Source organism: Photobacterium atrarenae, assembly GCF_024380015.1.
Taxonomy (GTDB): domain Bacteria; phylum Pseudomonadota; class Gammaproteobacteria; order Enterobacterales; family Vibrionaceae; genus Photobacterium; species Photobacterium atrarenae.
The window spans coordinates 399,694-515,036 of the sequence record NZ_CP101509.1; the positions used below are offsets into that span (position 1 = coordinate 399,694).

At 53.5% G+C, this 115,343-nt stretch carries 95 protein-coding genes, 3 tRNA genes and 1 other RNA gene (2 of these 99 only partly in view); 45 read left to right on the forward strand and 54 right to left on the reverse strand.

Going from position 1 to position 115,343, the window contains the following annotated elements; genetic code table 11:
• From NNL38_RS17985 to NNL38_RS18035, 11 genes are all read left to right on the forward strand, one after another.
• Positions 1-1,135: the 3' portion of a hypothetical protein gene (locus NNL38_RS17985; protein ID WP_255391820.1), read on the forward strand. The gene continues 188 nt to the left of window position 1, outside the view; only the last 1,135 of its 1,323 coding nucleotides appear in the window; the start codon falls outside the window, past its left edge; the stop codon is at positions 1,133-1,135.
• Complete coding sequence (locus NNL38_RS17990; RefSeq protein WP_255391821.1) at positions 1,128-2,324, forward strand: glycosyltransferase; 1,197 nt, start codon at positions 1,128-1,130, stop codon at positions 2,322-2,324. Before NNL38_RS17985 ends, NNL38_RS17990 begins: the two co-directional genes overlap by 8 nt.
• The gene (locus tag NNL38_RS17995) at positions 2,321-2,875 is read left to right on the forward strand and encodes an LbetaH domain-containing protein (protein WP_255391822.1); all 555 of its coding nucleotides are present in this window, start codon (positions 2,321-2,323) and stop codon (positions 2,873-2,875) included. Before NNL38_RS17990 ends, NNL38_RS17995 begins: the two co-directional genes overlap by 4 nt.
• Positions 2,872-3,786: a glycosyltransferase family 2 protein gene (locus tag NNL38_RS18000; protein WP_255391823.1), complete on the forward strand. Its 915-nt coding sequence runs from the start codon at positions 2,872-2,874 to the stop codon at positions 3,784-3,786. Before NNL38_RS17995 ends, NNL38_RS18000 begins: the two co-directional genes overlap by 4 nt.
• The gene (locus tag NNL38_RS18005; RefSeq protein ID WP_255391824.1) at positions 3,783-5,018 is read left to right on the forward strand and encodes a WcaI family glycosyltransferase; all 1,236 of its coding nucleotides are present in this window, start codon (positions 3,783-3,785) and stop codon (positions 5,016-5,018) included. The genes NNL38_RS18000 and NNL38_RS18005 overlap by 4 nt, the downstream gene beginning before the upstream one ends.
• A 15-nt stretch (positions 5,019-5,033) precedes the next feature.
• The gene (gene gmd / locus NNL38_RS18010; protein WP_255391825.1) at positions 5,034-6,158 is read left to right on the forward strand and encodes a GDP-mannose 4,6-dehydratase; all 1,125 of its coding nucleotides are present in this window, start codon (positions 5,034-5,036) and stop codon (positions 6,156-6,158) included.
• Between the two features lie 74 nt (positions 6,159-6,232).
• Positions 6,233-7,207 carry a GDP-L-fucose synthase gene (gene fcl, locus NNL38_RS18015; protein WP_304414208.1) on the forward strand — a complete coding sequence of 325 codons (975 nt, stop codon included), beginning with the start codon at positions 6,233-6,235 and terminating at the stop codon, positions 7,205-7,207.
• A 64-nt stretch (positions 7,208-7,271) separates the two neighbouring features.
• Positions 7,272-8,672, forward strand: a complete 1,401-nt coding sequence (locus NNL38_RS18020) for a mannose-1-phosphate guanylyltransferase/mannose-6-phosphate isomerase (protein ID WP_255391826.1) — start codon at positions 7,272-7,274, stop codon at positions 8,670-8,672.
• Positions 8,673-8,674: 2 nt separating this feature from the next.
• Complete coding sequence (locus tag NNL38_RS18025; RefSeq protein ID WP_255391827.1) at positions 8,675-10,045, forward strand: phosphohexomutase domain-containing protein; 1,371 nt, start codon at positions 8,675-8,677, stop codon at positions 10,043-10,045.
• A 142-nt stretch (positions 10,046-10,187) separates the two neighbouring features.
• Positions 10,188-11,093, forward strand: coding sequence for a UTP--glucose-1-phosphate uridylyltransferase GalU (gene galU / locus NNL38_RS18030; protein ID WP_255391828.1), 906 nt, complete (start codon positions 10,188-10,190; stop codon positions 11,091-11,093).
• 75 nt (positions 11,094-11,168) lie between these two features.
• Positions 11,169-12,053 carry an ATP-grasp fold amidoligase family protein gene (locus NNL38_RS18035; protein ID WP_255391829.1) on the forward strand — a complete coding sequence of 295 codons (885 nt, stop codon included), beginning with the start codon at positions 11,169-11,171 and terminating at the stop codon, positions 12,051-12,053.
• Positions 12,054-12,167: 114 nt separating this feature from the next.
• On the opposite strand, the gene NNL38_RS18040 is transcribed toward NNL38_RS18035, so the two are convergent.
• On the reverse strand, positions 12,168-12,923 hold the full coding sequence (locus tag NNL38_RS18040; protein ID WP_255391830.1) for a Crp/Fnr family transcriptional regulator: 756 nt from the start codon (positions 12,921-12,923) through the stop codon (positions 12,168-12,170).
• 76 nt (positions 12,924-12,999) lie between these two features.
• Here NNL38_RS18040 and NNL38_RS18045 point away from each other — a divergent pair, with 76 nt between their 5' ends.
• The 3 genes from NNL38_RS18045 to NNL38_RS18055 all read left to right on the forward strand — a co-directional run bounded on the left by NNL38_RS18045 (position 13,000) and on the right by NNL38_RS18055 (position 16,413).
• Positions 13,000-14,379, forward strand: a complete 1,380-nt coding sequence (locus NNL38_RS18045) for a hypothetical protein (protein ID WP_255391831.1) — start codon at positions 13,000-13,002, stop codon at positions 14,377-14,379.
• Between the two features lie 120 nt (positions 14,380-14,499).
• Complete coding sequence (locus NNL38_RS18050) at positions 14,500-15,165, forward strand: hypothetical protein (protein ID WP_255391832.1); 666 nt, start codon at positions 14,500-14,502, stop codon at positions 15,163-15,165.
• A 309-nt stretch (positions 15,166-15,474) separates the two neighbouring features.
• Positions 15,475-16,413 carry a bile acid:sodium symporter family protein gene (locus NNL38_RS18055; RefSeq protein WP_255391833.1) on the forward strand — a complete coding sequence of 313 codons (939 nt, stop codon included), beginning with the start codon at positions 15,475-15,477 and terminating at the stop codon, positions 16,411-16,413.
• Positions 16,414-16,472: 59 nt separating this feature from the next.
• Here NNL38_RS18055 and NNL38_RS18060 read toward each other — a convergent pair whose 3' ends face one another.
• Positions 16,473-17,912 carry an MFS transporter gene (locus NNL38_RS18060; protein WP_255391834.1) on the reverse strand — a complete coding sequence of 480 codons (1,440 nt, stop codon included), beginning with the start codon at positions 17,910-17,912 and terminating at the stop codon, positions 16,473-16,475.
• A gap of 69 nt (positions 17,913-17,981) precedes the next feature.
• Between NNL38_RS18060 and NNL38_RS18065 the strand changes: the two genes are divergently transcribed.
• Positions 17,982-18,812, forward strand: a complete 831-nt coding sequence (locus NNL38_RS18065; protein ID WP_255391835.1) for an AraC family transcriptional regulator — start codon at positions 17,982-17,984, stop codon at positions 18,810-18,812.
• Positions 18,813-19,821: 1,009 nt separating this feature from the next.
• Positions 19,822-20,418 (forward strand): tRNA (pseudouridine(54)-N(1))-methyltransferase TrmY, encoded by a 597-nt coding sequence (trmY, locus tag NNL38_RS18070; protein ID WP_255391836.1) that lies wholly within the window; start codon positions 19,822-19,824, stop codon positions 20,416-20,418.
• 277 nt (positions 20,419-20,695) lie between these two features.
• Here the strand turns inward: trmY and cspE are convergent, their stop codons facing one another.
• The 10 genes from cspE to aldA form a co-directional block, all read right to left on the reverse strand.
• Positions 20,696-20,908, reverse strand: a complete 213-nt coding sequence (gene cspE, locus NNL38_RS18075) for a transcription antiterminator/RNA stability regulator CspE (protein ID WP_255391837.1) — start codon at positions 20,906-20,908, stop codon at positions 20,696-20,698.
• Positions 20,909-21,205: 297 nt separating this feature from the next.
• The gene (locus NNL38_RS18080) at positions 21,206-21,643 is read right to left on the reverse strand and encodes a MarR family winged helix-turn-helix transcriptional regulator (RefSeq protein ID WP_255391838.1); all 438 of its coding nucleotides are present in this window, start codon (positions 21,641-21,643) and stop codon (positions 21,206-21,208) included.
• Positions 21,640-22,281, reverse strand: a complete 642-nt coding sequence (locus NNL38_RS18085; protein WP_255391839.1) for a type 1 glutamine amidotransferase family protein — start codon at positions 22,279-22,281, stop codon at positions 21,640-21,642. The genes NNL38_RS18080 and NNL38_RS18085 overlap by 4 nt, the downstream gene beginning before the upstream one ends.
• 245 nt (positions 22,282-22,526) lie before the next feature.
• Positions 22,527-23,621 (reverse strand): class I SAM-dependent methyltransferase, encoded by a 1,095-nt coding sequence (locus NNL38_RS18090; RefSeq protein WP_255391840.1) that lies wholly within the window; start codon positions 23,619-23,621, stop codon positions 22,527-22,529.
• A gap of 149 nt (positions 23,622-23,770) precedes the next feature.
• The gene (locus NNL38_RS18095; RefSeq protein ID WP_255391841.1) at positions 23,771-24,889 is read right to left on the reverse strand and encodes an alkene reductase; all 1,119 of its coding nucleotides are present in this window, start codon (positions 24,887-24,889) and stop codon (positions 23,771-23,773) included.
• A gap of 110 nt (positions 24,890-24,999) precedes the next feature.
• A complete protein-coding gene (locus NNL38_RS18100) occupies positions 25,000-25,881 on the reverse strand; it encodes a LysR substrate-binding domain-containing protein (RefSeq protein WP_255391842.1) in 882 nt (293 codons plus the stop codon).
• A gap of 207 nt (positions 25,882-26,088) precedes the next feature.
• Positions 26,089-27,738, reverse strand: a complete 1,650-nt coding sequence (locus NNL38_RS18105; protein WP_255391843.1) for a GMC family oxidoreductase — start codon at positions 27,736-27,738, stop codon at positions 26,089-26,091.
• Positions 27,739-27,743: 5 nt separating this feature from the next.
• Positions 27,744-28,976 (reverse strand): mandelate racemase/muconate lactonizing enzyme family protein, encoded by a 1,233-nt coding sequence (locus tag NNL38_RS18110; protein WP_255391844.1) that lies wholly within the window; start codon positions 28,974-28,976, stop codon positions 27,744-27,746.
• Between the two features lie 3 nt (positions 28,977-28,979).
• On the reverse strand, positions 28,980-30,272 hold the full coding sequence (locus NNL38_RS18115; RefSeq protein ID WP_255391845.1) for an MFS transporter: 1,293 nt from the start codon (positions 30,270-30,272) through the stop codon (positions 28,980-28,982).
• Positions 30,273-30,350: 78 nt separating this feature from the next.
• Complete coding sequence (aldA, locus tag NNL38_RS18120; protein ID WP_255391846.1) at positions 30,351-31,775, reverse strand: aldehyde dehydrogenase; 1,425 nt, start codon at positions 31,773-31,775, stop codon at positions 30,351-30,353.
• 151 nt (positions 31,776-31,926) lie between these two features.
• Here aldA and NNL38_RS18125 point away from each other — a divergent pair, with 151 nt between their 5' ends.
• The 8 genes from NNL38_RS18125 to NNL38_RS18160 all read left to right on the forward strand — a co-directional run bounded on the left by NNL38_RS18125 (position 31,927) and on the right by NNL38_RS18160 (position 41,610).
• A complete protein-coding gene (locus NNL38_RS18125; RefSeq protein ID WP_255391847.1) occupies positions 31,927-32,685 on the forward strand; it encodes an IclR family transcriptional regulator in 759 nt (252 codons plus the stop codon).
• Positions 32,686-32,834: 149 nt separating this feature from the next.
• Positions 32,835-34,637 carry an aminopeptidase P family protein gene (locus NNL38_RS18130; protein ID WP_255391848.1) on the forward strand — a complete coding sequence of 601 codons (1,803 nt, stop codon included), beginning with the start codon at positions 32,835-32,837 and terminating at the stop codon, positions 34,635-34,637.
• A gap of 405 nt (positions 34,638-35,042) precedes the next feature.
• Positions 35,043-36,623: a peptide ABC transporter substrate-binding protein gene (locus tag NNL38_RS18135; protein WP_255392278.1), complete on the forward strand. Its 1,581-nt coding sequence runs from the start codon at positions 35,043-35,045 to the stop codon at positions 36,621-36,623.
• A 94-nt stretch (positions 36,624-36,717) separates the two neighbouring features.
• Entirely contained in the window at positions 36,718-37,638 is a 921-nt protein-coding gene (gene oppB / locus NNL38_RS18140) for an oligopeptide ABC transporter permease OppB (protein ID WP_255391849.1), read from the forward strand.
• A gap of 9 nt (positions 37,639-37,647) precedes the next feature.
• The gene (locus tag NNL38_RS18145) at positions 37,648-38,613 is read left to right on the forward strand and encodes an ABC transporter permease subunit (protein WP_255391850.1); all 966 of its coding nucleotides are present in this window, start codon (positions 37,648-37,650) and stop codon (positions 38,611-38,613) included.
• Between the two features lie 9 nt (positions 38,614-38,622).
• Positions 38,623-39,645 carry an ABC transporter ATP-binding protein gene (locus tag NNL38_RS18150; protein WP_255391851.1) on the forward strand — a complete coding sequence of 341 codons (1,023 nt, stop codon included), beginning with the start codon at positions 38,623-38,625 and terminating at the stop codon, positions 39,643-39,645.
• A 28-nt stretch (positions 39,646-39,673) separates the two neighbouring features.
• Positions 39,674-40,699 (forward strand): ABC transporter ATP-binding protein, encoded by a 1,026-nt coding sequence (locus NNL38_RS18155; RefSeq protein WP_255392279.1) that lies wholly within the window; start codon positions 39,674-39,676, stop codon positions 40,697-40,699.
• A 119-nt stretch (positions 40,700-40,818) separates the two neighbouring features.
• Positions 40,819-41,610 (forward strand): transcriptional regulator, encoded by a 792-nt coding sequence (locus NNL38_RS18160; protein ID WP_255391852.1) that lies wholly within the window; start codon positions 40,819-40,821, stop codon positions 41,608-41,610.
• A gap of 66 nt (positions 41,611-41,676) precedes the next feature.
• On the opposite strand, the gene ltrA (NNL38_RS18165) is transcribed toward NNL38_RS18160, so the two are convergent.
• The 9 genes from ltrA (NNL38_RS18165) to glyA all read right to left on the reverse strand — a co-directional run bounded on the left by ltrA (NNL38_RS18165) (position 41,677) and on the right by glyA (position 54,248).
• Entirely contained in the window at positions 41,677-42,969 is a 1,293-nt protein-coding gene (gene ltrA, locus NNL38_RS18165; RefSeq protein ID WP_369414611.1) for a group II intron reverse transcriptase/maturase, read from the reverse strand.
• Between the two features lie 628 nt (positions 42,970-43,597).
• Entirely contained in the window at positions 43,598-45,070 is a 1,473-nt protein-coding gene (gene nhaC, locus NNL38_RS18170; protein ID WP_255391853.1) for a Na+/H+ antiporter NhaC, read from the reverse strand.
• A 171-nt stretch (positions 45,071-45,241) separates the two neighbouring features.
• Complete coding sequence (gene purU, locus NNL38_RS18175) at positions 45,242-46,114, reverse strand: formyltetrahydrofolate deformylase (RefSeq protein WP_255391854.1); 873 nt, start codon at positions 46,112-46,114, stop codon at positions 45,242-45,244.
• Positions 46,115-46,198: 84 nt separating this feature from the next.
• Complete coding sequence (locus NNL38_RS18180) at positions 46,199-46,846, reverse strand: sarcosine oxidase subunit gamma (RefSeq protein WP_255391855.1); 648 nt, start codon at positions 46,844-46,846, stop codon at positions 46,199-46,201.
• Positions 46,839-49,889, reverse strand: a complete 3,051-nt coding sequence (locus NNL38_RS18185; RefSeq protein WP_255391856.1) for a sarcosine oxidase subunit alpha — start codon at positions 49,887-49,889, stop codon at positions 46,839-46,841. The genes NNL38_RS18180 and NNL38_RS18185 overlap by 8 nt, the downstream gene beginning before the upstream one ends.
• Positions 49,886-50,182: a sarcosine oxidase subunit delta gene (locus tag NNL38_RS18190; protein ID WP_255391857.1), complete on the reverse strand. Its 297-nt coding sequence runs from the start codon at positions 50,180-50,182 to the stop codon at positions 49,886-49,888. The genes NNL38_RS18185 and NNL38_RS18190 overlap by 4 nt, the downstream gene beginning before the upstream one ends.
• A 17-nt stretch (positions 50,183-50,199) precedes the next feature.
• Positions 50,200-51,450 carry a sarcosine oxidase subunit beta family protein gene (locus NNL38_RS18195; RefSeq protein WP_255391858.1) on the reverse strand — a complete coding sequence of 417 codons (1,251 nt, stop codon included), beginning with the start codon at positions 51,448-51,450 and terminating at the stop codon, positions 50,200-50,202.
• A gap of 55 nt (positions 51,451-51,505) precedes the next feature.
• On the reverse strand, positions 51,506-52,924 hold the full coding sequence (locus tag NNL38_RS18200; RefSeq protein ID WP_255391859.1) for an L-serine ammonia-lyase: 1,419 nt from the start codon (positions 52,922-52,924) through the stop codon (positions 51,506-51,508).
• A 70-nt stretch (positions 52,925-52,994) separates the two neighbouring features.
• Positions 52,995-54,248, reverse strand: a complete 1,254-nt coding sequence (gene glyA / locus NNL38_RS18205) for a serine hydroxymethyltransferase (RefSeq protein WP_255391860.1) — start codon at positions 54,246-54,248, stop codon at positions 52,995-52,997.
• Positions 54,249-54,577: 329 nt separating this feature from the next.
• Between glyA and NNL38_RS18210 the strand changes: the two genes are divergently transcribed.
• The gene (locus tag NNL38_RS18210) at positions 54,578-55,609 is read left to right on the forward strand and encodes a GlxA family transcriptional regulator (protein ID WP_255391861.1); all 1,032 of its coding nucleotides are present in this window, start codon (positions 54,578-54,580) and stop codon (positions 55,607-55,609) included.
• A 100-nt stretch (positions 55,610-55,709) separates the two neighbouring features.
• Here the strand turns inward: NNL38_RS18210 and NNL38_RS18215 are convergent, their stop codons facing one another.
• Positions 55,710-55,883, reverse strand: a complete 174-nt coding sequence (locus NNL38_RS18215) for a hypothetical protein (RefSeq protein ID WP_255391862.1) — start codon at positions 55,881-55,883, stop codon at positions 55,710-55,712.
• Between the two features lie 94 nt (positions 55,884-55,977).
• On the opposite strand from NNL38_RS18215, the gene NNL38_RS18220 reads away from it, so the two are divergent.
• The 6 genes from NNL38_RS18220 (at position 55,978) to NNL38_RS18245 (ending at position 61,445) form a co-directional block, all read left to right on the forward strand.
• Positions 55,978-56,466: a GNAT family N-acetyltransferase gene (locus NNL38_RS18220; protein WP_255391863.1), complete on the forward strand. Its 489-nt coding sequence runs from the start codon at positions 55,978-55,980 to the stop codon at positions 56,464-56,466.
• 307 nt (positions 56,467-56,773) lie between these two features.
• On the forward strand, positions 56,774-57,271 hold the full coding sequence (locus NNL38_RS18225; protein WP_255391864.1) for a hypothetical protein: 498 nt from the start codon (positions 56,774-56,776) through the stop codon (positions 57,269-57,271).
• 234 nt (positions 57,272-57,505) lie between these two features.
• Positions 57,506-58,615: an ABC transporter substrate-binding protein gene (locus NNL38_RS18230; RefSeq protein ID WP_255391865.1), complete on the forward strand. Its 1,110-nt coding sequence runs from the start codon at positions 57,506-57,508 to the stop codon at positions 58,613-58,615.
• Between the two features lie 75 nt (positions 58,616-58,690).
• A complete protein-coding gene (locus NNL38_RS18235) occupies positions 58,691-59,695 on the forward strand; it encodes a FecCD family ABC transporter permease (RefSeq protein WP_255391866.1) in 1,005 nt (334 codons plus the stop codon).
• A gap of 32 nt (positions 59,696-59,727) precedes the next feature.
• Positions 59,728-60,480 carry an ABC transporter ATP-binding protein gene (locus NNL38_RS18240; protein ID WP_255391867.1) on the forward strand — a complete coding sequence of 251 codons (753 nt, stop codon included), beginning with the start codon at positions 59,728-59,730 and terminating at the stop codon, positions 60,478-60,480.
• 92 nt (positions 60,481-60,572) lie between these two features.
• A complete protein-coding gene (locus NNL38_RS18245) occupies positions 60,573-61,445 on the forward strand; it encodes a DMT family transporter (protein ID WP_255392280.1) in 873 nt (290 codons plus the stop codon).
• 40 nt (positions 61,446-61,485) lie between these two features.
• Here NNL38_RS18245 and NNL38_RS18250 read toward each other — a convergent pair whose 3' ends face one another.
• The 6 genes from NNL38_RS18250 to fdhF form a co-directional block, all read right to left on the reverse strand.
• Positions 61,486-62,538, reverse strand: coding sequence for an AI-2E family transporter (locus NNL38_RS18250; RefSeq protein ID WP_255391868.1), 1,053 nt, complete (start codon positions 62,536-62,538; stop codon positions 61,486-61,488).
• 101 nt (positions 62,539-62,639) lie between these two features.
• Positions 62,640-63,695 carry a DUF2955 domain-containing protein gene (locus NNL38_RS18255; protein ID WP_439651414.1) on the reverse strand — a complete coding sequence of 352 codons (1,056 nt, stop codon included), beginning with the start codon at positions 63,693-63,695 and terminating at the stop codon, positions 62,640-62,642.
• Positions 63,685-64,812, reverse strand: a complete 1,128-nt coding sequence (locus NNL38_RS18260; protein WP_255391869.1) for an HlyD family secretion protein — start codon at positions 64,810-64,812, stop codon at positions 63,685-63,687. The genes NNL38_RS18255 and NNL38_RS18260 overlap by 11 nt, the downstream gene beginning before the upstream one ends.
• A gap of 207 nt (positions 64,813-65,019) precedes the next feature.
• The gene (locus NNL38_RS18265) at positions 65,020-65,901 is read right to left on the reverse strand and encodes an iron-sulfur cluster-binding protein (RefSeq protein WP_255391870.1); all 882 of its coding nucleotides are present in this window, start codon (positions 65,899-65,901) and stop codon (positions 65,020-65,022) included.
• Positions 65,894-66,991 carry a 4Fe-4S dicluster domain-containing protein gene (locus tag NNL38_RS18270; protein ID WP_255391871.1) on the reverse strand — a complete coding sequence of 366 codons (1,098 nt, stop codon included), beginning with the start codon at positions 66,989-66,991 and terminating at the stop codon, positions 65,894-65,896. The genes NNL38_RS18265 and NNL38_RS18270 overlap by 8 nt, the downstream gene beginning before the upstream one ends.
• Before the next feature lies 1 nt (position 66,992).
• Positions 66,993-69,083, reverse strand: coding sequence for a formate dehydrogenase subunit alpha (fdhF, locus tag NNL38_RS18275; RefSeq protein ID WP_255391872.1), 2,091 nt, complete (start codon positions 69,081-69,083; stop codon positions 66,993-66,995).
• A 464-nt stretch (positions 69,084-69,547) separates the two neighbouring features.
• On the opposite strand from fdhF, the gene NNL38_RS18280 reads away from it, so the two are divergent.
• The 4 genes from NNL38_RS18280 to NNL38_RS18295 are packed head-to-tail and all read left to right on the forward strand — an operon-like array spanning position 69,548 to position 74,241.
• Positions 69,548-70,402 carry a GTPase domain-containing protein gene (locus tag NNL38_RS18280; RefSeq protein WP_255391873.1) on the forward strand — a complete coding sequence of 285 codons (855 nt, stop codon included), beginning with the start codon at positions 69,548-69,550 and terminating at the stop codon, positions 70,400-70,402.
• Between the two features lie 8 nt (positions 70,403-70,410).
• A complete protein-coding gene (locus NNL38_RS18285) occupies positions 70,411-70,863 on the forward strand; it encodes a hypothetical protein (RefSeq protein ID WP_255391874.1) in 453 nt (150 codons plus the stop codon).
• Complete coding sequence (locus NNL38_RS18290) at positions 70,860-72,650, forward strand: dynamin family protein (protein WP_255391875.1); 1,791 nt, start codon at positions 70,860-70,862, stop codon at positions 72,648-72,650. The genes NNL38_RS18285 and NNL38_RS18290 overlap by 4 nt, the downstream gene beginning before the upstream one ends.
• Positions 72,643-74,241: a GTPase gene (locus tag NNL38_RS18295; protein WP_255391876.1), complete on the forward strand. Its 1,599-nt coding sequence runs from the start codon at positions 72,643-72,645 to the stop codon at positions 74,239-74,241. The genes NNL38_RS18290 and NNL38_RS18295 overlap by 8 nt, the downstream gene beginning before the upstream one ends.
• 180 nt (positions 74,242-74,421) lie before the next feature.
• On the opposite strand, the gene NNL38_RS18300 is transcribed toward NNL38_RS18295, so the two are convergent.
• Complete coding sequence (locus NNL38_RS18300) at positions 74,422-75,339, reverse strand: LysR family transcriptional regulator (protein ID WP_255391877.1); 918 nt, start codon at positions 75,337-75,339, stop codon at positions 74,422-74,424.
• A gap of 204 nt (positions 75,340-75,543) precedes the next feature.
• On the opposite strand from NNL38_RS18300, the gene NNL38_RS18305 reads away from it, so the two are divergent.
• From NNL38_RS18305 to NNL38_RS18315, 3 genes are all read left to right on the forward strand, one after another.
• Positions 75,544-76,470, forward strand: a complete 927-nt coding sequence (locus tag NNL38_RS18305; protein WP_255391878.1) for an NADP-dependent oxidoreductase — start codon at positions 75,544-75,546, stop codon at positions 76,468-76,470.
• A 248-nt stretch (positions 76,471-76,718) separates the two neighbouring features.
• Positions 76,719-77,105 (forward strand): DUF6627 family protein, encoded by a 387-nt coding sequence (locus tag NNL38_RS18310; RefSeq protein WP_255391879.1) that lies wholly within the window; start codon positions 76,719-76,721, stop codon positions 77,103-77,105.
• 56 nt (positions 77,106-77,161) lie between these two features.
• Positions 77,162-78,103, forward strand: a complete 942-nt coding sequence (locus NNL38_RS18315; RefSeq protein ID WP_255391880.1) for a PA2778 family cysteine peptidase — start codon at positions 77,162-77,164, stop codon at positions 78,101-78,103.
• Positions 78,104-78,307: 204 nt separating this feature from the next.
• On the opposite strand, the gene NNL38_RS18325 is transcribed toward NNL38_RS18315, so the two are convergent.
• The 10 genes from NNL38_RS18325 to NNL38_RS18370 form a co-directional block, all read right to left on the reverse strand.
• Entirely contained in the window at positions 78,308-78,925 is a 618-nt protein-coding gene (locus tag NNL38_RS18325) for a LysE family translocator (RefSeq protein WP_255391881.1), read from the reverse strand.
• 129 nt (positions 78,926-79,054) lie between these two features.
• Positions 79,055-81,109 (reverse strand): PhoX family protein, encoded by a 2,055-nt coding sequence (locus NNL38_RS18330; protein ID WP_255391882.1) that lies wholly within the window; start codon positions 81,107-81,109, stop codon positions 79,055-79,057.
• Positions 81,110-81,311: 202 nt separating this feature from the next.
• A complete protein-coding gene (locus tag NNL38_RS18335; protein ID WP_255391883.1) occupies positions 81,312-82,097 on the reverse strand; it encodes a heparin lyase I family protein in 786 nt (261 codons plus the stop codon).
• A gap of 168 nt (positions 82,098-82,265) precedes the next feature.
• Entirely contained in the window at positions 82,266-82,730 is a 465-nt protein-coding gene (locus NNL38_RS18340) for an ASCH domain-containing protein (protein ID WP_255391884.1), read from the reverse strand.
• 158 nt (positions 82,731-82,888) lie between these two features.
• Positions 82,889-83,512 (reverse strand): glutathione S-transferase family protein, encoded by a 624-nt coding sequence (locus NNL38_RS18345; RefSeq protein WP_255391885.1) that lies wholly within the window; start codon positions 83,510-83,512, stop codon positions 82,889-82,891.
• Positions 83,513-83,705: 193 nt separating this feature from the next.
• A complete protein-coding gene (locus NNL38_RS18350; RefSeq protein ID WP_255391886.1) occupies positions 83,706-84,326 on the reverse strand; it encodes a plasmid pRiA4b ORF-3 family protein in 621 nt (206 codons plus the stop codon).
• A 208-nt stretch (positions 84,327-84,534) separates the two neighbouring features.
• On the reverse strand, positions 84,535-90,654 hold the full coding sequence (gene pulA, locus NNL38_RS18355; RefSeq protein WP_255391887.1) for a pullulanase-type alpha-1,6-glucosidase: 6,120 nt from the start codon (positions 90,652-90,654) through the stop codon (positions 84,535-84,537).
• A 624-nt stretch (positions 90,655-91,278) separates the two neighbouring features.
• Positions 91,279-91,355 (reverse strand) — tRNA-Asp (locus tag NNL38_RS18360).
• Between the two features lie 41 nt (positions 91,356-91,396).
• Positions 91,397-91,487: transfer RNA gene (locus tag NNL38_RS18365), tRNA-Ser, on the reverse strand.
• Positions 91,488-91,596: 109 nt separating this feature from the next.
• Positions 91,597-92,457 carry a LysR family transcriptional regulator gene (locus tag NNL38_RS18370; protein WP_255391888.1) on the reverse strand — a complete coding sequence of 287 codons (861 nt, stop codon included), beginning with the start codon at positions 92,455-92,457 and terminating at the stop codon, positions 91,597-91,599.
• 190 nt (positions 92,458-92,647) lie between these two features.
• Between NNL38_RS18370 and NNL38_RS18375 the strand changes: the two genes are divergently transcribed.
• The 5 genes from NNL38_RS18375 to pcaF all read left to right on the forward strand — a co-directional run bounded on the left by NNL38_RS18375 (position 92,648) and on the right by pcaF (position 98,493).
• On the forward strand, positions 92,648-94,255 hold the full coding sequence (locus NNL38_RS18375; protein ID WP_255391889.1) for a hypothetical protein: 1,608 nt from the start codon (positions 92,648-92,650) through the stop codon (positions 94,253-94,255).
• Between the two features lie 90 nt (positions 94,256-94,345).
• Positions 94,346-95,056: a 3-oxoacid CoA-transferase subunit A gene (locus tag NNL38_RS18380; protein WP_255391890.1), complete on the forward strand. Its 711-nt coding sequence runs from the start codon at positions 94,346-94,348 to the stop codon at positions 95,054-95,056.
• Complete coding sequence (locus tag NNL38_RS18385) at positions 95,053-95,841, forward strand: 3-oxoacid CoA-transferase subunit B (RefSeq protein ID WP_304414210.1); 789 nt, start codon at positions 95,053-95,055, stop codon at positions 95,839-95,841. Before NNL38_RS18380 ends, NNL38_RS18385 begins: the two co-directional genes overlap by 4 nt.
• A gap of 12 nt (positions 95,842-95,853) precedes the next feature.
• Positions 95,854-97,206 (forward strand): aspartate aminotransferase family protein, encoded by a 1,353-nt coding sequence (locus NNL38_RS18390; RefSeq protein ID WP_255391891.1) that lies wholly within the window; start codon positions 95,854-95,856, stop codon positions 97,204-97,206.
• 87 nt (positions 97,207-97,293) lie between these two features.
• Positions 97,294-98,493, forward strand: coding sequence for a 3-oxoadipyl-CoA thiolase (pcaF, locus tag NNL38_RS18395; RefSeq protein ID WP_255391892.1), 1,200 nt, complete (start codon positions 97,294-97,296; stop codon positions 98,491-98,493).
• Positions 98,494-98,596: 103 nt separating this feature from the next.
• Here pcaF and NNL38_RS18400 read toward each other — a convergent pair whose 3' ends face one another.
• Both NNL38_RS18400 and NNL38_RS18405 read right to left on the reverse strand, forming a co-directional pair.
• On the reverse strand, positions 98,597-98,854 hold the full coding sequence (locus NNL38_RS18400) for a hypothetical protein (protein ID WP_255391893.1): 258 nt from the start codon (positions 98,852-98,854) through the stop codon (positions 98,597-98,599).
• 82 nt (positions 98,855-98,936) lie between these two features.
• Positions 98,937-99,554 (reverse strand): TetR/AcrR family transcriptional regulator, encoded by a 618-nt coding sequence (locus tag NNL38_RS18405; protein WP_255391894.1) that lies wholly within the window; start codon positions 99,552-99,554, stop codon positions 98,937-98,939.
• 91 nt (positions 99,555-99,645) lie between these two features.
• Between NNL38_RS18405 and fabF the strand changes: the two genes are divergently transcribed.
• Positions 99,646-100,929, forward strand: coding sequence for a beta-ketoacyl-ACP synthase II (gene fabF / locus NNL38_RS18410; protein ID WP_255391895.1), 1,284 nt, complete (start codon positions 99,646-99,648; stop codon positions 100,927-100,929).
• 105 nt (positions 100,930-101,034) lie between these two features.
• On the opposite strand, the gene NNL38_RS18415 is transcribed toward fabF, so the two are convergent.
• The 8 genes from NNL38_RS18415 to NNL38_RS18450 form a co-directional block, all read right to left on the reverse strand.
• Positions 101,035-101,589 carry a sugar O-acetyltransferase gene (locus NNL38_RS18415; protein WP_304414211.1) on the reverse strand — a complete coding sequence of 185 codons (555 nt, stop codon included), beginning with the start codon at positions 101,587-101,589 and terminating at the stop codon, positions 101,035-101,037.
• Positions 101,590-101,690: 101 nt separating this feature from the next.
• A complete protein-coding gene (locus tag NNL38_RS18420) occupies positions 101,691-102,227 on the reverse strand; it encodes a GNAT family N-acetyltransferase (RefSeq protein WP_255391896.1) in 537 nt (178 codons plus the stop codon).
• Between the two features lie 134 nt (positions 102,228-102,361).
• A complete protein-coding gene (locus NNL38_RS18425; protein WP_255391897.1) occupies positions 102,362-104,086 on the reverse strand; it encodes an amidohydrolase in 1,725 nt (574 codons plus the stop codon).
• A 530-nt stretch (positions 104,087-104,616) separates the two neighbouring features.
• Positions 104,617-104,901 (reverse strand): pyrophosphohydrolase domain-containing protein, encoded by a 285-nt coding sequence (locus NNL38_RS18430; RefSeq protein ID WP_255391898.1) that lies wholly within the window; start codon positions 104,899-104,901, stop codon positions 104,617-104,619.
• An 83-nt stretch (positions 104,902-104,984) separates the two neighbouring features.
• Positions 104,985-105,470 (reverse strand): GNAT family N-acetyltransferase, encoded by a 486-nt coding sequence (locus NNL38_RS18435; RefSeq protein ID WP_255391899.1) that lies wholly within the window; start codon positions 105,468-105,470, stop codon positions 104,985-104,987.
• A gap of 29 nt (positions 105,471-105,499) precedes the next feature.
• Positions 105,500-105,892 (reverse strand): NUDIX hydrolase, encoded by a 393-nt coding sequence (locus NNL38_RS18440; RefSeq protein ID WP_255391900.1) that lies wholly within the window; start codon positions 105,890-105,892, stop codon positions 105,500-105,502.
• 100 nt (positions 105,893-105,992) lie between these two features.
• Positions 105,993-107,330: a metal-dependent hydrolase family protein gene (locus tag NNL38_RS18445; protein ID WP_255391901.1), complete on the reverse strand. Its 1,338-nt coding sequence runs from the start codon at positions 107,328-107,330 to the stop codon at positions 105,993-105,995.
• A gap of 368 nt (positions 107,331-107,698) precedes the next feature.
• On the reverse strand, positions 107,699-108,127 hold the full coding sequence (locus NNL38_RS18450; protein WP_255391903.1) for a GNAT family N-acetyltransferase: 429 nt from the start codon (positions 108,125-108,127) through the stop codon (positions 107,699-107,701).
• Positions 108,128-109,175: 1,048 nt separating this feature from the next.
• Here NNL38_RS18450 and NNL38_RS18455 point away from each other — a divergent pair.
• On the forward strand, positions 109,176-109,703 hold the full coding sequence (locus NNL38_RS18455) for a DUF2058 domain-containing protein (RefSeq protein WP_255391904.1): 528 nt from the start codon (positions 109,176-109,178) through the stop codon (positions 109,701-109,703).
• Between the two features lie 306 nt (positions 109,704-110,009).
• On the opposite strand, the gene NNL38_RS18460 is transcribed toward NNL38_RS18455, so the two are convergent.
• The 5 genes from NNL38_RS18460 to NNL38_RS18480 form a co-directional block, all read right to left on the reverse strand.
• Positions 110,010-111,989, reverse strand: a complete 1,980-nt coding sequence (locus tag NNL38_RS18460) for a methyl-accepting chemotaxis protein (protein ID WP_255391905.1) — start codon at positions 111,987-111,989, stop codon at positions 110,010-110,012.
• Positions 111,990-112,527: 538 nt separating this feature from the next.
• Complete coding sequence (gene ltrA, locus NNL38_RS18465; protein WP_369414636.1) at positions 112,528-113,820, reverse strand: group II intron reverse transcriptase/maturase; 1,293 nt, start codon at positions 113,818-113,820, stop codon at positions 112,528-112,530.
• A 785-nt stretch (positions 113,821-114,605) separates the two neighbouring features.
• Positions 114,606-114,735: non-coding RNA, RtT sRNA (locus NNL38_RS18470), on the reverse strand.
• A gap of 46 nt (positions 114,736-114,781) precedes the next feature.
• A tRNA-Ser gene (locus NNL38_RS18475) sits at positions 114,782-114,872 on the reverse strand.
• A 161-nt stretch (positions 114,873-115,033) separates the two neighbouring features.
• Positions 115,034-115,343, reverse strand: the 3' portion of a protein-coding gene (locus NNL38_RS18480; RefSeq protein ID WP_255391906.1) for an NUDIX domain-containing protein. 143 nt of this gene lie beyond the right edge of the window; the window shows 310 of its 453 coding nt (coding positions 144-453); its start codon lies beyond the right edge, outside the window; it ends in the stop codon at positions 115,034-115,036.

The following is a 115,343-nucleotide window of genomic DNA, read 5'->3' on the forward strand; positions in this document are numbered from 1 at the left end:
GCTGTGCCACCGGGGATATTGCTTCTACTTATACATCATCATCACCACCATTTTTATTATCCATACAGGTCTGTATTCAAGCCTGAACCCAGATAACACGGTGATTTACCTTTATGGATTTCGAAACTACTTATTCTATTTCCCCCTCATTTTCATTGGCGCGGCAGTGTTAGATAAACAAGACTTTATCAGGATGGCCAAGTTCTCACTATGGATTGCAATCCCCATCTCAGCTTTAGTGTTCGTGCAATTTATTTCGCCACCGACCGCCTATATCAATAAAGGAATCCAAAGCGAAGGTTTTGTATTCACGATTGCGGAAGGGATTGTCCGACCCTATGGTATCTTTACATTCACCATGGGGCACGTCCTGTTTATTGCCAGCCTGTTTGCCTTTTCACTTGCCTACTACTTTGGCGAAATACGGTTCGAAAAGCCGCATTGGAGGCATCTGCTCTTTATGGGAGTTTATATTCTCTGTTTCTCCTTCATGTTCTTCACCACAGGCTCCCGCTCAATCTACGCCTATGCGTTTTGTACCGCTTTGTTTCTGGGCATCCTCTGTATGATGCATCCCAACCGGTTTACGACCTCAAAACTATTCACTTTCCTGTGTATTCTGGTTATTTCCGCTTTGTTTTTCTCCTATACCGAGACCTATCAGACATTGTTGGAAAGAAACCTATCAGCAGTTGAATCCGAGGGTTCCCCCATTGCTCGGGCATTGTCCAGCTTATATGCGTTCACGGGTTACTTTACAGAAGCACCATTTTGGGGATATGGCATCGGCAGTGGCACCAATGCCGCATCGGTTATTTTAAGAGGACCCAGTGAGCAAGGAATGGGGTTCATGCTGGCAGAAGATGAATGGTCCAGAATTGTCCTTGAATTAGGCTACCTGCTGGGCGGCTTATATATCTTCCTGAGAATCATCACTGTCTACTGGCTTTTTCGGTTGTCATGGCAAGCTTTTAAAGTGAATAACTACCTCCCGATCATCACTTTTGGGTTTATTGGCCCTGTGGTTTTAAATGGTGCGATGACCATGCAAGGGACGGTTCTGGCATACGGCATCATATTCTCGGCCTATTTAGCGGGCAGTGCCTTACCTCAGGAGAAATACAATCATGGCTAGATTAAAAATCTTGCGGGTGATCAGCTCAGTGGACCCTACCCATGGTGGCCCGATCTATGGCCTGACCCATAGCTCCAAGCTCCTGGTCGAAAAAGGCCATCACATTGAGGTGCTGTCGCTGGATGATCCCAATGACAGCAAGATCCGCGGGTTCAATTATCCGCTAACCAGCTTTCGGGGCATGCTCGGCAAACTCCAGTTCAGCTATGAATTTTCCAGTTGGCTGGATCACCACGTGTCGGAGTTTGATGTGGTGATTACGCATGGGATCTGGCAATACCACTCCTATGCAACCGCAAAAGCCTGCCGTAAACACAATATCCCCTATGTGGTCTTTACCCACGGGATGCTTGACCCCTGGTTCAACCAAGTAGACCAAATCAAAGCCCTGAAGAAAAAAATCTACTGGAAACTCTTTGAAAGCTATACCGTGAATAACAGCAATGCGGTGCTGTTTACTTCGCAGGAAGAAAAAGCGCTCGCCAAAGCCGCTTTTCTCCCTTATTCCCCTGCAGAGCGTGTTGTGGCATACGGAACGCCGCAACCCAATATCGATATTGTCGCGGCAAAAGCGGCGTTCTTCAGGCTTGCCCCGCAACTACAAGGCAAGCGAATTGCGCTGTACCTGGGCCGGATTCATCAAAAGAAAGGCATTGACCTGATGCTCAAGGCCCTGGGTAACCTTGCCCCCTTGCCGGAAGATTTCATGCTGGTGATCGCCGGCCCGGACCAAACCGGATTAAAAGAGGAACTGGATGCGCTCAGTCACCAACTCGGGATCACAAAGCACATCATCTGGACCGGGATGCTCCAAGGGCACGAGAAATGGGGGGCTTACTATGCTTCCGACGTATTCATTCTGCCCTCTCACCAGGAAAATTTTGGCCTGGTTATCGCTGAGGCGCTGTCAACCGGCACCCCCGTGTTAACCACCAACAAAGTCAACATCTGGCATGAGGTCGACCACGATCAGGCCGGCTATGTCGCGCCGGATACCGTCGCCGGGATTCAATCCTTGCTCAGTCAATGGTTCGCTCTCTCGCCTAACGACAGGATCAGCATGTGCAAGCGCGCGTTGAAGTGCTATTCCCGTCATTTCTCTCTCAAAGCAGCCGCGCAAGATCTGGAAGCCATCCTCCTTGAGGTTCGAAAAGCGCATTCAACCATCACAGCGGGGAAATGCTCATGATCCCGAAAGCTAATTTACATGCCCCCGTTTATGGCTGGCAAAACAAGTTCGCAAGAACCTGCTGGAGCCTGGTTTATTACACCCTCTTTCGTTTGAGCCCCACCCCGTTGTTTGGCTTTCGCCGTCAACTGCTGCGATTCTTTGGCGCAAGAATCGGCAACCAAGCCAATATATATCCCTCAGCGCAGATCTGGCTCCCTGCCAATCTGGAAATGGCAAGCGGAGCCACGCTGGGTCCCCGGGTACAGGTGTACAACCAGGGATACATCAAAATTGGCAAAAATGCGATTGTCAGCCAGGGAGCACACCTCTGCGCCAGTACCCACGATTACGATGATCCACTCCACCCGCTGGTGCTCGCCCCTGTAACTATCGGTGCCAATGCCTGGGTGTGCGCTGATGCCTTTATCGGCCCCGGAGTGGATGTAGGCGAAGGCGCGGTTATCGGCGCAAGATCCGTCCTCATGAAAACAGCTGCGGCCTGGCAAGTCTATGCCGGGAACCCAGCCAGAGCGATCAAGCAACGTGCGCCATTTGGAGGGCAGCAATGAACGACATCTCGGTCATCATTCTTACCTATAACGAAGAAAAGCACATCGGCCGTTGTATCCGGTCACTCCAGGCCGTGACCCATAATATTTTTGTGGTCGACAGCTACTCCACGGACAACACTGTGGCGATCTGCGAATCACTCGGCGCGATCGTCTGCCAACGGGCCTGGATCAACTATGCCGACCAATTTCAGTGGGGCCTCGAGCATTGTCCGTTTACATCTGAATGGATGATGCGCATGGATGCAGATGAATATATCGAGCCCGACCTTGCCAGAGAGCTGGCATCCAAACTCCCCGCCATATCACAGAATGTGACCGGCCTGTACATCAAACGGAAATACTATTTTATCGGTCAGTGGATTAAAAACGGCAATGTTTACCCGTTAAACCTGCTGAGAGTCTGGCGCAGGGGAAAAGGCCGCATCGAAAGCCGCTGGATGGATGAGCACATTGTGATTGACAGCGGCGAAACACAACAGCTCCAGGGCCATATCGTTGACGACAATTTAAATACCACCCATTGGTGGATAGCCAAACACAACAGCTATGCTGATCGGGAGATGATCGACATTCTGGATCAAAAGTATCACTTCTTTGCTCCCGACCATGGCCTGATCACCAGCGGCAATGATTCACAAGCCAAGTTCATCCGCAAAGTCAAACAAGGGATCTACAATAAACTTCCCCTGTTTTTACGCCCGACCCTGTATTTCTTTTATCGCTATTTTATCCGTCTTGGTTTTTTGGATGGGCTCCGAGGATTTGCGTATCACTTCATTCAAGGTTACTGGTACCGCACCCTGGTCGACTTACGTGTCCTGGAAGCCAATAAGGTGCTTGAAGGTGCCGCCACGAACGATGAACGTCTGACACGTTTAGAGCAGTTAACGGGGTTAAAGCTAAAATGAACTTTATCTTATACAGCCTCAACCATGCTCCCGAGCTGACCGGTATCGGCAAATACAACGGGGAGCTCTGTCCGGAACTGGCCAAGCGTGGCATTCAAACACAAGTCGTGACTGCGCCGCCTTATTATCCTGAATGGACCATTCATCACCAATTTAGAAACTGGTGGTCCACCAAACGTGATGATCAGGGGGTGACGATCTACCGCTGCCCGCTTTATATTCCGGCCAAAGTCACCACCATGAAACGAATAATACACTTGGCTTCTTTTTCGGTCTCATCGGCTCTCACCTTGTGCCGGTTATGGCCCCAAAAACCGGATGTGATTTTTCTGGTACAGCCGACGCTTTTTTGCGCGCCGTTCACCCTCTTGTTCTGCCGCCTGACAGGGGCCAAGTCAGTCATGCATATACAAGATTATGAAGTCGACGCCATGTTTGGCTTAGGCATGGTGGGAGAAGGCCGATTGAAACGCATCACCCGGCGCATGGAATCCTGGCTGCTGCAACAATTCGATGCGGTATCGTCTATCTCCTACAGCATGCTGGAAAATGCGAAAAGCAAAGGGGTCCGGGAAGAGCAGTTGTTCTTTTTCCCCAATTGGGCAGATACCGAATTTGTCACGCCGGATGTGTGCGGCAAGCAACTCAGGCAGGACTGGGGGTTTTCAGCCAACGATAAAGTTGTGCTGTACTCCGGCAATATCGGTGCCAAACAGGGGCTGGAGATTGTCCTGGATGCCGCCCAATATTTCTCTGCTGACCCTCACGTCAAATTCGTCATTATCGGCAATGGCGCTTACCGCAACACCCTTGAAAATTCAGCTCGGGAGAAGCAATTGGCAAATGTCGTGTTCAAGCCCCTTCAGCCATGGGAAGACGTTCCCAAAATCATGGCGATGGCCGATGTCCATCTGGTGGTTCAAAAACGCGGGGCGGCAGATGCAGTCCTGCCTTCCAAGCTGACCAATATTCTTGCCGCCGGCGGTCACGCACTGATCACCGCTGAGCCGCAGACCGAGCTCGGCAGGATTGAACAGCAACATCCGGGGATCTACACCCTGGCCGAGCCGGAAAACCCTGCGGCCTTTATCGGTCAGTTAGAGACCTTATTGGCTCAAGATCTGTCGACACACAACGCTATTGCACGTCAATACGCGGAGCAGTACCTCAATAAGCACTCGATTATCGACCAATTTATTACCGACCTTCGTTCTAAATTTCAATTTTGCTGAGCTTAAGGGAATAATATGTCTAAAAAAGTCGCTTTAATTTCCGGAATCACCGGCCAGGATGGCTCCTATTTAGCCGAATTTTTACTCGACAAAGGCTATGAAGTTCATGGGATCAAACGCCGCTCATCACTGTTCAATACCGAGCGGGTCGATCACATCTATCAGGACAGGCATGAAGGCGATCCTCAGTTCTTCCTGCACTATGGCGATTTGACAGATCCGTCGAACCTGACGCGCATCATCAAAGAAGTGCAGCCGGATGAAGTGTATAACCTGGGTGCCCAGTCGCACGTCGCCGTGTCTTTTGAATCACCGGAATATACCGCCAACGTCGATGCGCTCGGCACCCTGCGCTTACTGGAAGCCATTCGTTTTCTCGGGCTCGAGAAGAAAACCCGTTTCTATCAGGCATCCACGTCAGAGCTCTATGGCCTTGTCCAGGAAACCCCGCAGCAAGAAACAACCCCCTTTTATCCTCGATCCCCCTACGCTGTCGCCAAGCTCTATGCGTACTGGATCACCGTCAATTACCGCGAAGCATATGGCATGTACGCCTGCAACGGGATCCTGTTTAACCACGAATCGCCTCGCCGGGGGGAAACCTTTGTCACCCGGAAGATCACCCGCGGACTGGCCAATATTGCCCAGGGCCTGGAGCGCTGCCTGTATCTCGGCAATATGAATGCCCTGCGCGACTGGGGTCACGCGAAAGATTATGTCCGGATGCAGTGGATGATGCTGCAACAGGAAACCGCTGAAGACTTCGTGATTGCGACAGGAAACCAGATTTCAGTCCGTGATTTTATCCGTCTGTCTGCTGCCGAGTTAGGGATCGAACTGGCATTTGAAGGCCAGGGCGTCCACGAAACCGGCATTGTCATGGCGATCCAAGGCGACAAAGCACCGGCCCTGAACGTAGGGGATGTGATTGTCAAAGTCGAGCCCCGCTACTTCCGTCCGGCTGAAGTGGAGACTCTGCTCGGGGATCCGAGCAAAGCAAAAGAGCGCCTGGGCTGGACCCCGGAAATTTCGGTCCAGCAAATGTGTGCAGAAATGATCGCCAACGATTTGGATCAGGCAAAATGCCATGCCCTGCTAAAAAAACATGGCCATACTGTCACGATCTCCGTTGAAGAGTAGAAATCTTCGGCATGCAGGCGACACATGCACCTGTTTCACTATCCACGTTCATTTCAACCCATCGGTTCAGAATTATGTCATTGAGCAAACACAGCAGAATATTTGTCGCCGGCCATCAGGGAATGGTCGGCTCAGCCATTGTCCGCCAGCTTCGGGCACAAGGATATCAGGAGATTATCACCCGCTCCTCCTCGGCGCTGGATCTGACCAACCAAAGTGCCACCCAGCGCTTTTTCCGGCAGCATTCAATCGATGCCGTCTTTCTGGCGGCCGCAAAAGTTGGCGGGATCCACGCCAATCATGTTCAACCCGCGGAGTTCATTTATCAAAACCTGATGATCGAAGCCAATGTCATTCACGCTGCCTGGGAGAACGGGGTGAACCAACTATTGTTTCTGGGATCATCCTGTATTTACCCCAGACTATCGCAGCAGCCCATGCAGGAGCATGCGCTCCTCACCGGCCCGCTCGAACCGACCAACGAGCCGTATGCCATCGCCAAAATAGCCGGATTGAAGTTGTGCGAGTCCTACACACGGCAATACGGTGTTGACTACCGCAGTGTGATGCCAACCAACCTTTATGGCCCGCACGACAACTTCCACCCGGAGCACAGTCATGTGATCCCGGCCATGATCCGCCGTTTTTACGAGGCCAAGCAAGCGAATGCACCCGAAATCACCATTTGGGGAACCGGCACTCCGATGCGCGAGTTCTTATACGTTGACGATATGGCATCGGCCTGTATTCACATCCTGCAGCTCGATCAGTGCCGGTATCGCCAGTTCACCGCACCGATGCAATCCCATATCAATATCGGTACCGGCCAAGACTGCTCCATCCGGCAGCTTGCAGAAACCCTCGCCCGCGTATCTGATTTTCAAGGTGAACTGAAATTCGATCCGTCCAAACCGGACGGGACGCCACGAAAACTCTTGGATATTTCCCGTCTTCAACAATTGGGCTGGACCGCTTCGACGCCGTTGGAACAGGGGCTGCACCAAACTTATCAATGGTTTATTGAAAATCATCCATTGGTCAGACATTAATTTGCCGTATCTTCCGCTGCTATTTCAGCGCAAGTGAGGATACGTGCTTTGCAGGAGTCATACGATGTTGATACCCGTTATTCTTGCAGGCGGCTCCGGTACCCGCCTATGGCCACTCTCCCGCGCACACTACCCGAAGCAGTTTCTTTCGCTGACCGAGGAAAAAACCATGCTTCAGGCAACCATCGCCCGGCTGGCCGACATGGACACAGGCACACCAATTATCCTATGTAATGAAACCAACCGATTCCTGGTCGCAGAACAGCTTCGCGAGTACGGGCAACTCGGGCAAATTATCCTGGAACCCGTCAGCCGCAATACCGCACCGGCCATTGCCCTGGCCGCGCTGGCCGCTCAGGCTGAGCACAGCGATCCCTTACTGCTGGTTTTGGCCGCGGACCATGTCATTCAGGACCCCCTGGCCTTTCAACAAGTTCTGACGGCCGCAATCCCTGCGGCCAGCAGCGGCAAATTTGTCACCTTCGGCATTGTTCCCACCTGCCCGCATACCGGCTACGGCTACATCAAGCAAGGTAAACCGCTCGATGACGGTTATCGCGTATCGCAATTCGTCGAAAAGCCTGACCAAGCAACCGCTCAGGATTATCTCAATACAGGTGGCTACCTCTGGAATAGCGGCATGTTTATGTTTCGTGCCAGCCGTTACCTGAAAGAATTAGCGCAGCACCGCCCGGCAATCTACGAAGTCTGCCAGGCAGCCTTTCAGAATAGCCGGGAAGATCTCGACTTTATCCGCATTCAAAACGACATATTCAGCCAGTGCCCGGATGAATCCATTGATTACGCCGTGATGGAACATACGACCGACTCCGTTGTCTTTCCGCTCGATGCCGGTTGGAGTGATATCGGCAGCTGGTCATCGCTTTGGGATATTCACCCCAAGGACGAAAACGGCAATGCCGTTATCGGGGATGCGCTCTTGCATGAGAGCCAAAACTCTCTCGTTTACAGTGAACACCGTTTGATCGCCACAATCGGACTGGACAACATGGTGGTGGTTGACACAAAAGACGCCATCCTGATTGCCCGCAAGGATAAAGTTCAGGATGTCAAAACAGTGGTCGAACAGCTGAAAGCCCATGGCCGGGCCGAGTTTGAGTCCCATCGAGAAGTGTATCGCCCATGGGGGAATTATGATTCCATCGATCATGGCGGCCGGTACCAGGTAAAACACATTACCGTCAAACCCGGCGCCAAGCTCTCGCTTCAGATGCATCATCACCGGGCCGAACACTGGGTTGTGGTGTCTGGCACTGCCAAAGTCACCCTAGGTGACCAAGAAATCCTCCTCAGTGAAAACCAGTCTTCTTATATCCCGCTCGGCGTGGTCCATGCGTTGGAAAACCCTGGAAAAATCCCGCTGGAATTGATTGAAATCCAATCCGGGCCCTACCTGGGAGAAGATGACATCGTCCGCTTTGAAGACAGATACGGCCGGAGTTAACTATGCCTGAGACACTGAGCTGTTTTAAAACCTATGATATCCGGGGGAAGTTGGGCGAAGAGCTCAATCCGGACATCGCTTATCGCATTGGTCGTGCATACGGTGAATACTTACAGCCGAAAACCGTCGTGCTCGGGGCTGATATTCGCCTCTCCTCGGAAGCGCTGAAACAGGCCCTGGCAAATGGGCTGATGGACGCCGGTGCCAATGTGCTCGACTTGGGCTTAACCGGCACTGAAGAAGTCTACTTTGCGACATTTTTTCTCAATGTCGATGGCGGGATCGAAATAACGGCCAGCCATAACCCCAAAAACTATAACGGGATGAAGCTGGTTCGCGCCGGCAGCCAGCCTATTTCTGGAGATACCGGCTTGCATGATATCCAGCGCCTGGCTGAAGCAAACTGCTTTTCTCCTGTTCGCCGGCGGGGCACTTACCAACGGCATCACCTTCTGCCCGCATATATCACACATATCCTCAGCTATATCGATACGCAGCAACTCACCCCCCTGAAATTGGTGGTCAATGCCGGAAACGGGGCTGCCGGACATGTGATCGATGCCATCGAAACACAGTTCAAGGCAGAGCAGATCCCGGTGGATTTTATCAAAATCCACCACGAAGCCGACGGCAACTTTCCCAATGGTGTTCCCAACCCGCTGCTGCCAGAATGCCGCGCGTGTACTGCCGATGCCGTCAAGGCCCATGGCGCTGATATGGGTATCGCCTGGGACGGTGACTTTGACCGGTGTTTTCTGTTTGATGAAAACGGTCGGTTTATCGAAGGCTACTATATCGTCGGGCTGCTGAGCGAAGCCTTTTTGAAGAAACAGCCGGGCGCGAAGATCATCCACGACCCACGCCTGACCTGGAATACCATCGACATCGTCACTACGCATGGTGGCCAGTCTGTCCAATCTAAAACCGGTCACGCTTTTATGAAAGAACGCATGCGCCATGAGGATGCCATCTATGGGGGGGAAATGAGCGCACACCATTATTTCCGTCACTTTGCCTACTGTGACAGCGGCATGATCCCCTGGCTGCTCGTTGCGGAGTTGCTCTGTACGACCGGCAAAACGCTATCGGCACTGGTGGACGCCCGTATCGCCGCCTACCCGGCATCTGGTGAAATCAACTGTCAGCTCACGCAACCCGAGGCCACGCTCCGGCACGTACTGGATACATATCAAAGCGAGGCGATAGAAACAGACTTTACCGATGGGATCAGTCTGTCTTTTTCAAACTGGCGTTTTAACCTCCGGCTCTCTAATACCGAACCTGTCATCAGGCTCAATGTAGAGTCCAAAGCAGATATCAACCTAATGCAACAAAAAACAGCAGAATTACTCGCACTATTACGCAGCATCTAATTGTTTACAGGAACACAAGGATCTTTCAGTCACGATTCGAACAACCAAATGACAACTGATGCTTCGGCTCTGTATTTACACGCAAGATCAACATCTAATCTCTTTCCGAAATTCGTTTCAGCAATATTGAACGGAGCAAGATATGATTAAAAAATGCTTATTCCCAGCAGCGGGTTACGGCACCCGATTTTTGCCTGCAACAAAGTCAATTCCCAAAGAAATGATGCCGATTGTGAATAGGCCGCTCATCGAGTACGGCGTCACAGAAGCGATAGAAGCCAATATTGAGGACATCTGTATCGTGACCGGGCGAGGCAAGCACGCCATCATGGATCATTTTGATCAAAACTACGAAATTGAGCATCATCTTCATGGCTCTACCAAAGAAACATTGCTGACGGATACCCGGCAGCTCATCGATCAAGCAAATTATACCTTTATCCGCCAACGTGAAATGAAAGGACTCGGCCATGCGATTCTCACGGGGCGAGAGCTGATCGGCAATGAGCCTTTTGCAGTCATTCTTGCAGACGATCTCTGTGTCAGCCACCACGATAGCGTGTTATCTCAGATGGTCGAGCTATATAAACAGTTCCGCTGTTCAATCGTCGCTATTGAAGAGGTACCGGATGACGAGGCCCACAAATATGGCATCATCACCGGCCAGAAAATCAAACAGGACTTGTTCCGCATCGAAAATATGATCGAGAAACCGGAACCCGGTACGGCCCCGAGTAATATGGCAATTATCGGCCGCTATATTCTGACTCCTGATATCTTCAAAATCCTGGAGCAAACGCCCCCCGGCAAGAACGGCGAGATCCAAATTACCGATGCCCTGTTAACACAGGCCAGAAACGGCTCCGTACTTGCTTACAAATTCAAAGGACAACGGTTTGACTGTGGCTGCGTTGATGGGTTTGTCGCTGCAACAAACTACTGCTACCAACATGTCTATCAAACGACACCCGATCAGCTCCCCCAGCAAAAGACAAGCTCAGTCACCAATATTCAACCAGGTATTAATCCACTCATTTCTAATGGTTAAATCAAGTGATACGCAGGTACTTTCCTTTCACATCGCGATTTATCAACGATCAACAATATCAGTCAGAGGTGATTTATGATACGAGATTTTTTTCTGGCCCTCTTTAAAATGATGCCACAGAAATTACATATCTGGTTAAGATTCAGATACCACGTTGGATACTTCCCTTCATTCAAAAACCCCAGAAGCTATAACGAGAAGCTCCAGCTGAGAAAGTTATACGATAAGAACCCCTTATATCCGATTTGCTCCGACAAACTGGCAGTCAGAAACTATGTCACAGAAAAGATCGGCAGCCAGTACCTGGTACCTCTTTTATATGAAGGCGATGATATTAATAAAGAAGTGCTGGCGTCACTCCATGAAGATTATGTGGTGAAACCAACCCATGACTCCGGGAGCGCCTGCATTGTTCAGCAGGAGGACCACCCCGATTTGGACGCCGTCGTCAGCCAAACCAAACGGGCATTGAACAACGACTTTGGCAAAGAAACGTTAGAGAATTGGTATTCTGACATCAAACCAAGAGTCCTCATTGAAAAAATGCTGAAGAACGCAGACGGAAAAAGCCCCGACGATTTTAAATTTCATGTGTTCAATAGTGACGGCGAGTGCAAAATCATCTTTTCCATCGATTACGACAGACACAAAAACCATAGCCGCACTTTTTATAATGAAGACCTGGAAGTGCTCCCATTCAGTGCAGGGGAATGCGCCAATTATTTCTTACCCATCAAACATCTGGATAACTATGAGGAAATGCTGGACGTCGTCAAAAAGCTGGCTGCTGATTTTGACTATGTCCGAGTCGACCTCTACAACCTGGACGGAAAAATCTATTTTGGCGAGCTGACTTTCGCCCCGCAGTCAGGCTTTTTAAATTTCAGTGATTTCGAATCGGACTATCAGCTGGGAAGCTATTGGAAAATGTCTCCCAAGCAACCTCACTTTTCTTACTAGCTCTCTCTTTCACTTCCGGCAACACATCTGTGCACCAGTACCCGACCAAAGCCAACATCCTGTTGGCTTTGGTCGTTGGGACTCCAGGCAGGCGGCATCAAGCCCCGCGCTTTCCTACCTTTCATCTGGTGCGAGGATATCCTCGACAAATGCCTTCAGCCCGGCAGCATCCAGCAGATTGATTTTTTTATACCCGACCTCAATCAAGCCCTGTTTTTCAAGCACCTTCAACGAGCGACTCAACGTTTGCCGCGTCGTTCGTGCCAGAACCGCCAGTTTATCCTGGGTATAGAAAATCGTCGGCACCGGATCCGACGATTCGCTGTTTAACTGGGCAATCAGTAAGAGTAATTGCGCCACACGCCGCTCATGGCTCAGTATTGACGCATCGGTGGTCCAGCGCATTAACAGGCGAAATCGATCACTGATCATATGGATCGCCAACCGATACAATTCCGGATGCCGATCCGCCGCTTCACGGACATGACGGCAAGGAATCGCCACCACTTTACATTTGGCTGAGCTATAAAAGTGATACGGCGACGGGCGTTCATCAAAACACCCCAGCCAGGTTACCCAATTGCCGGGGCCAAGTACCGCAATACATGCTTCCTCCCCCTCTGCGTTGCTACTGGCAATTTCGATATAGCCTTCGACCACCAGCCGCAAATGGCTGAGTTCCTGATAGGCGGAATTGAGCAACGTTGGCACGGTGTACTTTTCATATTTCGCATGATGGCTCAGCGCAACAATCGCATCCGATGACAAGCCTTGCAGCAATTCATGTTGCTGCAACTGACCCAGCACACTTATGCCTTTGTGAAATGCATTTTTTTTCTGCGGGGTCTGAGATTGTATAGAATTTACCATTCTCCACGTCCATGCGCTGTTAGGGTTGTTAACAACATGTTACATCGCTTGCACATCAATGGACAGGAGAGCGCACATGAGAAAAACCATCCACCTCACACTATCATTAATCTTCACAACAGGAGCGCTGGCACTCAGTACCGCAGTACTGGCAGAGCAAACAGCACAAGACACGCAAACCGCAGCGTACCAGCCGTTGCCCGGCGAACGTAACTGCCTGTTCCGATACGGCCCGGTTTCTGCTGACCCTTACATTAATGTGGCCTACCCAGATGCAGGCGTGCAGTATTGGGGCGCTGCATTTACCGTCCCTGAAGGCGCCAGCCTATACTTGGAAGGGCAATTTCCACACTCCCGTTATATGTCGCTGATCAGCTACGACGAATATGGCCGTCCCATCCAGTCTCTTGCGGATTACCTGATAGAGCCGACGCCCGGTCATACCAATCCGTTCCGCGAAGGTGCGAAGCGCAACAGCAACCAGCGTGATTACCAAGTTCGCATCACCAACACGCCGCCAGACAACGACTACACCAAGGGGATTAAACGAACCAATCAGACGGATAACCTGCTCCATGCGCCTCGCTCGCCTGCCAATCAGCAGGTCATGATTTACCGTATTTATGCTGAAGACAAAGGTCACGGCGTCACTGCAGGTGTGTCTTTACCCATTCCGGTAGTGAAAACCGCGCAAGGTGACACCCTGAAAGGCAAAGCAGCCTGTGATTACATTCAGGCCGAACAGCCACTGCGCGCAAAACTCAGCGCACTGGGCGTCAGCGTGGGTCAATATCGCGCCCTGATTAACCAGCCGGACAAGCCCGATACCCATCCTGCTACGAACCCTTCGACCTGGCACATTCAGCTTGATCGGGAAAGCCTGCTGGGGATCTATACCGGCAATATCAATCCAAACTCTCGCCGCAGTGAAGGCGGTTTCTATCCGAATCTGGATAACAACTATATTCGGACCGTCATTAACCGTAAGCACGGCCCGGTATATGTCCTGCGCGCCAAAGCGCCGACAACCCCCAAAACATACCAGGGTGATCTAACAATGGGCAGCGGCCAACTCCGGTACTGGTCGGTCTGCTCCAACAAGAGCCTGGCCGTTACCAAGGTCAATGACTGCCTGTATGATGAACACATCCCGGTAGATAACAATGGCTATTACACCATTGCTATCAGCCGGGCCGCCGATCGCCCACGCAACGCCTATGCCCAATGTGGTGTCGGCTGGCTACCAATGGCAGATGATGGAGACGGCCTGTTCGACCAAGACGCCTCCATCGTCCAAATCCGCCATATGCTGGCCGATGCCAACTTCAGCCAGGCGATTCAGCAAATTGAGTTCGACAAAGATATCGCCAACGTCATGGGCGAGTTCTACCCCAATACCTTCTATACCACCACCAACAACTTCGAGTTGATGTTTCCCTGCCCACTTGAGGGCTAGTGCTTCACGGCAACATACCGGCTCACCTCAGAAAACCGAGGTGAGCAGGCTTGCAACCTCCCTGAGAACAATGAGCGCGACAGGAATAGCGCGATCCAATGACGTGTAAGGAAACGAATCATGATCAAGAAAACTCTATTAGCAGTACTCTGCCTGACGATGCCGGTTACCGATGCCATGGCGACAATCAACTACTTTGGCGATAAGGATGACCCGACCTCGGTGACTTCATTTATCGGCATGCGTACCGGCACCAACGGCTATGGCGCTATCGGTCAGCTTGGGATCAAGCCCGATCAAAGCCACTGGGCACACAACAGCTTCCTGCAATTAAAAGATGATTTTGAAACAGCCCACCTACGGCACTTTTCACTGTACAAGCGATCCGGAACCGGGCTGTTTCTTGATGCCCAGCACAACAACAGCGGACGGTTTGATGTCAACCGGGCATCACTGGGACTTATCCAGATCATCCCGGTCGGTGAGACAATCCGCGTCAATCCAGCCATTTTATATGGCGAGACCTGGACCACGGACAAGCAAATCGAGCAACGCGCTTTTCCCGATACGCCTATCGCGACCCTGTACACTTTCGTGAAATGGCAGATCCACGACGGCTGGTTCCTCAACCTGGTGCCGCAATATACCTACAGCACCAGTGGAAGGAATATCCGGTTGTTCGAAATGACCACCCAACTGGGATATAACATCTCGCCTCAAACCAGTATGTCAATCAACGCCGATGATGAGGACGAAGTCTGGCTGACCATCAAGCATGCGTTGTAATCCAAACACATACGCTTTCGGGGTGCACCAATCCCGCGGAGTCCCATTGTTGCGACACGCTTCGCGAACCCGCCAGCCAGCCTCCCGGCTGGCTGGTTGAAGGCTGACATCCCAGCGTTCCGCTCCCGCTAGCTTACGCTGCCACTTTCATGGGCCTTAGAGAATTACAACGTCATCAGTAACAAACCCAGCCAGTTACCAATGCCAACAAATGCTTTTCAGCACATCATCGCTTATTCCCTTTCACCGCTATGATTTTGGCCCGGCGTATGGAATATTCTTTTAAAATTCAACACTCAAGGATGAACCATGATAGAACGCATCACGCAGCTATTTCCGCTGTGGGCGGTTGCCTTTTCACTGTGCGCTTTTTTGCAGCCCGCTTTATTTGTCGATCTGAAAAGCCAGATCGTGCCACTACTGACGATCATCATGCTCGCCATGGGCGTGACCCTGTCACCGAAAGACTTTACCAACGTGATCAAACACAAAGTCGCCGTCGGTGTCGGCGTCGCCTTACAGTTTGGCATCATGCCACTGGCCGCCCTGGGGATCAGCCATTTGATGGGCCTGAGTACCGAGCTGACCGTTGGCATGGTGCTGGTCGGCAGTGTGGCCGGTGGCACCGCTTCCAACGTGATGGCGTTTCTGGCCAAAGGCGATGTCGCGTTGTCCATTTCCATGACCGCCATTTCCACTTTGATCGGTGTGGTGCTGACGCCCCTGCTGGTCGCACTCCTCGTCGGACAAAGCGTCGATGTCCCTACTGGCGCCATGCTGCTCAGCCTGGTCAAAATCGTCTTCGCCCCGGTCCTTCTCGGGCTGGTGATCAATACTCTGGCACGCAAGCAAGTCGATAAAGTCCAGCCCCTGCTGCCACTGATCTCCATGGCTGCGATTGTGCTGATTATTGCGATTGTGGTCGCGCTCAATGCCGACAACCTCAGCCGCATCGGACCACTGGTCGCCCTGGCGGTGATGCTACATAATGGGTTGGGTCTGCTGTGCGGGTATCTCGCCTGCCGGTTGCTGAAATTTGAAGAAAAAGTCTGCCGGACGATTGCGCTGGAGGTCGGGTTACAAAACTCCGGGCTGGCCACAGCGCTGGCGATGAAGTTCTTTACCCCGGCAGCCGCAGTGCCCGGCACCATCTTCTCGATCTGGCATAACATCTCCGGGTCGATCCTGGCCGGTTTCTGGTCCAAACGTCAGGGTTCAAAAGCTACGCCGCAAGATACCGTTGCCTGATCATTTCACTGGCAACCACCAAAAACGGGCGCATCTGATGCGCCCGTTTACTTTTCTCCCTAATTCGACAGGACACTCGCCCGGCGGTCACCCCGGACCAGCCAGACCGCCGGCAGGACACACGCCAGCGTGACCAGGGTTAAGCCCATCAACACCGGCTGAAATGTTGCCGAATGTACGTCCTTCACATACAGTATCGCAACCATCGCCGGCCCGACAGAGGCACCCAGCAAGGTCAGGATCCGTGATAACGCACTGGCATCCGGGGTTTGTGTGGGCTCCAAGTCATGATAGGCATGCGACATCCCCAACAAGGTCAACAACCCAATGCCGGCCCCACGCAGGACCATGGTCAACGCGATGAGGGGAGCGCTTCCCTGAATGTCCGGCCACAGAAACGGTACGGTTCCCAGGACAGCAAGGCCGCAGCCCAGCAACGCGGTATTCCCGACGCCAAACCGCTCACACAGGGTTTTTAGGTAGGGACGGGAAATCAACGCCCCGAGGCCATGTGCACCGACCCATACACTGGCCAGCCATTCACTGTGTCCAAATCCCTGAATGAACATCAGGGGCAGCGCAAACAGTCCACCGTAAAAACTGATACTCGAGAGAAACAGCAGCCCCATCGAGGCACCAAAGGATCCCACACTAAAAACCTGTAACCGGATCAGCGACTGCTCGCCCCGTTTTCGTGTATGCCGCACAAACAGGAACAGCAAGCCAGCCCCGATTAAAGATGCCCCCGCAGTTTCAAGCCAGTGCCCCCCTCCCTGGCGGCCCAGATCAGACAAGGACGACAGGCTGAACATCAACAAGATCAGTGCCGGTGCGAGTACCATAAACCCAAGCCCGTCAAACCGGTGGTTCGCCTGTGAAGGCGCGCCAGGCTTCCGCACTTGCTGCAGATCATCTTTAGCGATCATCATCCAGCCCAGCACAATGGCCACCAACCCAATCGGCAGGTTGATATAGAAAATCATCCGCCAGTCGCCTATATGAAGGAGGTATCCCGCCAGCAGCGGCCCGGCAATCGGGGCCAGGACCGTCGGCACCGCCATCGTCGCCATCGCCGTTTTCAGCAGCGGTTTCCCCACGGTGTGGACCAAAACAGTCTGCATTACGGTCATCAGGATCCCGGCCCCGACCCCCTGTACAGCGCGGCTCACCAGCAGCCAGTTGATTGTGGGCGAGACGGAACACAACCCGGAGCCTAAAGTGAAAATCACCAGCCCGGTGATCCAGAATGTTTTTGCCCCCCACTGCCGAGTTGCCCAGGCACACACCGTCACCGTCACGGCAGCAACCAGGGTATACAGCACTGAAACCCACTGTATTTGGGTGACAGACGCTGAAAGGCTGGCTGACAGATCCGGCAGCGCCACCCCCAGAATCGTGGCATCGATCAGCGGTAAACAAACCCCGAAGATCAAACTGACGATGACCCAACGCTGTTCACGGCTGAACGCCGTATTATTTCTATCACTCTGATTTTTCATGCTAAGCTCCTATCGAACCGATCCGGAGACTATTTATACCCGGCATGAAGCTGAGTGAATTTCGTATATATGGCAAAAAGTATCGAGAATCAGTCAATCCGCCATGATCCGTCCATGGAGCCCATGACGCATCTGGATTTGAACGAACAAACGCCGATCCGGGCAATCGCCAAACAAGTCGTTGAGCGGGCGGAAGTCGAGCTTCATCACCACCCCTGGGGACAGATGGTGTTCTCTGATACCGGCGTCGTGCAGGTCAAAACTCCGCAGGCTGCGTACCTGGTGCCACCGCAACACGCGGTCTGGATCCCACCCGGAATCGCCCATGCCGCTTCCCTGCTCGAGCGGGCGCAGATCTTTTCCGTCTATATGCTGCGGACTAATCGCTACTTTCACGATGCCGTATGGCAAAACAGCTGGGGAGAATGCCACTGTTTTCAGGTGAGTGTATTGCTCCATGAACTGGTGCGGCGCATCGCCACCCAAACCGTCCATGACCTTGGCGAGGATAACTACACCGCCATTTGTACCCTCATCAGCACAGAAGTCATCCAGGCCGAGTCGGTACCCGTCGGACTGCCCATGCCCGCAGATAAACGCCTGCGCCACTTATGTGACTTGTTCCTCCAGGCACCGTTGCAAAGTACGACGCTCCCGGTGTTAGCAACCCAGGTCGGGGCAAGTGAGAGCACTATTGCCCGGCTGTTCAAACAGGAACTACAAATGACGTTCAGCCAGTGGCGGCAACAAGCTCTGTTGACCAGTGCAATCGGCATGGCAGCGAAAAAAATGGCCATCAGCACCATCGCCCAAGAACTGGGTTATTCAACCCACAGCGCTTTTGCGGCCATGGTCACCTCACTGGTCGGCAAACCGCCGAAGGCATTTCTCTATCGGTGATAATACCAATCGTAGTCAGTAACTGGTCATCCTAGCTTGTTAAAACGCTCGATAACTACGTTAGAATTTTTGATTGTAGAATCACTACTTATCTAAAAATTCTGCCTTGTTCTCAAGCATTTTTCCGACGCTATTTCTGATCACTGACTGTGATTGGTATAAGAACGGCGCACTGGAAGAAAATCGAAAAAAATATGTACAACTGAGAAAAAACGTGTATAGTTCCCGCTCCTGAGATTGATTCACACCATCCCTCAGTTCAGAAAACCTCAGAACCACTTCTCTGCGTACGTTTTTCGATGTGTCTACACAAAGCATCTTCGGCATTCAGTTGACCGGGGCTTGGCGATTTTCACCGCCGTGCTTTCTGACCATTGAACTTCAAGGCCGCTTTCGGCCATTGACATCCTAAGCGTTTTAACCAGTGAGTTACCCGTTCATCGGCCTGATCCGGCAGACCATTTAGTCTTACCGATCATCCGTGGGTCCTGAGTGTTCACCGAATCGAATTTCATTCATCGTGCTTTGGCAATCGCTTTGCGGCCAGGCATCACTGAATGACTTCACCATTTGATTATTGATTAGGAGTACAACAATGTCCCGAACCACAGGCCGTCAACGATTTTGGTTTCACAGTCGTCATCAAAACAGTCATCAAACAAGGAAAAGATCAGATTGAATATTTGCTTTCATTTATTGCAAAACAAAACATCGTGGAAAGCGGTGATCCACCAGCTCAACAGCGATATTTTAGCCAGACATGTGTTACACCACGGCGGCGTTTCCAGCCTGGATTTGAATTTCAGTTACTGCGAACAAACCGCCACCGGAAAAATATTGGACAAAAGCACCCTCATCGGTCACTTTTCAGTGCGATAACGCGTATACTCCGCCACAAATATCCTGTCATCCTGCCGTACCTCGGCTCCCCAGTGTCATCTGACCCGTTAAGATGCCGCTTCCCAGAACGAAGACGCAGGATCGCAACAAAAAACAAAGGTAAAAAGTCATGCGCACGTTTGTATTACGAGCCCGCTCTGCCCCAACTGACAGTGAAAAACTGATGGCTGAAGTCGGCGGCAGTTGCCACACTGAAATTCTGGCCCATTGCACCATGAATGCCCTGTTTATGGCCCAGTCTCATCGTGAGGATACAACCATCCACTTAGTCTTGGAGAGCACCCAGGACTATAGCCGGACCGTGACGATTAACGCCAATGAGATGACCCAGGTTGGTGGATTTCACGAAGCCGCCCTGCTTGAAATCGTTCGCCAGGCGCTCGTGGCATCGGCTGGCATGACCAAAGAGCAGATGCGTCACGTTCAGCCCGGCGTCACGGTGCGTACCATCAGCTTTGAAGCACTGCTGAAAGAGCTGACCCAAACGCATTCTGTCTACATGATGGATAAAAAGGGCGATTCCATTCGAGACATCACCCTGGCAGATAACCCATGCTTTATTCTGACCGACCATATCCCGATGCCGAAAAAAACCATGAATTCTTTAAAACGCCTCGGGGTAGAGAAAATCAGCCTGGGGCCGAAAATGCTGTTCGCTTCTCAGTGCATCACACTGATCCATAATGAGTTAGATCACCAGATGTAATTGAACGCTGGATCTGATTTCATCAGGTCCGGCATCAATCAACCTGCCTGAAACATATCATAAAAAATAAATAGAATTGCTATCGATCTTAAAAGGGAATTTCAGGTACTGATGACCGGTACGATAAATTTACTTGGCGTGCGAGGGATGAATCAGAAAAAGCAGAATGTTGCAGGAGAAAACGGGTAGAGGGGTAGGAAATAAGAAGTGAAACAAAAGCGACTAAACGGCGATAATGTAAATGGCACAGCGTGCCATTTACATCGAATCTTTAGCCTTACAGGGCTACAACGTTCGCAGCTTGAGGACCTTTTTGGCCTTGCTCAACGTCGAAAGAAACTTTTTGGCCTTCAGCAAGGGTTTTGAAGCCTTCTGAAACAATCGCACGGAAGTGAACGAATACGTCAGCGCCGCCGTTGTCTTGAGTAATGAAACCGAAACCTTTCTCTTCGTTAAACCACTTTACCAGACCTGTTGATTTAGTAGACATGTCGTTTTCCTAATCTATTGAATTAAAATTTGAATCGCATTCTCGCGATGCTCTTGATGCTTAAATGTGATGATGAATCTAAGGGAAACACTAAGGATAACAACAGTTACGGAGAAATTCAGAGGGTTTACTTTGACTACTTTTCATTAATACGTCTGAGCTACAGAGCGAGATGAATCATACCTGAGTTTGGAGCAGAGTAAAGGTTTATTTTCATTTTATTTACTTGCTCCGAATAAGCTCAACCAAGGTAGATCCATGTCAAATCGAACTAAGTACATGAATAAGCCGTAAACGTCACGAGAGTTCATCAAGCACAGACTGAAGTTCCGCAAGCGTATCCGAGATCTCTGCCATATGCGATTTCCCGAGCCTACCTTCCAGCACTTTTGCAAACGCTGCGTGCTGGGGACTAATTTGCTCTATAGCCGCCAGCCCCTGTGTCGTCGGTTGCAGCAGCTTGGCTTTGCGGTGCGATGGGTTTTCAGCCATCCTCAATAGCCCGTCGTCCACCAGTTGGCTCGCAGTTCGACGCACGCTCTGGCGGGTGATCCCCATCCGGCGGGCAATCTCCGCCTGTGTCAATGGTTCATTCAGCACTGCCCCCAACACTTGCCAGCGGGTTGCTGTTAACCCCGCCGGCGCTGCAAGTTGCTCGGCAATTTTCAGGAACTGGCCATTGAGCGCAAAAGACGATAACGCCATAGCGCTCAATCGTGCTTGGGCATCGCTCACTGCGCTTGCTCCTGTGCCTGTTCTTGATCTTGCATCAACGCGTAAAACCCGGCTGGATCCTGCTTGGCAAACAGCTGCCACCACGCATCCAGTGTGCTTTCGTCGTACAAATCCAGAATCCGGAAGATTTCTGCTGCAAAGGCAATGGGTGCCACGCCGCTGGCAGTGATCACATTGCCATCAGTGATCGCAGGTTGATCGACATAGCGGCTGCTACCCTGATAGCCCGTCATGGCCAGAAACTCTGGCGCATTACTGGTATGTGCTCGTTTATCCAGCAACCCCTGTTGCGCCAGAGCCGCCGTCGCGCCGCAAATCGCAGCAACCGGCTTCTCCGCGGCCAGAAAACGAGCTGCCATCTCTGCAAAATCCGCAATCCCACCTGTCGCGGCTGAATCCGCCCCCGGCAGAATCAACAACGCACTGGATTCAGGAACCAGCTGCGCCAGAGTGATATCCGGCACGATCCGCACGCCGCCTTTGGTGGTGACAGGCGCCAAAGTGGCCCCCACGGTTTTCACCTCGTAGCAACCCGGTACTTTCTGAAACTCAGGCGACTGAATATGCGCAATCGCATAACCGTATTCCCAATCCGCCATGGTGTCATACACCGCCAGATGGACCGTTTGCCTTTCCATTGTTGTTTCCGTTGTCACTGCCATTACTGCACCTCCATGATATGTAACAGCATGCTTACACGTTGTAAGCATGCTGTCAACTTGAAAGTTCGATGCAGACACTGGAGTCATACAGTGACGTAAAAAACACAACAATCCGAATCCGTTCGTATTTTGGATAGTTGGCTCATCAGGAAAGGGAAGCTTCGCTTACAGCCGCCTGCTAGCAAAGGCTGCGATTGATCCTTTCCCAGGCATGGCGCTTCCTACTTGCGAACAATGTACCAATTGTTCTGAATATCATGGGCCAGCTCATTCTTGATCACCGAGCTAAACCCGGCACGCTGGAGATATTCCCTGGCTTTTTCTTCCCCCCACATCGCCCCTAAACCTTCACCGCCCTGCGCCAGCGACACCGTCATGCAGTGCATACAGGAGATGGTATACAGGAAGGTGCCGATGGGATGATCCAGGTTGTTATGAACATGGCTCGAGCCCTTAATATCCTGCATCAGATAGGTACCATCCGGTTTTAGCGTCCGGCAGATCCCCTTGAGCACATTCAGCGGTTTTGCCTGATCGTGCACCGCATCAAAGGTGGTCACAAAATCAAACGCATCCGGCGTAGCCACTTCATCAAAGTTACTGAGATCGCTAATGTCGAACACAATATTGCGCAAATCCTTGTCCTGCGACTCGCGTCTTGCATATTCAACCGCTTCACGGGACAGATCGATACCCAAAAACTGACTTGCCGGATAAAGCTCAGCCAGTCGGTTCATGATCCGGCCCCGCCCGCAGCCGACATCCAGGACTTGAATACCCTCTGTCAGCCGATCGGCCAAACCGGGCACCAGCGGCACAATATGCGTTTCGAGATTCGACAGCACCGATTGATTACTGTCTTCTGCCATCACTTCATGGAACCGGGGATACTGCGCGTAAGGCACGCCTCCGCCTTGCCTGAAACATTCAACGATATGGTCCTCAACCCCACCCAACAGCCCGATATACTGCGCAAAGACCGCGAGGTTATCGGCGCCGGCCGCGCGCGTCACCATCGCGGCATGTTCAGGGGGCAAGGTAAAGCGCGTGGTCGCCGGATCAACCTCGACCACGCCAGCGGTGGTCATCGCACCCAGCCATTCCCGCACATAACGTTCATTCAAACCGGCACGGGTCGCGATCTCCAGTGACGTCGCGGGTTGGCTGAGTTCACTCATTACATCGAACAATCCGGTCCGATGGCCAATGGACACCATCAAACATAGCGCACCATTGTTCAGCGCTCTGACGAAATCATCGCCAAACACTTCCGCTTTATTGGGGTCGAAGACAGAGCCTGTCTGGGTCGTAGCCATGATAGGTACCTCCTCACTGCGGCCAATCCGACATATCCAAACTTTCGCTTCTATAAAGCATATACCCATGAAGCTTGGGCCAAATATGATTTGGTTATGATGGCGAATTTCACAGTCCTCATCAGCGGATTGCAACACCTGGCGTTTTTTTATTTCGCGGCCTGGTAGACAGGATAATCGGTCAGCCCTTTTTCTCCGCCGCCAAACAGGGTGTCCGGATCATGCGTGGCTACCGGAAAGCCCTGCGCCAGCCGCACCGGCAAATCCGGGTTGGCGACAAACGGACGCCCGAAGCCGATCATGTCTGCAAGCCCTGATGCAATCGCCAGCTCGGCTTTGGCAGCCTGATCCTGCTGGGTAAAATAGCGACCGGCATAGATCAGCACGCCGTCAAACTGGGCTCGGATCGCCTGCTTGAACGTCATTGGTGTATCCGGCGCATCATCCCAGTCCACTTCGGCAATATGCAAATAGACAATCTTGTGGCGATTCAACAGTGCCGCCGCTGCCGTGTATGTGGTTTGCGGATCCGCATCAACCGTGCCGTTCAATGTGGTGAACGGTGCCAGACGTACCCCGACACGCTCGGCGCCGATGGCATTGACTAATGCGCCAACCACTTCGTCCAGAAAACGCAGCCGGTTCTCCAGGCTACCGCCGTACTCATCGGTGCGATGATTTGATTCGGAATCGATAAACTGGTTGATCAGATAACCATTGGCGGCATGCAGCTCAATACCATCAAAGCCAGCCTCGATGGCGTTCAGCGCCGACTGGCGATACTCAGCAATCACCTGCTGAATATCGGCCTTTGTCATTTCACGCGGCGCGACCACATCGACAAACCCTGGTGCGTCCGTACCGTTATCGACAAATACTTTGACGTTCTCCGCCTTCACTGCTGACGCGGAAATCGGCTGAGCGCCGCCAGTGTTATCAGGATTCGTCACCCGGCCGACATGCCAGAGCTGCACGAACATCACCCCGCCTTCACGGTGCACCGCATCGGTGACTTGACGCCAACCGGCGATCTGCGCCGGTGTATAGATCCCCGGGGTCCAGGCGTAGCCTTTACCCAACGGTGAGATTTGAGTGCCTTCAGAGACAATCAGCCCGGCACCGGCACGCTGGGCGTAGTAAGTTGCCATCAGCTCATTAGCCACATCGCCCGGCTGACTGGCGCGCGAGCGGGTCATCGGCGGCATAACGATGCGGTTTTTCAGGGTCAGGTGACCGAGCGTGATCGGTTGAAACAGGGAGTTGCTCATTGAGTCTGTCCTCAGTCGGATTTGAGGGCATCTTAACAAGCAAGATTACGAACATTGACCGCAATTACCACAAATCATTTTTGTGATAATTGCAATAATAGTGACTGTGACTAGAGCGTCAGTCGTGGCTGGATAAAATCAATGAACGCACTGATCCGCCTCGCCACCGAGGACGACTTATAATACACCGCATTGACCGGCTCGCGGCCGGTGTTGGTGGTCTTGACCGATTCAAACAGCGGGATCAAGCGCCCCTGCTCAATATCCTTTTTCACCATGAACCCGGACAAGCAAGAGATCCCGTTCCCCGCCAGCGTCAATTGCCGCACTAACTCGCCATTGCTGACCACCAGGGTCGGCGTGATCTCCCCCACGCCCGGCAACGGCCAGGTGTTGAGAATTTTCGGTCCGGTAAACCCAATCAAGTCGTGCTGCTCCAGCTCATTCGGATGATGCAGGCAGCCACGGCGCGAGATATAGTCCGGGGATGTCACCATATACAACTCACTCTTGCCCAGCGACCGGGCATGGAGGGTGGAATCGGTCAGACGGCCAATCCGAATCGCCACATCGGTCTGTTTTTCTAGCAAATCGACGTAGCCTTCATGGGAGGTCATCACCAGTTCAATATCCGGGTAGGCCTCGCGAAACGGTTGGATCAGCGGCACCAGCTGGTGAAACAGAAACGGGGTCGCAGCATCAACCCGCAACCGGCCTTTGGGCAACTCGCCCCGGCTGACGATATCTTCTTCCGCCTGTTGCAGCTGGCGCAATCCGGCCCGTACCGTCGAGACGAACTGACGCCCTTCGTCGGTCAGCTCAACGCGCCGGGTGGTCCGGTTGAGCAGGGAAACCCCCAATTGGGATTCAACTTTACTGACCGCACGGGAGACCCGCGCCACTTGAATATCCAGCGCCTCAGCGGCGGCTGAAAAGCCACCACTGTCGACCACAGCCAGAAAAATTTCCAGATCATCAGAGCGGGTTCGCATCCAGGTATCCTCAAAAAATCTTTATTTCATTTTTGACAAAAAACCTAACGAATTGAAGTGATTTTTGAAATGATGACATTGTTTCAGCCAGCCAGTACTGCAAACCCTCACGGCAAATGATCAGCCAGACACAAAAACAGACGCAGTAAGCGTCTGTTTCAAAATGGAAAGTTAATCTATTCCACCCGGTTTACCGCCCAATCGCTTTCAGGCGGCTGCCGGCCCTTCGGAGGGCTGTATTTCGGCTGCGGCCTGTAAAATCATATCGGCACCTTTCTCCGCCACCATCATCACCGGCGCATTGGTGTTCCCCGAGGTGATATTCGGGAAAATCGACGCATCTACCACCCGCAGCCCCTCCACCCCATGCACTTTCAGCTCATGATTTACCACGGCGTCAGCTTCATCGGGTCCCATCGCGCAAGTGCCACACAGGTGATAAATCGAGCCGCCATTTTCCCGGAAGTAATCCACCATGGAAGCTTCATCAGTGACCAAGCCGGCTGGTTTGACTTCTACTTCCGTCAGAGACTGCAGTGTTGGTGCCGTCATGATGTGGCGGATCAGCTTCGTCCCCTGGATCACTTCCTGAATATCTTTCTCGGTACTCAGGTAGCACGGGCGGATCGCCGCCGCATCATCCGGATCACCAGACTTCAGGGTGATCTCTCCCCGGCTGCTCGGGCGACAGGGGTTAAACGCAACCAGAAACCCGGAGTAAGGATCCGGCACCATTTTGGCGTTGGGATCTTTGGGAATTTCATAAGAGAGCGGATTGAAATATAGCTGTATATTCGGCAGTGCTTCATCCTTACTCCCTTTGAAGAATCCACCCGCCTGATTCACGCTCAGTGCCAGCGGACCGCGACGATTGAGCAAATACTGAAGTCCCGCCTTTGCCTGTCCCCACCAACTTGTCAGATCATCATTGAGCGTCTTTTGCGTAGCCCGGTAGTAAAAACTAACACAGACATGATCCTGCAGGTTTTGGCCGACCGCAGGTAAATCTTTCACCACCGGAATGCCAAGCGACTCTAAACAAGAACGCTCTCCGATGCCGGACAGCATCAGCAGTTTCGGGGAGTCCACTGCCCCTGCCGACAAAATCACTTCCTTGCGAGCATGGAAAATTTGGTGATCTCCTGCGACCGCGACTTCGACGCCGGTTGCGCGCTGATGCTCATCCACCAGAATTTTCCGAGTCTGGGTATGATGGAAGATGGTCAGGTTCGCACGCTTTTTTGCCGGCTCAAGGTAGGCAAAGCTACTGGAGTCCCGCATCCCGTTGCGAATATTGGTTTCATAAATACCCGCCCCTTCAAACTGCGCGCCGTTAAAATCATCATTGAGCGAATATCCCAGCTCTTCGCAGCCTTTGAGGTAAAAGTCGCAGATTTTATGCGCATCATGCTTCATTTGAGTGATGCCGATCAGGCCTTTTGAGCTGTGGTACTCAGTATCGCCCAACGGATGCTGCTCAAGCTTTTTGAAATATGGCAGCACATCGTCAAAACCCCACCCCGGATTACCCTGGCGTGCCCAGTCATCATAATCCTGTCGCTGACCACGAACATAAATCATCGCGTTGATGGAGCCGGATCCCCCCTGGACCTTGCCGCGCGGGGCATAAATTGCCCGCCCGGCCATGCTGGATTCCGGCTCACTGTAATACATGTAGTTATACTTCGGGTGATAGTAGGTCTTGGCGAAACCGACCGGTAGCTTGAACCAGGGGCTGACATCACGGCCCCCGGCTTCAATCAGCAACACCGAGTATTCCCCCGACTCCGTCAGACGATTGGCCAGAATACAGCCGGCAGAGCCGGCCCCGACAATAATGTAATCGTACTGCTTCATGCTGATCACTCCGGTTTCACTTTCCAGGATGTCGACGACTCCTGCGTCACATCATATGGCTTTTGATCCATCGACAAATGCAGGGTTCGGCTGGTGTACGGCGACCTCGCTTTCACCACATCCATATTCAGCTCAATCCCCAGCCCCGGCTTCTCAGAAGGAATAATGTAGCCTTTCTCCCAACGGATCGGCTCCTGCAACACGTCGGCATGGAACCCACCCCAGGTCATAATGCTTTCCTGGATCAGGAAGTTCGGGGTCGCCGCAGCCAGCTGAATACTGGCGGCTGCACCCACTGGCCCGTTATAGAGATGCGGCGCAATCTGAGCATAATGAACTTCCGCCAGTGCAGCGATCTTCTTCGCTTCCAGGATCCCGCCGACACGCCCCAGGTTCATTTGCAGGATCGACGCCGCGTTATGGCGCAACACCTCATGGAACTCATACTTGGTGGTCAGGCGCTCACCGGTCGCCACCGGGATCGAGGTCTTCTGTGCCACCCGAGCCATCGCTTCATGCTGGCCCGGTGGGACCGGCTCTTCAAACCAAAGCGGATCAAACGGCTCCAGGTGCTTGGCCAGGCGAATCGCGGACGACACACACATTTGGCCGTGGGTGCCGAACAGCAGGTCGCAGTGATTCCCGACCGCTTCACGGATCCGTGCACAAAACTGAGCCGATTTATCCATCGCCTCCAGTGTCAGCTGATGACCGGAGTAGGCCGTATAAGGACCAGCCGGATCAAACTTGAGCGCAGTAAAGCCCAACTCCATGTTCTGGATGGCACACTCAACCGCTAAGTCGACACTATCGTAGTCGTATTCACCACGGCTGTTTTCCGGATACAGATACGTGTATGAGCGAAGCTTATCGTGTACTTTGCCGCCAATGAGCTCATACACAGGTTTACCCGCAGCCTTACCGATAATATCCCAGCAAGCCATCTCCAAGCCGCTGACGACTCCCATCATGGTCAGATCCGGCCTTTGCGTGAAACCGCTGGAGTAGGTCTCACGGAAAAAGCGCTCGACATGGTGCGGATCGTGGCCTTTCAGGTAACGCTCAAACACATCCTCAATGGCCGCTTTCATCACCTCCGGATGAAACGAAGCAGCATAAACCTCTCCGACTCCTTCAATGCCGCAATCGGTACGAATTTGGACAAAAATCCAGTACATGCCGCCAATATGAGGCGCTGGTGTCGCAACAACATGGGTTTCTAAATGCGTAACTTTCATGGTTTAAGCTCCCTGCTTAGCGTCGATCATTTGTTTTAGTTTCAGGCAGGCAATGGTGCCGATAACGCCCATCACCGCGATATAACCAAAGTAGAGGTGGTACACCGTGAGTCCTTCGTATTTTTCCGCCAGGTAGCCGTTGATCATCGGCAAGAAAATATCCGGGGTGTATGCAATCAGTGAGATGATCCCAACCGCCAGGCCGGTGACGTGAGCCGGCACATCACACCCGTCAAGAATTGCCCAGTACAGGCCGCGGATCGCATAGGTCAACACCCCAATCAGCAGCACCAGTGCCAACAGCAGGGTGATGCTCTGCATATCCGGTAGCGCAATCATCAGCAGCAAACCAATAGACGAGCCGAGCAAAGACAAGGCCAGCACGTTTTCGATCCGGAACCGGTCCCCGAGAAAACCTGCGCCAATGCCGCCAATCGGACGCATCCAGAGTTTCGCAACCGTGATAAAGCCAGCAGTCACAGCACTGATTTCATAGCTTTGTTGCATGTAAGCGGAGAAAGAATACGTTGCCCAGAACAGCTGATAACCACAGAAAATCACCCCTGCCACCAGCCACAGCTCAGGAATGGAAGCTAAAAACTTCAGATTACCGATCAACGTTCCCTGACGTTCGGCCTTTTCTTCTTCAACTTCGTTTTTATTGTTGAAAAACAGGAAGATGACCACCGCCAGTGTCAGGCAGGTGTAGGCATACATGTAGATCACCTGCTTCAGGGCGACCGTTGTTGATTCGCCATTGGTTTCAATGGCATAGGCAAACAAACCAATCGCTATTGTCGCCAGCACGGCTTCCACCAGACCACGCCCGCCGTCCAGAATGCCGAAAAATCGGCCTTGTTCATTCTTGCTGGCCAGCATCTTGACCCCTTTGATCAAGGACGCCCAGAAGGTCAATCCTGCTGCCAGGCCCCAGCCCAAAAAGATGTATGGCAACACGGCTTTAGAAGGAACAGAGGCAAACCAGAGGCCCAGGCCGCCGGTGGCTGCCATTGAAAAAGTGATCAGGAGCCGGGGAGAAAATTTATCTGCCAGCCATCCGCTCGGCAGGTAGCAGACCATATACATCACGCCCAGTGCCGAGTAATAGCTGCCCAGCTCGGAAGTGGTGATGTTAAATACTTCGAGAATCGAGACCTCGAAATTCTGACGCAGATACAGCAGCGGGTAGATCGCGCCGCCCGCCATCAGGATCAATAAAAATTGAAAATAACGGCTCATCTGCTCTTTTTTGGATGTAGGCGTGCCTACAACGGGTTCCATCGTTGCATTTGACATGATTCAGTCCTTTTGTGTTTGCAGGCGCACTTTGTATTTGTTATCTGGCGTGCGCCTTCAAGTCAGGGAAGTCCGGGCTTAGTATTTGGCAACCACTAAGCGGGTTTGGGTGTAATCCAGCATGCCGTGCTTGCCATCGTCGCCACCGAGGCCGGAGCGTTTCCAACCCTGGTGATAGCCCTGGTAAGGGTCGGCAGGGATCCGGTTGATGTAGAACTCACCGGCTTCGATGTTATTTGCCACTTGCATCGCATCACGGTAGCTCTCGGTGTAAATCAGCGAGGCCAGGCCAAACTGGTGGTCGTTAGCCAGTTCAATGGCTTCTTCAATGGTCTTGTAAGTCAGGATCGGCAACACCGGGCCAAAGATTTCTTCCTGAACAATTTCCATGTCCTGACGGCAATTGGTCAGAATTGTCGGAGGATAGAAATGACCTTTCCCTTCCGGAATAAAGCCGCCCGTCATCAGATGGGCGCCATCGTCGATGGCACGCTCCACCATCTGATGAATATTCAGCCGTGCATTCTCGTTGACCAGTGGCCCCATGTAACTCGGCTCCTGCGAGCGCGGGCCATACTGAACACTTTCCATCTCTTGCTTGAGCAACATGGTAAATTCCGACTTGATGGACTCGTGCACATAGACCCGCTCAACCGCCGTGCACAACTGGCCGCAATTCGAAGTTTTCGAGGCCACAATCTCACGTGCCGCTTTGGCCAGATCTGCATCCGGGGCCACAATGGCCGGCGTTTTCCCGCCCAGCTCCAGGGAAGACTTGGCAATATTGACCTGAGAGTACTCCAGCACCTTACGCCCTGCGCCGACACTGCCGGTTAAGGTGATCATGCCGACTTTCGGGTGGGTACACATGGTCTCTGCAGTTGCGTGATCCATGGTCAGAATATTCACCACGCCTGCCGGCAACTCGGCTTCTACAATCGCCTGTGCAATCGCAAACGCCGAGCAAGGAGTATTGTTGCTGGGACGGACCACCACGGTATTTCCGGTGATCAAGGCCGGGGCGATTTTGCGCAGCAGCGTATATACCGGATAGTTAAACGGGATCAGACACGCCACCACACCGATCGGCTCGCGATGAAGCAACAGGTTTTCATCCGGCGTATCGCTGGGAATGATTTCCCCTTCAATCCGGCGCGCCCACTCTGCGTGATATCGGGTAATATCCGCCGCATAAATGGTCTCGTTCACAGCATCTTCGACACTTTTCCCGGACTCCAGCGCCAGCACCCGGCCGATATCACCAGCGTGCTCAACCAGCTTGTCCGCCAGCTTTTTCAGGTGTTCGCCCCGCTCAAGACTGGTCAAGCGACGCCAGGTACGCTGAGCCTGGCTGGCCACTGCCACCGCATCCAGTACATCCTTTGACGATGCAGCAGTCACTTGGGCGATCTGCGTTTCATTTTCGGGGTTATAGACGGCAATCGTTTCGTGACCGACCGTCTCCTGAAACTGATTATTGACAAAATTACGTTCCACTCGCATGAGGCTTCTCCACTTTGTTTTGAAGAATCTTATGGAGCTACTGATAAATCGGTCAAACGTGATGGGGCTAAAATCAAATTATTTCCATATATGGAAAAATAAATGTGATAGCATTTCAATTAACGACATTTTAACAACTATGTTACCAGCCATGTTACCCACCAAATCCAAAGCACCGGCGGTCGATGGCGCCGTGCAGATACTGCAACTACTTGCCCGTTCATCGACCTCTTTATCCCTGTCAGAGATCTCGGAAGAGACCGGGCTAGCTTATTCCACTACCCACCGATTGCTGGAAGCCCTGCTACAGCACGGCATGATTAGCATTGACCCCAGCGCCCGCAAAAAATATTGCATGGGCGCAGCCATCTTTCAGCTCGCCTCAACCGTGTTCAGCCGCCAGGATTCCATCTCGATCTTTCATCCGATTGCAGAAATCCTGAAGAACGAAACCTATCAGTCGGTCTATCTCAATATCGAAGTCGGGAGCCGGATCGTCACCATCGCCAAAACAGAATCATCCATGGCCAGGGTGTCGAACGTCTACATCGGAACCACCTTTCCGGTGTACGAAGCCGCACCCGGTAAAGCGATTTTATCCACTCGCCCTGCCCGCTTTCAGGAAGATTATCTCGCGCAAGTCCTTCCCAAGGGCCAAAATGCCCCGCAACGTTTGGCGGCGATGCTGGAAGAGCTGCAACAGGCCCGGCGACTCGGTTACGCCGTCACGGAAAGTCCGGATTCGTCCAGCCTGAGTTTTATTGCGGCGCCGGTGTTGGATCTCAACAACCAGGCCATCGCCGCCATCAGCCTGGGAGTCAATCGTGAGGAATTTACCAAACAGCATATCCGGGAGTTATCGGCGCACCTCATTCAGGCAACCCGGCAGCTCTCCTCCCGATTGCAATGAACCCACTCTGTGAACTCACAGTCTCAGTTTCTGAGACCCAAAGGATTAATTTCTGCGCCTTCGTTAATAAGATGTAAACACACAATTGTGAGCGCTTTCTTGACACTATACATTTGTCATCACTTCACACGGATGACACAGAGGATAGGATGAGTCTTCAAGCAAGTACGCACTGCCCGGTTTCCCAGCGTCTCAGCCAACTACGCGATGCCATGTCGGCGTTGCAGCTCGACGCCTATATCGTCACCAACAACGATCCCCACAGCAGCGAATATTCAGCCGATCATTGGCTGGCCCGGCGCTGGATCACCGGTTTCACCGGCTCGGCGGGCGATGCGGTGATCACCCCTGACGGTGGTGGTTTGTGGACCGATGGCCGTTACTACATCCAGGCTGAAGAGCAGCTGCAAGGCAGCGGGCTTCCTCTGTTTAAAGCCAGACTGGCGGAAACCCCGTCGATCCCAGAATGGCTGGCGCAGACACTGCCGGCCAACAGCCGGGTCGGCGTCGACGGCCGCACCATCAGTTATGCGTTTTACCAACAACTTCAGACCGCGTTTGCCGACAAAGCCATCGACATCGTGCTGGAGCACGACCTGATCGGCGGGATCTGGCACGATCGCCCGGTCCGGCCGACCACACCTGTGTTCAATCATCCGCTGCAATACGCCGGACAGACCACGGCACAAAAGCTGGCCCAAATCCGCCAGTACATGACCAGCGATCAGGTGGATGATCTGCTGATCTCAACGCTGGATGATGTGATGTGGACCCTCAACATTCGTGGCGGCGATACCCCATACTGTCCAATTTCTGAGGGCTACCTGCTAATCAATGCCCAAACGGCTACGCTGTTTATCGATCTGCAGAAACTGCCGGAAGACGTACAAAGCAAACTCGAAGCGCAAGGCGTTAGTTGCCAGCCTTATGAACACATCAGCGACGTCCTGGGCAAGCTGGATGCCGGGCATCATTTCCGCAGTTGTGCCAGCCACAGCGATGCGCGCCTGATCTGCAGTCTGCCCGACGGCCTGACCGTGACACACCAGCGCAGTTATGTCACCGACATGAAAGCCAGCAAGAACGACACCGAGCTGGAAAACATGGAAGAGACGTTGCGGCTGGACGGGATCGCGATGGTAAAGTTCATGACCTGGCTGGAACAGCAGGTCCCCGGCGGCGACGTCACCGAACTCAGCGCCGAGCAGCAGCTACAGCATTTTCGCGCCTTAGCGCCGACCTACCTGGGTGACAGTTTCCGCACCATTGCCGGATTTGCCGAGCACGGCGCGAAAATGCACTACGCCGCCGATGAAGACAGCAACAAGCCGGTTGACGAGTCGAACTTCTTCCTGGTCGACTCCGGTGGCCAGTATCTGGGCGGCACCACGGACATCACCCGCACCTTCAGTTTCGGCACCCTGAGCCAGCAACAGCGCATCGACTATACCCTGGTGCTCAAAGCGGTGATCCGGCTCAGCCAGGCACGTTTTCTCAAAGGCTCTACCGGCTCCAACCTGGACGTGCTGGCGCGCGGGGTGTTGTGGCAACAGGGTATCGACTACAAGTGCGGTACCGGCCATGGGGTCGGCATGTGCCTGAATGTCCACGAAGGGCCGCAGAACTTCTCGCAATCCCCGACCGAGGTCGAGCTGAAGCCGAATATGGTGATCACCAACGAGCCCGGCGTCTACCGCGAAGGCGAATACGGCGTGCGGATCGAAAACATCATGAAGGTGGTGAAGATTGAGCAGAACGAGTTTGGTGATTTTTACGGTTTCGACACCATCACCCTGGCGCCAATCGCCACCCACCCGCTGGAGCCGGCCTTGCTGGATGCTTCCGAGCGCCAGTGGCTCAATGACTACCATGCCAAAGTCTTTGACGCGCTCGAAGGGGATTTAACCCCGCAAGAGCGCGACTGGCTGCAACGCGCAACAGCGGCGGTGTAACATTTTCGCAATGCCATGAGGTCGCGGCACCTGTCGCAATCTCACAACACAGCTTCCAATCCCTCAATGCCGGGCCATCGTTCAATCTCCCGAGCGGTCCGGCTTATTTGCCACCCCTGGTTGTGCTCAGCGGTTGGCCTTACTTCCTTACTTCTGTAGTGTTTGCCGGCTTTCAGCCGGCTTTTTTTATTCCGATGCCGGCCACAGGTCTCTCGCTGTCAATCTTCACTATTGCCTGCCGCCATGGTCTCACTTTTTGGCACCACCGGGATCACTTTATGCCCCCTTGTTAATAAAGTGTAAAAATTCAATTGAGAGCATTTTGTATACAATATACATTTATTCTCAACTTACACGGATGTGAAAGAGGATAAGATGAGTACAAGAAAAATCGCAAAACTCAGCATGTTCATTGCCAGTCTGATCACCCTGCCTGCCGCAGCGATGCCTTACCCGGCAGGCACCCAGCTGGCAGAAAAACAGGAAATTACCCTCAACAACGGTGCCGAAGTCACCTCGATTGATCCGGCCAAACAAGCAGCAGAGCCGGCATTCAATCTGGGTCGGGATCTGTTTGAAGGCCTAACCACCCAGGACAAGCAAGGCCAAACCGTGCCGGGGGTTGCAACCCACTGGGACGTCAATGCAAACAACACCGTCTATACCTTCCACCTGCGGGACTCGAAATGGTCCAACGGCGAGCCTGTGACAGCCCACGACTTTGTCTACAGCTGGCAACGCCTGCTCGACCCGAAAACTGCCTCGCCTTATGCCTGGTTCGCCGCAATTCCCGGCATCAAGAACGCCGATGCAATTATGAATGGTGAGGCCGCGCCGAGCAGTCTGGGTGTCAGAGCCCTGGATGATCACACCTTCGAAGTGACGCTGGAAGAACCCATCCCGTTTTTCATCAAGCTCCTCAGCCACCCGGTCATGGCGCCGGTACACCAGGCCACCGTCGAACAATACGGCAGCGCCTGGACCCAACCTGAACACATTGTGACCAACGGCGCCTTTACCGTCTCGGCGTGGAAGGTCAATGAGAAAATGGTGATGGTCAAAAACCCCCATTACTGGAATGCTGATGCCGTGGTGCTCAATCAAATCACTTGGTTGCCAATCGGTGATGCCAACGTCTCGCTGAACCGCTTCCTGGCCGGTGAACTCGATGAAGCGCTCTCGATCCCGGCAGCGCAGAAAAACCGGATCCTCAAACAGTTTCCGACCAAAGTAGCGACCACCAGCGCGTCGCTGGGCTCCATCTTTTACTACCTCAATACCCAGTCCGGTCCGACCCAGGATCTGCGGGTGCGCCAGGCGCTTTCCTATGCCATCGACCGCAATATTATGACCCAGGCAATCGTCAAGAACGGCGGTGTACCCATGTATACCCTGGTGCCGCCGCAAACCGACAACTTTGACAGCTTCACCCCGGCCTACGCGACCTGGACTCAGCAAGTCCGCAACCAAAAAGCCAAAGCCCTGCTGGCTGAGGCCGGTTACAGCAAGGCTAACCCGCTCAAGCTGACCTTCACCGTGCCGACCTTCTCCCAGGACGTCAAAATGGCAACGGCCATGGCGGGGATGTGGAAAAGCGTGCTGGGCGCCCAGGTGGAAATCAAACAGCTGGAGCCCAAGGTGTTCTACGCCCTGAAAGATCCGGGCAATATCAGCCGCGGCGGCTGGACGGCGGATTACAACGAAGCCTCAACCTGGCTCGATATCTTTGTCTCAAATGGTGAATTTAACGATTCGCGCTACCAGAACCCGCAATACGACGCCCTGATGCGCCAGTCAAAAACCCTCAGTGATCCGTCGGCACAATACCGTCAGGCCGAGCAGCTGCTGATCCAGGATATGGCAATCATCCCCATGTATCGCCGCGGCGGCGACAAGTACCTGCTGCAGCCTTATATCGGCGGTTACGAGCGGACCAACCCGGAAGCGGCCTACTATCGCAAGAACGTGTATGTAAAGGCTCACTAATCCGTGAAGACCATACTGTAAGCAGCTCTGGCCGGGACGCCGTGATGTCCGGCCAGGCTGCTTCCCCCCGACCCTTTTGACTGTGGAAATCACTATGGTGTTATACATTCTCCGCCGCCTGATGATCGCCATTCCAACCCTGCTGTTTATCGCACTGGTGTCGTTCTGGCTGATGCACATCTCCCCCGGCGGCCCGTTTGACATGGAAAGGCCGATGCCGGAAGTGGTTCGCGCCAATATCGAGGCCAAGTTCCACCTCAACGAACCCTTCCTGATCCAATTTTTTATCTACATCTCCAACTTTATCCAGGGCGATCTCGGACCGAGTTTTGTCTACCAGGACTTTACCGTCACCCAACTGGTTGCCCAGTCCTGGCCGGTTTCAGCTGTGCTTGGCATTCTCTCGTTTGCCATTTCGGTGCCGACCGGGATGCTGCTGGGCACCCTCGCGGCCCTCAACCGCAACACACGCCTTGATTATGCGCTGATGTCACTGTCAATGACCGGCGTGGTGATCCCGGCGTTTGTGCTGGCCCCGATCCTGGTCACCATTTTCGCCATCCATCTGGACTGGCTGCCGGCCGGTGGCTGGGAAGGAGGCCAACTGGCCTTTCTGGTGCTGCCGGTACTGAGCCTGGCCATCGGTTCAATTGCCAGCATTGCCCGGGTGATGCGCGGTGCCATGATTGAAACCTTAAACCAACCATATATCCGCACCGCCAAAGCCAAAGGGCTGTCGACCGGCTACATCCTGTTCCATCACGCCCTGCGTCCCTCACTGATCCCGGTAGTCGCTATGCTCGGCCCCAGCTTTGTTGCCGTGGTGACCGGCTCGGTGATCATCGACATCTTCTTCAGTACCGGTGGTATGGGTCAGCACTTTGTCTCCGGGGCGCTCAACCGGGACTACGGCCTGGTGATGGGCATTACCTTGATTGTCGCCACCTTGACCATCTTTTTTAACCTCGTGGTCGATATTCTTTATACCGTGATCGACCCGCGGATCCGGATTTAGGAGTTCAGCATGCTCACAAAGAAAATTGACGATCAAAGTCTGGCACAAGCGCTCAACCACTCGCTGAACCAGAAACGTTCGGATAGCCCTGACAGCACCACCGACGCCGTGGAAGGCCGCAGCCTGTGGCAGGATGCCTGGCGCCGTTTTCGCCAGAACAAAGCGGCCATGGCCTCCGTCTGTATCTTGATGTTCATTATCGGCTGTATCACGCTCGGTCCATCGCTGTCGCCCTTTGCCCACGATGAAATCGACTGGAACGTGGTCGCCGATCCCCACGTGCTGGGCCAACCGTCCCTGACCTCCGGCCACTATTTCGGCACCGACGATCTCGGTCAGGACCTGTTTGCCCGCACCATGCAGGGTGGACGCCTGTCGATCATGGTCGGTTTTCTCGGCGCACTGGTGGCCGTGGTGATCGGCACACTGTGGGGCAGCATCTCCGGCTTTGTCGGTGGAGTGGTCGACAGCATCATGATGCGGGTGATCGAAGTGCTCGACTCGGTGCCTTTCATGTTCCTGGTGATCCTGTTTGTTACCCTGTTCGGCAATAACATTTACCTGATTTTCGTGGTGATCGGCATGGTCTCCTGGCTCGGGATCGCCCGGGTCGTTCGCGGTGTCACGTTCAGCCTGAAAAAACGCGAGTTCATTGAAGCGGCCCATTCGATCGGCGTTTCACGTCTGACCATCGTCCGCCGCCATGTGCTGCCCAATGTGCTGGGGATCGTAATGGTTTACGCCTCGCTGATGGTGCCCGGCTTCATCATGTTCGAATCCTTTCTCAGCTTTTTAGGACTGGGGGTTCAGCCACCGGATACCAGCTGGGGCGTGCTGATTGCCGAAGGGGCCAAAACGATTGACGTCGCCCTGTGGCAACTGCTGTTCCCGTCCCTGTTCCTGGTGACAACCCTGTTCTGTTTCAACTTTATCGGCGACGGCCTGCGTGACGCGCTCGACCCGAAAGATCGCTAAGGAGCCCCCATGACGATTTTATCTGTAGAGAACATGCAGGTTCGCTTTGACACCCCGGACGGACCGGTCCAGGCAGTCAGCGATCTCTCCTACTCGATCCGTGCCGGAGAAACCTTAGGCATCGTCGGCGAGTCCGGCTCCGGCAAAAGCCAGTCGGTCTTTGCCCTGATGGGCCTGACGGCCGACAACGGTACCACTCAGGGCGCCGCCCGCTTTCATGGCGAGAATTTGCTGACGATGTCGAAACGCGAACTGAACCAGATCCGCGCCGAAAAAATCGGGATGATTTTCCAGGACCCGATGACCTCACTCAACCCGTTCGTCAAAATCGGCAAGCAACTGTCCGAAGTGCTCTGCATCCACCGGGGCCTGAGTCGCAAAGCTGCCGAACAGCAGGCCATTGCGATGCTCGATGCGGTGCGGATCCCTTCTGCCGCGACCCGAATGAGCCAATTTCCCCACGAATTGTCCGGCGGGATGCGCCAACGGGTGATGATTGCGATGGCGCTGTTGTGTCAGCCGGAGCTGCTGATCGCCGATGAGCCGACCACCGCGCTGGATGTCACGGTTCAGGCCCAAATCCTGACCCTGTTGCGAGAGCTGCAGGCCGAATTCAACACCGCCATTCTCCTGATCACCCATGATATGGGCGTCGTCGCCGAAATGTGCGACCGGGTCCTGGTGATGTACGGTGGCCGCAAAATGGAAGAAGCCGAGACGTTCACTCTGTTTGAGCAACCGGCGCATCCCTACACCCAGGGCCTGCTCAAAGCCATTCCCTCAATTCGTGACGACATGCCGCGGCTGCCGACCATTCCCGGCAGCCCACCAAGCGCCCTGCTGCGCAATGACGGCTGTCCGTTTACCGCCCGCTGCTCGGTTGCCCGGCCCCAATGTGCCGAAACACCCGCGCCGTTGACCCGGCTCTCAAGCCGTCAGGCGCTGGCCTGCCATGGGGTCACAGAGCAAGTGGCGGTGACGGAGCCGCAATGCAGCGCATCCCAACCGATCAAGCAAGCGGCCTCAGTCTAAGGAATTCGTAATGAATAAGGAGTATATGATGAACACCAACCAACCCTTGCTCTCAGCGCGTGGCTTGCAGGTGCATTTCCGGGTCGGCAAGCACCCGCTGCCGAGCCGACGCCAACAAGTGAAAGCGGTCGACGGGATCGATCTTGATATCTACCGCGGCGAAACCTTAGGGATCGTCGGCGAATCCGGCTGCGGGAAATCGACCCTGGCCCGGGCACTGCTGCGACTCATTGAACCGACCGGCGGCACCCTCACCTGGCAGGGGGAAAACATGCTGGCCTACCGCAAAGCCGAGCTGAAGCAAAAGCGTCGCCAGTTCCAGATGATTTTCCAGGATCCCTCGGCCAGCCTCAATCCGCGCCTGACCGTCGCTGAGTGTATCGCCGAACCGCTGCTGACCCACGAGCCGCAACTGTCACGCCGCGACGTCGAACAGCGAGTCTTGCAGATGATGGATAAAGTCGGACTGCTGGCCAGCCAGCGCAACCGATATCCCCATGAGTTCTCCGGCGGCCAGTGCCAGCGGGTCGGAATTGCCCGGGCGCTGATCCTGCGCCCTGAACTGGTGGTCTGCGACGAGCCGGTCAGCGCCCTGGATGTCTCGGTGCAGGCCCAGGTCATCAACCTGCTCAGCGACTTGCAACAAGAGATGGGACTGACCATGGTGATGATCGCCCACGATCTCAGCGTGGTTCGCCATATCAGCGACCGGGTGATGGTAATGTACCTGGGCAAACCGATGGAAGTTGGCCGCTACACCCGGGTATTTGACCACGCCCAGCACCCCTATACCCAGGCACTGCTGTCTGCGGTACCGATCGCCAACCCGCACCTGGCGCGACAACGGGACGTGCAGTTGCTGGCCGGCGATCTGCCCTCGCCGATCAACCCGCCTTCCGGCTGTGTGTTCCGCACCCGCTGCCCGCAAGCCTGCGACCAGTGCGCCGAGCAGCCACCGACGATGACCGGTACCCCGGAGCACCATGTTTATTGCTCGCTAATTCAGCCCGAAATTTCAACTCACGGCAGTCCAACGAGATTTCTGTCATTGTGATGGGCGCGAAACAACGAAGTTGATAAAGTCATCATGGATTTTATCGGATGATTATTGTATACCTCAGAAGCATCAGCCAATCCGGAAGGCTACACAACCACTTGCTGGCGGAGAAAAGCATGAACATTTCAGCCGATTACTTACTGGCGGCGTTACGCGAAACGCTGAAAGAAAAAGGGGTCAGTTATGCGCAGCTGTCTGAGTATTGCTGCGTGCCGGTCAGCAGCTTAAAGCGGCAGTTTCACAACCCCAGCTTAGGGATCGATAAAATCACCTTTTATGCCGGCTATCTGGACACCGATCTGGTCCAGCTCTCAACCCTGGCCGCCAAGCTGCAGCAGCAGGACATCAAAGCGATTTCACCGCAAAATAACCGGATATTTGCCCAGTACCCCTACCTGTACGACTTCATCTACCTGCTGGTTTCGCTACAGTGGTCGGTCGAAGAAATTCAACAGCACTATCAACTCTCGGAACAGTCGGTCATTCACTACCTGCGGGCGCTGGAAATGATGGGTTATCTGGAAACCATTGAGAAAACCAAGGTTAAACTCAACGCGCAAAAACGCTTCATTAACGAAGAAGACAGCCCGCTGGATCGCCTGTTCGTCAAACGCTTTAAAGCCAACCAGGAAAAGCACTCGATCCGGCCAGCCATTTGCATGGCCCGGATCAACCTCACCGACGAACAAATTACCAAGCTGGAAACCCAGGTTTATGAACAGTTAACCGCCTTCCACCTGCAAAACCAAAGAAACAGCCAGGCGAGCCTGAAAAATATCATGCTGTCATTTGTGCCGGGAGAAGCTATCCGCCTCAGCGATACCCTGCCGGAAGTGGACGGGAGCCTATTGCAGGCGATCTCGCAGTTGCAGACCGATGAAGCCATACTTCAGGATGAAGAAAGCTAACAGGCTCGGATCATTGCAAGCACCGGTATAAATCGAGTAGGAGGAGGCCTCACGGCCTCCGTCCTCTCACACCACCGTACAAGCGTGGGTCGCATACGGCGGTTCCGAATATATTTTCAGTGACTCGTACCCATCTCGCAACGAGTACAGACCCATCTCCTTGAACCATTTCATTGGCATGGCCTGATTGAGCTGGGGCGATAAAGCCAAGTGCCACCACCCTTTATCTGACATCGCCAGCTTCCACGCATTGCGTTCGCTTACACCCTCTTGGCGTAACCATGTCGCTATGCTGTATCTGCGCTTGCGCTGCTTGAGGCGATAGCACCGTAAGCGCCGCCTTATCCATTCATCCAAGCGCTGCATCGCGCTTTTCCGTATGGCAAGCTTGAAATAGTGTTGCCAACCTCTTAGGTATTGAGTGAGTTCGACTAGGACTGTCTTCAACTCTCGCCCTCGATTCCGCTTCGTTATTTGACGCACTCGCTTCTTCATCTGAGTTTGTGCTGTCTTCGAGATATGGATGCTTCCATCTCGTTGAAAGCGATGGCCTAGGTAAGTCCGCTCTGTCACTCTCGTTGCCGCACTTTTCTCACGGTTAACCCTGAGTTTCAGTTTCTGCTCCAAGAACTCCGTGATTGAGGCTTTTACTCGATTGGCGGCTTCCTCACTGTGCACGTAGATTTGGCAGTCGTCTGCATATCGGCAGAACTTATGCCCTCTTCGCTCAAGCTCTTTATCCAACTCATCTAATACGATATTTGATAGCAGCGGAGATAATGGTCCACCCTGTGGCGTCCCTCGTTGCCTCTGCTCAACTAACCCGTTTCGCATTATGCCTGCCTGTAGGTATGACCTGACCAGTTTCAGGACCCGTTTATCTGTGATGTCCTCCGATAGCCTGTGCATCAGTCTATCGTGGTTCACAGTATCGAAGTATTTCGCCAGGTCTATGTCGACTACATAACCCCGCCCCTCCCTGATGTAGTGGCTTGCTGCCACCAATGCATGGTGGGCACTGCGGTTAGGCCTGAACCCATAACTGTTGCTTGAAAACTGAGGTTCGTAGATATCTGTCAGTACTGAGGTAATGGCCTGTTGGACTACCCTATCAAGTACAGTTGGGATACCTAGCTGCCTCACTCCCCCGCTAGGTTTGGGAATTTCTACACCCAGAACGGGTTGCGGTTGGTAGCTCCCGTCCAGAAGGCTCTGGCGGAGCGCTTGCCCATTAGAAGACTGCCGAAGCATCGAGATAGTCGCTGTTATGTCGAGTTTATCAACCCCAGCACATCCCTTGTTCTTCTTCACTCTTCTCAGGGCTTGGTTCAGATTTGTTGAGGAGCAGATCCGCTCCATCAACTGAGTTGAGGTCACCAAGACTCGTCCTCCTGTCTACGCCGATCATGCTTGTCATTCTTCGTGGCCATGAGCGTCACTTGCGGTGTTGCCCAGTAGTACGTAGAGATGTTGTTCATCTTGCTATGACCCCACATGATTGAGTGTCTAGTGACTGCTTCTTGATATATTCAGTTCCGGCCTTCCCTTGGGTTGTACTTCCCCAAGGTACTATGCCTTCTGCTGACTTCTTATTACCCGTCACACAACATCACTGTTGTATTAGTCTCATCCGAGACAGGTCGTAAGATCTCCCGAGGTAAGACGTTGTTCTTTCCCTTGGCTGTGCCTGATTTACCCGTACACACTTCCCGTCGAGGCATTGGGCTGTTCTATATATTGCTAGGTTACCCAAGTTGTACTGGCCTACTATCAGGTTTCTGTTCGTCACACCCAAGTTTTGCCGTTTGCTTCCTTCAGATCCCACCTCACGGTGGGCACCCTTGCATAGGCTAACGGTTCTCGCTCGACTGAGCCCGTAGAGGACTTTCACCTCCTAGAACAACGCCATGCTCGGCGCACAAATACAAAAAGAGCCCTTCCGGGCTCTTTTCATTTCTTTAAATTTTTCACTCACAACGCATAGCTGCTACTTCACTTGTGCCGGCAACTCTTGCGATGGCTCCTCTTGCGGTAGCACCTCTGTTGGCTCCAGGGTTAAAGTGAACTTGTTGGTCGCGGCATAAATAATACTGAGCAGCGGTGAGATCCAGCAGGCAAAAGCCAGCGGAATATACAGCAGGTTCTCGATATGCCCTTCGGCAATGCCGAGACCCAGCGCACTGATCACCACCGAGCCGCCCGCATTCCAGGGCACCAGTGGCGAAATCAGTGTCCCGCCCTCTTCCACCGCACGCGACAAGTTCAGCTTGGAATAGCCTTGCTTCACAAACGCCGGGGCAAACATCCGCCCGGGCAGGCTGATCGACAAGTACGGGTCACCGGCCACCAGGTTGGTCGCCATTGCCGTCCCGATCGCCGAAGTTTGCAACCGCAGGAAGGAGCGCGATTTCTTCAGGATTGCTTCAACAATAGTTTCCAGACAGCGGGTCCGCTCCAGTGCGCCACCAAAACCCAGCGAAATCATCACCAGGGTGATCACCCAAGTCATCGACTGGATCCCGCCGCGACCGAGCAACGAATCAATCTCAGAGACTCCGGTGTTAATTTCATAACCGCTCTGCATGTAGCGGAACACCTCATGGACAGTTGCCCCCTGCGCCACCACCGCCAGCACGGCACCGCTCAACACCCCGACAAACAGCGACGGCAGGGTCGGCATCCGGGCCAGTGAACAGCCCAGCACCAGCAACGGCGGAACCAGCAACCATGGCGACAAATTGAAGTTATTTACAATCCCGTCGGTGATCAGCGCAACCCGGGCAAAATCGGTAGACTGGAGGTTGCCGGCATCAAAGCCAACAAAAAGGTAGATCCCAAATGCCAGGAGCATCGCCGGCACCGTGGTCGGCAACATATTCTTGATGTGATCAAACAGGCTGACCCCGATCACTGCCGGTGCCAGGTTAGTGGTATCCGACAGGGGCGAGATTTTATCACCGAAGAAGGCCCCGGAGACCACAGCACCGGCGGTCCAGTAAATCGGGATATCAAAGCCGACACCAATGCCGACCAGCGCCAGGCCCACCGTACTCACCGTGCCCCAGGAAGTGCCGAGCGTTACCGACACCACCGAGCACAGCAACATACTGGCCGCCAGGAAAATCTCCGGGCTAAGGGTATTGAGGCCATAGTAGATCAGGATCGGCACTGTTCCGCTGGCAATCCAGACGCCGACGATCATCCCGACCAGCATCAGAATGGCGATCGACTGCAACGCCACCCGCACCGTATGCAAGATGCCGTCTTCGATATCGTGCCAGCGGTAGCCGCGCATCCAGGCCAGCACTGCGGTGACTCCGATCCCGAACACCAGTGGGATGTGGGGGGTAAAGTCATCAAACACAAAAAGTTGAATCGCCAGAATCGACAGCGTCAGCCCGATGGGTAACACCGCCATCATCAGGCTGGGTTTTGCGCCTTGTTGGGTCTCTTTCTTCATTCCTCTTCTTCCTTGTTAACGTCATCAACGAATAAACGGGTAAACGTACCCGCGGCCGATCTGCCGAAAGATTTCTCCCGGCCGGATCACCGTTTCCTTTGTTCCGTGTTGAAGCATGAATGCCGCCAGCCTTCACTCCTTCTCAGCGAGGCCGGCGGTGAAATTGAGCGGTTAGGAGCGCTCGAATACCACTGTTTTGTCGTTAAACAGGAACACCCGTTTCTCGACATGGTATTGGATCGCCCGCGACAGGGTCAGGGATTCAACATCCATCCCCTTGCGCGCCAGATCGGCGGGATAATAGGTATGATCCACCATTTCCATCCCCTGAGTGATGATCGGCCCTTCGTCCAGATCGTCACTAACGTAATGGGCGGTTGCCCCCACCATCTTGACCCCTTTGTCATAGGCCTGATGATACGGCTTGGCGCCTTTGAAGCCCGGCAGCAGCGAGTGGTGAATGTTGATCGCCTTACCGGACCAACGGGTACACATCTCATGAGAAAGCACTTGCATGTAGCGCGCCAGCACCAGCAGTTCACAGCCGGTTTCATCCAGCACGGCCTGCACCTGGGCTTCCTGCTGCGGTTTGGTCTCTGCGGTGATCGGGAAATGGTAGTAAGGAATACCGTGCCATTCGGCCAGTGATTGCAGGTCCGGGTGATTGGAGATAATAGCCCGGATATCGACTGGCAGATTGCCGGTCCGGTAACGGTAGAGTAGATCATTGAGGCAGTGATCATACTTCGACACCATGATCACCATTTTGGGGCGGTACTCGGAAGGGGTCAGATCCCATTCCATCTCAAACGTCTCAGCACGCGGGGCGAAGTCCGCCCGAAACGCAGTTTGGTCGACGGCTGAATGATCTTCCATCCGAAACACCGCCCGAATAAAAAAGCGATGATTCAGCGCATCATCAAACGAGTTCAGCTCGGTGATGTAGCAACCGAACTCGCGCAGAAACCGGGTGACCACATCGACGGTTCCCGAGCGCCCCGGGCAACTGGCCGTTAAAACATATGTCAGACCTTGTTGGTTCATATCCTTATCCTATTTACATCCGGCTCCGGCGGCCTGGTCGCAACACGCTGCGACCAGGCCGCCGGTATCTACCGGGTGATGACATCAACGTCGATAGCTTACACCATATTCCTGACTGGCATCGACCAGCCACATCCACAGGTAATCGGCAAAGCTGCGGCGCAGGATCAGCTCAAAAGATTGTTCACCGGTCCGGCGCAACTGCACCTGAGACTTGGCCAGCGTGGTGCCAATCACTTTGCCCGCCGGGAAATGACGCACATGGACATCATACGGGGTCGATTTTCTCAGCACGTTTTCCGCATTCAGGCCGGACAACGACACCAGCGTCTGCCCGCCGCTGACATCCGTTACCGCGTAATGGCCGCTCAGATGTTCCCGCAGTGCCGCTTCAATCGCACCAGCCTGCTCCGGCTCACCGATGAGCAGCCACTCATCCGGCGACTGCCAGCACACCCGCAGCGCATCGGCTTGTACCGAACTGCCCGGTGCAAGCGGCAACGCCAGACCCAGCGCCGCCTGGACGCCGTCGATAAACGCCGGGTTGTCAGCATTGCCTCTGAGCACCAGATGGCTCATGGCTTTCAGCTCTTCGATAAACACCGTCGGACGCTGCGAGGGCTGGGTCAATTCCACCAACTCAACATGGTGCAACGGGGTTTCCAGGCGCGGCGACCCGGCCGCTACCTTGATTTCGCTATCCGCGTGATTCACCGCAGTCACTTCAGACATTCTGGCGCTCTCCTTTTGGATCATAGAATACAGAGCCGGTGATTTCGGCTTCGACTGTGGTGCCGTCGCTGAGCGGGAAGTAAACCTTCTCGCCCATCCGCGACAGTCCCCCTTTGATCACCGCCAGGGCAATCGAGCGCCCGAGGCAGGCACTGTAATAACTGGAGGTCACATGGCCGACCATGGTCATCGGGATCGCCTCATTCGGATCCCGGACCGCCTGCGCCCCTTCCGGCAGCACCTGATTCGGATCGGTCGTCAGCAGGCCGACGAACTGCTTGCGATCGTCACGCTGGTTATCCGGCCGGGTCCAGGAACGCTGGCCGATGTAGCTGAATGGCTTGGTTTTGCCGACAATCCAGTCCATGTTCATATCCTGCGGAGAGACCGAGCCATCGGTATCCTGACCGGCGATGATAAAGCCCTTTTCCGCCCGCAGAATATGCATGGTTTCGGTGCCGTACGGGGTGATATTGAACGTTTCCCCAGCCGCCATCACCTGCTCCCAGACATACAGCCCGTAATTGGCCTGTACGTTAATTTCAAAAGACAGCTCGCCGGTGAAACTGATCCGGAAGACCCGGGCATCGACGCCCGCAACTTTCATCGACTGCCAGCTCATATACGGGAAGCCTTCGTTCGACACATCGTGACCGTCCACCAGCAGCTCCAGCACCTTGCGGCTGTTCGGTCCGGAAATGGTCATGGTCGCCCAGTGATCGGTGACACTGGCAAAATACACCTCCAGCTCCGGCCACTCGGTCTGATGCCACAGCTCCAGCCACTCCAGCACCGCGGCAGCCCCGCCGGTGGTGGTGGTCATAATGAAGTGATTGTCATCGATACAGGAAGTGACACCATCGTCAAAGATCATCCCGTCCTCTTTACACATAATGCCGTAGCGGCAGCGTCCCGGCGCCAGCTTGGTCCAGGCGTTGGTGTAAACCCGGTTGAGAAACTCACGGGCATCTTTGCCCTGAATATCAATCTTGCCCAGCGTCGAGGCATCCAGGATCCCGACACTTTCGCGGGTCGCCAGACACTCCCGATCCAGCGCCTGCTGCATGGTCTCACCCTCTTTCGGGAAGTACCACGGCCGCTTCCACTGCCCGACATCCTCAAACTTGGCGCCATGCTCGACATGCCAGCGGTGCATCGCGGTAAAGCGGGCCGGATCAAACAGATGACCGGCGTCCCGCCCCGCCAGCGCGCCGAACGTCACCGGGGTATACATCGGACGGAAAATTGTCGTCCCGGTCTGCTCGATGGTCTGGTTCATCGACTTGGCAGCAATCGCCATGCCGTTGATGTTCGAAGTCTTGCCCTGATCGGTACCGAACCCCATCGAGGTGTAGCGTTTGACATGCTCAATCGACTCAAATCCTTCCCGGGTAGCCAGCTCGATCCCGGCCGCGGTGACATCATTCTGATAATCAACAAACTGCTTCGGCGCCCGACTGGTCGGCCGGATGTGCGGCACGTGATATAGCGCCATCGCCGGAGCTTCCTGAGGATCGTTCGCCAGCGGAGTGGCAAAATGGCTTTCAACCAGATGACCGCCCAGCGCCTCCCCGGCAGCAAGCCCCGCTCCGGCCCCTTCTGCCAGCACTTGTGTCAGCGGATACGTGCCGTTAATCCCCCCGGCACACAGTTGCGCCTGCACCGTCGGTCCCGGCACAAAGCCGGCAACATCATCGCGCCAGACCGGCTTGCTGCCGGTATGACACGACAAGTGCACCACCGGGCTCCAGCCGCCGGAGCTGGCAATGGTGTCGCAATCGAGCACCGACACCGAACCGCTCAGCTCGCAGTCATCGACCGAGCCCTGACCTACCCAGTCCTTACCGACACAGATCGGCGCGATTTCCGCCCCGCTGACTCGTTTCTTGCCTTTGACGTTGATCACCGCATGGCCGTTGAGTACCTTGATCCCCAGTTCACGGGCCAGGGTCGGCAGCTCGCCGTCAGTCTGCGGGCGGGTATCCACCACAGCCACCACCTCACGACCGGCACGATGCCAGTCGATCGCCGCATGGTAGGCGTGATCATTGGCTGTCATCAGCACCAGCTTCTGACCCGGCACCACCGCATAGCGCTGGATATAAGTCGACACCGCGGAAGCCAGCATACAACCCGGGACATCATTGTTGCCGAACACCAGCGGGCGCTCCAGCGAGCCGGTGGCCAGGATCACCTGGCCCGCCCGGATCCGGTGCAGACGTTGACGAGCCCCCGGCAGCAGCTCCCCCAGATGATCGGTCCGGCGCTCGACGGCACCGACAAAGTTCTGATCGTAATAGCCGAACGCCGTCGTGCGCGGCAACAGGGTGAAATCCGGATCCTGATACAGCATCGCCAGCGTTTCCTTCAGCCATGCCGATACAGGTTCGCCGTCGAGGGTCTGGGTGGTAGACAGCAAAACGCCACCGAACTCATTCTGCTCATCAACCAGCATCACCCGAAGTCCGGAACCGCAAAGGGTCCGCGCCGCCGCCAGACCCGCCGCACCACCACCGACAATCAGCACCTCACAGTGGTGGTTCATCTTGTCGTAGCTGTCAGGATCCCGGCTACCCGGCACTTTGCCAAGCCCGGCGGCTTTACGGATATATTTCTCATAAGTCGGCCACAGGCTTTCCGGCTGCATAAAGGTTTTGTAGTAAAAACCCGGTGGCATCATCGCACCGCCGACTTTACCGACCGTTTCCATCAGGTCGAACTCGACATTCGGCCAGCCGGCAACGGACGTGGCCAGCAAACCCGGATACAGCTCAGCCTGAGTGGCGCGAATATTGGGGATCGTGGTGCAATCCGTGCTGCCGACCTGCAGAATCGCATTCGGCTCTTCAGCCCCGGCGCCGAGAATGCCGCGGGGACGGGAATACTTAAAGCTGCGGCCGACGATATCCACCCCGTTGGCCAGCAGCGCAGAGGCGATGGTATCGCCCGAATAACCCTGATATTGCTGGCCGTTAAAAGTAAATTGCAGCGGGGTACCGCGCTCGATGCGTCCCCCGGTTTCAAGACGGTTTTTCTGGCTCATCCCTGGGCCTCCTCACTGCTGACCGGCGCTTGCTCGCCCATCTTGTAAACATGCTCAATCTGGTACGTCACCGTGTTGCGGGTCACGTTAAAGAATTTGCGGCATCCGGCTGCGTGGTACCACATCTCATGGTGGCTGCCTTTGATGTTCTTGCGGTGGAACAGATAGCGACCCCAGGCTTCATCGCTGAGCGATGCCGGATCGAGCGGCCGGGCAATATGGGCTTCGCCACCGTAGTGAAACTCTTCCTCTTCACGCATTTCGCCACAGTAAGGGCAGTAAATATGCAGCATGATCTCTCCCCCCTGCGTCAGTGCGCGACACCGGCTGCGCCGTGCTCATCAATCAGATGGCCGGTCACAAAACGGTCGATATTGAACGGTTTCGCCAGCGGATGCGGTTCATCGTTGGCAATGGTGTGGGCAAACACATGGCCCGAACCCGGTGTGGCCTTGAAGCCGCCGGTACCCCAGCCGCAGTTAAAGTAAAGGCCGTCGATATGGGTTTTGCTGATGATCGGACAGGCGTCCGGCGTGGTATCGACAATCCCCCCCCAGTGACGGTTCAGCCGCACCCGGCTGACGATTGGGAACATCTCGACAATCGCGGCAATGGTGTGCTCAATCACCGGGAACGAGCCGCGCTGGCCGTACCCGAGATAGCTGTCGATCCCAGCCCCGATCACCAGATCACCCTTGTCCGACTGGCTCATATAACCATGAACATGGTTCGACATCACCACGGTATCCAGGCACGGCTTGAGCGGCTCCGACACCATGGCCTGCAACGGATGCGATTCGAGCGGCAGGCTCATGTTGACCATCTTGGCCAGCTCGCCCGAGTTCCCGGCTGCGACACAGGCCACTTTGCGCGCGCCAATGAAGCCTTTTTTGGTTTCCACCCCTTCGACTTTGCCGCCGTTGACCCGGATGCCGGTCACTTCGTTTTGCTGGATCAGATCCACGCCCAGTTGATCGGCTGCGCGGGCAAAGCCCCAGGCCACCGCATCATGGCGGGCGGTGCCACCACGCGGTTGCCAGCTGGCGCCCAGCACCGGATAACGGGCACTTGGCGAGCAATCCAAAATCGGCACCAACGCCTGCACCTGGGCAGTGTTCAGCACCTCACTGTCGATACCATTGAGCCGGTTGGCATTGACCCTGCGCTCAATATCCCGCATATCCTGCAGGGTATGGCCCAGGTTCAGCACCCCGCGCTGGCTAAACATCAGGTTATAGTTCAGCTCCTGCGCCAGCCCTTCCCACAGCTTCATCGCGTGTTCATACAGATGCGCGGCTTCATCCCACAGATAATTAGAACGGACAATCGTGGTATTGCGTGCGGTATTGCCGCCGCCAAGATAGCCCTTTTCGATCACCGCCACATTGGTGATCCCGTGCTCCTTGGCCAGGTAATAAGCTGTTGCCAGGCCGTGGCCCCCGCCGCCGATAATCACGACGTCATAATTTTTTTTCGGGGTGGGGTTGCGCCACACCCGCTGCCAGTTTTCGTGGTAGCTGAGCGCGTGCTTAAACAGCCCGAATCCAGAATAGTTGTTCATTGGTCACCTTCCGTAGAGTGGTGCAGCGCGTATGCCTGCACCCAATCAACTTGATTCAGCACTCGATGACATTCACCGCCAGACCGCCGCGGGATGTTTCCTTGTACTTGTCCATCATGTCTTTGCCGGTTTCCCGCATGGTGCGGATCGCACTGTCGAGGCTGACAAAGTGTTCGCCGTCGCCACGCAGGGCAATCGACGCAGCATTGATCGCTTTCACCGCCGCCATCGCATTGCGCTCGATACAGGGCACTTGCACCAGACCGCCAATCGGATCGCAGGTCAGCCCCAGATTGTGCTCCATACCGATTTCCGCCGCGTTTTCCACCTGGGCCGGAGTCGCCCCCAGCACCTCGGCCAGTCCGGCTGCTGCCATGGCACAGGCCGACCCGACTTCGCCCTGACAGCCCACTTCCGCCCCGGAGATCGAGGCATTCATTTTGATCAGCGCACCAATCGCTGTCGCAGTCAGCAGGAAGCGGATCACCCCGTCTTCATCCGCGCCATCACAGAAATTGATGTAGTAGTGCAGCACTGCCGGAATGACACCCGCCGCGCCGTTGGTCGGGGCCGTGACAACCCGCCCGCCCCCGGCGTTTTCTTCATTCACCGCAATGGCATACAGGTTGACCCAGTCCATGGCTTCGAGGTGATAACTCTTCGACTGGCAGGTTTTATCCGTTAGTTTGCGATGCATCGCTGCCGCCCGGCGCTTGATCTTCAGCCCGCCGGGCAGGATCCCTTCCTGGACAATCCCGCGCTGAACACACTGCTGCATGACCTGCCAGATGTTTAAAATGCCATCGCGGATTTCCTGCTCCGTGCGCTGCGTTTTCTCATTGGCCAGCATCAGATCAGCGATGCTGAGGCCACTTTCCCGGCTCATCGCCAGGAGCTCGGCGCCGGAGGTAAAGGGATACGGAACATCCGTCGCTTCCTCTGCCGGGGCATCGCCAACAAGTGAGCCCGGCTGCGCGTCCGCGTCTTCGGCAGATTCAACTTCCGCCGCATCCAGCACAAAGCCGCCGCCGACGCTGTAATAGGTTTTGTCGAGCACGGTGGTGCCGTCTTCGGCCAGCGCCGTCAGGCGCATCCCGTTGGGGTGGTACGGCAGCACGTCCAGCGGGAGATAACGCAGATCCTCTTTTTCATGAAAGGTGATCGGCTGTTCCCCCGCCAGCGTCAGCAACTGCTGATCGCGAATCGCCGCAACACGCGGCTCGACGCCGTCGGGATCGATGGTTTCCGGATCGTTACCTTCCAGCCCCATCAATATCGCCGGGCCGGTGCCGTGACCGACCCCGGTTGCCCCGAGCGAGCCGTACAGCTCACAACAAACCCGACGAACCTGACTCAGCAACCCGTCCGCCTGTAACTGACCGACAAACCGCAGCGCCGCCCGCATCGGCCCGACAGTGTGCGAGCTGGACGGGCCGATACCAATTTTCAACATGTCAAACAGACTGATAGCCATGACAACTTCCTCCTTCGGGCCCCGCAGCGAGACCCGACCGTGTTCCAATTAATCGATCTTATGACCTTTATTAACGATAGACCGGGAAATCTGCACACAGAGCCGACACTTTGCTGCGAACGGTGTCGATCACGTCCTCGTTACTCAGATCATCAAGAATGTCGCAGATCCAATCGGTCAGCTCAGCCACCTGCGCTTCTTTGAAACCGCGCGCCGTCACCGCCGGGGTACCGATGCGCAGTCCGCTGGTGACAAACGGTGATTGCGGATCACTGGGCACCGCATTCTTATTGACCGTAATCTGCGCCCGGCCCAGCGCGGCATCGGCATCTTTGCCGGTAATGCCCTGGCGGATCAGGCTGACCAGGAACAGGTGGTTATCCGTACCACCGGAGACCACGTCATAGCCGCGCCGGATAAAGCCGTCGGCCATCACGCGGGCGTTCTTCACCACCTGCGCCTGATAATCGGCAAACTCAGGCAGCAAGGCCTCCTGAAAAGCCACCGCCTTGGCCGCAATTACATGCATCAGCGGACCGCCCTGCCCGCCCGGAAAGACGGCAGAATTGAGTTTCTTTTCCAGTTCTGCATTGGCACGGGCCAGGATCAAGCCGCCACGCGGGCCGCGCAGCGTTTTGTGCGTGGTGGTGGTCACCACATCAGCAAATGGGATCGGATTCGGATAATGGCCGGTGGCTACCAGACCGGCGACGTGAGCCATGTCGACAAACAAGTAAGCCCCCACGTCATCGGCAATCTCGCGGAAGCGCTGCCAGTCCACGACGCGGGAATAGGCGGAAAAACCTGCCACAATCATTTTAGGTTGATGCTCACGCGCCAGCTCGGCCACCTGGTCATAGTCAATTTCCCCGGTTGCTTCATTGAGCCCGTACTGAACCGAATGATAAATTTTGCCGGAAAAGCTGACTTTGGCGCCGTGGGTTAAATGACCACCGTGGGCCAGGCTCATCCCCAGTACGGTATCGCCCGGATTCAACAGTGCCATATAAACCGCGGCATTGGCCTGAGAGCCGGAATGGGGCTGGACATTGACATAGTCGGCACCAAACAGCTGCTTCGCCCGCTCAATCGCCAACGCCTCAACGGTATCGACATGCTCGCAGCCGCCGTAGTACCGCTTGCCCGGATACCCTTCCGCATACTTGTTGGTCAGCTGGCTGCCCTGGGCTTCCATCACCCGTTTGCTGGTGTAGTTTTCAGAAGCAATCAGCTCAATATGCTCCTGCTGGCGCTGCGTTTCCGCTTGCATCGCCTGCCACAGTGCATCATCAAATCCCTCAATGCGGTCATTGTTATAAAACATGCCTAACTCTCCGTCGTCTCAAACGTCCACACAGGCCAACCCTGTAAATTAAATGTTAACAACATGGTTAATCTTACTCGGCGGATGCCTCAGACGAATGCCCGGATACGGCGGGAAATGACACTTTTGCGACAAAGGATGTGAAGCCGACAGCCGGGCGGTAACGCGAGAAAATAGGCCATGACATTCAAATACAACTACCTATATTGATAAACCTGGCAGTAATCGCTTGTCGGAAAAACAGCCACAATGATATAAATTGAACATTCACGACGCTGGCCCTTGCCAGAACAATCATAAACATATTCATAACATTCAAGACTGCCGAAATGACCGAGAAAAGACAATTTACCGGCCTGATGCGCGATACCAACAGCTCTTTTCTGCCGCCGCAGCTTATTGAACACCCCCCGGTGCATGTGGTGTTTGTGCTGCTGGAGCACTTTTCGATGGTCTCTTTTACCAGCGCGGCCGACACCCTGGTCACCTCCAACCTGGTGACCACCTCGCAGCGCTTTACCTTTTCCACCGTCGGGATCAGCCAGCAAAGCGTGATCAGCGACTTGGGGATCGCCATTACCGCCGATACCACTCTGGACGCAATGGCACCGCAGATCCCGGTTGATGTGCTGCTGGTGTGCGGCGGCTTTCGCAGCCCCTTAGCGGAAATTCCCAAGCTGTCGCGCAAGCTGCGTCAGGTGGCTACGCGAAGAGGGATTGTCGGCGGGATCTGGAACGGCGCTCTGGCCCTGGCCCATGCCGGGCTGCTGAAAGAGGCACGTTACGCCCTGCACCCGGACAACCATGCCTTCGCCCGCGAGCAGTTCCCGACCAGCAAGGTGACGGATCTGTCGTTTGTGCTCGACGGCAATGTGGTCTCCGCTGCCGGCCCCAGCAGCACGCTGGAGATGATGCTGGCACTCACCGCCCGATTGCAGAATGAAGACATAGTGAATGCGGTGCGGGAAATTCTGGCCTGCGATCGCGCCAACCAGCCGAGCGAACTGCCGATGCTGCGCGAGATCTTCACCCCCACCATCCCACAGGTGCTCAAAGACACCGTCCAGCTGATGGCCGGGAACCTCGAAGAGCCGCTGTCGATTGATGAGCTCGCCAGCTGGGTCGACTCATCCCGCCGCAAACTGGAGCGACTGTTTCGCAGCCACCTCAACACCTCTCCGTCGCGCTATTATCTGGAATTGCGGATGACCCACGCCCGCCAATTGCTGCTCCAGTCCAACGACTCCATCGCCAGCATCGCCGCGGCTTCCGGCTTTGTCACCGCCACTTATTTCAGCCGCTGCTTTAAGGAGTTTTTCTCGATTTCGCCGCTGGCGCTGCGGAATCAGGGGAAGGGGTGATGGGGGAAGTTTGTAGAGCTGGGATTTCTTCTTCTGCTCGATCAAACAGCTCTTCAAGGCACATGATGATGAACACAAGTTGATCTTCACTTATAAACAGTTATAAGTGAGAAGCTCCGGTAATCCCAACGATGGCCGAGGGAATATTGGCAAACGTCGAGAGGACTTCTGACCGCATTATTGTTTTGTGGATCAACACCTTGCTTTGATGAACCTCGCTGTGGATACTGAAACGATGTTTGGCTAAATCAATGCCGTAGATAGATTGTGACATGGTGGCCTCCGATGATTTCGTGTTCAGACTTACCCAATGTGGCAAAGCCTGATGAGGAGGAGTCCATGTCATTCGTTATGTGCTCGGAGGGAATATGATTCGAGAAGCAACAAAAGACGATTGCATAAAACTTGCGGCGTTGTCTATAAAAGTCTGGTTAGACACGTATGCAAAAGACGGAATTAAAGATGAATACGCTAAATATGTATTGTCTACTTTTACTGAGTCCAATTTTTTGGAGTTGTTGAACACTCCCAAATTCCGTTTGTTAGTAAGTGAAGAAAACCAAGCTCTTCAAGGTTATGCCCTGCTTAATTTAGAATCTTATTATGAGACTCAACTGAGTGGCTTTGAGGTCGAAAAGCTTTATATAGATAATGCTTTTAAGGGGCGCGGTTTAGGCCGAAAGCTATTGAGTGAAGTGGGGAGCCGGTTTGGTAAGAGGTATTGGCTTTACACTTGGGTTGAAAATGAATCCAACGGATTTTATGAACATCTAGGTTTCAACAAGGTTGGACTTCTAAGCTTTGAGTTTGCAGGAGCTAAAATAGACAATAATGTTTACCAGTCAGCATACACATAACATATATGAGCCTTCTCGGTGTCAAGGGGTGTAGTGGCACAGGGATTCTGATACGCGGCTGAGCAGCACGTATTTGAGCACCGCATCACTGGCCGCTGACCGGCAGGTCAGAAGCAGCACCGCACATATGGTGCTCTGGGTACAGAACACGATGAGAGTCAGCCATCGATACGAAAAGATAAGCAAACCAGCAGATTGGCGCAAAGACAACCATCACTCAATTGATATTTGAATAACGTGATTAATATCAATGAATTAAAATGTCATCAATTTAATATTAGCGCCTTTCATCGCTTGGAAAGTCCTTATGAACCTGACTAAAATTTATCCGCTTGCACTTTGTCTTATCTCAGCATCCTCTTTGGCCGCAGAAAACAGCATTGTTAGTATGGCAAAGGAAAGCGGTGTAAAGCGCTGCGTAACGCAACTGGAGAGCGTTGCCAACTTCATCATCGAAGATAAATCGCATGGCACGCATGCCAACTGGAACTCTAATAACCCTGACAATCGCATCTATACAACATTAACATCGAAAGGATATTCAGACGGTGACTCGCATGTTTCTGTCGTATCCACGATCAATAGCGAAGGGAAATGCGATGCTTACTACACGGAGACATTTGCGCTGCCAAAATCCTGTATGCTTGTCCGCGAACAAACGTACAAGGAGCTTGATTTTCAGGGAACTTTAAATGGTAAAACCATCGTCCTGAAAAATTCAGGCGGGGCGAACTATTACCTGTCTCCGCAAGGGACTTCTGGCAACATCTGCCTGGTCACTAAACGTGAAACTATCTACCAGTAAACCCATATCCGTGCGATAGTCTCAACAGGCTTACGCTGGACCAAAATTAACGCGTTAGACAACCTAGGATAACGCGTTAATGATTAGCCGTTTAAGCGTTCCTCTCACTCCTTCCTAGTCATTCCTCCGCCGATGAAGGGTACTGATTACCGATCATTGTATGAAACTTGTTTAGCTATCAATTGTTATGATATAACATTTCAGTTGATAATTATTTCCATATGGCTTATCTAAATGAAAAAACAAATCTATCAGTGGCTTACTGTGGCGATACTCACCCTCGGTGGAGGACTGCCGGCTTGGGCCAACATTCATATTCACGACGTCCTGGGACGAAACATTACGCTCGAAAAGCCCGCTGAGCGCCTGTTTCTCGGCTTCTATTTTGAAGACTTCCTCGCCATCGCAGGCCCGCGGGCATACAAAAAAGTGGCCATTTTCCCGCGCCATTCCTGGCAAGACTACCGCCAGTCTCAGTGGGAGACCTACCGTCAACTCATCCCTGAACTGGAAACAATTGTCGACTCCGGCTCTATCTACACCGGCACCTTTGACCTTGAAAAGCTTCTGACCACACAACCGGATGTCGCGCTGCTGGCCGCCTGGCAGTTCAATGCACTCGGCGAGAAAGTGGCCCTGCTGGAAAAAACCGGGATTAAAGTCGTGGTGGTGGATTTCAATGCCCAGACGCTCGAGAAGCATCTGCTCAGCGCCCGGGTCATCGGCCAGGTGATGGGAACCGAGGCGCGCGCCGAGGCCATTGCCACCGACTACGAGCAAACGGTGAAGGAGGTACAGCGCCGGGTGGCCGCCTACCTCAGCGATCATTCGCCTCGACGTGTGTACGTAGAAATTGGGACGGGCGGCGCCAGGGAGTACGGCAAATCATACGCCAATGCCATGTGGGGCAACCTCCTGAATCTGGCCGGTGCCGATAACATTGCAAACGGGAAAATTCAGGGCTCGGCGCACCTGACACCGGAGTACGTCCTCAGCCAGGATCCCGAGGTGATATTCATTTCCGGCGCGCATTGGGCCAAACACAGTGACAGTGCGTTGCTGGGTTATGGCACTTCACCTGAAGCAGCGCAGGCCCGATATCAGCCTTACCTGCGCCGTGCAGGGTGGCCCCAGCTCACGGCCGTCAAGTCAGGGCGCGTCTATGGGATGTATCACGCCGGGACACGAACCATCTACGATCACGTGTTCTTAGCGTTCCTGGCCAAAGCGATTTACCCAGAAGCGTTTAAGGATGTCGATCCGGTTGCGCATCATCAGGCATTTTTTGAGCACTACATGCCGCAAAAACTGTCCGGGACTTTCATGATCAAGGTCGAAGGTTAACTCATGGTCAATAGCAGTCAGACAGCCCCTCCCCCAGAGAGGCGCGACCGCGACGCAACGGGAATTTATCAAACGATGCAGCAGCGCAGACGCCGTGCACTTTGCCTGACGGCGCTCGGCGTCGGGGTGGCCATGCTTTTTGACATCAGCACGGGCGCCTCCTGGATCGGGCTGAACAGCGTGTTTGAGGCATTGGTGGGCGGTCCGGCGGGGCGCGAATTATCGACGACCATCATCTGGCACCTGCGTTTACCCATCACCCTGACCTGCCTGGTGGTGGGCGCATCCCTCGGTCTGGCGGGCGGGTTGATGCAGACCTTGCTCGCCAACCCACTGGCGAGCCCTTACACGCTCGGGATCTCCGCGGCCGCCGGGTTCGGGGCCGCAATGGCCTTACTGTTTGGTTTTTCGGTATTGGGAGTCCCTTGGCTTGGCGTGCCGGTGGCAGCTTTTGTTACGTCAGCCCTAGCCAGCCTTGCCATCTACCTGATTGGCCGTTCCCGAAACATGGATGCCAAGATCTTAATCCTGGCGGGGATTGTGGTGTTATTCTTCTTCCAGGCACTGCAATCCCTGGTGCAATACCTCGCATCGCCCGAAGTCTTGCAGCAAATCGTATTCTGGCTGTTTGGCAGCCTCCTCAAAGCAACATGGTTATCCTTTGGCGTCTCCGGGAGCATTTTGTTGATCGGATTGGCCTTCGCACTGCCCAGGGTGTGGGCCCTCACGGCGCTGTCATCGGGCGAAGAGCGTGCTCAGGCTTTGGGGATCAACACTCGTCAGCTCAGGCTTCAAATGTTTTTGCTGTGCTCCCTGCTCACGGCCGGGGCCGTCTCGTTTGTGGGAACCATCGGCTTTATCGGCTTGGTCGCCCCCCATCTGGCGCGGCTCTTGGTCGGAGAAGATCAGCGCCTTTACTTACCCCTGTCGACCTTAATGGGCGCGTTATTGTTGTGTGTGTCATCGCTGGTCGCCAAGTTAATTGTGCCGGGCACCATTCTCCCGATTGGCATCATCACGTCGCTCGTGGGGGTACCGTTTCTCCTCTACTTACTGATGAAACGCCGGGGTGGACTATGAAACACTTAGCGTTAAACCAGGTAACGGTACGTATGGGGCGAAAGACTGTACTGGAGCAGATAGACGCCACGTTCAAAGCCGGGGAGTTTACCGCGATCTTAGGCCCGAATGGCACAGGGAAAACCACGCTGTTAAAGGCCATGATGGGCTTGGTGCCTCATACGGGCAAAGTACGTGCATACGATGAGAGTGGCGGTCCCTTATCCCGAACGGCGTATTCGTATTTGTGCCAGTTGAACAAATCATCCAGTGAATTGACCGTGATTGAAGTGGTGCTGCTCGGCCTCGTCCATCAGCTCAGTTGGCGCATCACCGCCGCACAGGAACAGCAAGCCGAAACCATGTTGCAGGAGTTAGGACTCCTCCACCTGGCGACACGCTCTTTTGCTCACCTCAGCGGTGGGCAGCAGCAATTGGTGTCTTTGGCACAAGCACTCATCGGACGGCCTGAGGTATTGTTGCTCGATGAGCCCACCAGTGCGCTCGATCTGAAACATCAGGTGCAGGTGCTGGAGCTGGCCCGCGACTACACCCGGCAGCATCAGTGCATCACCGTAGCGGTGCTGCACGATCTGTCGATGGCGGCGCGCTATTGTGATCGCCTACTGCTGCTCGATCAGGGGCGCGTTCAGCGTGAGGGCTCCCCAAATGATGTCCTCAATAACGAGACGTTAAGCCGGGTGTATCAAGTGGAAGTGGACGTTGGGTACTGCAGCCAGGGGCACACCTACGTGACGCCCATTCGTTTGCTGCCCTCCGCCGGTTCATCAAAGCAAATCATATAAGCAAGTTATACAGACAAGGAAAAACCATGACGATGGCGCATCGCCACTATCAATTATTAGTGGCTGGCTCGCCCCAGTTTTCGGAGGACAGAATGAATAAAGGCGTGGCTCTGGCCATTTTCTCAGCGTTCGTATTCAGCATCATGAATGCCTTAATCAAAGCCGCCAGTCTGACTATCCCCAGCGCGGAAATCGTGTTTTTCCGTAGTGCCATCGGTACCGTCTTAATATTAGGGTTAATGTGGCAGGCCAAAGTGCCGTTTTCCACATCGGGGGTCCCTCTGTTGGTCCTCCGGGGGCTGCTCGGGGCATTTTACTTATTGGCATTTGTCTACACGATCACGCATATTCCGTTGGCAGATGCGGCAATTCTGGCCTATCTGTCACCTTTTTTTGTCATTGTGTTATCGAGCTTAGTACTAGGCGAGCGACTCCCCAACAAAGCGCGATTCTTACTGCCTGTGGTACTGCTCGGGGTCGCATTGGTCATCAATCCTTTTGATTACGCCTCGTTTAATGCATTTGCACTGGCGGGGGTGGCCAGCGCGCTCTTTGCGGCTGGGGCTTCCATCACGATACGCCACTTGAGCAAGCGCCATCATACTTATGAAATTGTCTTTTATTTTTTAATGACGGCCATGCTGGTATCCGCCTACCTGATGAAAGACGACTTTGTGGTCCCAGAAGGGGTAGCATGGGTCTACTTAGCAGCCATTGGCATCGTTTCCCTGATCGGGCAAATCTTTTTGACTCGGGCCTTTACCCATGAAAACGCCGCTGTCGTGGCCACCACGCGCTACATCGGCCTGGTGTTTAATGTGTTGTGGGGCATGCTGTTCTGGCAGGAAATCCCGAGTTGGATGACTGCATTGGGTGGGAGCCTCATTGTGGTCGCCTGCATCGCGTTATCGTGGAAAAAATCCCCGTCTACGTCACCGGCCAGTCCTCGCTCCGCCCAATCGTAATCACGCACCGCCCACGGCAGCGATGACGTGGGCGCACTGGTCATTTCTCATCTCCCAACCAAACCGTCCCTAACTGATACGCCAGGCTCAGCACCACAGCGCCGACGAACAGGCCGACAATGCCGGACATGGCCATACCGCCGAGGGCGCCGAGCAGGATCACCAGCATCGGGGTTTCTGAGCCACGGCTGAGCAGCACGGGTTTAAGCACCGCATCACTGGCACTGACCAGCAGACACCAGCTCAGAAACAGCACCGCAACGACAGTGCTCTGGGTGCCGAAGACGATGAAAATCGGGATCAAGAGTGCAATGATCGGCGGCAGCTGAATAATGGCGATCAGCAGCACCGCCACCATCCACAGCGCAATGGCCGGCACCCCGGCAAACACCATCCCGATCCCGGCGAACACCGACTGGATCAGCGCAACCCCGATCACCCCCTGCACCACACTCCGAACCGTGGTTTTCGACAACTTAGTCAGTTGTTCGCCGTGCTTACCAGTCAGGCGATCTGCTATTGCTTGAAAAGCCGCTTCACATTTTTCGGCATGGGCCATAAAGGCTCCGGCGATTAGGGTCGAGATGATGAACTGAACGAAGCCAAGTCCCAGTGAACTAAGCAGCCCCGCCATCTTGCCAGCAAACTGTTTCAGCGGCTCGGCATACTGCACCAGCACGCCTTTGAGGTTGGTCGAGGCCATGTCGATAAACGCATAGAGCTTTTCTCCTACCAGCGGCCAGGATTTCATTGCCGGGTCTGGTTGCGGGATCGTCAGGGTGCCGTCCTGCAACCCCACAATCACGTCTGCGGCGCTGGTATAAATACCGGTCGAGAGCGCAATCAGGGGGACCAGTAAAATGACGACCCCGATCCCCGACAGCAACACACTAGCTTTGGTCAGGCTCATACCAAGACGGGTGTGCATGCTCACCGCCAGCGGATACAGCGCCGTGGCAATAATCGCGCCCCATACCAGCAGCATGATAAAGGGCCGTAAAATCGAGAAACACCAGATAAGCAGCAAGGCCACCGCGCCGATTTTAATCGCCGCATCAATTGCCTGCGTTGCAAATTGATCGTCTGTTTTCATCCTCTCGCCCCTTTATCGCATCGTTCTTCTTAAATTGCTCTGATTGAACAGCTCGAATTGAAATGCCCTTCATGAACCAACCTCACCGGATAGCTTTTTCGCTAGTTCGGCTGCAGAAATTTCCACGTTCGCGTTTCTAAAAAATACGCCGCCACAATCATGTACAACCCGACCACCACCAGCTGCACGATTCGGGTGATCGTGGTGCTGTCGATGTCACCGGAGCTCAGCAAGGTAGATCCGATCAGCACCAGCAAGGTGCTAAACGCGGTTACATAAACCGGCGCCTTCTCCCCAGCGGTATAGATTTTGGTGGCCATCACCATCGCCAGCAACGCAGTAAACAAGGTGTAAAACCCGATGTTCGGCACGATCGCCAGCACCGTGAACGAGCCGATGGCCAGCAGTCCGCCAAGGCCGTTGCTCACCACCAGAAAGGCACTCAACTTGACCGACTTCTCCCCGGTGATCATCAGCGACAGCAAGGCAATAAAAATCATGGTCAGGATCGCTTCGCTGATCTGAAACACGAAGAAAAAGCACACCACAGGGAAGGAGATCAACAGCGCCCGGAAAGCGGCCCGCCAACGTTGATGCGGCGTCAGCATCACCGGGGCAAACCCCGGAAACTCGGCCTCCGGCTCAGGAAAATAGATATGCGCCAGGGCAAAGAGGGTGATCGCGACTACCCCGGACATGGTGAGTCCCCCGGCCAGGAAACCGGAGGCCGTAGCACTGGTGATCGCGATAAATGGCAATACCAGAATCGCGAGGATCAGAATCGTGGCGAACAGATTCCATTTGGGATTAGTGAACAGATAGTAGCCCCACATCATCATCAGGCCGATCAGCATCATCAGGGGGATCGGATACTGGGTGATCCCACCCGACAGCAGCATACCCAATCCGATGGTCACCAGCATCGCCAGCAGCAACTCGATCACGGTCTCCCGGTGCAGCGCGGGTTTGTCGACCAGAAATTTGGCCGTCAGCACCGGGGCGATATGGGCCAGATCCCATTCCAGCCAGGCAGCCAGAAAAACCGCCAGGCCGACCCCCACCGTAAAGCGCAGGACCCGAACCTGGGTCGCCTCCGTGAGTACATCGGCCACAGAGGCCGCAGTGCTTGTGTCGGAAGCCGTCGCCTTATCGGACATAGGACAACCAACTGATCAGCCGTATCCAGACTTTGCCAATCAGGTTAAAGACCGTGTTATCCGCTGCATAGACAATCACATCCGCCTGACCGCCCACCCGCAGCACACCACGTGCCTGGGTGTGGTCAAACTCAATCAGGATGGGCAGCATCTGGGTTTGCCGCAACCAGCCTTTCTGGCTATCGGCTTTGGCCAGCTTGCCGGCCTGATCGCCTTCGCCCCAGTCGATGCCCCAATCCACGCTGGATACCGTGCCTTTGAACACCTTGCCGGGGGCAAAGTCGAGGGCAATTTCCACCGCATCCCCGGCCGTGACATTGCCCAGGCTGTTTTCCCGGAAATAGGCTTCAATCCAGATGGTCTCGGTTGAGACAAAGGTCATCAGCGGTTGTCCGGCGGCAGCATAAAAACCTTCGGACAGGCTGAAATTCGACACCCCGCCTTGAGTCGGCGCACGAACTTCGGTCCGCTCCAGATTGAGCTGCGCCTGCTCCAGCGCCAGTAACGCCGCTTTAATCTGGCTGTTTTCCTCCCCTGCCGCGCCCAGTTGTTGCTTGGCTTTTTCCAAATCGGCCTCGGCGTTGATCACATTGGCCCGTGCGGTGGCCAGACTAGCCCGCGCTTCATCGGCATCCGACTGGGACACCACGCCTTTCTTGACCAGTGCCAGAACACGGTTGGTTTGCAGCTCTGCGTTTTGCCGCTCGACAATCGCGGAGGTCAGGCGCGCCTGGGCCGATGCAATCGCCGCCGTTTGCGCGCCAACATTCTGGCCAGCGATTTCGAGGTTTTCTTTGGCCTGCGCCACAGCAATTTGATAGTCAGACGGATCCAACCTGACGAGCACGTCCCCTTCCGCAACCAACTGGTTCGGCTCTACATTGATTTCCAGCACCAACCCGGACACCTCTGGCTTAACCGGCACGACAAAGGTTTTGACCCGGGCGTTGTCCGTGATCGGGATAATACGATCGGAGATGATGTTAAACAGCAGCAAAAACGCAACCGTTGCCAGCAAGATGTTGGTAATTTTCTTAACTTTATTGTTTTTTTGTGGCGATTGCTCCTCTGTCGTATTCACAGGTTCCAGATCAGCATCTTTTTCTTCTTTTGTCATGGATGATGTCTCTTCGATTCGGCGCCGACACCTGAGCAGGCGCTTCATCCGTCAATACACGCAAGACACCCTTTCAAACAAAAGCCTGGGCAAATCACGCGACGGATAAGCCCGCGATTTCAAGTCTTAACCATAGCCAAGCCGACGCCGGAGCAGCTGACAATAAGTAAGACGAAGCAGCAATGAGACAACCCAAGCGAGCGCTAACTAATGGTCTTCCGGCAGGTAAGGCTGGAGCACGTCCCATCTGAAGGTCGGCCCATCGGTGCAGATATACTGGTGCTTGAGGTAACAGTGGCCGCAGGTTCCGAGGCCGCAATGCATCCGGCGCTCAATCGACAGGTAAATGGCGTGATCATACACCCCAGAGGCAACCAGATAATCGGCCATGCCGAACATCATCACCTGCGGCCCGGCGAGCAGCACCACATCCGGCAGCTCACCGAAGCTGTCGAGCACGGTCGGCATGATATCAATCGGCCGGCCATGATATTCATTTTCGTCACCATTGAGATCGCCGTTTTCGATCATGTTGAACACCGGAATGAACTGCTGCCACCGCTCCCGTTCCGGGTTGAGCATTTTCGCCTGCTGGCTCCGCGCCCCATACACCACGGTGAGCTGGGTATAGTTCTGTTGCTCGACCAGATGATCGACCACGCCCACCAGCGGCGCCAAGCCACAGCCGCCACCCACGACCAGGATCCGCTTGCCGGAGATCTCATTCATCGGCCAGCCGATCCCGTATGGCCCGCGTGCACCGAGGATCTGACCGGGTTGCAGGCCAAACAGCGCGGTGGTGACCGCCCCCATCTGACGCACCAGTGCCCGGAAGTGCCCCTGTTCATCCGGCATCTGGGTAAAGGTAAACGGCGCTTCGCCGACACCCGGGACATTCAGCATGAAAAACTGGCCGATTTGGACTTTCTGCCAGCCAGTGTCTTGCTTGGTCAACGTCGGCTCAGTCAACGCCGGGTCTGCTGATGCCGACACAGCGCCATCCAACAAGCGAAACTGAAAATGCCGCGCTTGCTCACCGTCGTCATAAAAGTCCACCAGCTCAATGGCCGAAGGAGTCAGGTTATGCATCGTCAACAATCCTCTTCATGACCGAATGAACCCCGATGACACCGGGGCAAACCTGCTCGCAGCGACCACAACCGACACAACCGTAGCGACCGAATTCCGGTAAGAAATCATCACTGAATTTGTGATACCAGAATCGCTTCACCCGCTCTCCGGCCTGTGCACTGGGGTTATTGAAACTGGCTTCACGCTGAAACCCTTCGTACAGGCAGGAATCCCAGAAGCGCACTTGCTGCGTCGCGGGCTGCTCGGTATTGGGGGCCGCGCCTGAATCTTCTTTGATTAGCGTGCCTGAAACTTCCACAGCCTTCGCAACAGGCTCGCCATCGCCGCTCACAAACGGCTGTGACTGCGTGCCGTAACAGGAGCAGGTCGGGCACAAGGTGGTGCAGCCCGAGCACGCCAGACACTGAACGCCGATCCGCTGCCATAGTGCGTCGGAGACCTCGCCCCGGTTCAGCCGCTCAACCCCTTCGGTGATGTAGCTGTGATCGTCAAATTCCTGCTCGCAGTGGCTGAGCTGCTCCCAGCGCTGATTCATTTCCTGAGCCGAGGCCGGGGTGAGCGCCACTCCCTGGATCGCCTCTTTGCCCTGTGCGGTGACGACCACCAGCAGCCATTGATTGTCCTCCAGCGGATGGAGGATCAGATCGGCGGTTTCATCACGCACGCCAGGTCCGGCATTGACCAGATAACAAAAGCCCTGCGCACAGGGATGGACACAATCGATGCCGACCAGCAGCGCCTGACGGCGACGCGCCTGATAGTAAACATCCTGCTCGAAAAACAGATCCTGGTAATGGATCGCGGTTAAATCACAGCTCTGAACGCCAAACAGCACAAAGGGCTCGGGACTCGGCAGGGTTTCACGGAAAAACTGGCCGTCGAACACGTACAGCGGCTCCTGCTCGGCAAAAAAGAAACTTTTCGCCGAACTTTGCGGCTTCTGTGCGCTGAGTGGCGGATAGGCCGGGGGGATAATGTGTTGCCAGTGTGCGTCCCCCGGCGCAGCTTCCACCACCTGATAAAACTGCCGGGCGCGGGATAAGTGATCCTGTAACGCTTTGAGCGACTCAACCAGATACTGCTGCATCTTATGGCTCCTCCCTCAGCTGAGCGACATCTTTGGGCGCCTGTCCTGCTGGCAACGGGAATACCGTCACCGCACAGGCTTTCAGCTCCGGCATCTTGGTGATCGGATCCTGCGCCGTATTGGTGAGCTGATTCGACGGGGCTTCTTTGAAATGGTACGGCATGCTGACCAAACCCGGCGGTACATCAGGGGTGATCATCGCCCGGGTTTCGATATAGCCCCGGCGCGAGCGTACACCGATGGGCGCATAGCGGGTGATCTTAAGCTGCCGGGCATCGTCGGGATGGATAAACAGCAAACCGGGCGGGGTTTCGCGTTCCAACAGCGGCGATTTACGGGTCATCGAGCCGCAGCCATAATGGAAATGGAGGCGATTAGTAGTCAGCAACAGCGGGTAATCGGCGTCTACTGACTCGTCAATGGCAGTGTAGTGAACCGGGATCAACCGGGCTTTGCCGATTGGAAAGCTGTCGCGATGCAGGATGTCGGTACCGTTCGGGGCGTCGTCGTTGCAGGGCCATTGCAGCCCCTGCGCCTGGATCATCTTGTCGTAACGCATCCCCAGATAGGCCGGGTTTAGCGCCGCCATCTCATCAAACACCGCTTGGCTGTTCGGCCAGTTCAGTTGATCACTGCCGAGCCGCTGTGCCAGGGCATTCAGCCACTGCCAGTCCCCCATTGCCGACCCCGGCGGTTGCAGCGCCTGAGCAATGTGCTGAACCCGGCGCTCACAATTGGTAAAGGTGCCCTCTTTTTCCGCGAACGACGCCGCCGGCAGCACATAATCGGCCAGCTTGGCGGTCTCGGTCATGGTCAGCTCGGCGACCACCAACAAGTCCAACTGCTTGTACGCATCGCGAACGTGGTTCTGATCCGGGTCCGTCACGACCGGATCTTCACCAAAGAGGATCAACCCACGAAATTCACCGGCCAGGGCCGCTTTGCTCATGCCCAGCGACGTCAACCCCGGCTGGTTGGCAACCTCGCCCTGCCAGGCCTGGTTAAACTTCTGCTGCACCGCATCGTTATCTGCGCCCTGATAGCCGGGATAGACATTCGGCAGGCAGCCCATATCGCAGGCGCCCTGCACATTGTTCTGCCCCCGCAGCGGATTGATGCCGGTGCCGGGACGGCCGATCTGACCGCACACCAACGCCAGATCAGACAACGCAATCACGTTCTGGGTCCCGCTGACAAACTGGGTGATCCCCATCCCATAGAGGATCATCGCCTTTTCGGCCTGAGCATAGATTTTTGCTACTGCCCGGATCTGCGCAGCATCAACCCCGGTGATTGATTCGACGGATTCTGGGGTGATGGTTTCGACCTGCCGCGCCAGTTCGTCAAACCCGTCACAGCGCTCGGCAATAAAATCAGCGTTGTGCCAGTTTTCTTCAAAAATGACCTGGAGCATAGCGTTGATCAGAGCAATATTACTGCCCGGTTTGAGCTGAAGATGGATATCGGCCACTTTTGCAAGACGAGTCTGACGGGGATCGATAACAATCAGCTTGGCGCCGTGTTGCTGCGCCGCAAAAATCTGCCCGCCCAGCACGCTGTGATTCTCGGTCGGGTCGGCACCAATCACCACGATCAAATCCGTTGCAAAGATATCCTTGGCACTGTTGGTCATCGCGCCGGAGCCCAGGGTCTGCTTAAGTCCGGCCACCGTCGGGCTGTGACAGATCCGGGCGCAGTGATCGACATTATTGGTTTTAAGCACCGCCCGGGCAAATTTTTGCGCCGCGTAGTTATCTTCATTGGTGGCCCGAGCACTGCTGATCACCCCGATGGCGGCAGGTCCGGATTCATCAAGGATCTCGCGAATGGACTGGCTGATGTCATCCAGCGCTTCATCCCAGCTCACAGGCTCAAACCGATCCCGGCAGCGTTTGAGTGGCTGGGTGATCCGGTTATCCGGCCGGATCGCATACGCCGTGCTCCAGCCTTTTTCGCACAGTTTGCCGTGGCTGATCGGATGGCCGGGCACCGGCTCCACACCCGTCAGCCGCCCGCGTTCATCCACTTTCAGGGTAATGCCGCACCCCACCCCGCAAAACGGACAAATGGTTTGAACCCTTGAGGAAGACATCGCGAACCCCAGTCCTGTTCTGATTGCCGCTCGATTCAAGCGGCATCTGAATCACTGGTCTGAGTATAGCAACGGGTATTCAGTCCGAAGTTGCAGGAATACTAAAGCAGCTCTGATCCTGCGCTGGATCAATCCCTCGGTTCATCATGGGCACCGTGTAAATAAATCAGAGAATCAATCAGCCCCACCAGCACCCTGCCGCCGACAAGATTACCCAGGTTCACCGGGATCAGGTTGCCGATCAAGCCGAGCCAGAAAGGTAAATTGCTACAACGCACTCATTCAGAAATCACTCACCCTTATCTCGACCAGACTCTATCCAGCTGTATACCCCGAAAAGCGTATCCCATGAATGCATATAATTTCATCACTCAACATGAATAACATAAGTTTCTTGAAGGACTTAACACTTTCGAAGGGGGCGGGTATGACAAAATGCAAATCGATGAATAAGGAATGTTGAGATGAACCTCCATAAAATCAATCAGCTGGTCTCGAAGCACTGTCCTGAAAAAGAAGAAGTGGTAACGCAGCTTGAAGCGGCAATGGCTGTCGACAGTGCCTGTCCCAATGTTGTGGTCTACGGCGTCTATAACTCCGGGAAAAGCTCGCTCCTGAATTCCCTCACTAACCACGTCACAGATGAGTTTTTCCGAACCCGTGATGTCCCGGAAACCCGGGAGAACAAGCATTTCGAATACCAGGGGATCCGGTATATCGATACGCCGGGGCTGGATGTCAATATCCAAGACACCCGGGCAGCGAAACTGGGTACGGTTCAGGCCGATATTATATTGCTGGTGCATCGGTTAAGTGCCGGGTCGCTCCAGCAGAAGGACCTGGAGGCGTTAGCGTCTATTGGTCGAACACATGCCAGGCCAGAAAACATTTTTGTGGTGTTAACAGAAGCTGAAACTGCCGACGAAAACCAGGCGGTGATCGCGGAGATCACTCAACAATTACAACAGGTCATTTCACCGAATATTACGCCTTTCCTTGTTGCAAATCCGGTGTTTTGCAAAGGGATGCGTGAAGAGAAACCCGCTTTGGTTCAGTTCAGCGGTATCCCGGCGCTACAAGCCCAACTCCAACAGACTGCCAACCAAATTGCGCCCGAGCTGGCCGCTGAGCGTGCAAAGAAAGTTCAGGCAATGGTGGAGGAACTGCAGGCGGCTGTCGCCGAGCAACAGACACTGTTACAAGCGAGGCTGGCAATCGAGGAAGCCAAGGAACATCAGCATAAAGTCGTCTTTGTTGAGCGCGTCAAAGCGTTCCAGCAAGCATTGCAAACCCAGTTAAACGACATCGAATCAGTATAGGAGTCGATATGTGGTGGTTAGCAGCACCGGTCGCCATCTGGGCCGGTAAAAAAATCTATGATGCAGTGTCGGAAGACAGCAGCTCTTCTACTTACACTTACAGCGATAACAGCGCGGAGAAAACGCGTCGGGCTCAGCAGGAACAAGCTGAAAAAGATCGGCAAGCCCGCAAAAGACGCATGAGAGAGCATCTCCACAAGGTCAAGAATGCCGAACTGGAAGCCATCAGTCAGGAATTTCTCGCCGTGCCCATCAATCCTCACGACGATTATATCCATGTCGTCAACAAGTTCTGCAAACAGGAAATTCGGGGAATACACAGCGCAACCAAGGCCCTGTCACTGTTCGATCGCGATCAGGTGCAACTGAAGTCGTTCACCGAATCCAAAGAAACGCAGAAGCAGGAGCTAGCATCCCTGGATGAACTGGAGACGCTGTTGAAGGAACTCAATCAATCATGACCTCGTTAACAACCCATCAGGCGTTTTACCAGCGCACCACAGCCCTGGCCAAAGAACTGGCTGCCATTGAAAGCGAAGCAAAGCAACAGGAACAGCAGCTACTGGATCGCATTGCTAAAGTCGTCCGCTGTGTGGATCAGGCATCGGCGGTCCAGGCCAAGGCAACTTCAGCCATCGCGCGAGCGGTGCAAAGCAACCTGACGGATATCCGCCAGGTGATCACCGCATGGCAGAAGAAAGTCAGCAGTTACGAAACCGGCCTCTCCTTTCGCCAAAAATACGGTGACTCCCTGCTGATATTTGTCTATGGCAAAGTTAAAGCCGGAAAAAGCTCACTGGGCAATTATATGGCAACCGGCCGGGGTGAACCGGATGCTGCCTGGCTGGACGCAGTCGCGGCACAGCTGCATCGGCCTGAATTCTTCTCAGAAGAAATTAATCTGGCGTTTGATGAGGCCATCAATCACGAGGAAGGATTCCAGATCGGCTCCCAAGAGACCACCAGTTGTATTCAGGGCTTTCAGGTACCCGGCATGACCTGGGTGGACTCTCCGGGCCTGCATTCAACCCACGGTGAAAACGGCGATCTGGCGCAGAAGTACGTGGAAAGTGCCGATTTGATTATCTATCCCATGAATTCCGCACAACCGGGTCGTCAAACTGACCTGCACGAGCTGGAGTCCTTGCTGAAAGCCGGTAAGCGTATCTTGTTGCTCATCACGCGGTGCGATACGCTCGAATATGATTTGGATGACGACACTCAGGAAATGGTCAAAACCCTAGTGATGAAACCTGAGCAGAATCGCCGCGATCAAGAAGCGCATGTCCAGAATGAACTCGACAAACTGTGCGCGAATCTGGCGCTCAAGAACGTCGATACCTCAGCATTAACGGTGTCCGTCAGCTTTGCCGAATCACAGGGAAACAGTGAAGCCGCCATGGATGCTTCCGGGCTGAATACCTTATTCAGCAAACTGGCAGCAGTCATCGACTCCGAAGGGATGGCCCTGAAAAAACAGGTACCACACCAGAATCTCCAGGCGTTTTATCGCGCGCTGCTGGAAGACGAAAACGAGCTGAGCATCACCCGACTGATCCAGCCGCTGCACAACGCGCTCAGTGAAATCACAGCACAGGAAACTCAGCTTGAGACCCTCACGGAGCAGCAGTTAGTCAAAATTCAAGCCTTGTTTGCCGCAGAGGTTGACGCCCAAGTCGAACAGTTCGCTGACAGCCAGGATCTCAAATCGCTGGATAAAGCCCTGAAAAACTGGATAGAGCAAGCCATCGACCAACACTACCGACCGAAACTGGCGCAACTTTGCCAGAAAGCGTTGGATGCCATGGCAGATTTGCCACAGGAGATGAACTTGTGCGAGGGCTTATCATTCAGCGATACAACTCGCCAAATTGAAATTGATATCACCCGCAAGCGGGCGGCCGTGGGTGGCGGTGTCGGCTCGGTGATTGGAGGAATTGTCGGCGGGATGATCGGCGGCCCGGTCGGGGTTGCCATTGGCGGTACCGCAGGCAGTCTGATCGGCGGCGCCGGCGGTAAACTCCTCACCAGCACTAAGACCAGGGATGTGGTATGCGGCGATAACCGGGAAGAAATTAAAGATGCCTTGCTGACCAGCGGCGAGACATGGATTGCGGAAACCCTGCGTGCGCATCAGGTCCATGCACGGCGCAACGTCTTTACCCCGGTGCGGGCGGCATTGACACTGATTTATGACGAAACCCTGAGTTTGCAACATTACATTGAAGGACAAAGAAAAGATGTTTGAACACTTTCATACGGTGCGTACCGTATTTAATGCCTGCCAGAGCCAGTTAACGGCTTACGTCGAGCCCGAGAAAGTGACGGCACTGGGCGCAGAAATCGAGGAAAGAGCCGCGAACTGTCAGCCGATCGTCATGGTGTATGGCGTCTATAACGCCGGAAAGAGTACCCTACTCAACGCCCTAATCGGACGCGAGGAAGCCGAAGTCGGCGATATTCCGAAAACCGATCGGGTCGATGCCTATCAAGTGGGCGATGTTCAGATCCTGGACACCCCCGGCATTGATGCGCCGATCGAGCATGAAGCCGTCAGCCGCGAACAACTGAAAAAGTCAGATGCGGTGATTTTTGTCCTGAGCAGCGACGGCGTGCTGGAAGAGCAACAGACCTATGAAGAAATCGGGAAAATTCTGGCATCCGGTAAACCCCTGCTCGTCGTCATCAACAACAAAAGTGGTTATCAGGACAGTGATCCGGATTATGTCGCCCTGAAAGAGAAGTTTCGCACTAACCTGTATCAGCATTTTGCCGAAAACGAGCCCCTGCTGGCTCGCCTGAATAACACCCCGGACTTCCTGGTCAATGCTGATCTGGCTTTGAAAGGCAAACTCACCGGCAAAACGAAACTGGTCAAATTCAGCCAAATCGAAGCCCTGGAAAAAGCCGTCGCCCGGCTGTTTAAAGAGACCGATAGTGCCCGTGTCGCATCGACATTGGCTTATCAGTTAAGCGAGCTATTGGAGGAAGCCATCGGCAAGGCGCAGGGACAAGCGGCGCAACATGAATTGCAGCAGCTGGAAGCCCTGATCACCAGCTTCGCCGATGCCAGAAGTACAGTGTTCGATAAAGTCAAAGCCCGGTCTGAAAAGGCAAAGCCCGGCTTCAAGACTGAACTGGTCTCTTTGTTTGAAGACGGTCGGTCCGATGCCGTTGAGCCAGTGCTGACAGCCTGGCAAAACGATCTGGGAGATTATTTCGATTATCAATTGCAACGTGCCGCTAAAAAGCTGGACGCTGAGGCCGCAGAAGTGGCGAAAATATTCCGAAACTCGCCATCTTATGCCGAGAGTTTTCACGATGACGATAACGCACAAGCTGAAAACGGCTCCGGCTTCACCGAGCTGTTAAAGGGGCTGGCGATCAAAGGCGGCAGAGCCGGCGTCAGCGATGAGCTCATGAAAGAAGGGATTATCTACGCTCTCAAACAAGGGAAATCCTTGGCCCCTGAAATCTTTAAAGGGATCGGCAAGAAAACCATGGAAAAAATGGCCAGTAAAGTCGTTCCTTTTATCGGCCCGGCAATCGACGTGCTTGTGGCGATTTATGACTACCTCAAGGCCAGAGAGCAAGAACAAGAGGAAATGCGTCAGGCGCAGCAGCGTTCTGAGCGGATCCGGCTGCATGTGACAACTATGGTCGAGGAACTCTACGACGACTTCTATGAGCGAACCTGCGATACGTTAGAAGATACTTTCGAACCCATGACCTTGAGCCTGGAAAACAGCCTTCGCGAGCTGTCAGCCCAAGTCGGCGGGGTTGAATCGGATCTTCGTACTTTAAAACGCGCCTTGGTGCAACTGAAGCAACCGGTGTGATCCCAATAGCTTGCGGCATAGATTCACGCCACAGCGCGGCGACAGTTTCGGTTTCCGATGGCTCAAATGGGCCGTTCGTAAAACTTGAGACTGCTGGTTTACTTGGTTGCATATTGCTTTCCATCCCTGTACCTATGCCGCGAGTGATTCAACCGAAACGGCTCACTAAAATGTTCTCAACTAGGGCACATAATTGAGCACCGGCCGCATGGCTTCGATGATCTCCAGTACCTGCTGGCGCAGCCAGCGCACACCGGGATCTGCTTCGGAGCGGATATGATAAGCCAGGCTGATCGGTGCCGGCGGTACATCCAGCGGCAATGGCTGGCTAATCAGATCCCCGGCGGCAATGTCATGATAGGCCACCGGATAAGGCAGCACACAGAGCAAATCAGTTTGCTTGATCAGATCGATTGCCGCAGCAAAGCTGTTCACCGTCATCGCGATACGTCGCTGCATCTGATGCTTTGCCAGGGCTGAGCAAACCACACTTCCGGTATTGCCGGACAGCGATACCATCAGATGCTCAGCGCCAGCGAGGGCTTCAAGCGACGGGGCGGTTTGGGCGAGCGGATGCGCCGGTCGCATCAGACAGGTGAAGCGGTTATCAAACAGGTGCTGGCGAACAATCTTGCGGTTCTGGCTCTCATAATAATCCACCACCAAATCGACTTCGGCGTCGACCAGCAGTGATTCCCCGTTGCCGCGAAACGGCATGGCGTACAAATTCACCTTCGGCGCCTGCTGCTCAATCCGCTGGCGTAGCGGCAGCCAGAGCATTCGGCTCATCCCGTCGGTCAAGGCGATGCGAAACGTGCGCTCACTGCTGGCAGGATCAAACCGCTGCTCGCTGGTTGCATCGACCAAAGTTTGGATCGCAGGGCGCACTTCCTGCCACAACACTTCCGCTCTCGGGGTTGGCTTGATCCCTCGCCCATCGCGAACAAAGAGTGGGTCTTTCCAGGCATAACGCATCCTAGAAATCGCTTTCGAGACGGAAGGCTGCGTCAGTGCCAGTCGATCCGCCGCTGCCGTCACCGATTGTTCCGCCATAATGGCATCAAAAATCACCAGCAGATTAATATCAAGTTTGGCCATCTTCCCTCAACTTCCTTTGATTCCTTGCTCACCATGCTCGCTACAGTGCTTTCACCCTTTAGCGCATTAACACACTGAAACGATATCGCCACTCAGCGGCTCACTCATTCCCAAATGGAATGATATCTATATCAACCATCAATTTTACGACATAACTATATAAGAACATAATGACTGTAAGCCAAACAAATGAGGAAAAACAAGATGAAAGCAATCGTGATTGAGCAATACGGACCAGCCGACCAACTCAGCATCAGCCAGATCACTGCCCCGAAACCCGAAGACGGCCAGGTGCGAATCCAGGTCAAAGCCGCCGGCGTGAATCCGGTCGATACCATGGTCCGGGCCGGGATGCTGGAGAGCTTTTTCTCCCTGCCCCTGACTGCCGGTTGGGATGTTGCCGGTGTGGTGCTGGAGACTGCAGGCGACAGCCACGGGCTGCAAGTCGGCGATGAAGTAATGGCAATGATCCCGATCGGCCAGCCGGGCGCTTATGCCGAGCAGGTGATTATCGACAGCGCATTGGTGGTGAAAAAGCCCCAAAACCTGAGCTTTGAACAAGCCGCCGGAACACCCATGGTGTCCCTGACCGCCTGGCAGGCCATTCATGACCTGGGCCAGGTCTCTTCCGGGCAAACCGTGTTGATCCACGGCGGCTCCAGTGCGGTCGGCGCCTTCGCGGTTCAGTACGCCAAGCTGGCCGGTGCCCGTGTGATTGCCACCGCTTCGGCTCCGAATCACCCTTATCTGCGTGAACTGGGCGCCGATCAGTGCATCGATTATCGCAGCGAGCAGTTTGAAGCCATGGTCAGCGATATCGATCTCGTTGTTGCCGCCATCGGCGAAGAAGGTCTTCTGGAGCGTTCGCTCAAGGTCATCAAATCCGGCGGCAAGCTGGTCTCGACGCTTAGTGAAATTGCCCCTGAAATCGCCCAGGCCAGCGGCGTCACATTCCAGCGGGTCTGGGTCACCCCGGATCACAGCAAACTGGCCCACATTGCCAACTTACTCAGCGACGGTCAGCTATCACTGAAAATCGATTCTGTCTTTCCCCTTGAACAAGCCGCGCAGGCCCACCAGCGAAGCGAGTCCAGACGCGCGGTGGGGAAAATCATCCTGACCATAGCTTAATCAGCACCAGAGAATCGCCAGTCCGCCCCCACCAGCCCGCCCGGCGGGCCTGGTGACATCCACCCGGTCGACTTGCTCCACTGCTCTGCTGGCCGACTATCCGGGTCGCTATATCGGACGACCGCACAGCAACACGGAGCAACATGTCCCCGGAGTTATATAGGAAATTTCCGGCATGGAGCAGACAAATCATTGCCCTTTTCTATACTTAGGGAATTCTCTTGAATGTTGACAGAGGAAGCCCGCACATGAAAAAGCCCGCAAAAATACTGACAACGGCCATGATCATGTTGTTCAGCCTGGTACAGATGCCTTTGACGCAGGCGGCAATGATCACTACCGGTGAAGCGATCCAGGCGCAGCAAAGAAATATCGATCGGGACAATCTGCTGTCGATGCTGCAAAAGGATGAGCTGCGCGCTCAGCTGGCGGCGTATGGCGTGGATGCGCAAGCGGCTGCCGAGCGGATCAGTCATATGACTGATGCAGAAATCGCCATGCTCAATGATCACCTGGATGAAATGCCTGCCGGCGAAAGCTTTCTCAGCGTGATCGGACTGATTGTTGTGGTCTTGGTTGTCACGGATCTGATCGGCGCGACGGACGTATTCCCCTTTATCAGGCCCGTCAGTTGACAGCGATCTCCCCTCTCTTCCTGCCCCTGCAGCGTGTCCACATCTGGGGAGTCATCTTGATCTTGCTGTTGCTCTCAGGCTGTAGCACGTCTGGGTCATGGCGCGCGCAAATCAGCCCAGAACTATCGCTACCTGTCAGCGTGACGCTGGATGACACCCCGTTTTTCCCGCAAGACCGTTATCATTGTGGGCCCGCGGCGCTGGCGACGGTATTGAATGCATCGGGTATTGAAACCACTCCCGATGAACTGCTTCCCTACGTTTATCTTCCCGGACGGCAGGGTAGTTTACAGCTGGATATGATCGCCACCACCCGTCGCTTCAAGCGATTGCCGTATAAAGTAGATGCCAGTCTCGCTGCAGTCTTGACTGAAATAGCAAACGGACAGCCCGTGCTGGTGATGCAGAACCTGGGATTAAGCTGGTACCCACAGTGGCACTACGCCGTGCTCATCGGTTATGACCTGAATCAAAATACAGTGACATTGCGCTCAGGCAAAGAGCGGCGCCATGTGATCCCAATCGACACCTTTGAACAAACCTGGGCACGCGCGGGACACTGGGCCATCATGACCGTCAAACCCAATGAGATCCCTGTCACCGCCAACGCATCCGGTTATCTGCGTCTCGTGCACGATTTTGAAACACTGCATCCCGAACAGGCGGTGACCGCCTACCAAACGGCAATCGTTCAATGGCAAGATGAGCCGCTATTATGGCTGGCCTTAGGGAACCTGTATTACCAGCAGAAGCAATTTAAACGCTCAGTCGAAACTTTCAGAGAAGGGCTGGCATACCATCCGCAGCAGGTTCAGCTGTGGAATAACTATGCCTACGGCCTTCGCGCCCGGGGATGTCAGGCCGCGTCACTAAGCGCGATTCAGTGCGCCATTCAAATCAATCCAGCAGATCCGGCGCTCAGGCAAAGCCTCGCAGAATTGCAGGGCTCCGGCATTGAAATGAATCAAGGCTGCCCGGTTTTATCCTGCCCGCAATAATGTCATCGATTCGCAACTTCACAGTGCCGCAATCACAACATCCAGCCCGTGTGTCATCAACCAGGGTAGAAATGCCCCGTAAGGCAGCAGGATCCCTAACAGCGTGAAGATAAGATAAGTTCCTGCCATGTCGACCTCCTTGTCGAAAAAGCGTGGTGATGAAGACCTTGAATCACAACGGCCTTGATTCGCGACTATCCTGATTTACGACTGTCTTGAAAAGAGTAAATTCCCGCCGGAAAACCCGAGAAACAGCGCACAACTGCGGTTAAACAACCGGGCCATACGCGGCCTGGCAAACCAATGGCGCAGGTAAACACCGAAGAGTGCGTAAATCGAGATCGCCAGGAGCTCCAGGACCAAAAAGCTCAGTCCTAACACAAAGAATTGCTCATTGACGTTCAACACCGGATCGACAAACTGGGGCAAAAAGGCAGTAAAAATCAGGATGGCTTTAGGATTCCCGGCAGCCAGCATCATTTCCTGGCGAAACAGCCGAAAGCGGCTTTTCTCTGCCATCACCGGACTCAGCGGCGTTGCTTCCGAGCGCCAGAGCTGCGCCGCAATCCACAGCAGGTAAGCCGCGCCCAACAGCTTGATGGTCAAAAATAGGGTTTCAGAGGTATACAGCACCACCGCCAAACCAGACGCTGCCAGCGCAATCATTCCCACGAACGCCGTCAACCGGCCAAGTCCGGCCATCACCGCGGTCGCAAACCCATAACTACGGGCATTATTCATTGCCAGCAAATTGTTCGGCCCCGGCGTCATATTGAGGGCAAAGCAGGCGGGCAAAAACAGCAATAATTTCATGATTTCCATATCATCTCCTCATCTCCGTGTTTCCTGACGGTGAGACGGGCGCTCTCATCAGGAATGTACAGGCAACTATACACAAAAGAGCCGCTGGATAGACAGCGGCTCTTGAAAAGAGAACAGCGAAAATCTGCGTTATACCGCGAGCTCACCACCATCCTGGCGACGGATCACCACAATCGAAGCCCGGGCACGAACCGTCGTCCCTTCCGGCGTCGCTTCCGCCGCATTATCACTGTATGGCCAGTTCCCCGGGTGCTGGATCGACACAAACATCGAGCGATGATCCGGGCTGATGGTAAACCCGGTCACTTCACAGCCGTTCGGGCCGACAAAGAAACGCTTCAGCTCCCCTTGGTTTTCGGCACTGATGGTTTCCTGCTTACCATCGGCATCCTTCAGGTTCGACGGCACCACCGCCAGCATCTGATCATTGGTGTAGTTTTCTACTTCATCAGCACCGTTATCGGTCTGGATCCAGAGAATACCGCGCGAATCAAAAGCGAGGCCATCCGGGCTGGCGAACTGATTCATCTCATCCAGGCCGGACAGGTTAATATCTTCCGAGGCATCAGCCGCCGAGCCGAAGACGAAGATATCCCAGGTGAAGTCGGTGTGGTTTTCGGCTTCGTCCCAACGGATCACATGGCCAAACTTGTTCATCAAGCGCGGGTTGGCTGGGTTGGTGCCGGTTTCTTCAGTCCGTTTGGTGTTATTGGTCAGGGTCAGGTAAACCGAGCCGGTGATTGGATCGACCGCACACCACTCCGGACGGTCCATCGGTGTCGCACCAACCAAGTCTGCCGCACCGGCGGTATTGAGGATGATCTCAGCCTGCGTGCTGAAATGATCGGCCAGCGTGCCATTATCCTTTGTGATGCCATCCAGCGTCAGCGGCAGCCAGACCCCTTTGCCGTCCGCATCAAATCGCGCGACATACAGGGTGCCATCATTCATGTATTTATCGCCCGTTCCCAGACGATCAACTGAATTGGCATCGGCCGGATCCCACATTTTGTCCGACACGAACTTGTACATATATTCAAAGCGCGAGTCATGGCCTGAATAGAACACCAATGGTTTACCCGCTTCCAGGGTACCAAACGTACAGCCTTCATGACGGAAACGGCCCAGCGCTGTACGTTTCACCGCTCGGGAGTTGGCGCGATATGGGTCAATTTCCACGATATAGCCGTGCCCATTGGCTTCATTGCGATAATCGCTCAGCTCGCTGTCACCGGTTGGGGTGACATCAAAACGGCGGAACTCGTCCAGACGCTCATCCGCGTTACCCGCCAGCGTTTCCCAACGATAGCGTCCGGTCGCATCAACGCCGGATGATATCCCTATCCGATCCTGATCAGCAGTGGTCGCCCCCTGATTAACAAAATAGCCCGGCCAGTTTTCCTCACAGGTCAGATACGTGCCCCAAGGCGTATAACCATTGCCGCAGTTATTCAAGGTGCCACGCGCCTGGCTGCCATCCGGCGAAAACGGGGTCACCACGTGCTTGGTATTAGCCAACGGTCCGGCAATATCCATCGTACTGGCCCCGGTATAACGGCGGTTGCGGGTGTCCTCTTTTACCACCCACTGATCACCTTCAAGGGCGATATGGATGACGCTCACCCCATGGGCAAAAATCTCTTTTCGCACCGCATCGACATCATTGCGGGTGCCATCCGGATTAAAGGTCGCAGCCTTATCCGGATGCAACTCATCCATTTCGATGTATTCATGATTCACGCACAGCAGGCCTTCGGTGGCACTGTCGTTAAGCGGGAAGAAGTGCAGCCCGTCATGGTTCATCCCGACCGCATTGGCCTGATCCATCGCGGTATTGCTGCCGTCATCCTGCCAGGCCTGGGCAATCCCATTCAGTGGCGTGCCCCACGGGGCCAGTACCTGCGCGGTGTACCCTTCGGCAACATGAACCGCATCGGTCAGTGCACCGGGGATCGACTCAAACTTTAAGGTCACAGGTTGGATGGTTTCTCCGCCCTTGGCGATTGTGCTATCCGACGATGAGTTACAACCGGTCAGGCCGAATGCGCCCATCGCCGCCATGGCACTGAGCCCCATCCCGCCCTTGAGGATTTTTCGGCGGGAGACAAACGCATCCAGCACTTCGTCAAAAGAGGTGTTATCACTGCGGTTGTAACGCTTGGGATCAAAGACTGCCTTGCTCATTTACTTTCCTTGGCTATTAAGTTGTTGTTTTAAAAGCGCCTATCCTGAAGTAAATGTGTGACGAAATGATTGATGTTTGATGAAGAAAATATGCACATATGTTTGTATAAAAGATCACCCGAAGACTGCGCTTTCCTGAAATGAAAAAGCCGCTGGGATCCCAGCGGATCAGTACTATTGATGACAGCGATTTCAAACGATGCTATTGCAAGATTTCCGGCTGGATCTCTGCTCTCGAATCACCGGCTGCAACATTACGGTAATAAACAACCTGTGTCGGGACGGTGTCCGTCTTGTGGTACCGCAGATGACGGGAAACAAAAGTACGGTACACCCCATATTTAAAATAGGCCCGATTTTTCTCCAATGTCCGGCCATGGAACTTCACTTTCAGCTCGTTATTGACCCAGACATAAAAAATTCCGTCATAATCACGCGACCATTTTGCATGCACTTCAATGCGGTGCCACTTACCGCGAAGATCTTCTTCTTTCAGCAGTTCCCACATCGTATCGGTTTCCCCGCCGACCTGATAATCCAAGTGGTAGCCGCCCTTGGTAATTTGTTCGGTGAACTTATGGTAGGCTTGATTCTGAAACATAAAGATCGGCGGGGCTTTTTCTTGGTGAAACTGTCCCAGAGCTGTCTTTGTCGGGTAGATATTCGAATAATCTTCAGGGAAATACACTTCCCAAGCGTACCAAATTTCATCCCCATGCGAAGCTCGCCGGGTTTTCTGGCTAAGTTCACTACGTTCCCGGTCATAATGGCAATCATCCCAATCTTTATCTCGGGAACAATCCCCGCTACGCACTTCAAACCGCTCTACCGGCTTCAAATTATTCGGATCCAGCGGATCTGCAACTAAGGTATAACCGTAACTCTTGTCGTTGAGCGAGCGCTGAAAACTGCCGAAATCTCCCCGGTCGACCGACGAGCATCCTGCCAGCATGATCAGCGTCAGACACGCACCACTAAAATTTTTCATGAAGTTGAGTCCCTGTTTGTGATTTAACAGGTATTTAACCACAGCAGGAACAAGCTTCAACGCAAAATAATGCTAAGCGTCAATGTCAGCTGACGCCCCCTTCAAGAGTTGTAACGTATCCATCTGAAATGCATAAAGAACCAATCACGAAGAGAGCGATGAAGAATATTACGAATAGACCACCTGAAAGCGCTCTAACACCAGAACCATCTGCTCAGAAGGTTCGATGCCGACCTCATCACATTCTACCGAGAAAAAATCCCAGTGGGCTTTGCGCCACCACACCAGGCTGAGATCGCCTTCTCCTTCGGCGCGGGCAAAGTCTTCGTTCACGTCTTCAAACCGGCACTCGCTGACAGAAGTAATTTCAATGATTGCCTTCGGGTTGCCGTGCCAGTCAGTCACCACCTGAAGGTGCCCGACCTGCGGCATGGTTTCGCCACCGTCTTCGTACCAGTATTTCATACTACATGTTGCCGTTTTCTCACCGCTGGCGACCAATTCGGCGCAGAGATTGGCATTGATTTCATCGGCGCAGAAATAATCCGCACTGAACGAGGGATGGCGTTGCCGATCTGCTTCAGACAGCGTGTTGAGGTAGGTGTCGAGATACTGCTGTGCTTTTGCTTCCATGTCATGTGATTCCTGAGTTGTACATTGATCAACCCCGAAGGCTATCACAACCCGCAGTCATATCGATATATTTCCTTTAATAACAGTGAGATAGAAATCATCAAGCGCGAGAGGATACGTCCGGGAACAACATATTCCCGGACGTGGGCAACATATACTTATCCAGCGTTGTATTGCTGTTCCAGCGCATTGGCTCGCTGATAACCCGGATGTGCGCTCAGCATCTCGCCATAGTGCTGAATATTCGGGAACTGCTTGCCCAAACCGTACATCTGAACCAACTCAACGATGAAAGACATCATGATATCTGCCCCGGTCAGGCGCGCTTCCACCAGGTAGCTTTTTCCGGCCAGGTAATCGTTGAAATAACTCAGGATCTTCATGGTTTCTGCATCCGCGTAATCGGCCAGGAAGTTCATTTTTGCGCCATCTTTAGCCACGAACATCTTGAGCAAGAGCGGCAAAATGGCCGAACTTTCTGCAAAATGCAGCCATTGCAGATACTCGGTATACGCCTGAGTCCCACGCTTTGGCGCCAGTGTTTCCGCACCGTATTTATCAATCAGATACTCAGTGATTGCCCCAGATTCAGTGATCACCTGCCCCGCATCTTCAATCACCGGCGCTTTGCCCAACGGATGGATGGTTTTGAGTTCCGGCGGTGCCAGAAATGTCTCGGTATCCCGCTGATACGGAATAATTTCATAGTCCAATTCCAGCGCTTCTAAAAGCCAGATAATCCGTTTTGAGCGAGACTGATTGAGGTGGTGGAGTTTAATCATGTGAATTCCTGTAAAATGCATGGTTGTCGGCAGCACGATATGCCCTACCGTGATATGAACACTGCACCCATTACGTTGCACTTGCGCAATAAGATCAACCCCTGAATAAAAACGGTATTCGAACGGACTCTGAGCAACGCTTCATGGTTCAAAAATCAATTTTTTCAGCTACTTAAATTGCGAATAGGGTCTATCATGGTTCATAAGGCTGATTAAACGCCTTACACCACCGTAAATAAGGATCGGTAAACTTCACCTTTTTGCATTTAAATGATTCCGGCTTATACGGCCAATAATTTTTTGCATGACCTTTCAGCCACTCGACCATATCAGCATAGTCCTCATGTTCTTGATCAGAGAGGACTTCTAACAGATTCTGATATCCGAACATCCCGCCACAATCTTCAGGTGGGCAAGCTCTCTCGCCAATTAAACACTGAGGATAATCAGAGTCCATTGGCGCTAAAAACATCCCAACCAGCATGACTTCATGATGCCAGTTGTCACCAAAGTCATAGATATAATCAATCGTATTTCCTAACGTGGTAAAATATTTTTTGACAGGCAAATCCCATGCAGCGATCAGGCTGTCATCATGCTCTGACTCAGGAAGACCAATGGGCTTGCCTTTCGTTGGCCCTTGCTTTCTCGGTGAGAATGTAAATAGATGGTAATCTAACCAACCCATCGCATCTTGAATTGCGACGTGTAGCTCCCAAAATTGATAATGGTCGGGAACATCTATCTCACGCCAAATCTCAGGCTCACTCCCCGATAATGAAATTCTGAAACGAAGAATCTTTTGATACACCATTCACCCCAAAACCTTAATCATGAATACACCGAGCGGCACCAATTCTGACCACAGCCATTCTCACTGTGCCTCGCTCCCCATCGCTGCCGAAAAGTAACTATGCCATTGATGTACATAGATTTAAACGCCTATCACGACGCCGCACGAATAAAAAATCCCTCGGTGTCAACCGAGGGACTTACTAGCGAAAGCTAATGAACAACGGTACTTATTTCACTTCAAGCAGTCTGCCGGTCAGGGCCGGGACGGTGATCGCCGTTTCCGGTGCCTGCGCGGTGATCACCTCGCCGGTCATCAAATCCACCAGTTCAGTGGCAGGTTTCACCTGATCCATGTTCAGGTTCAGGGTCTGCGGCTCGGTTGAAACGTTCAGCACGTAGACCACCTGCTGCTCGCCCAAGGTTTTCAGGTCGGCATACAGCACTTCGGATTGCGCCAGATTCCGGCGTTCGCCTTTGTACAATGCCGGATTGTCCGCGCGAACCGCCATCAACTGTGTCAGCCATTGCTTCAGATCGGCCTGCTCAGCGCTCAGCGTAATGTCCGTAACGCCGTCGACTTTGGCACTAGAGCGCGCGACATGATCATCACACAGCCCCAGGTTGGCACAGTTCTCAGTCACTTTGGCGGCAAAATCCGGCACTTCATCACCAATCTCATCACCATAGTAAAAGGTGATCGGACCGGACCAGGCAGCCATAAAGCTGAACGCGGCCTTGTGGCGCTGGAAGTACTCGCCTTTGTCGCCCCGCTGGATCAGATCCCCGAAGCGAACCAGATCATGGTTGCCCAGCATCAGGTTCGGCATCGCATGGTACGGGTAATTCGACATCGCATTCCAGAACGCATTCAGCTTGGTCGCATCCCCGGCCGCGCCGGATTCCTCAACCGCCAGAGCCTGCACCAGACCGTAACGCAGCGGGAAGTGGAAGGCAGACGACAAGCCCGGCGCTTCATCCGTCCCGTAGGTGGTGCGGGTGATCTCCTCAGCGCTGCTCCAGGTTTCCCCGACCAGATATCCCAAAGTGCCCCAGGATTTTCCGGCCGCTTTGTTCTGCGCGGCAGCCGCGTCGACCGCTGAGCGGATCTCACGCCACTGCGCCAACGGCAGTTGGTAGGCTTGATCCAGACGCCAGCCATCGATGCCGAATTCCTTGATCCAGTAAGTCGCGACTTCCTGGAAGAACTCAACACTATTACTGTCCGGATAGACCACCAACTGGCCCGGATAACCATCAGCACCGGCTTTCAGCGTCGGCAGTTTTCCGGTCGGGGACGGCTTCACACCGGTAATATTGGTGTGACCGAATACCCCGTCGAGGAAGACATACATGCCTTTGGCGTGCGCCTGATCAATCAGGGTTTTCAGCTGTGCCTTGGTGCCGAAATTCGGATCAACATTGAAGTAGTCACAGGCAAAATAACCGGTTGCATCGAGCTTGAGATCCCCGCCTTCACCGGCACAGGAATCAAACACCGGCGTCAGCCAGATCGCATTGACATTGAGGCTCCGGATGTAATCCAGGCTGTCGATAATGCCCTGCAGATCGCCGCGGTGGTGGGACGAGCCATAACCATCGGTGTAATCCGCCTGGGAGTCACCATCGACAAATGATTCCACCATGATCTGGTAGATCCGCAGATCACAGGCCGGATTTTCACCGCCGTAGCAGGCATAATCCTGCCCGGTAGGTTTCACCGTCAGTGCCGGCTGAGACGTCTCACTGGCATCGAGTTCGAACACCCAGACACCTTGCTCGGTCACGGTCACTTTGACGTTTTCGCCATCAACCTCGAAACTCACTGAACCATCACCTGCAGTCAGCTGCGCATAACCCAGGTTCACAGAACTCCAGTTTTCGCTGGCAATCTTGAACGTATAAACACCCGGCTCGAAATAACGCTCCAGCTTGTATTTACCGTCGCCGATGTACTGCATGGCTTCATCGGCAGACCAACTGTTAAAGCTGCCGCGCACATAAACCACTTCGCTGCCGTACGGCGCTGGCACCACCGGCGCCAGGTTGCCGCCCAGCCCTTCGCCTTGCTTGCCTGCCTGCGGTTTCACGAACACCACTGCGGTCAGGCCGGGAATGGTAAAAGTACCCTCGCTAAAGCTGGCTTGGCCGATTTTGCTATCATCTGAGTTGGCCAGGACCGGATGCAGCTCAAAGCCACTGGTGCCGTCGATGGTGATCGACTGGGCGTTCAGGTTGGCATTCACCGCCACCACCAGCGCCTGATAATCGGCATCGAGATCGGTGCCAGCATCCACGCCGTCATCCACACTCATGACAATCATCCCCGGCGCGGCATTCGGGCCGGTATTGTGGAAACGCACCCGGTTTAGAACTGCCTGTTCATCAATCAGTTTCAGCAATGGCGTGCCAGCGCGGATCTGCAACAACTCCTTGAACCGGGCATCCGTCCAGGCGATTTCCTGCGGCCCTGCCACCGTGTTCGGGTTGGCAATGATCTGCTTGATGGCATCCCAGTTGGCCTGGTCTTTATCCGCTCGCGGCAGCCCGACATTCCAGTTGTTGGTTTGCTTGCTGAAATCAACCCGGTTCACCCAGTCGCCGGAATCATAGCTGTCCCGCGCCATCGATTTAGAACGCAACAGCTCAGAGCCCATATGCAGGAACGGGATCCCCTGCCCCAGCATCACCGGCGCCAGACCGACAATCTGCATCCGCGCCCGATCTTCAACCGAGACATCAGCTGCCGCTTTATACTGGTTGAAGTCCCACAGGGTCTGGTTATCATGCTTGGAAACGTAGTTGATCGACTCCTGCGGATCCAGGGTATAGGCTGCGCCCTGATCGCCGTACTTGAAGTCGCGACCAGAAACCGTCATGCCGCTATAAGTCACCAGCGGATAGGATTGCAGGTTCCCCGCCATACCGTAACGGATCAGATCCATCCGCGACATCAGCGCCGCATCAAACCGATCTCCGGCGTTTGCAAAGCCCGGGGTCTGCAGCAGCGCATCGCCACTGTCGAACGGACCACCGCCGCGTACGCCGTCACGCAAACGGTCATTGTAGGTGCCGATCCCGGTCCCGGCCATCGGCCACTGGGCGGCGTTCTCGCCCCGGGTGCCATTGACAACTTCCCCGAAGTTCCAGCCTTCGCCGTAGAACCAGCTATCCGGATCGACTGATTTCACCGCGTCATAGACTTTTTCCATGCTGGATTTCATCAGATGGCCCATCAGGTCAAAGCGGAAGCCATCAATTTTGTAATCCTGTGCCCACATCACCACGCTGTCGGCGACCAGCTTTTCGAACATCCGGTTCTCTGAAGCGGTGTTGTCACAACAGGTGGAGTTCTCTACCGTGCCACTTTCCGGGTTCAGGCGGTGGTAATAACCGGGAACGGTTTTATCCAGCACCGACTTGTCATACAGGCCCGACGAATACGTGTGGTTGTAGACCACATCCTGCACCACCCGGAAGCCCAGCTCGTGCAGCTTCTGGATCATAGCGCGATACTCTTTAATCCGGGTAATGCCATCACTGGCAACGGCATAACTGCCTTCCGGCGCGCTGTAGTGGAACGGATCATAGCCCCAGTTGAAGCTGTCGAGCGGACGGATATCTGCCATCAGCGCCTGCGCCTGATCTGTTGCCGGATCGGTCTGCTCCAGGAGCTCCAGAATCGTGGTGGTGCGCGGCGTCCCATCCTGACACAAGTTGGCTTTTGGGTTCAATTCACACAGTTTGCCGACCGTATCGTTCAGATCGACCCGTTTTGCTTCATCTTCCGTAATCGAGGCCAGATCGTAGCTTGGCAGCAAATGGACTGTGGTCAGCCCGGCTGCTTTCAATTGCTTGAGATGACTGACGCTGTCGCGATCTTCTTCGGTGAACGCCAGGTACTTGCCGTCATACGCCGGCGTCCCTTTGCTGTCACTGGCACTGAAATCGCGAATATGAACTTCATAGACAATGTTATCCTCCGGGTTCGCCAGAGTCGGAATTACCTGCTCATCCCATCCAGCCGGTTTTGTGGCCGGATCAGACAAATCCACCAACTGCGAATAGCGGCTGTCTGCACTGAGTGACAACGAGTATGGATCTGTGGTGCTCATCCACTCGATCTGGCCGGTTCTCGGATGATAGGCGTTAATCCGATAGCGGTAGAATACATGCTTGAGATCGGCCGTGCCGGTGTAGCGCCAGATCCCGGTCGCCGGGTCTTCCACCAATGCCAGCGGCGAACTCGCCAACGGTGTCTTATCCTCACCATAGAGATACAGCTCGACAACGGTGGCTGTCGGCGCCCACACCGCAAAATGGGCCTGACCGCCCTGTAGCCACGAGCCAAGCCGCGCCTCATCAGCATCCTGTACCCCTGCGGTATACAGCGCATCGACCACCCCCGGGATCTGCACTTTGGTCGCCGCCAGGACTTTGTCGTTATCATCCAGCGCCACCGCAATCAGCTGCTGTTTCAGCAGGGCTTTGGCCTGCGCTGCATCCACATCCAGCGTAAACCCGGTGCGGCCGGTCAGGTGCGGGAAGTCACCATGGTTGGTTGTACCAGCAAGCGTCAGGGGGAACTGCTCAAACTGCGCCGGTTGGTTAATATCGCCATTGCCTTCCGGTTTCGCCCAAAGCTCATAGCGCGCGGCCCCGCTCTGCTGATGCCAGGACAACTCATTGAGAGCCAGCCAATGGGCCGACGCACCGGAGAGCATCACCGGCACTTCGGTCACCGGCTCGTAATACAGGGTGCTGTTACCATCAAAGGTATAAATTTGGTTGCCTTTGGTGAGATCCAGCTGTATATCGTTGCCACCCAGTGCTTTGGTATCCCCTTTATGGAGAATAAAGTTCAGGCAGCTGGCATGCTCGGCCTTCAGCGGCAGGCGATACACAGCCCCGTATTCGCTGCTGATTTCAGAAAGCGGGAAAGGCGTCCCCCAGCTCACCCCGTCCAGGGCGCTGTCAGCAATGCTGTCACAGCTGGCGTTGTTCCATATATGGAGCCCCCAGCCTTCGTAGTTCCCGTCATCACGCTTGTAGTGGATCACCGCTTCGGTGTATTGCGGGGCTGGCTCATCGGTATCAGTGGTATTGTTCGGGCTTTTCGGCTCCGGATCGATACTGTCCGGGATACCGTCGCCATCATCATCACTGGAAGCAAAATCCCCCAGACCGTCACCATTGGTATCCTGGCTTTCAAAGCGATCACGCGGGAACCGGTCCTGTTCGTTATTCGCCCCGTCACCGTCAACATCAATGTCCTCGATATCTGCGACCCTATCCCTATCCAGATCAGCCGGAACTGCGGATGAATCCTGGCTATCAGTACCGAGTCGCGCTTCATCAGCATTCGACCAGCCATCGCCGTCAATATCCTCATCATCCGCGTCGGCGATCCTATCCCCATCAAGATCCGCCGGAGCGGACTTGGCGTCGTACGGGTCGGTGCCGAGGCGCAGCTCATCGGTATCGTTCCAGCCGTCACCGTCATCGTCTAAATCCGCGTGATCGCCAATCTGATCCTGGTCGAAATCCGCACTTTCCAGCGGATCATTCGGGAATGCATCAATCTCATCAGCAACACCGTCGCCATCACTATCGGTCGCCAGCACCGGTTTGCCACCGGCCCCCGGATGAAGCGTTTTCCCGTTCAAATTCGGTGTTTGATTATTCTTGCGCTGCTCAGCGATGGTCTTCCCTAAGGTTTCAGCCCCCTGAGACAAATTCTCCAAATGCTCGGCAACGCTGTTATCTCCCAGCTGTTCCGGCAGCAACTGCGCCAAAGCCCGAGCCGAGTCCGCCAACAGGGTATTTTTCTCCGCGATATAGTCCTGCTCAGGTGCCAGGTCAGGCAGTGCCAGCTCACTGCGCACGGCAGCCAATGCTTCTTCTGCTGTCGCCCCTTCTGCCATTTTCAAACCGATCAGTGTCGTGACCGGACTTATTTTCTGAGAACCCTCTGGTGCCATCATCAGGTAATCCCGGGTCACCGCAACTTCCGGATTATCTTCATCAATCGTCTGCCCTTTCAGCACCCGGGTCATCAGCGGATACTGTGCCGGATCGCCGTTAAACTCGCTCAGATCGAGTGTGGCTCTTCCCTGCTTCCCTGTCAGCGCCTGCGGCTCATTGGCATCTAATTTGAAATTGCGGTTCACATCCAGCCATACCTGCGCTTTTTGCAGATACCCGTCCATGGCCTGAACACTGAGTTCGGTTTGTACCCCGACATTCGGTTGCGGCACATCAGCATTGTTCTGCGTCGCATCATCGCCGCATCCCGCTAGTGCTCCCACCGACGCCAGCGCAACCGCCAGCTTGGTTAGATTTGTTTTCATTGCTATCCCACTGATTGATTGAACATGATTCCGTGAACAAATCGAGGTGATTGCACGCCAAACCCAACCCACAACAACGGATGCCGCGCGCAAATCACCATTTCAAGAAGGGTAAATAAAACTGGGAATGACCCGCCTCACCCCGAACAGTGGCAGCGGGGGGAGGACACGGGAGGCGTAGAAACGAGCGCAATTGATAATCATCACACTTTGTTTGGACAAAGCATTATTTCACTTTCTTATCCGACTACAGAAAAGGGAGAAACATCACAATCGGCGTAAACTCATCGTCAGTTCATGAAAGTTAATGACATTTCTGTGACGATAGGAAGATTTAAAAAAATATGCTGAAAGTCACAGACTCAACGTAAATGAGCTGTCGTGCCCCCCTTCCAGACGAGACAAAGAGACCAAAGGACTCTCAGGAGCGGGAAGCAGATACAAATAAACCTTCATCTTGCGATGAAGGCTTCATGCAGTGGCGGAACGGCCGGGCTGGCGCTCCAGCGGACTCGATGGTCCGGCACTCCGGTGGGGACGCCTAATTCCGCGAAAAAGTGCGCAGCACTTTCGGGAGCGTTAAATACAAAAAACCCCAAACCTTTCGGCTTGGGGTTATTGTAGTGGCGGAGCGGACGGGACTCGAACCCGCGACCCCCGGCGTGACAGGCCGGTATTCTAACCAACTGAACTACCGCTCCAATTCTTTGAGAAATCCGGCAAGTGCCCAACTTCTGAAATGTGGCGGAGAGATAGGGATTTGAACCCTAGATACGCTATTAACGTATGCCGGTTTTCAAGACCGGTGCTTTCAACCACTCAGCCATCTCTCCGTAAGCGGGTTGAATAATATTGAGCAAACTCAATCTTGTAAAGCAGTTTTTTCACGATTTTGCACAGTTGAGCAAGATCTAGGCACAAGAGTGCGACTCAGCGCACTTTTCACACTTCAGCCGAGGTCTGAGACTGACTGGCCGCACGACAAACGTCAATCACCTCAGCGATCAGCGGATCACTTTCCCGGCCCGCTTTAAATGCCAGTCCAATCCGTTTGCTGAGATCGAGCGAAGCCACCTGCCGCAGGACAATCTCCCGCGCCTGACAAATCTCCTGCCAGTCCGGCAGTAGAGCCGCGCCCACCCCTGCCCCCACCAGTGGCCAAGCGTATTCGACAGTCCGGATATTTGCCCGGTGCTGTAGTTTCACCCCGGCTTCGGCCATCATCAGCTTGAGTTTTTCCAACGCATCACACGGGCTACGATGAATAAACGGCAGTCCGTCCAGCTCCTCCAGTGAGATCTGATTTTGCGCTGCCAACGGCCAGGAACGAGGCAGTGCTAACAGGTAATGATCATTCCAGATCGGAACAAATGCTTCACTTTTCGTTGTCGATTGCGACAGAATGATCCTGGCATCACACGGCTCATCCGGATCCACCAGCGTCAGTTCCAGATGCTCGATCTGATTGGTCAGCGCGGTCAGCAAACAACTCATGCGCTGGGCCCCCAACGATCGCATCAGCCCCAGCCTCAAGGGCACCGGTGCCGGACCTTCCCCAAACAAGTTCAGGATTTGCTGCTCGCCCGCACTCATATTTTTGGCCAGCGGATACAGCTTCTCGGCCGCTGCCGTCGGCAATACCCCGCGGGCGTGACGAACAAATAAACTGGTCTCAAGAAGGTGCTCTAACTGCTTGATTGCCGCGGTAATCGAAGGTTGCGACACATAGCACTGGCGCGCCGCACCGCTGACACTGCCCTGCTCGTAAACTGCCTGAAAATACTTTAACGCCCGCAATTCCATTGCCGCTTCCCTGGTTGACCAAGCGAGCCGCCCTTGGGCTCCCGCGTTCCGAATCAATGATATTCGATTGTTGAGGTATAGCTCCTGCCTATAAGCAACATAAAAATAACATATTTCTCATCTCCGGCGAGCCTCTCTAAGGTAATAACCATCACAAAAGTGAGGTAAATACCGAATACAGGATATAACGATGAATATGCCAAACGCCGCTGAACAAATTGCCGTCACATTCCCTACGACAAACAAAAAACATCTTGTGGTCACGTCAGATCATGTTGCTGAAGCCATGATTCGCCATGGCTATGACCAAGAAACATCTGCCATCATCCACAAAGAAAACCTGCTTCCGGCCGGACTGCTCAGTCGGCTGCATGCATCTTACCCGCAGCACTCCGGCCTGCTGGAAACACGTCCGATGCTTTTTACCGACAAAGCCCATTACACCGGACTATCCGGCTTTCGGGAAGTTGTCAGCATTTTACTAAAAAATGGCATCAATATTGGCGATATTGAAGAAAGAGAGCTATTTGTCGAGGTTTATCGCTTTCTTGCCACCCGCCATACACTCAACAGCATCAACTGGGACGACTACGAAACCGATTCGGTGTTTCAGCTGGTATTCCCGCAGCCGGGGATGATCAACCCGGAAACAACTCAAGCTTACTTACAGGCCGAAACCCGCGAGCAACGCACACAGGTTGCTGTGGAATATATGGAAAAAACCAACCCCCATGACGGCAACCAGCAACTGAACAAGCCCTGGTTTGAAAATGAGCAGGGGGACATTGAATTTCTCGACGGCAGTCAACACAAATACCCGCAATGCCAGCTGATCTTCGACAAAACAACGCAAAACTGCTTTTCATTTTGTACCTACTGTTTCCGCCATGCCCAGGTCCGCGGCGATGAAGATATGTTTATCCAGAAAGATATCCTGCAGATCCATCAGTATCTGCGCCAGCACACGGAAGTCACCGATCTGCTGATCACTGGCGGTGACGGTGGCTATATGCCCGTGAGCCGGCTCCGCCAATATGTGATACCGCTCATCGAAGACCCATCCTTGCTGCATGTGAAAAATGTCCGGCTGGCGACCCGCGCGCTGACTTTCCAGCCCGAGATGATCCTGAGCCACCAATACGATGTCATGCTTGAGCTGTTTGATACCCTACGCGACAACGGCATTCAACTGGCCTGGATGGCCCACTTCTCGACCCCGCGCGAGTTGCTCAACCCAACAACCATTGCCGCGATCCGCCGCCTGCAAAACCATGGGGTCACGATCCGCAGTCAAAGTCCGATGATGAACCACATCAGCCTGTTCACCAACGACCATGGTGACGTCGATATTGAGCGCTCGGCACAAAACTGGATCGATCTGGCCAATATCCTCGGCATGCTGTCGGTCGGTTTTCACTCGATGTACTGTGCCCGCCCGACCGGCGAGCACCATTACTACACCGCGCCACTGGCAGCGGTCGAGCAGATCTTCAACCGCATTTACCGCTCGCTGTCGTCGATCAACCGGCCATCGCGTCATATCTCGATGACCATCTCGGCCGGTAAGTTGGCAATTCTCGGCACCTCGATCATCAACGGCGAGACATGTTTTGCCCTGAGGTTCACCGAAGCCCGCAACATGGCCTGGATGGATCGGGTCTTCCACGCCAAATACGACGAATTGGAAAACAAGGTGGATTTCCTGACGCCCATTGACGGCGACAAATTCTTCTTTGAAGACGAACTGAAGGACATCGAAACCGAGCTGGCCGAAGCCATTCGTCAGCGACTGAGCTGAGATCTTTCCGACATCCACTTTCCGGGTCACCACAGCCGTTGTGGTGACCTCTGAACCTCACAGAGATACGTATCACAAGGTGTGACTGACATGATAAATAAACACTTTGACTCCCCCGCCCGGGCCGTCGCCGACATCTTCGACGGGGCGACGGTGATGATCGGCGGCTTTGGCGAAGCGGGCAGCCCGATTGAGCTGATCCATGCACTGATCGACCGCGGGGCCCGCAACCTGACCGTGATCAACAACAACACCGGCAGCGGCCATGTCGGCCTGGCTGCGCTGATTGAAAACCGCCAGGTCGGCAAAATGATCTGCTCGTTTCCCCGCACCGCCAATTCCACCGTTTTTCCGGATTTATATCGCGCCGGTGAAATCGAGCTGGAGCTGGTCCCCCAGGGCACCCTGGCTGAGCGCATCCGGGCCGGCGGCGCCGGGATCCCTGCGTTCTATACCGCCACCTCGGTCGGCACCCCACTGGCCGAAGGCAAAGAACACCGCGTGTTTCATCAGCGGGAATATGTGCTGGAAACCGGCCTGACCGCGGATTTTGCCCTGCTCAAGTGCCAACAGGCCGATCGCTACGGCAACCTGACTTACAACAAAACGGCACGCAACTTTGCCCCTATTATGGCAATGGCGTCCAACACCACCATTGTGCAGACCAACGCCTCAGTCGAAGCCGGTGGGATCAACCCTGAAGTGATCGTTACCCCGGGTATTTTCGTCGACCGGATTGTGACCGTGTCTGCACCCGCCCAGGAATCCCAACTTGTTGCCGAAGGGAGAAGCTACCCATGACCCGCCAATCACAGCCACAATCTCAACCGCAATCCGCGCCAGCCCCCCGAGCCCACTCACCCGCGCCGGGCTGGAGCCGGGACCAGATGGCCCAGCGTGCGGCGCTGGACATTCCCGATGGCGCCTACGTGAACCTGGGGATTGGCATTCCGGAGCAGGTCGCCCGTTATGTCCCCGAAGGCCGTGAGGTGATCTATCACACCGAAAATGGCCTGCTGGGGATGGGTGATGCGCCAGCGCCCGGCGCGGAAGACAGCGAGCTGATCAACGCCGGTAAAAAGCCGGTCACGGCGATCCCCGGTGCTGCGTATTTTCACCACGCCGACAGCTTCGCGATGATCCGCGGCCACCATATCGATATTTGCGTACTGGGCGCGATGCAAATCTCCCAGTCCGGCGATCTGGCCAACTGGTCTACCGGGGCAGCCGACGCCATTCCGGCGGTCGGTGGTGCCATGGATTTAGTTGCCGGGGTCAAAACCATTTATGTCATCACCCAACACACCACCAAAACCGGTGAGCCCAAACTGGTAGAACACTGCACCTACCCACTGACCGGGCGTCAGGTGGTCGATCGCATCTATACCGATTTGGCGGTGATTGCCGTGACGCCTGAAGGCTTCGAGGTATTAGAGCTGGCCCCCGGGATATCATTTGAAGATGTGCGGCAACGCACGAGCGGCACCGTCTTTCTCAGTGAGCAACTGAACCAAGCAACAAAGCAGGCGACAGACACCGCAATAAAGATCACCGACCCCGACTCCGCAGACTACGCCCTGAAGTGAGCAGAAACTAAGATGAAACAACAAACGCCAATTTCTTCGTCGCCAGCTGCACAACGCAGCGCGGCACTGTACCAGAAAGCACTCCAGTTCATGCCCGGCGGCTGTAGCCGAAACACCGTGCTGCGCCAGCCGCACCCGCTCTATGCCGACGCAGGCCGGGGCTGTTACGTCACCGATATAGATGGCATGCAGCGGATCGATTTTGCCAACAACATGGCCGCACTGATCCACGGCCACGCTCATCCGCAGGTTGTCGCAGCCGTCACCGAGCAGCTCCATAAGGGCACGGCATTTACTCTGGCGACTGAAGTAGAAATTGATTTTGCCGAGCACCTGTGCAGCCGCAATCCCGGCTTCAAGAACATTCGCTTCGTCAATTCTGGTACCGAAGCCATCATGAGCTGCCTCAAGGCCGCCCGCGCTTTTACCGGACGCCCGAAAATTGCCAAAGTCGAAGGCGCCTATCACGGCCTGTATGATTTTGCCGAAGTCAGCCAGACCGCCAAACCGGAGAACTGGGGCAGTCCTGATCACCCGGCGAGCGTGCCGGTCGCTCACGGTACGCCCCCTACCACCTTGAATGATGTCATCGTGATCCCGTTCAACGATCCTGAAACCGCCATCGCCATCCTGGATCAGCACGCCGACGAGCTGGCCTGTGTGCTGGTCGATCCGATGCCGCACCGGGTCGGGCTGATCCCGGCCTCGGAGTCCTTTATCACCGCCCTGAGCAACTGGACCCGCAATCACGGCGCGCTGCTGGTGTTCGATGAAGTGATCACCTTTCGCACCCGGTACGGCGGCGCACAGGAGCGCTATGCGGTTCAGCCGGATCTGACCGCGATGGGCAAGATGATTGGCGGCGGCTTTCCGGTCGGTGCCCTGGCCGGACGCCGGGACGTCATGGAAGTAATGAATCCCCGGGCGAATCAACTGCTGTTCCCACACTCGGGGACCTTTTCGGCTAACCCGATCACCATGACCGCTGGGCTGACCGCAATGCAGCTGTTCGACCGTGATGCCGTGAGCCAACTCAATGCCCTGAGCGATCAGCTTCGCGGACAAATCACCGAAGCCATCCAGCTGGCCGATGTTCCGGTCTGTGTTACGGGCGAAGGCTCGATGTTCCGCATCCATATGAAGCCAACGCCGCCGACGGATTACCGCTCAGCTTACGAGACGCCGCAGGAAGCCCGGATCAAGTCCGCCCTGCTGGATCACCTGTTCAACCATGGATTCATGATGATCAATACCTGTTCGGGGACTCTCTCAACTGCCATGACTGAGAAAGAAATCAGCGCTTTCAGTGAGGTCCTGTTGAACGGCTTCCGCACCGTGAAGCCGCTTTTTGATGAATCAGCCTGATACATGAACCTGATGAATGCGCTTGATGGCTTGGTTTTTTTGAAGGATTGAGCGTTTCATGCATGAAACAAGAAAGGAATTTAAGTGATGAATGACGTTTATCTGTGCGATGCGGTACGAACCCCCATCGGCCGCTACGGCGGGGCGCTGGCTTCGGTGCGGGTCGATGATCTGGCGGCGCTGCCCATCAAAGCGTTAATGGCGCGCAACCCGGAAGTAAACTGGCAGCAAGTCGATGATGTATTGCTCGGCTGTGCCAACCAATCCGGCGAAGACAACCGCAATGTGGCAAGAATGGCGACCCTGATCGCCGGACTGCCGATCGAGGTTCCCGGCGCGACCATCAATCGGCTGTGCGGCTCCGGTCTCAACGCGATCGGCGATGCCGCCCGCGCCATTCGATCCGGCGAGACCGATTTAATCATCGCCGGCGGCATTGAGAGCATGTCCCGCGCGCCGTTCGTCATACCCAAGGCCACCAGCGCCTTTGCCCGCTCGGCAGAGCTGTACGATACCACCATGGGCTGGCGGTTTATCAATCCCGAATTTGACCGGCAGTTCGGCACCGAAACCATGCCAAAAACCGCTGAAAACCTGGCGGCTGAGTTTGGGATCAGCCGCGCCGATCAGGACAAGTTTGCCGTCAGCAGCCAACTCAAAGCCGCCACCGCCCAGGAAGACGGACGGCTGGCTGAAGAGATCATCGCCGTCACCCTGGCCAACAAAAAAGGACCGCCGACCATTGTCGATCAGGATGAGCACCTGCGCGCTACCAGCTTCGACAAACTCAGCCAGCTCAAGCCCCTGTTTGAAGGCGGCACCATCACCGCCGGCAATGCCTCAGGGATCAACGATGGCGCCGCCGCCCTGCTACTGGCCTCTGCCGCCGGACTGAAGCAACACAACCTGACGCCCCGAGCCAGAATCCTGGGAATGGCCGTCGCTGGTGTTCCGCCGCGCATCATGGGGCTCGGGCCGGTACCGGCCACCCAAAAACTGCTGAGCCAACTCAACATGACCCTGAGTGATTTTGACCTGTTGGAATTTAATGAGGCGTTCGCGGCCCAGGCGCTCACCTGTACCCGCCAGCTCGGCCTGGCGGATGACGATCCGCGGATCAACCCGCAAGGCGGTGCGATTGCCCTGGGCCATCCGCTCGGGATGAGCGGCGCCCGTCTGGCAACCACGGCAATGTATCAGTTAGAACGCACAGGTGGGAAGCTGGCCTTGTGCACCATGTGCATCGGCGTCGGCCAGGGGATCGCCGTGGCGATTGAGCGGGTTTAAGTAAGGCTAAATCCAAGGCGTCCTAAAAAACGCTGCCGATTCAAAATGTCTGAGGCAGCGGTTTTTCATTTCACGGTGAAGCATATTGTGTAAAGCGCTGCTGTTAATCCTTCTTATTGCTCAGGACAGCGTCTAATGCAGTCGCTCTTGTTTTGGTTGCTTCTTGATACACCTCATACACATCGCCACGATTACGGCCGAACAGAGAAAGAAAGCCATGAACGACGAGCATAAAGAATGAGATAACGATGACAAATATCGGTACCAGACCCCAAACATCCAGTTGGAGCAGGACGAAACCAAAAACCAGAAAAATAGCTGAAATAATAGCGATGGACTTACTACGTGATTGATTCTTCATAACAAATCTACAGATGGAGATGTCCGTCAAAGCTATCTGTGATGCGTTGCACATACTTTGACCCAGCTCCCAGAGGTGAAAGCTACGTTAGCACCTTTTGGGTACTATTCCCTAACATAGCCAATATTTCAGCCTGGGCCGCATTCAGTAAACGTTGTCTTTCATCGTCGTTGGGGATCATTTTTGCAATGGTCACCGCACCAACGAGTGACGCCATCATCGCCCGCGACTTATCACCAATACATTCTGCGGACAGTTCAATTTTCCGAATTCGGCATAATGCGACAATGCGTTTTTCCAGCATGGTGCGGACATTATGATAAGACTCCTGAAACAGCTGCTTAATGCTGTCGTTCTCGGTGCCGGACTCATTAAATAAGACACTCTCTGGGCCCGGTTGCATCCGGGCCGATTGGTGCAGCCCCCAGTAATTCGCTGCGAGTGCCAACAATTTATTCATGCTTAAGGGAGATTTCACCAACCGAGCGCGGCTGCTCTCTTTCAGCAACTCAGAAAAACACGCGGCATATAAGGCTGCCTTGGATTCAAAATGGGAATAGAATGCGCCATGGGTCATGTGCGCTTCTTTCATCACCTGACCAATGGAAACTTTATCGAACCCATCGCGGCTAAATAACGTGGTCGCGGCTTGCAGAATTCGCAACCGAGATTTTTCTTTATGCGTTTTCTTATAAGGCATCCAACTGCTTCCTCGCTCTAGATATTATCTTGATCATATTTAGACCATTGCTACCGTGCTCATGTCAATTTAACACATGATGGAGACGGAGATGAATTCACCAATCGTGATTACAGGCATGGGGATCGTCAGCCCACTCGGATGTGGTGTCGATACCGTATGGCAGCGCCTGATTAACGGCCAGTCGGGCATTCAGTTCATTGATCGTTTTGCGACCGAGGACTTCCCGGTAAAAATCGCAGGTCAGGTGCCGACAATCAATCAGGATGCAGAAGCCGGGTTTGATGTCTCCGCTGTGGCTTCGGCCAAAGAGCTCAAAAAACTCGATCGATTCACCTGCTACGCGCTGGCCGCCGCTCAGGAAGCGCTGACTCAGGCAAACTGGTTTCCCGAAAGTGATGCCGATAAAGAAGCAACAGCAACGATTATCGCCTCGGGTATTGGCGGGTTTACAACCATCACGCAGGCACAAAAAACACTAGCAGACAAAGGCTACAAACGCGTGTCACCGTTCACCGTTCCGGCTTTTCTGGCCAACTTGGCGGCAGGCAATGTCTCGATCAACTATGGGTTCAAAGGCCCGATTGGCTGTCCGGTCACGGCCTGCGCCGCAGGGATTCAAGCCATCGGGGATGGCATGCGGATGATCCGCAACCATGAAGCAGAGATCGCCTTGGTTGGTGGTGCGGAAGCGTGTATCGATCCATTATCCATGGCGGGTTTCAACGCCCTGAAAGCCCTGTCTACTAGCTCTGAGCCAAGTATGGCCTCTCGTCCATTCGATCAGGATCGTTCCGGGTTTGTGATGGGGGAAGGTGCCGGTCTGCTGGTCATTGAAACGCTTGAACATGCCTTAAACCGGGGCGCAACACCGATAGCCGTTCTGAGCGGCTATGGAACCAGCGCAGATGCGCATCACATTACTTCAGGGCCAGAAGATGGCGCCGGCGCAGCCCTGGCAGTGAAGCGCGCGCTGAAACAAGCCCAGCTATCTGCCGGAGACATCCAGCATATTAATGCACATGCCACCTCTACGCCTGTGGGCGATAACGCCGAAATCGCCGGGCTGCGAGGTTTGTTTGGCGATAGTCTGGCCGCGACGCCCATTTCGGCAACGAAATCAGCGACAGGCCATTTACTGGGGGCGGCTGGCGGTGTCGAGTCGATTTTCACGGCGATGGCTGTGATCTCAGATACCGTGCCACCAACGCTGAATCTGGAGCACCCGGCAGAGACCGTTGCCGGGCTCGATCTGGTTGCAAATACTGCGAAAGTGCATCCGATCCGGCATGCATTGTGTAACGGCTTTGGGTTTGGTGGCGTCAATGCATCATTGATTGTCAGTCAATATCTCAGCGAAGAGTCATCACGCTAATACTCAAGTGAAGCCCGGCTAACGTCGGGCTTACCGCTCATGCAAACTTCCCCACCGGAATCTCACATCGCGCACCACCTGTAAATCACGAGGAAATCGGAATGGCTAGGAAACCGGCTTCAGCACTCGGGCCGGATTGCCGCCGATCACTACATCATCACCAAAGCTCTTCGTCACCACAGCGCCCGATGCCACCACAACATTATTACCGAGTGTCACGCCGGGATTGATCGTCGCGTGGCCGCCAATCCAGCAGTTGTCCCCGATGGTGATCGGTTTGGCATACTCTAATCCACTCGCTCGTTCGACGGGATCGATGGGGTGTGTTGCGGTATAGATCCCGACCTGGGGCGCGATAAAACAGTTCTTACCGATGCGCACTTCAGCAACATCTAAAATCACGCAGCCAAAGTTGGCGTAGAAATTCTCGCCGACATGAATATTTTCACCGTAGTCACAGCGAAAGGTGGGTTCGACCAGGATATTGTCGCCGGTTGAACCGAGCAACGATTTGATCCGCGCGGTGCGTTGCACGGTATCCGCCGCACTGGTGTTATTAAAGGCTTCCGTTTTCAACCTGGCTTCGAGCCTTAATGCCACCAGCTCTGCGTCACTCGGATCATAATGAAGCCCGGCCAACATTTTTTCTTTTTCGGTCACTAAATTTTTCCTTCTTTGCTTTCAACGCAGCGCTCTTCTCCGGCGCAACCCGGACGACCATGATGATCAACAATCAGATCCATCGCCAATGTCGGCGGTGGTTACCAGTATTGTGGCTGATTCAGTGCAGCCACACATGCAGAAGCGCAAGCTGACGCTTCAACTTTGTCAGCGGTTAAAGATTGTGCCAGCCATCCTTCCGGGTAAGTGAGCGGAAGCGGCGCTTTCACCGCCGTCTCGCTGATCGGAGAAAATCCAGCTCTGGCATAATAGTTCGGGTCGCCATACGTAAAGACCCAATCAACCCCTTGCTTTCTGAGCACTTCCAGGCCAAATGAAATCAATTTCCGGCCAATGCCCTGACGCTGATGTTCAGTGGCGACCGCAACCGGAGACAGAATAAACGCATTTTTCTGATTCGACAGCGTCAGGCGGCTGAAATAAATGCAGGCCACGATTTGCTCATTCACGGTCGCGACAAACCCCTGCAAATCTGACGGCGCGGTCGTCGCGATCAATTCAGACACCAGATGCCCTATCAGTTGTCCTTCTTGCGCAGTTTCCGAGTCCGAAAAAACGCGGGTAAACAGTTGAATAACGTCACCTGAATCCTTGAAATCGAATGTTGAACAATGCATTCACGGGCCTTCTGTTGTTGGAGCCGACAATACACCAACATTAACACAGCGGCAGGGAACCGGAGAGGGGACGCGACAAAAAATGCCGCCGTGGTACGGGCCCACGGCGGCAGAAAATAATTAAAACGGTTTGATTAAGCCGGCGTTAGTTCTGTGCTCACGCAATCATCTGTTTGTTCTGCGCTTGGTTCCGATTTTTCCTCAGCGCATGGTTCGGACTGTTGCTCTGAATTGCCCACATAGCGCAGTTTCCCACCAACCCAGGTTTGTAGAACACCAATATCCCTGATCTTTTTGCTATCATCCAGAGTGATCGGATCATCTTCCAGAATGACGTAATCAGCCAGTTTTCCTTGTGCCAGACTTCCGGCCCACTCATCAATATGACATTGCCAGGCGGCATCTAAAGTGATCGCTCTGAGCGCTTCCTCACGGGTGATTCGCTCTGAACCGTTCAGCACAGACAGATCCGGAGATTTCTCCATCACCCGGGTGACCGCCTGCTCCATCATCCGCAGCGGACCTAACGGCGTGACCGATAAATCGCTGTGGAGCGTAATCCGCGCGCCTTTATCCAGCATCGTCTTGCACCGGTCCAGTAACTGGGCTTTCTCTTTAAAAATCACCTGTTCAAAGGCATAACCCCAGTAGCCGACATGACCAATTAAGAAACTGGGTGAAATGCCCAACGCAATCATTTTCTCCGCGCTGGCATCACTCAGTAGCGAGCAATGCTCAATACGATGGCGCTTTTCAAGACCCGGTTGACCTGTTGGACCTTTTAAAGCCGTCTCGTACACAGCCAGGGCATAATCAACGGCAAGATTACCATTGGCATGGATCAGCATTGGCCAGCCTTTTTTCACGACCTCATCCACCAGCGGTTGATAACAGGGTTTACCGTCACTGTTCTGCTCTGGATCACAAGGTGTGGTATCCGGCTGGTAACTAAAGTTGAAAATGCCCTTGTTATCCTTTGGATCACAACAATACGGGGTGGACTGATAACCCGTTAGCCCTTGATTGGAGCCATCGGACACTAACTTGACCGCACTTTGGAATAACGTCCCCATGTCTGGTTCTGTGAGTGGCTTGAATTGAGGTAATTCTTTCGCACTTTGTTCAGTGTCACACAACAGCGCATAACCTACCCGGACGTTATGAGGGTGAGTCGCCCTGAATTTATTGAGCGTCGAAATCATCTTAGATTGAATCTTGCCGTTGTTATCAACAGACTCAAACCGCATCCCGGCTTCAAACATAGTGGTGACGCCACGTTGATTCGCGGTCGCAAAAATATCTTCAACATGCTGTTCCAGATCCAAGTTGATTTGCTTCCTTTGGCGTTCCGGGATCGCCTCATACCCGTACATCGTTTGCTCTAATTCCTGTAAAGCGCCCTGGCCTTCAACCAGCTCGCGAAATTCAACTAGCTTTTTTGGCGTCCATTCAGGTTGTTTTGACAAATGTTCAACGATCAGGTCCAGCGCTTTGGTATTGATATACACGGTATGCATCGAAGCTGAGATTAAATACACCGCTCGTTCATTTACCTTTTCTATTTTGTCAAGCTTTTTGATGTTGATTACAGCAAGCTGCTTGTCATTATCTTCAAAGGGCATCAGCGCCGGATCCACTCCAATGCCTAAAATCCAATCCTTTTTATCCGGATCTTTCTCATCAAACTCAGCATTTTTCTCAATCAGCTTATTTTCGATGTATTCAAACTTATAATTCTTAATCAAGTCCTGACCGCAATACGGCCCCACATCTAGCCAACCCATGGTTAATGCCGTCGGGACAATATGGACATGGGGCTCAATCAAACCGGGCAACAAGGTTTGTTTGTCTTTGAGCACAATGTGATTGTCCGGGTGCATCCCTAAAGCTCGCATTTGCACGCTCACCTCAGCAACACTGCCGACCACCGCGACTTTACCGCCATCAAAGCCGATGGCCTCCACCGCTTCAGTACGGCCATCGATCATCGGTCGAATGATGCCGCCAGAGTACATAACACTCGTCGTTGGCAGCAGCTCTTCCGGAGATTGAATCATGCCTGCATCAGTATCGGCTGAATGACCCAAGCTGGAATGATGCTTTGCAAACGTGGTCCATAACGGATTATGACAGGCACATTGTGCGCACCCTTGATGGCTATGATTGTGACTCATCTTGATTCCCTTATTCAGTGACTGGTGAGGCGAACAAATGAGTCTTCATTCTTTCTCAAGGTTGCTGATAAATGTATTACACGGGATTACAGATTCTCACTACCGGGTGTATCACAACGATTCAAGGGGTCAGCTTTGCGGCAACCGCGATTATCCGGCGATGATATAACCAGTCTTTTATCCAACGAACCATGATTGCTTTGATTTTCCAATATTCAGCGATTGTATTTGGCTTTATTCAGCACTTCTTTCAGTTCATGGGTGCGCTCAAGATCGACCCCATGCACATTCGCCAGTGCACACACGTAATACAGCACGTCATACAACTCTTCGGCAACTGACCCTTTTAATTCCGCCAGTTCCGGCTGACCGGATTTTTGCTGATTGATCGCTTGGGACAACTCGCCAACTTCTTCGATCAGCTTCAGAAAATAGTGATGTGATTGTTCAGGCGCATAATCGAACGATTGAATGTGCGCCTGTAGTTCAGAGATTTTCATAGCTTCCTTTTTGATTTTACGAACTCGGTCAGGTCGGGAGTTCATTCTTTTTGTTTTCAACGAGATTACTTGACTTTACAGGGTTACACCTGTAATTGCTTATGCATGATATAGCTATCTACGTAGCCCAACTGTTTGTGGCGATAAGCCCGCGGGATAGTGCCGATGATCTGATATCCCAGTTTCTGCCATAGCTTCACAGCCACTGTATTGGTTGAGACCACCGAGTTAAACTGCATCGCTTCAAAACCTAATTCAATGGCGATTTGCTGCGAATGCTCGCAAAGTTGTCTCGCGATGCCTTTTCCCTGGGCAGCCTCCGTGACCATATAGCCACAATTGCAAATGTGGTTACTCGGCCCCATGCCATTGGCCCTGATGTAGTAAGAGCCCAGGACTTGCCCTCCTTCAACAAACACAAATGCTTTCAGGGGCGTTGCACACCACAGCTGATATGCCGCCTCAAAGTTCATCTCCGGGTCAAAGGCATATGTTTCCTGCGCTTTGATCACCGACTCAAAACAAGGCCAAAATGCTGCAAAATCTTCTTTCGTCATTTCCCTGATCATTAAATCTCCTTCTACAATTCAAACCTTGCTTACAAGTAGCGACTGACCCTTTGATACTCACATAAAGCGACTTGATCAGCCCGAATATCAATCGGTGCTGCCGAGACTGGATACCACTCAACCGTTTCGGCTTCCAGCGAGCGCAACGCCCCTTCCCAAGCATTCACCACATAGTAATGAATGAGCTGTAATTCTTTGGTCGGATGGTACAGCGAACACAAGAACTGGTAGGTTTTTGGGGTGACATCCAGCTCCTCTTTCACTTCCCGGAACAACGCTTGAATTTGACTTTCACCCCTCTCAATGTGACCACCGGGAATGGCGTTCAGCCCCGGATCAGTTGCTTTATCTTCTGCGCGTTTCTCCAGCAAGAGCTTGCCATCTTCAATGAGCAGAAAAGACACACATTCATGTGCTTTCATTTCAGTTTCCTTTGTCTGTTCTCATGAATTAGCCTCCGGCCCCATTCAATAACAGATAAAGCGTCGCCTGTGCGACACTTTATCTCTATGAATGGTTAAACTAATTCAGTTCATTCTTATAAATCTTGCCATTCTTCATGATCAAATCGAAGTTTTCCTGCGGATTGGCGACCAAGTCAATATTTTCCAGCGGATTTCCATCGACAAGAATTAAGTCGGCATACGCCCCTTGCTTGATAACACCAAGCGGGCCTTCAGGATAAGGATTTCGCGGACCAGATCGTGCCAATAGCTCTCCGGCGGTTGAGGTTGCTTGTCGTAATACTTCTACCGGCGTATACCATCGCGCTAATTTGGCCAGTTGTTTTCCTTGTTTCTCAGCAAGTTCTGGATCGAACAGCGTATCAGTACCGAAAACGGTTTTGACACCAATCTTTTTCGCCAGCTGATACACCCTATCAGTCCCTTTGGTCACCGCGATATACTTCATACGACTGAATGAGCCTTCAGGAAATGGGATCGCATCTTCATCATCCAATATGGGCTGCATGCTCAAATAAGCGCCTTTCTCCTTCATCAAACGCAACGTTTCTTCACTGAGTAAATGGCCATGCTCAATACTTAATACGCCAGCCTCAACCGCACGTCTCGTTGCAGCATCGGTGAAAGTATGGGTTGCCACATAAGTATTCCAATCTTTTGCAGCATCGACCGCAGCTTTCGTTTCCTCAATGGTGAACTGCGTAACGTCAAGCGGATCAAAGGAGGAAGAAACCCCACCGCCTGAGTTAATTTTGATTTGCGTTGCTCCCATCCGAAGTGCTTCCCGGGTTCGCTTCAGCACTTCCGGTACACCATCAGCAACAATGACGTGGCCGATTCTTTCCATGTAAACCAACGGGGCATCGAGATCGGCAGGGACGGCGGTTGATGGCCGAAAATCAGTGTGTCCTGATGTTTGGCTGATTGCCGGCCCTGAAGGAAAGATTCGAGGACCATCATAGACCCCGGTATCAGTGAGCTTGGCTAAGGAAAAAACATTACCGCCAACATCCCGAACAGTCGTGAAACCACGTAGGAGTGCTTTTTCATTACTTTTCGCACCAATCAGCAAATGATAGGCATGATCAGACGTAAGACCGACATTCATCGGTATACTGGCATATGCCGAGTGCCAATGCATATCAATCAGCCCTGGAATTAAAGTTCGCGCCTTACCATCAATTTGTATTGCATCATCGACAAGAATAGGTTGATTCGAAATTTGTTTAATCAAATGATCTTCGATCAGAACATTGGAATTCATTAAACGCTCTTCACTCACGCCATCAAAAATGTGAACATTCGTGATCAGTATTTTTAATGGCTTGTCACCAGCAAACGCTGATGACAAGCTAAGAGCGAGCGACAATAACAGTAACTTTATACATAGATTCATCCTTTTCTCCCTATGAGATTAAAATACTATCCTCTGTCAAGTTGATATAGCAAACCGATACGAGTCGACTCAAACACTAAGACATCCGACATGAAAGCCACCTAGGCATCGCAATATAGCTCAACGTACTCCACTGCAGATAACTCCGAATACTCCGTATCGAATACCGCAAGACAAGGTTGATCGAGATGTAACTGACACAAAACTTCACCTGTTGGAGCACGTCCATGCCATGGGCATTTGTACGATGCCTATTTTCAAGTACCGCTCCTTATCCTTTTAAAAAGCAACGGCAGGCCCGACGTTGCGCTCCACCACTGTTTATCGAACATCTCCATTTCATCGGAGACAATTCAATATCAGTCACTTCATTCATCCCGATACACATCCGGTTGCCAGATTTGCATGAAAATTTCCGGGTTTTCGATGGCTTTAAAACCAAACTGTGCATACAGCCCATGCGCATCCCGTGTCGCTAAAACCATACGGCGTAATCCTTGAAGCTCAGGATGAGCAACAATGTGCTCAATAAGCCATTTACTTAACCCCTGACCTTGATGCGATTCAACGATGAACACATCAGCCAGGTAAGCAAAAGTAGCTTTGTCCGTGATCAGGCGGGCGAAACCGACTTGCTGATCCGCTTCGTCAAAGACACCAAAGCAAAGTGAATTGGAAATCGCCTTGGCGAGGGTCTCCCGGGGGATCCCACTCGCCCAGTAGCTGTGTGAGATCACTTGATAGATCACTTCAAAATCAAAGTCATCTTGGGCTGTGCTGATTTCATATCCTTGCACGAAAACTGCCTCCTTTGCCTAGTTTTCAATGATGATTAATATTAAAACCTAAGTCTGTTAAACGTGCTTTTTTAATAACGTCTCCGTTCCTAAAATTAATTCGTCTCTTACCATTAAGTTTCAAAGTCACCTTATTCAATGCTCTATATTTCATAGACAACAGCGCTTAAAATACTAACAAACAGGAATATCATCATTGCCAATGCTGAGTATGTCGCCACATAATGAATTATTTTTGAGATTAAATAGACCTTCCGATTCATTGAATTGGTTCGATGTGATATATAAATTTCTCTTGTAAGACCAATTGGATGAATGAAATACTGGATTTTTCCGTACCCAAACGCTATGCCTCGGTATAGCTTTTTTTGTATTCGTGAAGTATCGGAGACAAGTGAATCAATATTCGAGTGAGAACACCTAAGACTAAAACAATCGTTCCGAATGCCATCGATAACATCATTGAATAACAGCGAATACCGTCAACTGAACAAGTCTCCGGCAACCACCCACCAAAGGTGAAAATAATAAAAGCAAATCCACCACCAAGCACACACAATGAGAGAATTATATTAACACCAGGGACGAGAATATGTTTCAGAAATAGCTTCATCACGATAAAAATATTCAAAATAAGCTCTCAGTATAATAATCAGCCGTAAATGGAAAACAGGATAAATAACTCCTGACACGGTTTACCCCACGCGACCGCTCATAAGCCACGTACTTATGGTTACCTCATGGGTATTGACCACCAACCAATGCATCATTTCACTGAACACTATGATCGCAAAACATGCCACCTGCGCTTGATACAGAGTAACTGAGACATCACTCCGAAACTTCCCGGCACTTGAGCCATGCACCACCGGCAGAGCAACACAAAGTGCCCGAGGGCGGCGCGATTGTAGATCTGGAGCCGCTAATAATCGTCGGCAAGCCGATCTAGCTTATACATGTCACTCGTACGAAGTGACTTGCAACCATCGCTTTATTTAGCCGAGATGACTCAGTAGAATATCCACAAACCACGCATACTGAGAACATCATGGCAAAACTGACACTCCAAGAGCAGTTACAACAAGCTGGCCTTATCAGCAAAAGTAAACTGGAAAAAGCCAAGAAACGCCCTAAAAAATCACGCGTTCAAGCCCGTGAAGTCAAAGCGGCGATTGAAGAGAAGAAGCGCCAACAACAAGCGCATGATAAAGCGTTAAGCGAACAACAGAATGAACTGCGCCTAACGAAGGAAATTCAGGCTCAAATCAAGATGTTAATTAACATGAACAAGATTGATTTGGGTGATGGCGACATCAAGTACAACTTCACTGACGGGACGCTTGTAAAATCGCTGTATATGACCGGCGCCGTTCGGGAGCAGCTGATCAAAGGCGTGCTGGCCATTGCGCGCGATGAAGACCGCTATGTCGTCATCCCAAGCACAGTTGCAAACAAAATTAAAATTGCGCAGCGAGATCCCGAGTCCATCATCGACCAGAAAGCACCGGAATCAGACGTTATTGCTGAAGACGATCCTTATGCTGATTTCGTCGTTCCAGACGATCTCATGTGGTAAATCAAATGAGCTGCCTCATTTCCACCAAATCCGGCAGCTCGATTCTCATCCCCTTTGCGCCAGCAAACTGAACTCTTCGCTCTCCCCCACCAGCCACACAGTCAGCCATGCTACCGCCCTCAGGTGACGTTCCTACGCTCGTATCATTGGCATTGATAACACAATGCATCTTATTGAATACAATTTCGCGCAGACATTCAATCAATAATTGAAAAAGAACAACTTAGCTAACATTCAGAGCAAGCAAAATACTTGAGGTTTAACCCAATACCATTCAGCTGTCTCGTCGGGCTCCCCCGTAAGCCGCTAAATTTTAAAAGTATTGGCCAGTTTTCTCAGGGTTGTTGCCAGCTCGGCTTGCTCTCTTGCTGTCGAAGCGATTTGAGCCGCCCCGGTCGTCGATTCAGTCGACTTATCTTCGACTGTCATAATGTTTTTTGCAATCTCCTGAGTCACAACGGCCTGCTCTTCAGTCGCCGTCGCAATCTGCTCTGTCATACTAAAGATATTGCTGACAGATTCAGAAATTCCCTCAAGCGTCTGCTCTACATTTCTGGAATCTTGAACAGCAGCCATGGCCTTCCCCTGGTTATTCTCAATGAGATGAAATGCTGACTCGACATCGGATTGCAGCGAATTAATAAAGCCCTCAATTTCAGCGGTTGACTCTTGTGTGCGCTGTGCAAGCTTTCTGACTTCATCGGCAACAACAGCAAAACCACGTCCTTGGTCACCGGCACGAGCCGCTTCAATCGCAGCATTCAAAGCCAGTAAATTCGTTTGATCTGCGACGGAGTTAATCACATCCACCACGTTGTGGATATTGTTACTACTGTCGTGCAGGTGGGTAATTTTCTCTGCCAAGCCATCGATTTCTGCAGCCAAACTTTCAATAGATTGATAAGAGTGCTGCACCGTTCTTAATCCATTGAGAGTCTGTTCGTCTGCCAATTTGGCAGATTCAGACGTTTGCTGCGTTTTGCCGGCAACTTCATTGACGGTAGTCGAAAGTTCCTCAATCGCCGTGGCTATCAACCCTATTTGCTCTTGCTGCTCAACCATGGACGTTGAGTTGTACTGACATGTCTGAGATGTTTCTTCTGCTGCGGAGGCAAGGGTCATGCTTGAGTTTGAAAGATTATCGATGACTTGGGAAAACTGCGCCAACGTCGCGTTTAATGATGCAGAGATCACCCCCAGTTCGCTCTTGTCAATGTAGTGAGCACGGACCGTCAAATCATTCCCTTCTCGAACTTTGGCCATCACGGAAGTTAAGTCATTGACTCGTGCAGAAAGGTCTTTAATGACAAAATAACTTACAACCGTCACGGTTAGCACTGTCAACAGGAAAATGATGATATTGGCAGTCATTGAAGTTTGAGCGGCCTGAAGTTTTTCCTCAGTCAGCTTGATCAGGGAAGCCGCGACTTTATTTTCAATCTTTTTCAGCTGTCCAATCCGTTTCGTTGCTTGCGCAAACCAGTAAACAGGATCAACATCAAATTGGCCTGACTGCGCCTTGGCCAGATCTCGAAGCTGATTGACTTCATGAACAGACTTGTCATTCAGCTGCTGCGAAAAATACTGCTTGTTGGTGTCATTCGTCAGTACATAAAAATTATCGAAATAGGTCTCCTGCTCCGTCACTAAAGCAATAAACTTCACTAGCATCCCTGTTGCAAATGCATCCTTTGAGAAAGTATTACTGAGAACAGCACGCTCGATGCCCGCCCGCTCCTTCCCCTGAAGGAAATTGTAGTAAGCAACCGTTTCTTTCGTGATGGCCGAGTTTGTACTGAACTCAGCAATCAGGCCAGAGACGCTGAGCAGTTGATGATTGAGCCGGGTGTAGTAAGCAAGCGCATCTGAAAGTGAGATCGATTGCATTTCAACCCGACGGCGAATCGTGTCAATCTCATGCAGGCCCTGATCAATGGCGTCATTGAGCTGCTGTATATTACGCAGGTCAATGTCAGCAGATTGCCAGTCATTAATGCGTTGCTTTCGTTTGGTATCCGTGGCTTGTTGCTGAGATCTGAGTTCGTCGCCAAACTGACTGCCATTAGAACCAAGATAACCGGCAGTCATACCTCGTTCTTTTTGTAATTCATGAACAAGCTCACTATATGAAACAGACAGTCTAATCAGTTGATTCAGAGAAGCCATCTCACGGGTCGTCGACACACTATGAGACATTGAAGACCCGCTTAGAAAGAGAAAAGCGAGGACAGGCAAAGCGAGCAAAACAACGATTTTTTGCTTGAAGGAGAAGTTAGACAGATTCATTTGTACTTCTTGTAATTCGTTTAGCATTACAGCCTTTGAACTAATTCCAAAGGTTGAGATTGCCCCTCAGGAAAATTGCACAGATTCTTAGGCTTTGGTTATATAGTGTCAATAACTCTAAAGAGGCACATTAATTCCGCCATGATTTGAAGCAAAATTTACCTCATTAATGTCAATTTTATTAATATAAATTACCCATAATTTTCGAAATTACCACGCCGTGGTTTATTTCTGATCCAAACCCTCTTTGAGAAAAATTTTAACCTGATAATTTTTACTTCAGCTGCAACTAATACCAATCAAAGTAAATCAGTGTTCAGAAATAGCGCAGGAAAAATGTTTGAGAACAAGGCAGAATTTTCAGATAAGTAGTTATTCTACAATCAAAAATTCTAACGCAGTTATCGAGCATTTTAACAAGCTAGGATGACCCGCTATTTACTGCGATTGGTATAAAATATTAAGCTTGTGAGAGACACCATCACAACAATTCCAAGCCCAGAATCGAGTAGGAGGAGGCCTCACGGCCTCCGTCCTCTCACACCACCGTACAAGCGTGGGTCGCATACGGCGGTTCCGAATATATTTTCAGTGACTCGTACCCATCTCGCAACGAGTACAGACCCATCTCCTTGAACCATTTCATTGGCATGGCCTGATTGAGCTGGGGCGATAAAGCCAAGTGCCACCACCCTTTATCTGACATCGCCAGCTTCCACGCATTGCGTTCGCTTACACCCTCTTGGCGTAACCATGTCGCTATGCTGTATCTGCGCTTGCGCTGCTTGAGGCGATAGCACCGTAAGCGCCGCCTTATCCATTCATCCAAGCGCTGCATCGCGCTTTTCCGTATGGCAAGCTTGAAATAGTGTTGCCAACCTCTTAGGTATTGAGTGAGTTCGACTAGGACTGTCTTCAACTCTCGCCCTCGATTCCGCTTCGTTATTTGACGCACTCGCTTCTTCATCTGAGTTTGTGCTGTCTTCGAGATATAGATGCTTCCATCTCGGTGAAAGCGATGGCCTAGGTAAGTCCGCTCTGTCACTCTCGTTGCCGCACTTTTCTCACGGTTAACCCTGAGTTTCAGTTTCTGCTCCAAGAACTCCGTGATTGAGGCTTTTACTCGATTGGCGGCTTCCTCACTGTGCACGTAGATTTGGCAGTCGTCTGCATATCGGCAGAACTTATGCCCTCTTCGCTCAAGCTCTTTATCCAACTCATCTAATACGATATTTGATAGCAGCGGAGATAATGGTCCACCCTGTGGCGTCCCTCGTTGCCTCTGCTCAACTAACCCGTTTCGCATTATGCCTGCCTGTAGGTATGACCTGACCAGCTTCAGGACCCGTTTATCTGTGATGTCCTCCGATAGCCTGTGCATCAGTCTATCGTGGTTCACAGTATCGAAGTATTTCGCCAGGTCTATGTCGACTACATAACCCCGCCCCTCCCTGATGTAGTGGCTTGCTGCCACCAATGCATGGTGGGCACTGCGGTTAGGCCTGAACCCATAACTGTTGCTTGAAAACTGAGGTTCGTAGATATCTGTCAGTACTGAGGTAATGGCCTGTTGGACTACCCTATCAAGTACAGTTGGGATACCTAGCTGCCTCACTCCCCCGCTAGGTTTGGGAATTTCTACACCCAGAACGGGTTGCGGTTGGTAGCTCCCGTCCAGAAGGCTCTGGCGGAGCGCTTGCCCATTAGAAGACTGCCGAAGCATCGAGATAGTCGCTGTTATGTCGAGTTTATCAACCCCAGCACATCCCTTGTTCTTCTTCACTCTTCTCAGGGCTTGGTTCAGATTTGTTGAGGAGCAGATCCGCTCCATCAACTGAGTTGAGGTCACCAAGACTCGTCCTCCTGTCTACGCCGATCATGCTTGTCATTCTTCGTGGCCATGAGCGTCACTTGCGGTGTTGCCCAGTAGTACGTAGAGATGTTGTTCATCTTGCTATGACCCCACATGATTGAGTGTCTAGTGACTGCTTCTTGATATATTCAGTTCCGGCCTTCCCTTGGGTTGTACTTCCCCAAGGTACTATGCCTTCTGCTGACTTCTTATTACCCGTCACACAACATCACTGTTGTATTAGTCTCATCCGAGACAGGTCGTAAGATCTCCCGAGGTAAGACGTTGTTCTTTCCCTTGGCTGTGCCTGATTTACCCGTACACACTTCCCGTCGAGGCATTGGGCTGTTCTATATATTGCTAGGTTACCCAAGTTGTACTGGCCTACTATCAGGTTTCTGTTCGTCACACCCAAGTTTTGCCGTTTGCTTCCTTCAGATCCCACCTCACGGTGGGCACCCTTGCATAGGCTAACGGTTCTCGCTCGACTGAGCCCGTAGAGGACTTTCACCTCCTAGAACAACGCCATGCTCGGCGCACAATACAAAAACCCCAGCTCGGAAGCTGGGGTTTCAAGTGTGGCGGAGCGCTTTGGATATAGGGGGATTTACTGCGCCCTTCGGGCCGTTGCCTGAAACGCCTTCGGCTGGCAACGTTGTCTCGCTGCGCTCGGCTGAACCCCGTCCAGGGTTCTTCACCCTATCTCATCATCACAAATTGGAGGCACAAAAAAACCGCTGAATTGTCAGCGGTTTTCTTAAAAGTGGCGGAGAGATAGGGATTTACTGCGCCCTTCGGGCCGTTGCTCTAAAGCGCCTTCGGCTAGCAACGTTGTCTCGCTGCGCTCGGCTGAACCCTGTCTAGGGTTCTTCACCCTATCTCATCATCACAAATTGGAGGCATAAAAAAACCGCTGAATTGTCAGCGGTTTTCTTAAAAGTGGCGGAGAGATAGGGATTTGAACCCTAGATACGCTATTAACGTATGCCGGTTTTCAAGACCGGTGCTTTCAACCACTCAGCCATCTCTCCGTAAGTGCGGTGAATCATACCCAGTCAGGCGGGCATTGTAAAACCCCAAAAGATTCAACTGCTCAATTGTTCACCTGATATTTCAAACTTTTTTGGTTTTCTCCGAGGCTTGGCGAAAATGCAGCAACAACGTGCAATAATAGACCATCAATCTCGGCGAATTATTCCGTTTCCGCTGACTTTTCTTCAATACCTGAGCCCCAGAAAGCCTGTTCCGGATCGGCTCCTGTAGCAATAAGCGCCCTTAACGCTACCGGATACAAATTGAATTGTTCCACCTCTGTTTGATGCGCCCAAAGGAACTCCAGATGCGGCTCGTTGGAGATGACCGGTTGCTGCGCCTGCAAATCCGTTTTCGCCGCAAAGATCAGATTAATTTCAGCGTTGAGCGTCCCCTGTTCAAACCACTCATTCTCCGCCGCACCGATAAATTCGCCCACCTCAGCATCAATGGATGCCTCTTCCCACAGC

Bases quoted from the DNA above. Each gene is read 5' to 3' on its own strand.
- NNL38_RS18155 (WP_255392279.1), top strand. From the start codon at position 39,674: ATGAACACCAACCAACCCTTGCTCTCAGCGCGTGGCTTGCAGGTGCAT.
- NNL38_RS18240 (WP_255391867.1), top strand. From the start codon at position 59,728: ATGGGGCGAAAGACTGTACTGGAGCAGATAGACGCCACGTTCAAAGCC.
- NNL38_RS18190 (WP_255391857.1), bottom strand. From the start codon at position 50,182: ATGCTGCATATTTACTGCCCTTACTGTGGCGAAATGCGTGAAGAGGAA.
- NNL38_RS18060 (WP_255391834.1), bottom strand. From the start codon at position 17,912: ATGAAAAATCAGAGTGATAGAAATAATACGGCGTTCAGCCGTGAACAG.
- NNL38_RS18025 (WP_255391827.1), top strand. From the start codon at position 8,675: ATGCCTGAGACACTGAGCTGTTTTAAAACCTATGATATCCGGGGGAAG.
- NNL38_RS18050 (WP_255391832.1), top strand. From the start codon at position 14,500: ATGATCAAGAAAACTCTATTAGCAGTACTCTGCCTGACGATGCCGGTT.
- galU (WP_255391828.1), top strand. From the start codon at position 10,188: ATGATTAAAAAATGCTTATTCCCAGCAGCGGGTTACGGCACCCGATTT.
- ltrA (WP_369414611.1), bottom strand. From the start codon at position 42,969: ATGGAGCGGATCTGCTCCTCAACAAATCTGAACCAAGCCCTGAGAAGA.
- NNL38_RS18375 (WP_255391889.1), top strand. From the start codon at position 92,648: ATGAATATGCCAAACGCCGCTGAACAAATTGCCGTCACATTCCCTACG.
- NNL38_RS18325 (WP_255391881.1), bottom strand. From the start codon at position 78,925: ATGGAAATCATGAAATTATTGCTGTTTTTGCCCGCCTGCTTTGCCCTC.
- NNL38_RS18285 (WP_255391874.1), top strand. From the start codon at position 70,411: ATGTGGTGGTTAGCAGCACCGGTCGCCATCTGGGCCGGTAAAAAAATC.
- NNL38_RS18385 (WP_304414210.1), top strand. From the start codon at position 95,053: ATGACCCGCCAATCACAGCCACAATCTCAACCGCAATCCGCGCCAGCC.
- NNL38_RS18160 (WP_255391852.1), top strand. From the start codon at position 40,819: ATGAACATTTCAGCCGATTACTTACTGGCGGCGTTACGCGAAACGCTG.
- NNL38_RS17995 (WP_255391822.1), top strand. From the start codon at position 2,321: ATGATCCCGAAAGCTAATTTACATGCCCCCGTTTATGGCTGGCAAAAC.
- NNL38_RS18225 (WP_255391864.1), top strand. From the start codon at position 56,774: ATGAACCTGACTAAAATTTATCCGCTTGCACTTTGTCTTATCTCAGCA.
- NNL38_RS18345 (WP_255391885.1), bottom strand. From the start codon at position 83,512: ATGATTAAACTCCACCACCTCAATCAGTCTCGCTCAAAACGGATTATC.
- NNL38_RS18390 (WP_255391891.1), top strand. From the start codon at position 95,854: ATGAAACAACAAACGCCAATTTCTTCGTCGCCAGCTGCACAACGCAGC.
- cspE (WP_255391837.1), bottom strand. From the start codon at position 20,908: ATGTCTACTAAATCAACAGGTCTGGTAAAGTGGTTTAACGAAGAGAAA.
- NNL38_RS18185 (WP_255391856.1), bottom strand. From the start codon at position 49,889: ATGAGCCAGAAAAACCGTCTTGAAACCGGGGGACGCATCGAGCGCGGT.
- ltrA (WP_369414636.1), bottom strand. From the start codon at position 113,820: ATGGAGCGGATCTGCTCCTCAACAAATCTGAACCAAGCCCTGAGAAGA.
- NNL38_RS18065 (WP_255391835.1), top strand. From the start codon at position 17,982: ATGGCAAAAAGTATCGAGAATCAGTCAATCCGCCATGATCCGTCCATG.
- NNL38_RS18350 (WP_255391886.1), bottom strand. From the start codon at position 84,326: ATGGTGTATCAAAAGATTCTTCGTTTCAGAATTTCATTATCGGGGAGT.
- NNL38_RS18340 (WP_255391884.1), bottom strand. From the start codon at position 82,730: ATGGAAGCAAAAGCACAGCAGTATCTCGACACCTACCTCAACACGCTG.
- NNL38_RS18200 (WP_255391859.1), bottom strand. From the start codon at position 52,924: ATGGCTATCAGTCTGTTTGACATGTTGAAAATTGGTATCGGCCCGTCC.
- NNL38_RS17990 (WP_255391821.1), top strand. From the start codon at position 1,128: ATGGCTAGATTAAAAATCTTGCGGGTGATCAGCTCAGTGGACCCTACC.
- NNL38_RS18235 (WP_255391866.1), top strand. From the start codon at position 58,691: ATGCAGCAGCGCAGACGCCGTGCACTTTGCCTGACGGCGCTCGGCGTC.
- NNL38_RS18055 (WP_255391833.1), top strand. From the start codon at position 15,475: ATGATAGAACGCATCACGCAGCTATTTCCGCTGTGGGCGGTTGCCTTT.
- NNL38_RS18440 (WP_255391900.1), bottom strand. From the start codon at position 105,892: ATGAAAGCACATGAATGTGTGTCTTTTCTGCTCATTGAAGATGGCAAG.
- NNL38_RS18420 (WP_255391896.1), bottom strand. From the start codon at position 102,227: ATGCATTGTTCAACATTCGATTTCAAGGATTCAGGTGACGTTATTCAA.
- NNL38_RS18020 (WP_255391826.1), top strand. From the start codon at position 7,272: ATGTTGATACCCGTTATTCTTGCAGGCGGCTCCGGTACCCGCCTATGG.
- NNL38_RS18435 (WP_255391899.1), bottom strand. From the start codon at position 105,470: ATGATCAGGGAAATGACGAAAGAAGATTTTGCAGCATTTTGGCCTTGT.
- fabF (WP_255391895.1), top strand. From the start codon at position 99,646: ATGAATTCACCAATCGTGATTACAGGCATGGGGATCGTCAGCCCACTC.
- NNL38_RS18460 (WP_255391905.1), bottom strand. From the start codon at position 111,989: ATGAATCTGTCTAACTTCTCCTTCAAGCAAAAAATCGTTGTTTTGCTC.
- pcaF (WP_255391892.1), top strand. From the start codon at position 97,294: ATGAATGACGTTTATCTGTGCGATGCGGTACGAACCCCCATCGGCCGC.
- NNL38_RS18125 (WP_255391847.1), top strand. From the start codon at position 31,927: ATGTTACCCACCAAATCCAAAGCACCGGCGGTCGATGGCGCCGTGCAG.
- NNL38_RS18195 (WP_255391858.1), bottom strand. From the start codon at position 51,450: ATGAACAACTATTCTGGATTCGGGCTGTTTAAGCACGCGCTCAGCTAC.
- oppB (WP_255391849.1), top strand. From the start codon at position 36,718: ATGGTGTTATACATTCTCCGCCGCCTGATGATCGCCATTCCAACCCTG.
- NNL38_RS18045 (WP_255391831.1), top strand. From the start codon at position 13,000: ATGAGAAAAACCATCCACCTCACACTATCATTAATCTTCACAACAGGA.
- gmd (WP_255391825.1), top strand. From the start codon at position 5,034: ATGTCTAAAAAAGTCGCTTTAATTTCCGGAATCACCGGCCAGGATGGC.
- NNL38_RS18090 (WP_255391840.1), bottom strand. From the start codon at position 23,621: ATGGCTACGACCCAGACAGGCTCTGTCTTCGACCCCAATAAAGCGGAA.
- NNL38_RS18220 (WP_255391863.1), top strand. From the start codon at position 55,978: ATGATTCGAGAAGCAACAAAAGACGATTGCATAAAACTTGCGGCGTTG.
- NNL38_RS18040 (WP_255391830.1), bottom strand. From the start codon at position 12,923: ATGGTAAATTCTATACAATCTCAGACCCCGCAGAAAAAAAATGCATTT.
- NNL38_RS18210 (WP_255391861.1), top strand. From the start codon at position 54,578: ATGACCGAGAAAAGACAATTTACCGGCCTGATGCGCGATACCAACAGC.
- NNL38_RS18305 (WP_255391878.1), top strand. From the start codon at position 75,544: ATGAAAGCAATCGTGATTGAGCAATACGGACCAGCCGACCAACTCAGC.
- NNL38_RS18230 (WP_255391865.1), top strand. From the start codon at position 57,506: ATGAAAAAACAAATCTATCAGTGGCTTACTGTGGCGATACTCACCCTC.
- NNL38_RS18430 (WP_255391898.1), bottom strand. From the start codon at position 104,901: ATGAAAATCTCTGAACTACAGGCGCACATTCAATCGTTCGATTATGCG.
- glyA (WP_255391860.1), bottom strand. From the start codon at position 54,248: ATGTTTTATAACAATGACCGCATTGAGGGATTTGATGATGCACTGTGG.
- NNL38_RS18115 (WP_255391845.1), bottom strand. From the start codon at position 30,272: ATGTCAAATGCAACGATGGAACCCGTTGTAGGCACGCCTACATCCAAA.
- NNL38_RS18245 (WP_255392280.1), top strand. From the start codon at position 60,573: ATGAATAAAGGCGTGGCTCTGGCCATTTTCTCAGCGTTCGTATTCAGC.
- NNL38_RS18180 (WP_255391855.1), bottom strand. From the start codon at position 46,846: ATGTCTGAAGTGACTGCGGTGAATCACGCGGATAGCGAAATCAAGGTA.
- NNL38_RS18100 (WP_255391842.1), bottom strand. From the start codon at position 25,881: ATGCGAACCCGCTCTGATGATCTGGAAATTTTTCTGGCTGTGGTCGAC.
- NNL38_RS18455 (WP_255391904.1), top strand. From the start codon at position 109,176: ATGGCAAAACTGACACTCCAAGAGCAGTTACAACAAGCTGGCCTTATC.
- purU (WP_255391854.1), bottom strand. From the start codon at position 46,114: ATGAACCAACAAGGTCTGACATATGTTTTAACGGCCAGTTGCCCGGGG.
- nhaC (WP_255391853.1), bottom strand. From the start codon at position 45,070: ATGAAGAAAGAGACCCAACAAGGCGCAAAACCCAGCCTGATGATGGCG.
- NNL38_RS18135 (WP_255392278.1), top strand. From the start codon at position 35,043: ATGTTCATTGCCAGTCTGATCACCCTGCCTGCCGCAGCGATGCCTTAC.
- NNL38_RS18130 (WP_255391848.1), top strand. From the start codon at position 32,835: ATGAGTCTTCAAGCAAGTACGCACTGCCCGGTTTCCCAGCGTCTCAGC.
- pulA (WP_255391887.1), bottom strand. From the start codon at position 90,654: ATGAAAACAAATCTAACCAAGCTGGCGGTTGCGCTGGCGTCGGTGGGA.
- NNL38_RS18145 (WP_255391850.1), top strand. From the start codon at position 37,648: ATGCTCACAAAGAAAATTGACGATCAAAGTCTGGCACAAGCGCTCAAC.
- NNL38_RS18405 (WP_255391894.1), bottom strand. From the start codon at position 99,554: ATGCCTTATAAGAAAACGCATAAAGAAAAATCTCGGTTGCGAATTCTG.
- NNL38_RS18005 (WP_255391824.1), top strand. From the start codon at position 3,783: ATGAACTTTATCTTATACAGCCTCAACCATGCTCCCGAGCTGACCGGT.
- NNL38_RS18400 (WP_255391893.1), bottom strand. From the start codon at position 98,854: ATGAAGAATCAATCACGTAGTAAGTCCATCGCTATTATTTCAGCTATT.
- NNL38_RS18105 (WP_255391843.1), bottom strand. From the start codon at position 27,738: ATGAAGCAGTACGATTACATTATTGTCGGGGCCGGCTCTGCCGGCTGT.
- NNL38_RS18270 (WP_255391871.1), bottom strand. From the start codon at position 66,991: ATGCAGCAGTATCTGGTTGAGTCGCTCAAAGCGTTACAGGATCACTTA.
- NNL38_RS18250 (WP_255391868.1), bottom strand. From the start codon at position 62,538: ATGAAAACAGACGATCAATTTGCAACGCAGGCAATTGATGCGGCGATT.
- fdhF (WP_255391872.1), bottom strand. From the start codon at position 69,083: ATGTCTTCCTCAAGGGTTCAAACCATTTGTCCGTTTTGCGGGGTGGGG.
- NNL38_RS18380 (WP_255391890.1), top strand. From the start codon at position 94,346: ATGATAAATAAACACTTTGACTCCCCCGCCCGGGCCGTCGCCGACATC.
- NNL38_RS18110 (WP_255391844.1), bottom strand. From the start codon at position 28,976: ATGAAAGTTACGCATTTAGAAACCCATGTTGTTGCGACACCAGCGCCT.
- NNL38_RS18000 (WP_255391823.1), top strand. From the start codon at position 2,872: ATGAACGACATCTCGGTCATCATTCTTACCTATAACGAAGAAAAGCAC.
- NNL38_RS18310 (WP_255391879.1), top strand. From the start codon at position 76,719: ATGAAAAAGCCCGCAAAAATACTGACAACGGCCATGATCATGTTGTTC.
- NNL38_RS18035 (WP_255391829.1), top strand. From the start codon at position 11,169: ATGATACGAGATTTTTTTCTGGCCCTCTTTAAAATGATGCCACAGAAA.
- NNL38_RS18095 (WP_255391841.1), bottom strand. From the start codon at position 24,889: ATGAGCAACTCCCTGTTTCAACCGATCACGCTCGGTCACCTGACCCTG.
- NNL38_RS18265 (WP_255391870.1), bottom strand. From the start codon at position 65,901: ATGCATAACCTGACTCCTTCGGCCATTGAGCTGGTGGACTTTTATGAC.
- trmY (WP_255391836.1), top strand. From the start codon at position 19,822: ATGCGCACGTTTGTATTACGAGCCCGCTCTGCCCCAACTGACAGTGAA.
- NNL38_RS18335 (WP_255391883.1), bottom strand. From the start codon at position 82,097: ATGAAAAATTTTAGTGGTGCGTGTCTGACGCTGATCATGCTGGCAGGA.
- NNL38_RS18330 (WP_255391882.1), bottom strand. From the start codon at position 81,109: ATGAGCAAGGCAGTCTTTGATCCCAAGCGTTACAACCGCAGTGATAAC.
- NNL38_RS18215 (WP_255391862.1), bottom strand. From the start codon at position 55,883: ATGTCACAATCTATCTACGGCATTGATTTAGCCAAACATCGTTTCAGT.
- fcl (WP_304414208.1), top strand. From the start codon at position 6,233: ATGTCATTGAGCAAACACAGCAGAATATTTGTCGCCGGCCATCAGGGA.
- aldA (WP_255391846.1), bottom strand. From the start codon at position 31,775: ATGCGAGTGGAACGTAATTTTGTCAATAATCAGTTTCAGGAGACGGTC.
- NNL38_RS18255 (WP_439651414.1), bottom strand. From the start codon at position 63,695: ATGTCCGATAAGGCGACGGCTTCCGACACAAGCACTGCGGCCTCTGTG.
- NNL38_RS18295 (WP_255391876.1), top strand. From the start codon at position 72,643: ATGTTTGAACACTTTCATACGGTGCGTACCGTATTTAATGCCTGCCAG.
- NNL38_RS18370 (WP_255391888.1), bottom strand. From the start codon at position 92,457: ATGGAATTGCGGGCGTTAAAGTATTTTCAGGCAGTTTACGAGCAGGGC.
- NNL38_RS18280 (WP_255391873.1), top strand. From the start codon at position 69,548: ATGAACCTCCATAAAATCAATCAGCTGGTCTCGAAGCACTGTCCTGAA.
- NNL38_RS18260 (WP_255391869.1), bottom strand. From the start codon at position 64,812: ATGACAAAAGAAGAAAAAGATGCTGATCTGGAACCTGTGAATACGACA.
- NNL38_RS18445 (WP_255391901.1), bottom strand. From the start codon at position 107,330: ATGAATCTATGTATAAAGTTACTGTTATTGTCGCTCGCTCTTAGCTTG.
- NNL38_RS18300 (WP_255391877.1), bottom strand. From the start codon at position 75,339: ATGGCCAAACTTGATATTAATCTGCTGGTGATTTTTGATGCCATTATG.
- NNL38_RS18150 (WP_255391851.1), top strand. From the start codon at position 38,623: ATGACGATTTTATCTGTAGAGAACATGCAGGTTCGCTTTGACACCCCG.
- NNL38_RS18085 (WP_255391839.1), bottom strand. From the start codon at position 22,281: ATGGAAAGGCAAACGGTCCATCTGGCGGTGTATGACACCATGGCGGAT.
- NNL38_RS18290 (WP_255391875.1), top strand. From the start codon at position 70,860: ATGACCTCGTTAACAACCCATCAGGCGTTTTACCAGCGCACCACAGCC.